Annotated in this window: 106 protein-coding genes, 1 tRNA gene and 1 pseudogene (2 of these 108 cut by a window edge); 42 read left to right on the top strand and 66 right to left on the bottom strand. The window is 60.4% G+C overall.

Translation table 11 applies throughout. The features are described from left to right. The 3 genes in view from ACWKWE_RS12500 to ACWKWE_RS12490 are tightly spaced (at most 3 nt apart) and all read left to right on the top strand, a layout consistent with a single transcriptional unit that may run on beyond the window. Positions 1–641: the end of a GntT/GntP/DsdX family permease gene (locus ACWKWE_RS12500; RefSeq protein WP_166595118.1), read on the top strand. It extends 709 nt beyond the left edge of the window; 641 of the gene's 1350 nt are visible here — the last part of the coding sequence; the start codon falls outside the window, past its left edge; the stop codon is at positions 639–641. Beyond that, on the top strand, positions 642–1502 hold the full coding sequence (locus ACWKWE_RS12495; protein ID WP_483850690.1) for a MurR/RpiR family transcriptional regulator: 861 nt from the start codon (positions 642–644) through the stop codon (positions 1500–1502). A gap of 3 nt (positions 1503–1505) precedes the next feature. Next, positions 1506–2969, top strand: a complete 1464-nt coding sequence (locus ACWKWE_RS12490; RefSeq protein WP_483850689.1) for an N-acyl-D-amino-acid deacylase family protein — start codon at positions 1506–1508, stop codon at positions 2967–2969. Positions 2970–3089: 120 nt separating this feature from the next. Here ACWKWE_RS12490 and fahA read toward each other — a convergent pair whose 3' ends face one another. Continuing rightward, on the bottom strand, positions 3090–4388 hold the full coding sequence (gene fahA, locus ACWKWE_RS12485; protein ID WP_483850688.1) for a fumarylacetoacetase: 1299 nt from the start codon (positions 4386–4388) through the stop codon (positions 3090–3092). Next, positions 4385–5704, bottom strand: coding sequence for a homogentisate 1,2-dioxygenase (gene hmgA / locus ACWKWE_RS12480; RefSeq protein WP_483850687.1), 1320 nt, complete (start codon positions 5702–5704; stop codon positions 4385–4387). Before hmgA ends, fahA begins: the two co-directional genes overlap by 4 nt. A 107-nt stretch (positions 5705–5811) precedes the next feature. On the opposite strand from hmgA, the gene ACWKWE_RS12475 reads away from it, so the two are divergent. Beyond that, positions 5812–6603, top strand: a complete 792-nt coding sequence (locus ACWKWE_RS12475; RefSeq protein WP_166595113.1) for an IclR family transcriptional regulator — start codon at positions 5812–5814, stop codon at positions 6601–6603. A gap of 335 nt (positions 6604–6938) precedes the next feature. Here ACWKWE_RS12475 and hppD read toward each other — a convergent pair whose 3' ends face one another. The 3 genes from hppD to glcC all read right to left on the bottom strand — a co-directional run bounded on the left by hppD (position 6939) and on the right by glcC (position 9645). Next, on the bottom strand, positions 6939–8015 hold the full coding sequence (gene hppD, locus ACWKWE_RS12470; RefSeq protein WP_483850686.1) for a 4-hydroxyphenylpyruvate dioxygenase: 1077 nt from the start codon (positions 8013–8015) through the stop codon (positions 6939–6941). A 142-nt stretch (positions 8016–8157) separates the two neighbouring features. After that, positions 8158–8790, bottom strand: a complete 633-nt coding sequence (gene maiA, locus ACWKWE_RS12465; RefSeq protein WP_483850685.1) for a maleylacetoacetate isomerase — start codon at positions 8788–8790, stop codon at positions 8158–8160. Between the two features lie 81 nt (positions 8791–8871). Next, positions 8872–9645: a transcriptional regulator GlcC gene (glcC, locus tag ACWKWE_RS12460; protein ID WP_483850684.1), complete on the bottom strand. Its 774-nt coding sequence runs from the start codon at positions 9643–9645 to the stop codon at positions 8872–8874. 301 nt (positions 9646–9946) lie between these two features. On the opposite strand from glcC, the gene glcD reads away from it, so the two are divergent. The 5 genes from glcD (at position 9947) to ACWKWE_RS12435 (ending at position 16590) form a co-directional block, all read left to right on the top strand. Then, positions 9947–11446 (top strand): glycolate oxidase subunit GlcD, encoded by a 1500-nt coding sequence (gene glcD / locus ACWKWE_RS12455; protein WP_483850683.1) that lies wholly within the window; start codon positions 9947–9949, stop codon positions 11444–11446. Continuing rightward, positions 11446–12543 carry a glycolate oxidase subunit GlcE gene (gene glcE / locus ACWKWE_RS12450; RefSeq protein WP_483850682.1) on the top strand — a complete coding sequence of 366 codons (1098 nt, stop codon included), beginning with the start codon at positions 11446–11448 and terminating at the stop codon, positions 12541–12543. The genes glcD and glcE overlap by 1 nt, the downstream gene beginning before the upstream one ends. A 2-nt stretch (positions 12544–12545) precedes the next feature. Next, positions 12546–13769 (top strand): glycolate oxidase subunit GlcF, encoded by a 1224-nt coding sequence (gene glcF, locus ACWKWE_RS12445; RefSeq protein ID WP_483850681.1) that lies wholly within the window; start codon positions 12546–12548, stop codon positions 13767–13769. A gap of 45 nt (positions 13770–13814) precedes the next feature. Continuing rightward, positions 13815–14222: a heme-binding protein gene (locus ACWKWE_RS12440; protein WP_166595106.1), complete on the top strand. Its 408-nt coding sequence runs from the start codon at positions 13815–13817 to the stop codon at positions 14220–14222. 190 nt (positions 14223–14412) lie between these two features. Further along, positions 14413–16590 (top strand): malate synthase G, encoded by a 2178-nt coding sequence (locus ACWKWE_RS12435; RefSeq protein WP_483850680.1) that lies wholly within the window; start codon positions 14413–14415, stop codon positions 16588–16590. Positions 16591–16888: 298 nt separating this feature from the next. On the opposite strand, the gene gntR is transcribed toward ACWKWE_RS12435, so the two are convergent. After that, entirely contained in the window at positions 16889–17905 is a 1017-nt protein-coding gene (gntR, locus tag ACWKWE_RS12430) for an HTH-type transcriptional regulator GntR (RefSeq protein WP_341963857.1), read from the bottom strand. A gap of 271 nt (positions 17906–18176) precedes the next feature. On the opposite strand from gntR, the gene ACWKWE_RS12425 reads away from it, so the two are divergent. The 3 genes from ACWKWE_RS12425 (at position 18177) to csrA (ending at position 20903) form a co-directional block, all read left to right on the top strand. Then, a complete protein-coding gene (locus tag ACWKWE_RS12425) occupies positions 18177–18692 on the top strand; it encodes a gluconokinase (protein ID WP_166595182.1) in 516 nt (171 codons plus the stop codon). Between the two features lie 115 nt (positions 18693–18807). Beyond that, positions 18808–20160 (top strand): GntP family permease, encoded by a 1353-nt coding sequence (locus ACWKWE_RS12420; protein WP_166595103.1) that lies wholly within the window; start codon positions 18808–18810, stop codon positions 20158–20160. Positions 20161–20711: 551 nt separating this feature from the next. After that, on the top strand, positions 20712–20903 hold the full coding sequence (csrA, locus tag ACWKWE_RS12415) for a carbon storage regulator CsrA (protein WP_166595181.1): 192 nt from the start codon (positions 20712–20714) through the stop codon (positions 20901–20903). Between the two features lie 202 nt (positions 20904–21105). Here csrA and ACWKWE_RS12410 read toward each other — a convergent pair whose 3' ends face one another. Beyond that, positions 21106–21348, bottom strand: coding sequence for a DUF465 domain-containing protein (locus ACWKWE_RS12410; RefSeq protein ID WP_166595102.1), 243 nt, complete (start codon positions 21346–21348; stop codon positions 21106–21108). Between the two features lie 178 nt (positions 21349–21526). Here ACWKWE_RS12410 and ACWKWE_RS12405 point away from each other — a divergent pair, with 178 nt between their 5' ends. Beyond that, positions 21527–22771, top strand: coding sequence for a M20/M25/M40 family metallo-hydrolase (locus ACWKWE_RS12405; RefSeq protein WP_483850679.1), 1245 nt, complete (start codon positions 21527–21529; stop codon positions 22769–22771). A 187-nt stretch (positions 22772–22958) separates the two neighbouring features. On the opposite strand, the gene ACWKWE_RS12400 is transcribed toward ACWKWE_RS12405, so the two are convergent. Both ACWKWE_RS12400 and ACWKWE_RS12395 read right to left on the bottom strand, forming a co-directional pair. Then, on the bottom strand, positions 22959–23891 hold the full coding sequence (locus ACWKWE_RS12400; RefSeq protein ID WP_166595100.1) for a ketopantoate reductase family protein: 933 nt from the start codon (positions 23889–23891) through the stop codon (positions 22959–22961). A 174-nt stretch (positions 23892–24065) separates the two neighbouring features. Beyond that, positions 24066–25496 carry a pyridine nucleotide-disulfide oxidoreductase gene (locus tag ACWKWE_RS12395; RefSeq protein ID WP_166595099.1) on the bottom strand — a complete coding sequence of 477 codons (1431 nt, stop codon included), beginning with the start codon at positions 25494–25496 and terminating at the stop codon, positions 24066–24068. 920 nt (positions 25497–26416) lie between these two features. On the opposite strand from ACWKWE_RS12395, the gene ACWKWE_RS12390 reads away from it, so the two are divergent. Continuing rightward, a complete protein-coding gene (locus tag ACWKWE_RS12390; RefSeq protein ID WP_166595098.1) occupies positions 26417–26731 on the top strand; it encodes a hypothetical protein in 315 nt (104 codons plus the stop codon). Positions 26732–26772: 41 nt separating this feature from the next. Here ACWKWE_RS12390 and ACWKWE_RS12385 read toward each other — a convergent pair whose 3' ends face one another. The 3 genes from ACWKWE_RS12385 to ACWKWE_RS12375 all read right to left on the bottom strand — a co-directional run bounded on the left by ACWKWE_RS12385 (position 26773) and on the right by ACWKWE_RS12375 (position 28708). Then, positions 26773–27126, bottom strand: a complete 354-nt coding sequence (locus ACWKWE_RS12385; RefSeq protein WP_483850678.1) for a hypothetical protein — start codon at positions 27124–27126, stop codon at positions 26773–26775. A gap of 475 nt (positions 27127–27601) precedes the next feature. Next, a complete protein-coding gene (locus ACWKWE_RS12380; protein ID WP_166595096.1) occupies positions 27602–27865 on the bottom strand; it encodes a DUF1652 domain-containing protein in 264 nt (87 codons plus the stop codon). A gap of 366 nt (positions 27866–28231) precedes the next feature. Next, positions 28232–28708: a GNAT family N-acetyltransferase gene (locus tag ACWKWE_RS12375; protein ID WP_166595095.1), complete on the bottom strand. Its 477-nt coding sequence runs from the start codon at positions 28706–28708 to the stop codon at positions 28232–28234. On the opposite strand from ACWKWE_RS12375, the gene ACWKWE_RS12370 reads away from it, so the two are divergent. Both ACWKWE_RS12370 and ACWKWE_RS12365 read left to right on the top strand, forming a co-directional pair. Beyond that, a complete protein-coding gene (locus ACWKWE_RS12370) occupies positions 28701–29078 on the top strand; it encodes a hypothetical protein (protein ID WP_483850677.1) in 378 nt (125 codons plus the stop codon). The genes ACWKWE_RS12375 and ACWKWE_RS12370 overlap by 8 nt on opposite strands. Before the next feature lie 42 nt (positions 29079–29120). After that, on the top strand, positions 29121–30041 hold the full coding sequence (locus ACWKWE_RS12365) for a hypothetical protein (protein ID WP_166595093.1): 921 nt from the start codon (positions 29121–29123) through the stop codon (positions 30039–30041). Between the two features lie 188 nt (positions 30042–30229). On the opposite strand, the gene ACWKWE_RS12360 is transcribed toward ACWKWE_RS12365, so the two are convergent. Further along, the gene (locus ACWKWE_RS12360) at positions 30230–31087 is read right to left on the bottom strand and encodes a LysR substrate-binding domain-containing protein (RefSeq protein ID WP_483850676.1); all 858 of its coding nucleotides are present in this window, start codon (positions 31085–31087) and stop codon (positions 30230–30232) included. 110 nt (positions 31088–31197) lie between these two features. Between ACWKWE_RS12360 and ACWKWE_RS12355 the strand changes: the two genes are divergently transcribed. Next, positions 31198–31911, top strand: coding sequence for a haloacid dehalogenase type II (locus ACWKWE_RS12355; RefSeq protein WP_483850675.1), 714 nt, complete (start codon positions 31198–31200; stop codon positions 31909–31911). Positions 31912–31922: 11 nt separating this feature from the next. Beyond that, positions 31923–32708, top strand: coding sequence for an aldolase (locus ACWKWE_RS12350; protein ID WP_166595090.1), 786 nt, complete (start codon positions 31923–31925; stop codon positions 32706–32708). A gap of 86 nt (positions 32709–32794) precedes the next feature. On the opposite strand, the gene dctM is transcribed toward ACWKWE_RS12350, so the two are convergent. The 8 genes from dctM to ACWKWE_RS12310 form a co-directional block, all read right to left on the bottom strand. Further along, a complete protein-coding gene (gene dctM, locus ACWKWE_RS12345; protein ID WP_166595089.1) occupies positions 32795–34078 on the bottom strand; it encodes a C4-dicarboxylate TRAP transporter large permease protein DctM in 1284 nt (427 codons plus the stop codon). After that, positions 34078–34710: a TRAP transporter small permease gene (locus ACWKWE_RS12340; protein WP_166595088.1), complete on the bottom strand. Its 633-nt coding sequence runs from the start codon at positions 34708–34710 to the stop codon at positions 34078–34080. Before ACWKWE_RS12340 ends, dctM begins: the two co-directional genes overlap by 1 nt. A gap of 107 nt (positions 34711–34817) precedes the next feature. Then, positions 34818–35813 carry a TRAP transporter substrate-binding protein gene (locus tag ACWKWE_RS12335; RefSeq protein ID WP_166595087.1) on the bottom strand — a complete coding sequence of 332 codons (996 nt, stop codon included), beginning with the start codon at positions 35811–35813 and terminating at the stop codon, positions 34818–34820. A 430-nt stretch (positions 35814–36243) separates the two neighbouring features. Beyond that, on the bottom strand, positions 36244–37068 hold the full coding sequence (locus ACWKWE_RS12330) for an HpcH/HpaI aldolase/citrate lyase family protein (protein ID WP_166595086.1): 825 nt from the start codon (positions 37066–37068) through the stop codon (positions 36244–36246). 157 nt (positions 37069–37225) lie between these two features. Continuing rightward, positions 37226–38425, bottom strand: a complete 1200-nt coding sequence (locus ACWKWE_RS12325) for a CaiB/BaiF CoA transferase family protein (RefSeq protein WP_483850674.1) — start codon at positions 38423–38425, stop codon at positions 37226–37228. 127 nt (positions 38426–38552) lie between these two features. Continuing rightward, positions 38553–39917, bottom strand: a complete 1365-nt coding sequence (locus tag ACWKWE_RS12320; RefSeq protein ID WP_483850673.1) for an MmgE/PrpD family protein — start codon at positions 39915–39917, stop codon at positions 38553–38555. A 10-nt stretch (positions 39918–39927) separates the two neighbouring features. Next, a complete protein-coding gene (locus ACWKWE_RS12315) occupies positions 39928–41091 on the bottom strand; it encodes an acyl-CoA dehydrogenase family protein (protein WP_401144143.1) in 1164 nt (387 codons plus the stop codon). 70 nt (positions 41092–41161) lie between these two features. Continuing rightward, positions 41162–42001 carry an HTD2 family dehydratase gene (locus ACWKWE_RS12310; RefSeq protein WP_341963840.1) on the bottom strand — a complete coding sequence of 280 codons (840 nt, stop codon included), beginning with the start codon at positions 41999–42001 and terminating at the stop codon, positions 41162–41164. 127 nt (positions 42002–42128) lie between these two features. Here ACWKWE_RS12310 and ACWKWE_RS12305 point away from each other — a divergent pair, with 127 nt between their 5' ends. After that, a complete protein-coding gene (locus ACWKWE_RS12305; protein ID WP_483850964.1) occupies positions 42129–43028 on the top strand; it encodes a LysR family transcriptional regulator in 900 nt (299 codons plus the stop codon). A 127-nt stretch (positions 43029–43155) separates the two neighbouring features. Here ACWKWE_RS12305 and ACWKWE_RS12300 read toward each other — a convergent pair whose 3' ends face one another. After that, a complete protein-coding gene (locus ACWKWE_RS12300) occupies positions 43156–44025 on the bottom strand; it encodes an AraC family transcriptional regulator (RefSeq protein ID WP_483850672.1) in 870 nt (289 codons plus the stop codon). 225 nt (positions 44026–44250) lie between these two features. Here ACWKWE_RS12300 and ACWKWE_RS12295 point away from each other — a divergent pair, with 225 nt between their 5' ends. After that, positions 44251–44979: a CatB-related O-acetyltransferase gene (locus ACWKWE_RS12295; protein WP_166595079.1), complete on the top strand. Its 729-nt coding sequence runs from the start codon at positions 44251–44253 to the stop codon at positions 44977–44979. A gap of 323 nt (positions 44980–45302) precedes the next feature. Here the strand turns inward: ACWKWE_RS12295 and ACWKWE_RS12290 are convergent, their stop codons facing one another. Beyond that, complete coding sequence (locus tag ACWKWE_RS12290; protein ID WP_166595078.1) at positions 45303–46256, bottom strand: alpha/beta hydrolase; 954 nt, start codon at positions 46254–46256, stop codon at positions 45303–45305. 287 nt (positions 46257–46543) lie between these two features. Continuing rightward, positions 46544–47224, bottom strand: coding sequence for a deoxyribose-phosphate aldolase (deoC, locus tag ACWKWE_RS12285; protein WP_166595077.1), 681 nt, complete (start codon positions 47222–47224; stop codon positions 46544–46546). Between the two features lie 137 nt (positions 47225–47361). Here deoC and deoR point away from each other — a divergent pair, with 137 nt between their 5' ends. Beyond that, on the top strand, positions 47362–48126 hold the full coding sequence (deoR, locus tag ACWKWE_RS12280) for a DNA-binding transcriptional repressor DeoR (protein ID WP_483850671.1): 765 nt from the start codon (positions 47362–47364) through the stop codon (positions 48124–48126). 283 nt (positions 48127–48409) lie between these two features. Here the strand turns inward: deoR and ACWKWE_RS12275 are convergent, their stop codons facing one another. The 6 genes from ACWKWE_RS12275 to ACWKWE_RS12250 form a co-directional block, all read right to left on the bottom strand. After that, positions 48410–49480 (bottom strand): aldose 1-epimerase family protein, encoded by a 1071-nt coding sequence (locus ACWKWE_RS12275; RefSeq protein WP_483850670.1) that lies wholly within the window; start codon positions 49478–49480, stop codon positions 48410–48412. Further along, on the bottom strand, positions 49477–50808 hold the full coding sequence (gene fucP, locus ACWKWE_RS12270; RefSeq protein ID WP_483850669.1) for an L-fucose:H+ symporter permease: 1332 nt from the start codon (positions 50806–50808) through the stop codon (positions 49477–49479). Before fucP ends, ACWKWE_RS12275 begins: the two co-directional genes overlap by 4 nt. Positions 50809–50886: 78 nt before the next feature. Then, on the bottom strand, positions 50887–51825 hold the full coding sequence (rbsK, locus tag ACWKWE_RS12265) for a ribokinase (protein WP_483850668.1): 939 nt from the start codon (positions 51823–51825) through the stop codon (positions 50887–50889). A 461-nt stretch (positions 51826–52286) separates the two neighbouring features. Beyond that, positions 52287–53237 carry a DUF979 domain-containing protein gene (locus tag ACWKWE_RS12260; RefSeq protein ID WP_483850667.1) on the bottom strand — a complete coding sequence of 317 codons (951 nt, stop codon included), beginning with the start codon at positions 53235–53237 and terminating at the stop codon, positions 52287–52289. Beyond that, entirely contained in the window at positions 53234–53962 is a 729-nt protein-coding gene (locus ACWKWE_RS12255) for a DUF969 domain-containing protein (RefSeq protein ID WP_401144161.1), read from the bottom strand. Before ACWKWE_RS12255 ends, ACWKWE_RS12260 begins: the two co-directional genes overlap by 4 nt. 105 nt (positions 53963–54067) lie before the next feature. Then, a complete protein-coding gene (locus ACWKWE_RS12250) occupies positions 54068–55303 on the bottom strand; it encodes an OprD family porin (protein WP_483850666.1) in 1236 nt (411 codons plus the stop codon). A gap of 345 nt (positions 55304–55648) precedes the next feature. Between ACWKWE_RS12250 and ACWKWE_RS12245 the strand changes: the two genes are divergently transcribed. Next, positions 55649–56575: a LysR family transcriptional regulator gene (locus ACWKWE_RS12245; protein WP_483850665.1), complete on the top strand. Its 927-nt coding sequence runs from the start codon at positions 55649–55651 to the stop codon at positions 56573–56575. Between the two features lie 232 nt (positions 56576–56807). Here the strand turns inward: ACWKWE_RS12245 and ACWKWE_RS12240 are convergent, their stop codons facing one another. After that, on the bottom strand, positions 56808–57686 hold the full coding sequence (locus tag ACWKWE_RS12240) for an alpha/beta fold hydrolase (RefSeq protein ID WP_483850664.1): 879 nt from the start codon (positions 57684–57686) through the stop codon (positions 56808–56810). A gap of 238 nt (positions 57687–57924) precedes the next feature. Between ACWKWE_RS12240 and ACWKWE_RS12235 the strand changes: the two genes are divergently transcribed. Then, positions 57925–58359 (top strand): carboxymuconolactone decarboxylase family protein, encoded by a 435-nt coding sequence (locus ACWKWE_RS12235; RefSeq protein WP_166594990.1) that lies wholly within the window; start codon positions 57925–57927, stop codon positions 58357–58359. Between the two features lie 236 nt (positions 58360–58595). On the opposite strand, the gene ACWKWE_RS12230 is transcribed toward ACWKWE_RS12235, so the two are convergent. Next, a complete protein-coding gene (locus tag ACWKWE_RS12230) occupies positions 58596–59747 on the bottom strand; it encodes an MFS transporter (protein WP_483850663.1) in 1152 nt (383 codons plus the stop codon). A 294-nt stretch (positions 59748–60041) separates the two neighbouring features. After that, positions 60042–60683, bottom strand: coding sequence for an HD domain-containing protein (locus tag ACWKWE_RS12225; RefSeq protein WP_166594988.1), 642 nt, complete (start codon positions 60681–60683; stop codon positions 60042–60044). 268 nt (positions 60684–60951) lie between these two features. Between ACWKWE_RS12225 and rarD the strand changes: the two genes are divergently transcribed. Further along, positions 60952–61836 carry an EamA family transporter RarD gene (gene rarD / locus ACWKWE_RS12220; RefSeq protein WP_341963749.1) on the top strand — a complete coding sequence of 295 codons (885 nt, stop codon included), beginning with the start codon at positions 60952–60954 and terminating at the stop codon, positions 61834–61836. Positions 61837–62072: 236 nt separating this feature from the next. Here the strand turns inward: rarD and zapE are convergent, their stop codons facing one another. After that, positions 62073–63194 (bottom strand): cell division protein ZapE, encoded by a 1122-nt coding sequence (gene zapE, locus ACWKWE_RS12215; protein ID WP_483850662.1) that lies wholly within the window; start codon positions 63192–63194, stop codon positions 62073–62075. Positions 63195–63203: 9 nt separating this feature from the next. Beyond that, positions 63204–64412 (bottom strand): MFS transporter, encoded by a 1209-nt coding sequence (locus tag ACWKWE_RS12210; protein ID WP_483850661.1) that lies wholly within the window; start codon positions 64410–64412, stop codon positions 63204–63206. A 313-nt stretch (positions 64413–64725) separates the two neighbouring features. On the opposite strand from ACWKWE_RS12210, the gene ACWKWE_RS12205 reads away from it, so the two are divergent. Continuing rightward, a complete protein-coding gene (locus ACWKWE_RS12205; RefSeq protein ID WP_166594984.1) occupies positions 64726–66171 on the top strand; it encodes a SulP family inorganic anion transporter in 1446 nt (481 codons plus the stop codon). 6 nt (positions 66172–66177) lie between these two features. Here the strand turns inward: ACWKWE_RS12205 and ACWKWE_RS12200 are convergent, their stop codons facing one another. From ACWKWE_RS12200 to ACWKWE_RS12185, 4 genes are read right to left on the bottom strand one after another with little or no spacing between them, the layout of a single operon-like run. Further along, complete coding sequence (locus ACWKWE_RS12200; protein ID WP_483850660.1) at positions 66178–67701, bottom strand: ArnT family glycosyltransferase; 1524 nt, start codon at positions 67699–67701, stop codon at positions 66178–66180. A 3-nt stretch (positions 67702–67704) separates the two neighbouring features. Next, complete coding sequence (locus ACWKWE_RS12195) at positions 67705–67998, bottom strand: lipid-A-disaccharide synthase N-terminal domain-containing protein (RefSeq protein WP_166594982.1); 294 nt, start codon at positions 67996–67998, stop codon at positions 67705–67707. A 1-nt stretch (position 67999) separates the two neighbouring features. Further along, positions 68000–68743, bottom strand: a complete 744-nt coding sequence (locus ACWKWE_RS12190; RefSeq protein WP_341963744.1) for a glycosyltransferase family 2 protein — start codon at positions 68741–68743, stop codon at positions 68000–68002. A gap of 33 nt (positions 68744–68776) precedes the next feature. Continuing rightward, a complete protein-coding gene (locus ACWKWE_RS12185) occupies positions 68777–69748 on the bottom strand; it encodes an NAD-dependent epimerase (RefSeq protein WP_483850659.1) in 972 nt (323 codons plus the stop codon). A 421-nt stretch (positions 69749–70169) separates the two neighbouring features. Here ACWKWE_RS12185 and ACWKWE_RS12180 point away from each other — a divergent pair. Together ACWKWE_RS12180 and ACWKWE_RS12175 are read left to right on the top strand one after the other, a co-directional pair. Then, positions 70170–71249, top strand: a pseudogene (locus tag ACWKWE_RS12180) (HAMP domain-containing protein); the annotation flags it as partial. 120 nt (positions 71250–71369) lie between these two features. Next, complete coding sequence (locus ACWKWE_RS12175) at positions 71370–72107, top strand: methyl-accepting chemotaxis protein (protein ID WP_483850963.1); 738 nt, start codon at positions 71370–71372, stop codon at positions 72105–72107. Between the two features lie 209 nt (positions 72108–72316). Here ACWKWE_RS12175 and ACWKWE_RS12170 read toward each other — a convergent pair whose 3' ends face one another. Beyond that, positions 72317–72877, bottom strand: a complete 561-nt coding sequence (locus tag ACWKWE_RS12170) for a cysteine hydrolase family protein (protein WP_483850658.1) — start codon at positions 72875–72877, stop codon at positions 72317–72319. Positions 72878–72890: 13 nt separating this feature from the next. Further along, the gene (locus ACWKWE_RS12165; RefSeq protein ID WP_166595170.1) at positions 72891–73814 is read right to left on the bottom strand and encodes a LysR family transcriptional regulator; all 924 of its coding nucleotides are present in this window, start codon (positions 73812–73814) and stop codon (positions 72891–72893) included. Between the two features lie 120 nt (positions 73815–73934). Here ACWKWE_RS12165 and ACWKWE_RS12160 point away from each other — a divergent pair, with 120 nt between their 5' ends. The 11 genes from ACWKWE_RS12160 (at position 73935) to ACWKWE_RS12110 (ending at position 82774) form a co-directional block, all read left to right on the top strand. Beyond that, a complete protein-coding gene (locus tag ACWKWE_RS12160) occupies positions 73935–74684 on the top strand; it encodes a 3-oxoacyl-ACP reductase family protein (protein WP_341963740.1) in 750 nt (249 codons plus the stop codon). 164 nt (positions 74685–74848) lie between these two features. Then, positions 74849–74938 (top strand) — tRNA-Ser (locus tag ACWKWE_RS12155). Between the two features lie 131 nt (positions 74939–75069). Beyond that, positions 75070–75627 (top strand): UDP-4-amino-4,6-dideoxy-N-acetyl-beta-L-altrosamine N-acetyltransferase, encoded by a 558-nt coding sequence (gene pseH, locus ACWKWE_RS12150; protein WP_483850657.1) that lies wholly within the window; start codon positions 75070–75072, stop codon positions 75625–75627. 248 nt (positions 75628–75875) lie between these two features. Next, entirely contained in the window at positions 75876–76355 is a 480-nt protein-coding gene (locus ACWKWE_RS12145) for a helix-turn-helix domain-containing protein (RefSeq protein WP_483850656.1), read from the top strand. A gap of 68 nt (positions 76356–76423) precedes the next feature. Continuing rightward, on the top strand, positions 76424–76855 hold the full coding sequence (locus ACWKWE_RS12140; RefSeq protein WP_166594974.1) for a DUF4124 domain-containing protein: 432 nt from the start codon (positions 76424–76426) through the stop codon (positions 76853–76855). Between the two features lie 293 nt (positions 76856–77148). Next, a complete protein-coding gene (locus ACWKWE_RS12135) occupies positions 77149–77556 on the top strand; it encodes a YybH family protein (RefSeq protein ID WP_483850655.1) in 408 nt (135 codons plus the stop codon). 158 nt (positions 77557–77714) lie between these two features. After that, complete coding sequence (locus ACWKWE_RS12130; protein WP_483850654.1) at positions 77715–79217, top strand: purine-cytosine permease family protein; 1503 nt, start codon at positions 77715–77717, stop codon at positions 79215–79217. Between the two features lie 329 nt (positions 79218–79546). After that, positions 79547–79840 (top strand): DUF6388 family protein, encoded by a 294-nt coding sequence (locus ACWKWE_RS12125; RefSeq protein WP_166594971.1) that lies wholly within the window; start codon positions 79547–79549, stop codon positions 79838–79840. 142 nt (positions 79841–79982) lie between these two features. After that, on the top strand, positions 79983–80672 hold the full coding sequence (locus ACWKWE_RS12120) for a crotonase/enoyl-CoA hydratase family protein (RefSeq protein WP_483850653.1): 690 nt from the start codon (positions 79983–79985) through the stop codon (positions 80670–80672). Positions 80673–80951: 279 nt separating this feature from the next. After that, positions 80952–81710, top strand: coding sequence for a lysophospholipid acyltransferase family protein (locus ACWKWE_RS12115; protein WP_483850652.1), 759 nt, complete (start codon positions 80952–80954; stop codon positions 81708–81710). A 92-nt stretch (positions 81711–81802) separates the two neighbouring features. Continuing rightward, positions 81803–82774, top strand: coding sequence for a magnesium and cobalt transport protein CorA (locus ACWKWE_RS12110; RefSeq protein ID WP_166594968.1), 972 nt, complete (start codon positions 81803–81805; stop codon positions 82772–82774). Between the two features lie 56 nt (positions 82775–82830). Here the strand turns inward: ACWKWE_RS12110 and ACWKWE_RS12105 are convergent, their stop codons facing one another. The 3 genes from ACWKWE_RS12105 to ACWKWE_RS12095 form a co-directional block, all read right to left on the bottom strand. Then, positions 82831–83571 (bottom strand): amidotransferase, encoded by a 741-nt coding sequence (locus ACWKWE_RS12105; RefSeq protein ID WP_483850651.1) that lies wholly within the window; start codon positions 83569–83571, stop codon positions 82831–82833. Between the two features lie 134 nt (positions 83572–83705). Next, on the bottom strand, positions 83706–85847 hold the full coding sequence (locus ACWKWE_RS12100) for a 3-hydroxyacyl-CoA dehydrogenase NAD-binding domain-containing protein (protein ID WP_483850650.1): 2142 nt from the start codon (positions 85845–85847) through the stop codon (positions 83706–83708). A 197-nt stretch (positions 85848–86044) separates the two neighbouring features. Further along, complete coding sequence (locus ACWKWE_RS12095; protein WP_483850649.1) at positions 86045–87250, bottom strand: acetyl-CoA C-acetyltransferase; 1206 nt, start codon at positions 87248–87250, stop codon at positions 86045–86047. A gap of 632 nt (positions 87251–87882) precedes the next feature. Here ACWKWE_RS12095 and ACWKWE_RS12090 point away from each other — a divergent pair. Then, complete coding sequence (locus ACWKWE_RS12090; protein WP_166594964.1) at positions 87883–88254, top strand: rhodanese-like domain-containing protein; 372 nt, start codon at positions 87883–87885, stop codon at positions 88252–88254. A gap of 7 nt (positions 88255–88261) precedes the next feature. Next, positions 88262–89068, top strand: coding sequence for a cytochrome c (locus ACWKWE_RS12085; protein WP_483850648.1), 807 nt, complete (start codon positions 88262–88264; stop codon positions 89066–89068). 174 nt (positions 89069–89242) lie between these two features. On the opposite strand, the gene ACWKWE_RS12080 is transcribed toward ACWKWE_RS12085, so the two are convergent. From ACWKWE_RS12080 to ACWKWE_RS11995, 18 genes are all read right to left on the bottom strand, one after another. Continuing rightward, positions 89243–90070, bottom strand: a complete 828-nt coding sequence (locus ACWKWE_RS12080; RefSeq protein ID WP_483850647.1) for a transglutaminase family protein — start codon at positions 90068–90070, stop codon at positions 89243–89245. Continuing rightward, a complete protein-coding gene (locus tag ACWKWE_RS12075; protein WP_166594961.1) occupies positions 90067–91026 on the bottom strand; it encodes an alpha-E domain-containing protein in 960 nt (319 codons plus the stop codon). The genes ACWKWE_RS12080 and ACWKWE_RS12075 overlap by 4 nt, the downstream gene beginning before the upstream one ends. Before the next feature lie 12 nt (positions 91027–91038). After that, the gene (locus ACWKWE_RS12070; RefSeq protein ID WP_341963722.1) at positions 91039–92448 is read right to left on the bottom strand and encodes a circularly permuted type 2 ATP-grasp protein; all 1410 of its coding nucleotides are present in this window, start codon (positions 92446–92448) and stop codon (positions 91039–91041) included. A gap of 531 nt (positions 92449–92979) precedes the next feature. Further along, positions 92980–93318 carry a ribonuclease E inhibitor RraB gene (locus ACWKWE_RS12065; protein ID WP_166594959.1) on the bottom strand — a complete coding sequence of 113 codons (339 nt, stop codon included), beginning with the start codon at positions 93316–93318 and terminating at the stop codon, positions 92980–92982. A gap of 249 nt (positions 93319–93567) precedes the next feature. Then, positions 93568–93804, bottom strand: a complete 237-nt coding sequence (locus ACWKWE_RS12060; protein ID WP_483850646.1) for a hypothetical protein — start codon at positions 93802–93804, stop codon at positions 93568–93570. A 150-nt stretch (positions 93805–93954) separates the two neighbouring features. Further along, positions 93955–96027 carry an LTA synthase family protein gene (locus tag ACWKWE_RS12055; protein WP_483850645.1) on the bottom strand — a complete coding sequence of 691 codons (2073 nt, stop codon included), beginning with the start codon at positions 96025–96027 and terminating at the stop codon, positions 93955–93957. 272 nt (positions 96028–96299) lie between these two features. Then, complete coding sequence (locus ACWKWE_RS12050) at positions 96300–97514, bottom strand: type II toxin-antitoxin system HipA family toxin (protein WP_483850644.1); 1215 nt, start codon at positions 97512–97514, stop codon at positions 96300–96302. Continuing rightward, positions 97511–97762: a helix-turn-helix domain-containing protein gene (locus tag ACWKWE_RS12045; protein ID WP_341963719.1), complete on the bottom strand. Its 252-nt coding sequence runs from the start codon at positions 97760–97762 to the stop codon at positions 97511–97513. The genes ACWKWE_RS12050 and ACWKWE_RS12045 overlap by 4 nt, the downstream gene beginning before the upstream one ends. Positions 97763–97979: 217 nt before the next feature. After that, positions 97980–98807 carry a carbon-nitrogen hydrolase family protein gene (locus ACWKWE_RS12040; protein ID WP_483850643.1) on the bottom strand — a complete coding sequence of 276 codons (828 nt, stop codon included), beginning with the start codon at positions 98805–98807 and terminating at the stop codon, positions 97980–97982. Between the two features lie 78 nt (positions 98808–98885). Then, positions 98886–100103 carry a M24 family metallopeptidase gene (locus ACWKWE_RS12035; RefSeq protein WP_166594953.1) on the bottom strand — a complete coding sequence of 406 codons (1218 nt, stop codon included), beginning with the start codon at positions 100101–100103 and terminating at the stop codon, positions 98886–98888. A gap of 160 nt (positions 100104–100263) precedes the next feature. Further along, positions 100264–101166, bottom strand: a complete 903-nt coding sequence (locus ACWKWE_RS12030) for a polyprenyl synthetase family protein (RefSeq protein WP_483850642.1) — start codon at positions 101164–101166, stop codon at positions 100264–100266. A 9-nt stretch (positions 101167–101175) separates the two neighbouring features. After that, the gene (locus ACWKWE_RS12025; protein WP_483850641.1) at positions 101176–102636 is read right to left on the bottom strand and encodes an APC family permease; all 1461 of its coding nucleotides are present in this window, start codon (positions 102634–102636) and stop codon (positions 101176–101178) included. Positions 102637–102805: 169 nt separating this feature from the next. Further along, on the bottom strand, positions 102806–103834 hold the full coding sequence (locus ACWKWE_RS12020) for a helix-turn-helix transcriptional regulator (protein ID WP_166594950.1): 1029 nt from the start codon (positions 103832–103834) through the stop codon (positions 102806–102808). Positions 103835–104069: 235 nt separating this feature from the next. Continuing rightward, entirely contained in the window at positions 104070–104261 is a 192-nt protein-coding gene (locus ACWKWE_RS12015) for a PLDc N-terminal domain-containing protein (RefSeq protein ID WP_166594949.1), read from the bottom strand. Between the two features lie 100 nt (positions 104262–104361). Continuing rightward, a complete protein-coding gene (locus ACWKWE_RS12010; protein ID WP_166594948.1) occupies positions 104362–105129 on the bottom strand; it encodes a hypothetical protein in 768 nt (255 codons plus the stop codon). A gap of 31 nt (positions 105130–105160) precedes the next feature. Beyond that, the gene (locus tag ACWKWE_RS12005; RefSeq protein WP_483850640.1) at positions 105161–105655 is read right to left on the bottom strand and encodes a GNAT family N-acetyltransferase; all 495 of its coding nucleotides are present in this window, start codon (positions 105653–105655) and stop codon (positions 105161–105163) included. Between the two features lie 53 nt (positions 105656–105708). Continuing rightward, positions 105709–106233, bottom strand: a complete 525-nt coding sequence (locus ACWKWE_RS12000; protein ID WP_166594946.1) for a hypothetical protein — start codon at positions 106231–106233, stop codon at positions 105709–105711. Between the two features lie 117 nt (positions 106234–106350). Further along, the gene (locus ACWKWE_RS11995) at positions 106351–106887 is read right to left on the bottom strand and encodes an ankyrin repeat domain-containing protein (protein WP_166594945.1); all 537 of its coding nucleotides are present in this window, start codon (positions 106885–106887) and stop codon (positions 106351–106353) included. A gap of 470 nt (positions 106888–107357) precedes the next feature. Between ACWKWE_RS11995 and ACWKWE_RS11990 the strand changes: the two genes are divergently transcribed. Then, the gene (locus ACWKWE_RS11990) at positions 107358–107636 is read left to right on the top strand and encodes a DUF3509 domain-containing protein (RefSeq protein ID WP_166594944.1); all 279 of its coding nucleotides are present in this window, start codon (positions 107358–107360) and stop codon (positions 107634–107636) included. A 142-nt stretch (positions 107637–107778) separates the two neighbouring features. On the opposite strand, the gene ACWKWE_RS11985 is transcribed toward ACWKWE_RS11990, so the two are convergent. The 4 genes from ACWKWE_RS11985 to aroC form a co-directional block, all read right to left on the bottom strand. Then, positions 107779–108495: a helix-turn-helix transcriptional regulator gene (locus tag ACWKWE_RS11985; RefSeq protein ID WP_483850639.1), complete on the bottom strand. Its 717-nt coding sequence runs from the start codon at positions 108493–108495 to the stop codon at positions 107779–107781. Positions 108496–108846: 351 nt separating this feature from the next. After that, entirely contained in the window at positions 108847–109392 is a 546-nt protein-coding gene (locus ACWKWE_RS11980; RefSeq protein WP_483850638.1) for a 1,2-dihydroxy-3-keto-5-methylthiopentene dioxygenase, read from the bottom strand. Positions 109393–109495: 103 nt separating this feature from the next. Beyond that, positions 109496–110644 (bottom strand): MFS transporter, encoded by a 1149-nt coding sequence (locus ACWKWE_RS11975; RefSeq protein ID WP_483850637.1) that lies wholly within the window; start codon positions 110642–110644, stop codon positions 109496–109498. A gap of 37 nt (positions 110645–110681) precedes the next feature. Then, on the bottom strand, positions 110682–111773 hold the full coding sequence (aroC, locus tag ACWKWE_RS11970) for a chorismate synthase (protein WP_483850636.1): 1092 nt from the start codon (positions 111771–111773) through the stop codon (positions 110682–110684). A 143-nt stretch (positions 111774–111916) separates the two neighbouring features. Here aroC and ACWKWE_RS11965 point away from each other — a divergent pair, with 143 nt between their 5' ends. Then, positions 111917–112262, top strand: partial view of an alpha/beta hydrolase gene (locus tag ACWKWE_RS11965; RefSeq protein WP_341963710.1) — the beginning only. It continues 650 nt past the right edge of the window; the window shows 346 of its 996 coding nt (coding positions 1–346); the start codon lies at positions 111917–111919; its stop codon lies beyond the right edge, outside the window.

The raw sequence follows: 112262 nt of genomic DNA, 5'->3' as shown, positions 1-112262 counted from the left end.
CGACCATTCTGCTGCCGGTCCTGCTGATGTTGCTGGGGGGCTGGGCCAACCTGCTGTCGACGCCGGGCAGCGCCTTCAACAGCTTTCTCTTGTTCGTCGGCAACTCGGTGATCGCCCTGCTGCTGGCGACCTTGCTGAGTTTCTGGACCTTGGGGATTGCTCAGGGCTTCGGCCGTGATTCGATCCTCAAGTTCACTCAGGAATGTCTGGCGCCGACGGCGAGCATTACACTGTTGGTCGGCGCCGGTGGCGGCCTGAACCGGATTCTGGTGGACAGCGGCGTGACCAACGAAATCGTCGGGCTGGCCCAGGATTTTCACCTCTCCCCACTGCTCATGGGCTGGCTGTTCGCCGCATTGATGCGCATCGCGACCGGCTCGGCCACCGTGGCCATGACCACCGCGTCGGGCATCGTCGCGCCGGTGGCCATGGGCCTGGGTTATCCGCACCCGGAGTTGCTGGTGCTGGCGACGGGCGCGGGTTCGGTGATCTTTTCCCACGTCAACGACGGCGGGTTCTGGCTGATCAAGGAGTATTTCAACATGACCGTGGCACAGACCTTCAAGACCTGGACGGTGTTGGAAACGCTGATTTCGGTGATCGCGTTCCTCCTCACCCTCGGCTTGGCACAGGTGCTCTGAGTGGACATTCTTTACCAAATTCGCGCCCGGCAGGATTCGTTCAGCGCCGGTGAAGGCCGCATTGCCAGGCTGATTCTGAGCGATGTCGCTTTCTCGGCCAGCGCCAGCCTCGACGAGTTGGCCGCCCGTGCCGAAGTCAGCAGCGCCACGCTGTCGCGCTTCGCCCGCTCGGTGGGCTGCAAGGACCTGCGCGATCTGCGCTTGCAACTGGCCCAGGCCAGCGGCGTCGGCAGCCGTTTTCTCAAGCCGGAACAGGCGCCCGAGCAGTCTTCGTTTTTCAGCCAGATCGTCGGCGACATCGAATCGACCCTGCGCCAGCACCTCGCCGGATTCGACGACGCGCGCTTCAAGGCTGCCGTCGCCCTGCTCACCCCCGCGCGCATGATTCACAGCTTCGGCATGGGCGGTTGTTCGAGCCTGTGCAGCGAGGAATTGCAGACCCGTCTCGTCCGTCTTGGCTACCCCATCGCCGCCTGCCGCGACCCGGTGATGATGCGCCTGATCGCCGCCACCCTGGGTCCCGACCACAGCCTCATCGTCTGCTCCTTGAGTGGGCTGACCCCGGAGCTATTGGACGCCGTGACCCTGGCCCGCAGCTACGGCGCGAAGATTCTGGCAATCACCCTCCCCAGCTCGCCACTGGCGGCGTTGGCAGACGTGCTGCTGCCGCTGCAAATCGCCGAAACCAATTTCATCTACAAACCCACGGCGGCGCGCTACGGCATGCTGCTGACCCTCGACGTGCTCGCCACCGAGCTGGCGCTGATCGCCCCTGACGAGAATCAGGAACGCCTGCGCCGCATCAAGCTGGCCCTCGATGATTACCGCGGCGGCGACGACGGCCTGCCGCTTGGAGACTGACCCATGCTTTACGACCTGATCATTCGCGACGCGCTGGTGATCGACGGCAGCGACACGCCGGGCTACCGCGCCGATGTGGCGGTGCATGACGGGCGCATTCAGCGCATCGGAGATTTGAGCGGCGTCTCGGCCCGAGAAAACATCGACGCGGCCGGTCGGGTGCTGGCGCCAGGCTTCATCGATGTGCACACCCACGACGACACGGTGGTGATTCGTCAGCCAGACATGTTGCCGAAAATCACCCAGGGCGTGACCACGGTGATCGTCGGCAACTGCGGGATCAGCGCCTCGCCCGTGACGCTGGCGGGCGACCCTCCTGACCCGATGAACCTGCTGGGCCCGGCGAAGGCATTTGCCTATCCGCGCTTTCGCGATTACCGCGATGCCGTGAACAAGGCCCGTCCGGCGGTCAATGTCGCTGCGCTGATCGGCCATACCGCGCTGCGCAGCAATCATCTGGACGACCTGTTCCGCACCGCCCGCCCGGCAGAAATCCGTGCCATGCGCGAGCAGTTGCGTCAGAGCCTGGAAGACGGCGCGCTGGGGATGTCCACCGGCCTGGCTTACGCCACCGCGTATTCGGCGGAAACCGATGAAGTGAAGCAACTGGCGGAAGAACTGACGGCGTTTGGCGCGGTTTACACCACCCATCTGCGCAGCGAGTTCGAGCCGGTGCTGGAGGCGATGGACGAGGCATTCGACATTGGCCGCCACACCAAATCGCCGGTGGTGATTTCGCACCTGAAATGCGCAGGCGCGGGGAATTGGGGGCGCAGTCCTCAGTTGTTGGCGTCGCTGGAAAACGCCGCGCTGACCCACCCGGTCGGCTGCGATTGTTACCCCTACGCCGCGAGTTCATCGACGCTGGATTTGAAGCAAGTGACCGACGCGTTTCGGATCACCATCACCTGGTCAACGCCGCACCCGGATCAGAGTGGACGTGATTTGAAAGACATTGCCGCCGATTGGGGCTTGTCGCTTCTCGATGCCGCCCGTCAGCTGCAACCGGCGGGCGCGGTGTATTACGGGATGGACGAGAACGATGTGCAGAACATTCTGAAACATCCGCTCTCGATGATCGGCTCCGACGGCCTGCCGGAAGATCCCTTCCCGCACCCCCGTCTCTGGGGCGCGTTTCCACGGGTGTTAGGACATTTCAGTCGCGACCTTGGCCTGTTCCCGCTGCACCGGGCGATCCACAAGATGACCGGACTGACGGCGACACGGTTTGGCCTGCATGAGCGTGGGTTCGTGCGCGAAGGCTATTGGGCGGACCTGGTGCTGTTCAACCCCGAAACGGTGCGAGACGTCGCGAACTTCAAGGAGCCGAAACGCGCGGCAGAAGGTATCGACGGGGTTTGGGTGAACGGGCATTTGAGCTATGCCGATGGCAAACCACTAGGCGAGCGACAAGGCCGGTTTTTGCCCCGGAGCGGGTCGCTGGTGGCAGGCTTTACCCAAACCTGAGACTCGCTGCGCCGGTCACGGCCTTTCGCGAATACATTCGCTCCCACAGAAGAATGCGGTCAACCTGTGGGAGCGAATTCATTCGCGAAGGCGTTGGGTCATCCGGCGACTATTTTCGACCTATCCAAGAATGAGACCTCGGCACTCACCAAACCCGATACTCACCTCGCCATCCTTGCGGCAGCGGGCCTTGAGGATCACTTCATCCCCCGCTTCCAGAAACTTCCGGGTCTCGCCGCTGGGCAACTCGACTGCGTGTTTGCCCCCTTCGGTCATCTCCAGTAGGCTGCCGAACTGCCCCGTCTTTGGCCCCGACAGCGTGCCGGTGCCGAACAGGTCACCCGGCTGCAACTGACAACCGTTGACGCTGTGGTGGGTGACCATTTGGGCGAAGGTCCAGTACATGTTCAGGGTGTTGCTCAACGCCAGACGATGAGGCGGCAAACCCTGCGCCTTCATCTGCGCGGTCAGCAGCAACACTTCCAGTTCGAGGTCCAGCGCGCCCTGCTGCTGATCCTGCTCATTGAACAGATAATCCAGTGGCTTCGGATCACCTTCAGGTCGCTTGGGCTGCGCGGTGCGGAACGGTGCCAGCGCCTCGGCCGTCACCACCCACGGGGAGATCGTGGTGCTGAAGCTCTTGGAAAGAAACGGCCCGAGTGGCTGGTATTCCCAGGCTTGCAAGTCCCGAGCGGACCAGTCGTTGAGCAGGCAAAAACCGGCAATGTGATCACCGGCGTCGGCAATGCCAATCGGCTCACCGGCCTCATTGCCCGGCCCCATCCACACGCCCAGCTCCAGTTCGTAGTCCAGACGTTTGCTGGGCCCGAAGGTCGGTGCCTCAGCGCCAGGCGCGAGGGTCTGGCCGTTAGGGCGTTTGACCGGCGTGCCCGACACACGGAGCGTCGAGGCGCGACCATGGTAGGCAATCGGCACGTACTTGTAGTTCGGCAGCAGCGGGTTGTCCGGACGGAACAGCTTGCCGACGTTCATCGCATGATGAATGCCGACATAGAAATCGGTGTAATCCCCGACCTGTGCAGGCACGTGCAACTGACAGTCGCCCATGGGCACCAGCAATGTCTCACCCAGCGCCTGCAAGCGCTCACGGTGCGGGCTGTTTTCTTCCAGCAGCCCCTGTAACTCGCGACGCAGCGCCTGGCGGGGCGCGGCCCCCAGCGCAAAAAAGGCATTCAGCTGACCGCGGCTGGCCGCCTCGGCGGCTTCCCGGGCCGCGCCGCTGAACAGATCTGCATCGAAGGCGACACGCAAATCAACAATGCATTCACCAATGGCCACGCCACCGCGCCGGTTGCCGTCCGCACGACTGAAGACACCAAATGGCAGGTTCTGCAGCGGGAAATCAGGGTGGTCGTTGGCAGAGGTCACCCAACTGCGCGAGGGATGGGAAGTGCTCATCGTTGGCCGTCCGTATCGAAAGGTTTGAAGGTTCTGGCGATGCCGCTCCAGCAGGCATCGTAGTCGCTTTGCAATTGCGGGCACTCCAGCGCGTGGTGGCTGGGGCGCAAAGGTTTGCCGGTCTCGAACATGAAGGCCATGGTCTGCTCGATCTTGTGCGGCTTGAGGTCAGCCGCCATGGCTTTTTCAGCGGTGGCGTTGTCCGGGCCGTGGGCACTCATGCAGTTGTGCAGCGACACGCCGCCAGGCATGAAGCCTTCGGCTTTGGCGTCGTAGGCGCCGTCGATCAGGCCCATGAATTCGTTCATCAGGTTGCGATGGAACCACGGTGGCCGGAAGGTGTTCTCCGCCACCATCCAGCGTGGCGGGAAGATCACGAAATCGACGTTGGCCTGTCCGTGGGTCGGACCGGGCGAGGTCAACACTGTGAAAATCGACGGGTCCGGGTGGTCGTAGCTGACGGTGCCGATGGTATTGAACAGCCGCAGGTCGTACTTGTACGGCACATTGTTGCCATGCCACGCCACCACGTCGAACGGCGTGTGCTCAAGGGTGGTTTCCCACAGCTCGCCGAGGAACTTCTGCACCAGCACGGTGGGTTGCGCGCTGTTCTCAAAATGCGCGACCGGCGCCAGGAAATCCCGAGGGTTGGCCAGGCCATTGCTGCCAATCGGCCCCAGGTCCGGCAAACGCAGCGGGCTGCCGTGGTTCTCGCACAGGTAGCCCCTCGCCTGCCCGTCGAGCAAGTGCACACTGAATTTCAGCCCGCGCGGGATGACGGCGATTTCCTGCGGCGCGATGTCCAGCAGCCCCAGCTCGGTGATCAGGCGCAAACGGCCCAGTTGCGGAACGATCAGCCACTCGCCGTCAGCGTTGAAGAACGCCCGCTCCATGGACTGATTGGCGGTGTAGATGTAAACGCTGACGCCTTCGGCGTGGTCCGCCGCCGAGGTGCTGGCTAACGCAATCAGGCCGTCGATGAAATCGGTCGGCGCGGTGGGCATGTCGAAGGCGTTCCAGCGCAGGCGATTCGGGGTGATCGGGCCTTGCTGCCCGCCACCGGTGATCTGCCGTTCAAGACGCTCAAAACGCGGGTGCGCGGCGGACGGCGCAATGCGGTACAGCCAGGTGCGACGGGCCTCGGCGCGGGAAACGGTGAAGGCCGTGCCCGAGAATTGCTCGGCGTAGAGCCCGAGAGGATGGCGCTGCGGGGAATTCTGGCCCACCGGCAATCCGCCAGGCACCGCCTCGCTGCTGAATTGATTGCCGAATCCGGACTGGTAGCTCAACGCCTCGACTGCAGGTGGGGTGAACATCTCGACCTCATATTTTTATTTTACGTAACCAGATTACGCATAACGTAATTTGAGTTTGCGCAACGGTCAAGCTATAAGACAGCACTTTCAGACCGGCGCCTTGACCCATGACAGACGATTCCGCATCCCCTGCAATCCCGCGCCAACAGAAGGTGCAGTCCGCCGAAGTGGGCGTTGGCATTCTCAAGGCACTCGCCGAACTGGCTCCCGCCACGTCGCTGTCGAAGCTCGCGGAACACGTCGCCATGCCCGCCAGCAAGGTCCATCGCTATTTACAGGCCCTGGTGGACAGTGGGTTCGCCGAGCAGGACCCGGTCACCAACCATTACCGCCTCGGACGCTCGGCGTTGCAGGTGGGGCTGGCGGCGCTAAGCCAGCTGGACGTGCTGAAAACCAGCGCCTCGGCGTTGATCGAATTGCGCGACGAGCTCAACGAGACCTGCTTTCTGGCGGTGTGGGGCAACAAGGGGCCGACCGTGGTGTACGTCGAGCAATCCTTGGGCGCGGTGACGCTGGTGACCCAGATCGGCTCGGTGCTGCCCCTGCTCAGTTCGTCCACGGGGTTGGTGTTCGATGCGTTTCTCTCGACTGCCGAAACCGCTGCCCTGCGTGAAGCCGAATCGGCCAGCCTCAACGCGAAGCAGCTCAAGGAGATCGACCGCCACCTCAAGGAAATCCGCAGCACCGGCGTGCACCAGATCCACGGGCTGTTGATGGAAGGGGTCAATGCGGTGTCGTCCCCCGTGTTCAGCATGGGGAACAAACTGGCGGGCGTGATCACGGTGGTGGGCTCGGCGTCGGTGTTCACGGATCAACGCCAGACGGCGGCTGCGGGGAAATTGCGGCAGACGGCGCAGATCATCAGCGAGCGGATGGGCGGGGAAATGCCGAAAGGCTAAGCCCCGGGATTCACGCCAGACACAAATCCTGTGGGAGCGAATTCATTCGCGAAACGGTGTTCCTGACGACACATTTTCAGGGTCCGCACGGGCTATTCGCGAATGAATTCGCTCCCACAGTAAAACCCCGTCAGGCCTGGATATTGCGGGCTTCCCGAACACCTGTGGGAGCGAATTTATTCGCGAAGCGGCATTCCAGACGACACATCTTTAGCGTCTGCACGGGCTATTCGCGAATGAATTCGCTCCCACAGTTGATGCCGCGTCTGGCACTGAATGTTGCGGCGCCTCCGACAGTTGAAATGGCATCAACAATCAATTTCAACCGCTGACTCTCAATCCGCCGTCAGCACCCCACGGCGCAGTTGATCGCGCTCGATGGATTCGAACAGCGCCTTGAAGTTGCCCTCGCCGAAGCCGTCATCACCCTTGCGCTGGATGAATTCAAAGAACACCGGCCCCATCAGGGTTTCCGAGAAGATTTGCAACAGAAGACGCTGATTGCCACCTTCCGACGTGCCGTCGAGCAAAATCCCACGTGCCTTCAACTCATGTTCCGGCTCGCCATGACCCGGCAGGCGCCCTTCTAGCATTTCGTAATACGTCTCCGGTGGCGCGGTCATGAAGCGCATGCCCAAGGCTTTCAAGCGGTCCCAGGTGTCGATCAGGTCTTCGGTGAAGAACGCGACGTGCTGAATCCCTTCGCCGTTGAACTGCATCAGGAACTCTTCGATCTGCCCCGCGCCCTTCGACGACTCCTCGTTGAGGGGGATGCGGATCATGCCGTCGGGCGCCGTCATCGCTTTCGAAGTCAGGCCGGTGTATTCGCCCTTGATGTCGAAGTAACGGATTTCGCGGAAGTTGAATAGCTTTTCATAGAAGTTCGCCCAGTACGCCATTCGGCCGCGATAGACGTTGTGCGTCAGGTGATCGATGAATTGCAGCCCCGCCCCTTCCGGATGACGGTCGACGCCGTCGATAAACACGAAGTCGATGTCGTAGATCGACGTGCCCTCGCCAAAACGGTCGATCAGGTACAGCGGCGCACCGCCAATCCCTTTGATCGCGGGCAGGCGCAGCTCCATCGGCCCGGTGCCGATTTCAATCGGTTGAGCGCCGAGCTCCAGTGCACGTTTGTAGGCCTGTTGCGAATCCTTCACCCGGAACGCCATGCCGCACACGGAAGGACCGTGCTCGGCAGCGAAGTAGGACGCTTCGCTATGAGGCTCGTTGTTGAGGATGATGTTGATCGCGCCCTGGCGGTAAAGCGCCACGTTCTTGGAACGGTGGTTGGCGACTTTGGTGAAGCCCATCATCTGGAACACGGGTTCGAGGGTGTTGGGGGTTGGCGAGGCGAATTCAATGAATTCGAAGCCCATCAGGCCCATCGGGTTTTCGTAGAGATCAGTCACGGTCTTGCTCCTGCTAAAAAGTGAAATGCACGGCGGCGAGGATCACTGTTCAGCGGGTGGCGCGCAGGGAATGCCCCGAACGCTGCGGGCGAGGAAGTCGCCGAAGATCAATTGCAGACCGAAGATTTTCATGTAGGAAAGGTTACTCCGGCTTATCGGATTGCGCATCAGGATGCGCTTTTTGGAAGGCGGGGTGAGGCAGCGCCAGCGCTTCGACCCGGCAAATACGCGGGAACGCCGCCAGATCGACGTTGAACCGGCGCGCGGCATACAGCTGCGGCAGCAAATAGACATCAGCCAGACCGACGGCCCCGAAGCAGAACCCCTCGTCGCCGATCAGCGCCTCGACGGCCTTGAAGCCTTCAGTGATCCAGTGGCCGATCCAGGCGTTCACATCGCCGTCGTCATGGCCCAGGCCACGCAGACGATTCAGGACGGCAACGTTGTGCAGCGGATGAATGTCACAACCGATCAACGCCGCGACTTCACGATGTCGGGCACGCTGGAATAAATCGTCAGGCAACAGTGACGGTTGCGGATAGCGCTCTTGAAGGTATTCGATGATGGCGGGCGACTGAATGATCACCTCGCCCTCTTCCAGACGCAGCGCCGGCACGCGGCCCTGAGGATTGACCGCCAGATAATCAGCCTTGCGATGTTCGCCGCCGTCGCGGATCAGATTGACGGGAATGGCGTTGACCTCAAGCCCTTTCAGCGCCAGCGCAATGCGCACGCGGTAGCTAGAGGTCGAGCGGTAATAGGTGTAGAGATCCACGGGCAGGCCCTGCTTTTTTGTTATTTTCGTAAACGGTTTACGCTGTGCGTAAGTTGCGACATATCCCCATGAGAGTCAAGGTCAGGCCCACCCCTCCAACCGCAACGTCGCCCTCACCAACCGCTGCTCCTCGTCTTCAATCTCCCGCAGGTTCTCGCAAATGCTCTGAATGTGCGCCACGGCAGCCTTGCGCGCCTGCTCCGGCAGCCTTCCTGTCACCGCGTTGTAAAGCCTGGCGTGATGCCGGTCGATCTGGCGTTTCTGCTCATGCCGGTGATACAGGTTGTTGACCGAGGCAAACACGGTATTGAGCAGCAAATCCGTCAGCGAACGGAGGGTCTGCACCAGCACCGGGTTGTGGGAAGCTTCGCAGATGGCCAGGTGAAACGCGTGATCGAGCCGAGCGTGTTCGGGCGCAGGCAGTTCGTGATCGTGAGCGGCAACAAGGGCATCGTAGGCGCGGGTGATGAGGACAAAATCGGCGTCCGTCCCTCGCAGCGCCGCCAGCCGTGCGGACTCCCCTTCCAGCAGGCTGCGCACTTCGAAGAGGTCGTACAGGGTGCGCGGTTGCGAGGCGAACAGGTGCATCATTGGGGAAGCCGCGGTGACGCCCAGGCCGCCCATTTGCGCAACGAACGAGCCTTGGCCGTGGCGGGTGTCGATGATGCCCCGGGCACGCAAGAGTTTGAGCCCTTCGCGTAGCGCCGTGCGGGACACGCCGAGTTTTTCAGTCAGACGACGTTCGGAGGGCAGCAATTGCCCGACCTTGAGCACACCGTCGACGATCAGCCGCTCGATGCGTTCGCTGACCACGTCGGCGACTTGTTGCGGACGATCTGGTTTGAGGGTGTCCATGGTTTATGACGCCTTGCAAGAGGGTGAATACCGCGCATCTCCCGGCCTTCGACGCTCGCCCATAGTGGTATGACCAGCACTCATTGAGAGAGGCTTAAGACCTGCGACGTTTAACAACCCATTGATTTGACGATGTTTTGTTCAATCACATTGTGCAAACGCCAAAAAAAACTGGTTCGACCAGTGCGTTCAGACATGGACAGTAAATCCCGCGCAGCCAATGATGCAAGTCAGCCGTAGAACGTTCCCACCGCGAACGGGCCTTAATCAATAAGAACAAAACAGGGTTGCGAACCCCACCATGAATATTCTGTACGACGAACGCGTCGACGGCGCGCTGCCTGCAATCGACAAGGCCCAGCTGCTACAGGCCCTGCAGACCCGCCTCCCGGATCTGGACATCCTCCACCGCGAGGAAGAACTACGCCCCTACGAATGCGACGGCCTCTCCGCCTACCGCACCACGCCGATGCTGGTGGTGTTGCCCGAGCGGGTCGAGCAGGTGCAGACGCTGCTCAAGGTCTGCCACGAACGCGGCGTACCGGTGGTCGCTCGCGGGGCGGGCACCGGACTGTCCGGCGGCGCGCTGCCGCTGGAAAAAGGCGTGCTGCTGGTGATGGCACGCTTCAACAAGATTCTGCACATCGACCCCGCCGGACGTTTCGCCCGCGTGCAACCCGGCGTGCGCAACCTGGCGATTTCCCAGGCCGCAGCGCCGTATGACCTTTATTACGCCCCCGACCCGTCCTCGCAAATTGCCTGCTCCATTGGCGGCAATGTCGCGGAAAACGCCGGTGGCGTGCACTGCCTCAAATACGGCCTGACCGTGCACAACCTGCTCAAGGTCGACATCCTGACGGTCGAGGGCGAGCGCATGGTATTGGGCTCCGATGCGCTGGACACCCCCGGTTTCGACCTGCTGGCGCTGTTCACCGGCTCCGAAGGCATGCTCGGCATCATCACCGAGGTCACGGTCAAACTCCTGCCCAAGCCGCAAGTGGCGCGGGTGCTGCTGGCAGCCTTCGATTCGGTGGAGAAAGCCGGGCGCGCCGTGGGCGACATCATTGCCGAGGGCATCATTCCTGGCGGGCTGGAAATGATGGACAACCTGGCGATTCGCGCCGCTGAAGACTTCATTCACGCCGGTTACCCGGTGGACGCCGAAGCGATTCTGCTGTGCGAACTCGACGGCGTTGAGGCCGATGTGCACGCCGATTGCGATCGCGTGCGGGCCGTACTGGAAAAGGCCGGGGCCACGGAGGTGCGTCAGGCTAAAGACGAGGCCGAGCGCGTGCGCTTCTGGGCCGGTCGCAAGAACGCCTTCCCTGCCGTGGGTCGGTTGTCGCCGGATTACTACTGCATGGACGGCACCATCCCGCGTCGGGAATTGCCGGGCGTGTTGAAGGGCCTTTCCGCGCTGTCCGACGAATACGGCCTGCGCGTGGCCAACGTTTTCCACGCGGGCGACGGCAACATGCACCCGTTGATTCTGTTCGATGCCAACCAACCCGGCGAACTGGACCGTGCCGAAGCCTTGGGCGGCAAGATCCTCGAACTGTGCGTGAAGGTCGGCGGCAGCATCACCGGCGAACACGGCGTGGGTCGCGAGAAAATCAATCAGATGTGTGCGCAGTTCAACAGCGACGAACTGACCCTGTTTCATTCGGTAAAAGCGGCATTCGACCCCGGCGGCATGCTCAACCCCGGCAAGAACATTCCGACCCTGCATCGCTGTGCGGAATTCGGCTCGATGCATGTGCACATGGGCAAGCTGCCCTTCCCTGAACTGGAGCGTTTCTGATGGGTGCCGAACGTCAATTGAACCTCAGCGCGTCGGACCGCGACGCCAGCGACGTGCTGCTGGAACAGGTTAATCAGGCCATTCAAGTGGGGCTGCCGCTGCGCATTCAGGGCGCCAACAGCAAAGCGTTTCTCGGTCGCGAAGTGGCGGGTGAAGTGCTCGACACTCGCATGCATCGTGGGATTGTGACGTACGACCCGACTGAACTCGTGATCACCGCCCGCGCCGGAACCCCGCTCAGTGAGTTGAATGCCGCGCTTGAGGCGGCGGGCCAGATGCTGCCGTGTGAGCCACCGACCTACAGCGACGGTGGCGTGACCGACGCGACGGTAGGCGGGATGATTGCAGCCGGGCTGTCGGGGCCGCGTCGGCCCTGGTCCGGTTCGGTGCGGGATTTCGTTCTCGGGACTCGCGTCATCACTGGCCTGGGCAAGCATCTGAAATTCGGCGGCGAAGTGATGAAAAACGTCGCAGGTTATGACCTGTCGCGCCTGATGGCGGGCAGTTTCGGCTGCCTCGGCGTGATCACCGAGGTCTCGCTGAAAGTCCTGCCCAGGCCTCGGCTGTGCACCAGTCTCGCGCTGGAAATGGACAGCGTTCACGCCCTCGCCCGCCTGGCAGAATGGGGCCAGCAACCGCTGCCGATCAGCGCGGCGAGCCATGACGGGCGCGTGCTGCGATTGCGTCTGGAAGGTGGCGAAGGCTCGGTGGCCGCCGCTCACGATCGTCTCGGTGGCGAGTCCATCGACCCGATTTACTGGAGCGCGCTGAACGAACACCGGCTGGATTTCTTCACCGACGGCCGCCCGCTGTGGCGCCTGTCGTTGCCGACCAACACCGGGGTGCTGGACCTGCCGGGGGATCAACTGATCGACTGGGGCGGCGCGCAACGCTGGCTGAAAACCGACGCGCCGGGCAGCGATATTCGCGCCCTCGTCAGCGCGGTCGGCGGCCATGCGATCTGTTACAGCCATGGTCTGGACGACAGCCCGTTTCAGCCATTGGCGGAGCCACTCTTGCGCTATCACCGCCAGCTCAAGGCGAAACTCGATCCGCACGGAATCTTCAATCCGGGCCGAATGTACGCGGAGATCTGACCATGCAGACCACCCTGAGCGAACACGCGAAAAACCTGCCCCGCGCCGAAGAAGCGGAAAGCATTCTGCGCAGTTGCGTGCATTGCGGTTTCTGCAACGCCACGTGCCCGACCTATCAATTGCTGGGCGACGAGCTGGACGGCCCGCGTGGCCGGATCTACCTGATCAAGCAGGTGCTGGAAGGCCAGGAAGTCACTGAAAAGACCCAGCTGCACCTCGACCGCTGCCTGTCCTGTCGCAACTGTGAAACCACCTGCCCGTCCGGGGTGAATTACCACAACCTGCTGGACATTGGCCGGGCGGTGGTCGATGCCGCCGTGCCGCGTCCGATGAGTCAGCGCGTGATGCGGGAAAGCCTGCGTGCCGTGGTGCCGAACGCCGGGCTGTTCAAATCCTTGACCCAGATGGGCAACGCGTTTCGGCCACTGCTGCCCGGCGCGTTGAAGGACAAGCTTCCGGGCAAGATTCGTCCGGCCAAGGCGCGTCCCACCCAGCAGCACGCCCGTCAGGTGTTGATCCTCGAAGGCTGCGTGCAGCCAGGCCTGTCGCCCAACACCAATGCGGCGACGGCGCGGGTGCTGGATCGACTGGGCATCAGCGTCAAATCCATCGCTCAGGCCGGATGCTGCGGCGCGGTGGATTATCACTTGAACGCGCAGGCGCAAGGCCTGGAACGCGCCCGTCGCAACATCGACGCGTGGTGGCCGAGCGTGCAGGCCGGGGCCGAAGCCATCGTGCAAACGGCCAGCGGCTGCGGGGCGTTCGTCAAGGATTACGGGCACATGCTGCGGGACGACCCCGCCTATGCCGACAAGGCGGCGAAGATCAGCGCGCTGACCAAGGACCTGGTGGAAGTGATGCGCGCCGAGCCGCTGGAAAAACTCGGCGCCTGCACCAGTGTCAAGCTGGCGTTCCACTGCCCTTGCACCCTGCAACACGCGCAGAAACTGGGCGGCGCGGTGGAGTCGGTCCTGACGCGGCTGGGCTTCAACCTGACCGCCGTGCCGGACAGTCACCTATGCTGTGGCTCGGCGGGCACCTATTCGATCACCCAGCCGGTGCTCTCGAAGCAACTGCGCGACAACAAAATGAACGCGCTGGAAAGCGGCAACCCGGAGGTCATCGCGACCGCCAACATCGGTTGTCAGACCCATTTGGCCAGTGCCGGGCGCACCCCGGTCAAACACTGGATCGAACTTATCGAAGACGCCTTGCATCCCAGTTGATCACGGGCCGTCTTGCACACTGACCACACCCCTAAGGAGCGCTGCATGAAAACCAAAGCCGTATTGACCCAGACCGAAGTCACCCAGATCCTCGCTGCTGCCCGTGCCGAGGCGCAGGCCAATGGATGGGCGGTGTCGATTGCCGTGACCGATGACGGCGGCCACCTGCTGGGCTTCGAACGCCTGGACGGCTGCGCGCCGATCGGCGGCTACATCGCCATCGAAAAAGCCCGCACCTCGGCGCTGGGTCGTCGCGAATCCAAGGGCTATGAAGAAATGGTCAACGGCGGGCGCACCGCGTTCGTGACGGCGCCTTTGCTGACGTCGCTGGAAGGTGGCGTGCCGGTGATTGTCGGTGGCGAGACCATCGGCGCGGTGGGCGTGTCAGGGGTAAAGGCCGATCAGGACGCGCAAGTGGCCAAGGCTGGCGTGGCGGCCGTGAACGCAGGTTAAACCTCTCGAATTGACCCTTTCCAAATCCCTCGGGATTGATGGCTGAACGCAACCCCTGTGGGAGCGAATTCATTCGCGATTGGCCGGTACATCCGACACATCTCTATCGGGTGTACGTACGTCTCGCGAATGAATTCGCTCCCACAGAGACCGCATCAACCGTAAGCAGAATTTTTATGGAGACCCCGAGATGACCGAATTCGTCAACAGCCACAACCTCAAAGTGGCCGCCAATCTGAAACGCTTTGTCGACGAGGACGTGCTTCCCGGAACCGGGTTGAGCCCGGAGGTGTTCTGGGCCGATTTCGATTCGCTGGTCCACGACATGGCGCCGATCAACCGCGAGCTGCTGGCCGAGCGTGATCGCTTGCAGACCCAGCTCGATAAGTGGCACAAATCCAACCCGGGCCCGGTCACTGACATGCCCGCGTACATCGCCTTTCTCGATTCCATTGGCTACCTGCAACCGGTGCCCGATACCGTCCAGGCGACCACCAGCAAGGTCGATATCGAAGTCAGCGAACAAGCCGGTCCGCAACTGGTAGTACCTGCGGCCAACGCGCGCTACGCCCTTAACGCCGCCAACGCCCGCTGGGGTTCGCTGTACGACGCGCTGTACGGCACCGACGCGATTTCCAGCGCCAATGGCGCCGAGATCAAGGCCGGTTACAACCCGTTGCGGGGCGCCAAGGTGATCGCGTTCGCCCGCGCGCTGCTCGACGAGGCCGCCCCGCTCGCCTCCGGTTCCCACGTCGACGCCAAAGCCTACGCCGTGGACAGCGGCGCGCTGATTGTGACCCTCACCGACGGCAGCCAGTCGCCGCTCGCTCAGCCTGAAAAATACGTTGGTTATCAGGGTGATCTCGCACAGCCCACGGCGATTCTGCTGAAGAACCACGGCCTGCACATCGAAATCCAGCTCGACCCTACCAGCCCTATCGGCAGCTCCGATCCAGCAGGCATCAAAGACCTGCTGCTGGAAGCCGCGCTGTCGACCATCATCGATTGCGAAGACTCGGTGGCCGCCGTCGATGCGGACGACAAGCTGGTGATCTACCGCAACTGGCTGGGCCTGATGAAAGGCGACCTGACCGAGGAACTGGTCAAGGGCGGCAAGACGATCATTCGCCGCCTGAACCCTGACCGCGAATACGTGGGCGCGGACGGCGGTCGGCTGACCTTGCACGGTCGCTCGCTGCTGTTCATTCGCAACGTCGGCCACCTGATGACCAACCCCGCGATCCTGTACGACGGCAACAAGGAAATTCCCGAAGGCATTCTCGACGGCGTGATCACCAGCCTGATCGCCCTGCACGACCTCCACGACCGCACCAACTCGCGGACCGGCAGTGTGTACATCGTCAAACCGAAGATGCACGGCCCGGCGGAAGTGGCGTTCGCCGATCAGTTGTTCGGGCGCATCGAAGACGTGCTGAAGGTCCCGCGCAACACCCTGAAAATGGGGATCATGGACGAGGAACGGCGCACCAGCGTGAACCTCAAGGCCTGCATCAACGCGGCCTCGGCCAGGGTCGCGTTCATCAACACCGGTTTTCTGGACCGCACCGGCGATGAGATGCACACCTCGATGGAAGCCGGGCCGATGCTGCGCAAGGGCGACATGAAAGCCACCCCGTGGATCAAGGCCTACGAGCGCAACAACGTGCTGGTCGGACTGGCCTGTGGTTTGCGCGGTCGGGCGCAGATCGGCAAGGGCATGTGGGCGATGCCGGACCTGATGGCCGACATGCTGGAACAGAAAATCGGCCATCCGCAAGCTGGTGCGACGACAGCGTGGGTGCCTTCGCCAACGGCGGCGACGCTTCATGCGCTGCATTATCACAAGGTCGATGTGAAGGCCGTGCAGCAGACGCTGGAAAACATCGATCTGGACAGCGAGAGCGAACAGATCCTGCTGGACTTGCTGAGCATCCCGGTCGCTGCCGATCCGAAATGGACACCCGAGCAGATTCAGCAAGAAGTCGAAAACAACGCCCAAGGCCTGCTAGGCTACGTGGTGCGTTGGGTCGAGCAAGGGGTGGGCTGTTCGAAGGTGCCGGACATTCACAACGTCGGCCTGATGGAAGACCGCGCCACGTTGCGCATTTCCAGCCAGCACATTGCCAACTGGCTGCGCCATGGCGTGATTCATGAGCATGAGGCGATGGAAACCCTCAAGCGCATGGCCAAGGTCGTGGACAAACAGAACGCCGGGGACCGGGCCTATAAACCGATGACCGAGAATTTCGAGAAGTCGGTGGCGTTCCAGGCGGCGTGCGCACTGGTGTTCAAAGGCTGCGCGCAACCGAGCGGGTACACCGAACCGCTGTTGCACGAATTCCGATTGGCGTTCAAGAAGGAAGAGTGATTCTCAACGGCTGAAACGCGGTTCTGCTGTAGGAACGAATTTATTCGTGAAAGGCCAGTACATTCGATACAAAGATGTCGCCTGCAAGGCCGTCTCGCGAATGAATTCGCTCCCACAGGTTGATCGTGCCCACGCTCTGCATAGGGACGAGCACATCATCGTTCGTGAGTAAAACGCGACTCCACTGTAGGAGCGAATTCATTCGCGAAAGGCTCGTACACTCGATGCACATGTGTCGTCTGCAACGCCGTTTCGCGAATGAATTCGCTTCTCCAGATCGTTCAGTGACCGGCTGCGATCAGGTACTTTCCCGCACCACCAGCTCAAATCCCAGGTCCACCTGTTCCTCCTGCACATTGCCGTCCAGCAACCCGAGCAGCAATTGCGCGGCGCGCTGGCCGACCTGTTCGCGGGGAGTGCGGATCGAGGTCAGGCGCGGGACCATGTGCGCCGACCCCGGCAAATCGTTGAAGCCGATCAGCGACACTTGCTCAGGAATTTTAATGCCCCGACGCAGCGCTTCCAGCGTCGCGCCTTGGGCCAGGTCGTCGTTACAGAAGAAAATCCCGTCAACGTCCGGGTGCGCCTCCATCAACTGCGCGAACATCTCCCCGCCCAACCCGATCGATGACGGCATCGGCGTGGAAAACTGCAACGCCTCGTCATACAGCCCTTCCGCTTCCAGCGCCCCGCGAAACCCAGTGCCGCGCTGGATCACTCGCGGGTCCAGTTGCGCCGACACATAAGCCAGCCGCCGACGCCCGCGACTCAACAGATGCCGCGCCGCTTCGGCCCCCGCCTGCTGCTGCGAAAAACCCACGCAGGGCTCGCCGCGCTGAGGGTCGAGTTCCATCATGTGCACGCACGGCACGCCGCTGGTGGCCAACAAAGTCTGCGCCGCCTGGCTGCGGTCAAAACCGGTCAGCAAAATGCCTCTTGGGCGATTCGCCAAATGACTGCGCAGCAGGTTCTCTTCTTCGACCGGCGAGTAGTGATAGTTGCCGATCACCACCTCAAGCCCGCGAGGGCGCAATACGGTCTGAATCGCTTCGAGAGTTTCGATGAACAGCTGGTTGGACAGCGACGGCACCAGCACCACCACCGACTGACTCTGCGAGGACGCCAGAGCCCGGGCGGCAGGGTTGGCGACATAGCCTAGACTCAGCGCAGCCGCCCGCACCTTCTCCACCAATTCCGGCGCGACCGTGGCCACGCCGCGCAGGGCTCGGGACGCCGTAATGGGCGAGACAGCGGCCAGTTTCGCGACTTCATTCAGGGTAGGACGACCGGTGGAGCGGGAACCAATGCGTGTCATGCGTTGCCAACTGATTGGAAGTGAAAGCGAAGGGGTTGCGATTGTGTCGGATGGGCTCTAAGGTAGCGCTATCTCACGGAGGCCCGCAACTTCTTCGACCCATGCGTCGAATGGAGCCTATGCATCTCATGGATAAGCGAGATACCCATAACAATGACTACACCCGGAAACAGTCTTGCCGGATTTGCACACCATCCGACAAAGACAGCGCTGTCTTCGGGAAGAGGTTTTTATGACGACTGCTCCACCCGCTATCTCCGCCCTCGTGATCATGGGCGTTTCAGGCTGCGGCAAAAGTGCCGTGGGTGCTGAAATCGCCAAACACAGCGGTGGCCGCCTCATCGAAGGCGACGCCTTTCACCCCAAAGCGAACATCGAGAAGATGAGCGCTGGCCATCCCCTCAATGACGAAGACCGCGCAGGCTGGCTCACACGTCTGGGTGAAGAAGTCGCCGCCGCGCTGCGCAACGGCGAAAAGCCGATTCTCACCTGCTCCTCCCTCAAGCTGATTTACCGAGACCGCCTGCGCGCTGCCGTGCCGGGCCTGGGCTTCGTGTTTCTTGAGCTGACCAAAGAACTCGCCACCGAGCGTTGCGCCCACCGTCCGGGGCATTTCATGCCTGCCAGTCTGGTGGACAGCCAGTTCGCTACTCTCGAACCGCCGTACGGTGAAGACCGCACGTTGGTGGTGGACGCGACGAAATCGATCGAAACCATTGGCGTGGAAGCCGCCGACTGGTGGAAAGCCTCGCAAACCCCATCTGCCAACGCTCTCACCGGCTCCTGATTCAGGATCAGGCGTGAGCGACAAAGATAGCGCTGTCTTTTCAAGTACACACGGCAGTGAACAACAGCGTTGAGCAGTAGCTCCAAAAAAACAAAATACAACGGAGAGACACCCCATGTTCGGTATGACTCAAGAGACGTATCTACTCGTCGATGCGTTGGTGACCATCATTGGCCTCGTGCTATTGATCACCAAGTTTAAAGTCCACCCTTTTATTGCACTGACCATTGCAGCCGGTTTCCTCGGTCTGACCTCCGGGATGCCGGTCGACAAAGTCATGAAATCGTTCCAGGACGGTTTTGGCGGCGTGCTGGGCTTCGTCGGTATCATCCTCGGCCTGGGCACCATGCTCGGCAAGCTGATGGCCGATTCCGGCGGTGCCGACCAGATCGCCCAGACGCTGATCCGCCGCTTCGGCAAGGATCGCGTGCATTGGGCCATGATGTTTTCGGCGTTCCTCGTCGGCATCCCGCTGTTCTTCGAAATCGGTTTCGTGCTGTTGATCCCGTTGGTGTTCATCGTTGCCCGTCGCAGCGGCGTGTCCATCGTCAAGATCGGCATCCCGCTGCTGGCCGGTCTGTCCGCCGTTCACGGCCTGGTGCCCCCGCACCCGGGTCCGTTGCTGGCCATCGGCATCTTCAACGCTGACATCGGCAAGACCATTTTCTACGGCCTGATCGTGGCGTTCCCGACGGCAATCATTGCCGGTCCGATTTTCGGCAAGTGGATCGCCAACCGCATCCCCGGCAACCCCAACAAGGAGCTGATGGACCAGATCGCCAAGGAATCCACCAGCGAGAATCTGCCAAGCTTCGGCATTACGCTGGTGACCATTCTGCTGCCCGTGTTCCTGATGCTGCTGAAGACCTTCGCGGACGTGGCGCTGCCGAACGGCCACATCTTCCGCATCTGGATGGACTTCATCGGTCACCCGATCGCCGCCCTGCTCTTCGCCCTGCTGCTGGCGTTCTACACCTTCGGTTCGGCCCGTGGCTTCAGCCGCGAGCAGATCATCAAGCTGCTGGACCAGAGCCTTGCGCCGGTCGCGGCCATCGTGCTGATCGTCGGTGCGGGCGGTGGCTTCAAGCAAATGCTGGTGGACAGCGGCGTCGGCAACCTGATCGGTCACATGGCCGTTCAGGCGCAGATCTCGCCGATCCTGCTGGCGTGGCTGGTAGCCGCGGTGATTCGTGTGGCCACCGGTTCCGCGACCGTGGCGACCATCACCGGTGCCGGTATCGTTGCGCCGGTCGTGGCGCTGGTGCCAGGCGTCAACCGTGAGCTGCTGGTGCTGGCCACCGGCGCGGGCTCGCTGATCCTGTCCCACGTGAACGACGCCGGTTTCTGGCTGGTGAAGCAGTACTTCAACATGACCGTGGTCGAGACCCTGAAAACCTGGACCGTGATGGAAACCATCCTGTCCGTGGTCGGCATCATCCTGATCATGCTGTTGTCGTTGGTGGTCTGATCCGCTGACCGCTGCACACGCTTCGCAACACCCCATGCCCACCCTCGCGGTGGGCATGTCAGTTCTGAATCCCTCCCGATGCTTGAGCGCCCTCCATAGGCCGTCCTATACGTGCTATTCCCCCAAATGGTGGGCATAACACTATTTCTTTCCTCGCGTTCTCACTTTGCCGTCACACAATTCGGAAGTCTCCTACACTGCTCTAGGAGATCGCGCACAGGCAATTCCGCGAAAAATTTCATCGCCGCCCGGCACGAGTTCTTTGCAATAAATGCGAAAGGAGTGTGCAATAGGCGCCGCTCCGGATTTGGCTATGGAAGTCATAGCCAATCTGTAGGGGACTTACTGCACCAAAGCAGGCAAAAATTCGTGTGCCAGTTGGCCTCAGGGAAACCCCGCCAATGACAAGAAGATGAACCTGGGGAATTAAAAACGTACCAACGGCGTCATACTGATGAACGCATTTGGATGCACTCGGCAATAACCACCACCCAAAGGCTAACGCCAGCCTCCTGGTAGAGGCGCTTCAAGAGGCCATCAAGGAAAAGATTATGTTGATACTCACCCGCAAAGTCGGCGAAAGCATAAACATTGGTGACGAAATCACTGTCACCATTCTGGGCGTTCAGGGCCTTCAGGTCAGACTCGGCATCAACGCGCCGAAGAACGTTTCAGTACACCGTGAAGAAATCTACAAACGTATCCAAGCCGAGATCGCGCCAAACCAAGAGCCACAACAGTAAGCCAACCCGGTTCATCTTCTTATTACGTCGTCTGCCACTGCCCGGTGACAGACAAAAAAGAAACGGCGCATGCCCCGGCGCCGTTTTTTTTCGCGTAAGTTTTGGATCCATGAGACGTTCACGCTCAAGACGCGAAGCTCAGACTAAAACGGCGACCACGCCAGAGAGTGCCCGCCGTATTGATCACCGGAACCCAAGCCAATCAGTGAAGTGACGTGACCTGCTGGACGATCTTGTCCTTGGCCAGCAAACGTTTTTCCTTGAGTTTCTTTAGCTGGTCGTCCGAGACATCCCCCGCAGACCCCGCCTCTGCCTTGACGATATCGGCATCCAGCGTTTCATAGTCATCCACCAACTGATTGAGCTTGGCATCTTTGCTCCGATGCTTGCCCAGTTCGTCCCGGGTGATGTTCAAATCGGCGTACAAATCGTGCTTGACGGGCATGGTGCGCTGCTCCTCTGACTGCGGATGTTGAAGTATTGAGGGTAGCTCACGGCAAAGGTTCGACGTTTTTTGCCGAGCCGCCGGACCGCTCGCCATGTCGCATTTCGACATGCACAATCCTGTACAAGCCGCTAGGGTATGAACCGAAACCTTCCATAACAACATCAAGGATCGACCCATGACGCTGCCTTTCGCCCGTTCCTTACTCACCAGTACCCTGGCCCTGAGCCTCGCCTTTCTGGCCGTTCCCGCTGCCCTCGCAGAACCCCATAAACAAGTGCAAGCCGATGCCGAGCAGTACAAGGACGAAGCGCTGAAACTGCTGGAACTTCTCGTCAATATCGACACGGGCTCCGGCTATGAGCCCGGTCTGACGCAGGTACGGGAAATCACTGTCGAGGAACTGAAAAAACTCGGCGCCACCATCGAGACCATTCCCAATACCGCGCCTGACAAAAGCAGCCATGTAGTCGCCACCCTCAAAGGCACCGGCAAGGCGAAAATCCTGCTGATGGCGCACATGGACACTGTGTTCAAGGAAGGCTCGGCCGCCGCCCGCCCTTTCCACATCAAAGACGGCCGCGCGTACGGGCCGGGGGTGATGGACGACAAGGGCGGGATCGTCGCCGGACTTTATGCGCTGAAGATTCTGAAGAACCTGGACTTCAAGGACTACGCGCAGATCACCTTCCTGCTCGACGCCAGTGAGGAAACAGGCTCCAAGGGCGCGACCGAGCTGATCCAGAAAGTGGCGAAGCAGCACGATGTGACGCTGAACCTTGAACCGGGTCGTCCTGCCGATGGTTTGGTGGTGTGGCGCAAAGGCAGCGCGACGGCGGTGGTCGAAGTGAAAGGCAAGGCCTCCCATGCCGGGGTCGCGCCGGAATTGGGCCGTAATGCGGCGATGGAGGCTGCGCACCAGATCCTGCAACTGGGTCAGTTGGGCGACGCCGAGAAGAAAACCACCATCAACTTCACCGTGCTCAATGCCGGGGATCGGGTGAACGTGATCCCGGATCAGGCAACGGCCAAGGCGGACGTACGCGCAGCGGTGCCGGAGGAATTCGACCGCATCGAAAAAGACCTGGCGCGGGTCTCGGCCAACAAGCTGATTCCGGAAACCGAAGTGACCACCCACCTGGACCGTGGCCTGCCACCGATGCCGCAGACGGCGGAGTCGGACAGACTGGTGGACATGGCGCAAGGCATTTACGGCGAAATCGGCCGCAAATTGACCATCGAAGGCAGCGGCGGCGCGGCGGACGCCAGCCTGTCGGCAGGGGTTGGCGTGCCGACGCTGGACGGCTTCGGCATCGTCGGCGGCAATATCCACACGCCGGAGGAATACGCCGAAGTGGACAGCGTCTCGCCACGAATCTACCTGCTGACGCGGATGATCATGGAACTGGCGAAGGCGAAGTGACTGATCGCCACGCTGGATACGCATGACCAAGGGTGAGAGCGGACCGTTCGTGAACAGGCGCAGACGATGGATATGCGTCGGATGTGCCGCCGTCTCGCGAATGAATGTGCTCCCACCGTAGAGACCGTGCGCGCCTCAACGCGCGCGGTGAGGCCCGGACACGCTCAGGCGGTCCATAGAGTGCCGGTCAACCCTGTTCACGCACTCGACGGGCTTCGTAGGACTTGAGGTTCAGGTAGACGACATCAAGGGGCGAAAGGCCGTCCTGTTTCCGGCTACCCCGCCGGGCAACCATGTCACCAATCAGATGCTCGACTTCGATGGTCGCGCCCCGCTCCACATCTCGCAGCATCGACGCCGTCATTTTGGAGCCTTGCGCGGTCAGCATGGTCTGGAAACGTTGGCGGACTTCCTCCCGAACGCCGTGACTGGCTTGCGCGGCGACGGCTGCGCATTCTGCAAGGAGCTCAAGAACAAACGACTCCCCTCCGCTGGCGATCACATCCCCGATGCTTGCGCGCAGCGATCCCGTCACGCCGGCGAGCGTGGCAATGAAACACCACTTTTCCCACATTTCCTGAACGATCTGCTCACTCAGCGTGGCGACGAATCCTGCATCGGAGAGGGCTTCTTCCACCTTGAGAATTCTCGGCGTCCGCGCACCCTCCAGCTCGCCGAAGGTGATCTGATGAAGCTCGTTCAAGTGCAGAATCTTGCCCGACGCGTCGCGGTCCACCGAGATGAACGCCAGACCGCCGAGCACGTTGTCCGGGCTGAAGCGCTTGCTCAGTCGATCCAGATGAGACATGCCGTTGAGCATCGGCAGAATCAGCGTGTCAGGCCCCACCGCAGCCGCGAAAGACTCCATGGCCGCATCGAGGTCGTAGGCCTTGCAACTGAGCAGGATCAGGTCGAACGTCGTGTTCAACATGGACGTCATGACATGAGGGGGCGATGGGTAATCGATATCACCCGCCGGACTGCGAACAATCAGACCGTTCTGGTCCAGCTCTTCTGCTCGTCCCTGTCGTACCAGAAAGGTCACGTCACGCCCGGCTTCCAGCAACCGGCCACCGAAGTAGCCCCCAATCGCACCTGCACCCACGATCAAAATACGCATGTTCTGTCGATTCCTCGTCGAGACGGTCAGAGTGTTCGGACACTCCAGAATAGATGCCCGGAACAGATGATGGCGCCGACTCTACCCAAAAGTTTCATGATGACCAACATATTGCAGGCAAAAAAAATCCCGGCCCGCGCAGGCGGTCCGGGATGTCGATGCAGCAAGGCCGGGTCAGGATTGAGCGTTGGCCAAGACTGGCCAGAGGAACGGATGGCGCTGCTCTTCGCGGCTGACGACCTGTTTGCGGCTGAGGCTGACCGGTTGCAGCACAGGCTGCTGCAAGCGCTGAATGACAGCGTCGATGACGGCTCCGCTGGCATCGTGGTGGAACTGCCAGACGCCATAAATGCGCCCGTCAAATGAGGCTTCGCTGCCCAGTCGAGGGTCTACGCCCAGCCCTGCACCCAAGCCGAACAAGTGAAGACCGTAGAGCCGCTGTCCATGGCTGTCGAGCGGGCAACCCGACGGGTCGGAATCCACGCCGCCTTTGACGGCCATCAGGTTGATAGCACCACCGCCCGCGTAACTCAGCGCAGGCAGCAAGGGCTGATAACCGGTGCACTGGACTACCACGTCGGACTCCAGCAACGCCTGGCGCGCACCTTCGTATTGGCCTTGCGGACCGTTCTGAGTTTGCAGCAGTTGCACCCGCACGCCCGTCTTGCCGATGTGCCCGTTGGCCAGCGCCTCGCGTCCGACGTCCAGCGCTCGATAGCGCAAGCCGCCCGAACGATTGACGCGACCGGACACCGGGCACACGTCTCTCAGCGGGTCGAAGGCATAACCGGCATCGGTTGCCGCCTGCGCGGTCTCGTAGAACAGCCGGATGGGAGAACGGTGCACCAGCGTCACTTCGGCCAGGCCTGCGAACTCCAGCGCGTCCGCCAGATTTTCCAGCACTGAAAACGCGCTGTGCGAACCGCCGACTACGCTTATCCGGCCCTTGCCCGCCAAGGTAGGCGCGAAATAATCCCGCAGTTGCACGCCATTCATGCGCAGCAGCAGATCAGCGCTCAGCACCCGCGATGACGGCGGAACGGCGAGGCCTTGATCCGCCAGGCTGTCGAGCAAATGCTGGGGGTCTTGACGCCCACCGAGGTTCAGCACGACAGCGCGGCAGCGAATACGCCGGGAACGCCCCTCGGACTCGACCCACACCTGATACTCGTCGTCGTGGCTCACCACTTCGGTGATCGTCGTACTGGTCCACAGCTTGACGCCGTAATGTTCGACGATGAAATTCAGCACCAGGGTCGAGGCTTCCGCCAGCAGTTCGGCGACATCTGCCAGTTGCGGGGCGCTCTGCGCCTGTCGGCGGATACGCCAGTAGGCAGGCGAATGCTCAAGCGGCTCGAATACGTCACGCAGCGCAGGATCGCGAAGACAGTCGAGGAACACGTCACCCACGGAGTTCGCGGTAATCCGGTAATCCCCAAGGCGACCCGTACCCGGTGTGGGGCTCGCGTCGACAATGATCAGGCCTTCCTTGGCAAGCTCCGGCATTGCACCGCTTTTCAATGCATTGAAAAGCAATCCCATGCCTGCAGGCCCGGCACCCCCTACAACACAACCGCAAACGGTTTCCAGATGATCTCCATACATAATCTTGACTCCGAACTTAGTCGATGCTTTGAGTGCAGCCCGAAGACTGAACCCTGAAGGACAGGCACAACCCGCTGCCCGCGCTGACGTGACTTCCATTTATGTCAAACTGGATACTGACAACTAATAAGTTGATAACAAACTCGGGGTGCGACTACTGTCACAAGTGGCCGTGAGCGCCAATGCTTGAAACAAACGTATCTCACCCGGCCCGGGCATTACTCCGTGGCACTTTTAGGCGTTTACAGACACTTACTCAAATGTCGGATACCACTGATCGGCACACCATAAATGGCATGTTTGTCAATGAGTTGAAAAAACGAGCGATGAATTTTCAGAGACGCTACCGCCCTGTCGCCGGACGTCCTTGGTGCAGCATCTGAGGTGCCAAGTTCAATAGGTAGTTGGCTATCTAGAGGCCCGTTACTATCAAAACTGTAAAGCGATAGTTTCAAAAAACCTGAGAAGTGTCAAATTTTCGAGAAAATGAAGAAATCGATATTTACACGTTTCAACAGGCTGATTTAAATAGGTTTTATATTTTGACGACAAAATACTGGCAACCCACGGCGGACCCATCGATTTTTAAAATAGAAAAACAGTATGTTGCTCCTCAATCCCAGAGGCTGTGCTTTAAAAGTTGGACGCTTATTTCCCACTAAACAGTCGACTTTCTGCCGCCAATAACAAGTAATGATGCGGCCGATGCAAAAGACACGCATTAAATGATCAGCAGCCAATACCAGGCGATTAAATGACGCCGGTTTTACTGAGGTGCGACATCGCGCTCAACCCTGACGCCAAATTTGACAGCCGATGAATGGCGCCCTTTCCAGTCAAAAAATCAGAACTATTTCAAGCAGATCCTGCTCCATTGTCAGGCTTACGCTCACTTTTGAATGGATATAGAGGTCGCCGCCATGAATGCTGAGAAAAACCTTCGGTCCAGCATTGCCGAAATCGATTACTCACGGGACACCTTGTTCGGCCCGATCCCCATGCAGGCGACGTGCAGAGTCCGATTGGCGACGATCGAACACGACGGCCACACCTTGCGCGAGCTGACCATCATCGGCGACGTTCCGGACTACCTGTCCAAATCAGCGATCATTCGGGTCGCGATGGACGGCCGGATAGAGGCAGGTCCTGTGCGTGACCATTACGCGACGCAAGACAGCGGTGAGGCGCAATTCAGGCTGCTGTTCGAGAATGAGCATCGGCGACGCACGCACTGAGGGCGTCAGCCTGAGATCGGAGGCGAGGTTCTTTTAGACGATCAATGTCGAGGGCGTTGGGCCGAGGCACGCATGCCGGTCTCAGCGTGCAATTCGTCAGTGCGCTGCATCAAGGCGCGGGTCAGCGCCCCACCCTCTTGAGACGTATCGTTTTCCACCGGCGAATATCCGCCGGCTCCTGCGCCCGAACCGGGCTCGTCTTGCCGGCCATAGCGCAAGCCATCGAGCTTGGGCGCGGCGTCGAGAATCGGGTCGGGCGGCAACAGGCGCTGACGCTCAAGCTCCGTCATCGGAGGTTGAAACGAGGCATTTCTGGCTTCCAGGCGTTGCAGCATGATCAGAATCGCCGCCACACACACCAGCACAATGCCCAGCAACGCACCAACGCCTATCATCACCTTGCGTCGGCGAAGCATCTTTGTGAAGGATTCACCCTCTGCATACGCTTGGGTGGTTCCGGGCCGAGACTCCGCCATGCATTCCCCTAGGCCTCAATTCAGATCGTGATCGGCATGCCGCCGCCGATGGCGACCTAAGATAAAAGGTAAATCAGCGCTTTGCCACTGGCTTTTGCAATGCCACTCCTCGGCGGGCGCGGCACGTCGCACCACCAGCGGTCATGGCTGAGGCAGGGCCAAAGATTCAACACGATAAACGCTCATATTTTCTCTTCATTCGAATGCGCCAGCGTGAATATAACGTTCATTTGCGCACGTATGAAAACATCCCGTTATTGATGCCGAAGACATAGATAGAAAGTAGTAAAGATTGGAGAAGCTTTACGTCGAACGCCGAGCAACCCCTGAACAGCAAAACGCCCAAGACTATGAACTCGTCATGGGCGTCCTATCAATAAAAACCGGAGATCGTTCAACTGGCCAAGGCGTGCCTTTGCAGGTGTTGCGTATTGATCAAGTCGGCCCGCAATTCAGAAATCAGCTCGCAGAGCGCACGACTCGTATCCAGCTTGTCCAGCTTGATACCGCTGGCCAGCAGCTCAACCCGCTCTGTGAGGGGGTCAATGACTTCAACGGTCATGGTGTCGTCCAGGACGGTGCAATTGCAACGCTTGGGCAGAAACGCACTTTCTATGATGCTACGCAATTCAAGATTCGAGAGGGTGCATGCAATCATTGGCGATATCCTCCAGAGGCGCTCCCTGTTACCACATGAACAGTGGTCCGCCTAACTAACGGTCGAAAGTCTGCCGAGGCTTACTTCCTCCAATTCGTCATTTAAACCTCAGGGTTTTTGGCGAACAACCCAGTTATACGCCTCGCCCAAAAGTGAAGCAACCGGCCGAAAAAGTGCACGCTATTGGGGAACTGCACAGGGCGGAAAAAGAAAAAACGTTTCACCCGTGCGAACAAGCGGAATACTGACGAGGTTTACGTCGAACACGCGCGGCGTGCGATCGAAGTGAATGCTGTGATGGTGGGCTTTTGGACCGGCCATTCGTCGGTCGCCCGAAAGCGTACCGACGAATGACGCTGATCGCGATCACGCGTGAGGCAGGCGCAGATGAATCAGCGCCACGCGATTGCCGCGCTTGTCCAACCGTTCTTCGATAGCGAAGGGCTTGAAACCGAGCTTGGGGTAAAACAGCAGGCCAGGCACGTTATGGTTGAAACAGGACGCAGTCAGCTCTTTGGCTTCGTGCTTACCGAACGCCAGCTCCATCATGCAGCCGATCATGTAGCGGCCCACGCCCTTCGAGCGAGCGTGAGGCGCGATGATGACGTTGCCCATGGAGCAGCGGCCACGAAAATCGTATTTGGAGAAATTGGCAAACCCGACCACCTCGCCGTTGAGCTCGATGACGGTGTTGTCCGAACGCTGCTCGATGGCGTCGCTCAGTTGTGCAGGGGTCAGCGGAAACACCGCCTTGGGAAACATGTAGAAGAGCTCGTCGACACTCTGGGGCATGTCACAGATAGCCGGGATGTCTTTTTCTTCCAGGGGGCGATGTATGAACATGACGGTTAACCTCTTGAAGAAACAGGAGCTGAGCGGAAACTATAGGCCAAACACTGGCATCAAGACATCACCGAAAGGTCGTAAGCGCACATATAGATGTCATTCCGATGATGCCGACCCGCGCAAGCCTGACTCCATAGGACACTTTTTCCGGAAAAATGTGCCCGAGTGTTTCGATGAATTGCCCGGACACGCGAACAACCCGCTGCAACCCCCTGATCCGACTGAACTTATTGCAACCGGGCAGAACGCCCGCGCTGTACCGCCCCTTCATGCAATTTGCATGAACGTCGGATACTTAAACATTTTCAAACCATTGATAAATAAGGAATTATTCGTACAAGGCCGACTGGCACAACCGCTGCAATGATCACCAGCGAAGTACCACATTATTCGCATGGAGCAGCACAACATGAACGTCACGCCTGATTCTTATCCTGCCGCCGTAGAAGAACCCTCCTCCGTCTCAGGTGTGTCCTGGGGCGCCATCCTTGCCGGTGCCGCTGGCGCCGCTGCGTTATCACTGATTCTCGTCTTGCTGGGCTCGGGCCTGGGCTTCTCGGCCATGTCGCCGTGGGCCAACGAAGGCGCCAGCGCCAAGACCCTCGGTATTTCCACCGTGGTCTGGCTGGCCTTCACCCAGATCGTCGCCTCGGGCCTCGGCGGCTACATCGCGGGCCGTTTGCGCGTGAAGTGGTCGAACATGCACGGCGACGAAGTGTATTTCCGCGACACCGCTCATGGTTTCCTGTCCTGGGCCATTGCGACCCTGGTGGCGGCGGTATTGATCGTCGGTTCCGTCAGCGGTCTGGTTGGCAGCGGTGTAAAGGCTGGTGCCAGCGCGGTAGCCGGTGTGGCCGGTACTGCAGCGGTTGCAGCGGGTAACACCAGCAGCGACCAGTACGGCTACTTTGTCGACAGCCTGTTCCGTGATGACCGCCCTGCCGCCGTCAGCGACGACGCAGCCCGTGGCGTCGTGGTGCGCATCTTCACCAAGACCCTGGCCAACGACGGCCAGCTGGCACCCGAAGACCGTACCTACCTCGCGCAACTGGTCGCTCAGCGCACCAACTTGAGCCAGGCCGATGCCCAGGCTCGCGTTGACCAAGTGTACGGTCAGGCCAAACAGGCCGTTGCCGATGCCAAGCTGAAAACCCAGCAGGCTGCTGAAACCGCTGCGAAAGTCGCGGCTGCCAGCGCACTGTGGACCTTCGTTGCGCTGCTGTGCGGTGCCTTCGTCGCGAGCCTCGCCGCGATCTGGGGTGGCCGTCGTCGTGACGCCGTGACCTACGTTGAAACCCGTGCCTATACCAACACTGCCAACATTCGCTGATCAAGGAGATCCATCATGCGCTCATTACTTCTGTGGTTCCTGGGTGTGCCTATTCCGGTGATCATTCTGATCGCACTGTTCATGCACTGACACTGATGCACTGACAGAGTCGTAGACAATCCGCGCGGCGCCCTTCGCAACACAGGGCCTGCGCGGATTTTTTTGGTCTGGCGAAAAGCGATCCCGTCTCAGTTGCCGGACATCTGCGCCTTCATATAATCCACCAGCGTTCGCTGCACATTGGTCAACAACCGGTTGCCACTCACCAGCGCCAGCTCGCTCGGTGGCACGGGCGCAAACCCCTCCTCCACGCTCAACAGTCGATGATCGTCGAGCATGGCCGACGATGGCAGCAGGCTGATGCCTAACCCCGCCGACACGGCCGCCTGAATACCCACCAGACTCTGACTGGCGAACGCCACTCGCCAACGCCGCCCGGACGACTCCAGCGCGTGCACGATGCGGTTGCGGTAGATGCAGCCCTGCGGATAGACCACCAACGGCACCGGGTCCTCGATGACCTGCACACCACGCCCCGCCACCCAATTCACCTGCTCCGGCCAACTCGCCAATGCGGGCTCCTGTTTCGGCGAGCGATCACGCTTGACCAGCGCCAGGTCGATGTCCCTGCTCTCCAGCCGGGCGTGCAGATCGACGCTCAGGCCGTTGACGGTGTCGAGACGAATGCGCGGAAAAGCCCGCGCGAAGCCGGACAGCAACGTCATCAGCCGTTGCACGTCAAAATCCTCCGGCACCCCAAGCTTGACCACCCCGGAGTCGTCGCCGCCGCACAGTACGCTGTGGGCTTCGAGCGCCAGCGACACCAGACGCCGCGCATAGCCAATCAGGCGCTCGCCGTCTTCGGTGAGTTCGATGTGCTTACTGGCGCGCTGGCGCAGCAGCAACGGCCGCCCCAGATGCTCTTCGAGTTTGCGAATCTGCTGGCTGACCGTGGACTGCGTGCGATTGACCCGCTCGCCCGCTTTGGTGAAGCCGCCGGAATCGACCACTGAGACAAAGGTGCGCAGCAATTCGAGGTCGAACATGGCAGGCCTCTAACATTTGATTAGCGAATTAATCTGGCAATTTAATTTAATTTTACGATGAGCACCATGGCTTTTAAGGTGGACGTACACACCCGTTCACGGAGCCGACCATGATCCTTTCCACTTACACTCGCCCGCGCTGGATCACCTTCGACTGCTACGGCACGTTGATTCAATGGGACGAAGGCTTGCTGAGCTACGTCCGCGAACTGCTGGAACGCAAAGGCAGCGCGACGCTGGACACCGACGCGTTTATCACGATTTATGACCGTCACGAACACCGTCTGGAGCAGACCCCACCGCACCAATCGTTCGCCGACATCTCGCGGCAGTCGATGGCGCTCACGCTGGATGAGCTGGGCCTGCCGTGTGAGCCCGAAGACGCCGAGGGGCTGATCCGTCGCATCGGCCAGATGCCGCCGTTCCCGGAAGTGCTGGCCGCGCTGAAATGGCTGAAGGATCAGGGCTTTCAGCTGTGCATTGTCTCCAACACCGACGACGACATCATCGCGGGCAACGTTGCACAACTGGACGGCCACATCGACCGGGTTATCACCGCACAACAGGCGCAGGCCTATAAACCGAACCATCAGTTGTTCCTGCACGCGCATCAGCAATTGGGCGTCGGCATCGACGAGGTGTTGCACATCTGCGCCAGCCCTCACCTGGACCTCGAAGCGGCCAAGGGCATGGGCTTTCGTTGCGTGTGGATCGACCGCGGGACGAAACGCAAACCGTTGACGGACTACACTCCAGACGCGACGCTGCCGGACCTGTCCCGTGTGCCGGACTATCTGCGCGGCAAGGGCTGGGCCAACGAATAAGGAGACGAGGCATGGCGCACGACTTGCGTATCAGTCAGTTCAACGAACAGCACTACCACGACCTCGATGCTCCTGCCGTCAAGGCAGCCCGCGTCGATCTGGCCGCAAGCCTGCGCATGGCGGCGCGTCTGGGGTTGAGCGAGGGCATTTGCAATCATTTCTCGGCGTTGGTGCCGGGGCATCCGGAGCTGTTTCTGGTCAACGCGTATGGCCTGTCATTCGAGGAGATCACGGCGTCGAATCTGTTGATCTGCGACTTCGACGGCAACGTGGTCATGGGCGACGGCAAACCCGAAGCGACGGCGTTCTACATCCACGCCCGCCTGCACCTGCACAAGCCCCGTGCGATGGCGGCCTTTCACACGCACATGCCCAACGCGACGGCGCTGGCAATGCTTGAAGGCGAACCGTTGGCGTGGGCCGGGCAGACCGCGCTGAAGTTCTACGGGCGAGTGGCGGTGGACGAGGATTACAACGGTCTGGCGCTGGACAACAGGGAAGGCGACCGGATCGCAGCGTCGATGGGCCAGGCCGACATCGTGTTTCTGAAGAATCACGGGGTGATGGTCACCGCGCCGAGCATCGCCCAGGCGTGGGACGACCTGTACTACCTGGAACGCGCGGCGGAGGTGCAGCTCAAGGCGATGAGCAGCGGGCGACCGCTCAAGCCGATCGAGCCCGAAGTGTTGCTGCGCACGGCCCGGCAGATGAGCGAGGAAGACCCCGAAAGCGCGCGGGCGCATCTGGAGAGCGTGAAGCGCGTACTGGCGCGGCATGAGCCGGATTTTTCGGATTGAGCGACGAAAAAGGCCCCCGAAGATTCAAGGAATCGACGAGGGCCAAGGCACTGCGCTCACAGTTCGGTTACAGGGTCAGCACGTCGTTACGGCATCCCCAGCCAGTTCGGCAACGCCAGCGAAATGAACGGCACGTACGTCACCAGAATCAGGAACAACAACAGGATAGACAACCACGGCAAGGCTGCGCGGATCGTTTGTCCCAAAGTCAGGCCCGTCACCGCCGAGGTCACGAACAGGTTCAGACCCACCGGTGGATGCACCAGACCGATCTCCATGTTCACCACCATCACGATGCCGAGGTGAATCGGATCGATCCCAAGCTTCGTGGCGATCGGGAAGAAGATCGGCGCCAGGATCAGCACGATCGCCGAAGGCTCCATGAAGCTCCCGGCCACAAGCAACACCACGTTGACCATGATCAGGAAACCAATCGGCGTCAGCCCTTCGGAGATCACCCAGTTGGTGATCTGCTGCGGGATCTGCTCGGTGGTCAGCACGTGGGCGAACAGCATCGCGTTGGCGATGATGAACATCAGCATGATCGACAACCGACCTGACTCCAGCAGCACTTTCGGGCAATCGCTGATGCGCATGTCCTTGTAGACGAACAGCGCGATGAAGGCTGAGTACACCGCCGCCACGGCCGCGGCTTCGGTCGGGGTGAACATGCCGCTGTAGATCCCGCCGAGGATGATCACCAGCAACAACAGCCCCCAGAACGCCCGGCGTGCCGTGGCCAGCCACTGACGGAACGACACGCGCGGTTGCGCAGGCAGTTTCTTGACCCGGGCGACGATGTAAATCACCACCATCAGGATCACGCCCAGCAGAATCCCCGGCACGACACCGGCGATGAACAGTTTGCCCACCGAGGTTTCGGTCGCGGCCGAGTACACCACCATCACGATGGACGGCGGAATCAGAATCCCCAGCGTACCGGCGTTACAGATGATCCCGGCGCCAAACTCTTTCGGATAGCCCGAGCGCACCATCCCCGCCACGGCAATCGACCCCACCGCTGCCACCGTCGCGGGCGAAGAGCCCGACAGCGCGGCGAACAGCATGCACGCCAGCACCGCCGCAATCGCCAGACCGCCGCGAATGTGGCCGACGCAGGCGTTGGCGAAGTCGATCAGACGTTGCGCCACACCGCCGGTGGTCATGAACGCGCCGGACAGCAGGAAGAACGGAATCGCCAGAAAGGTGTAGCTGTCGGACGTCTCGAACAGCTTGATCGCCAACGAGCTCAACGAGTCCGGGCTGAATAGCAGAATCGAGGTGGCACCGGCGAGCCCCAGGGAGATTGCGATCGGCACGCCCAGGAACATGAACACGAACAGCAACAGGAACAAACAGATAACCGTCATCAGTGTTGCTCCTCGTTAGGGTTGGCCAGTTTGCTGGCTTCTGCCGCTTCATCGGCCAGGCCCAGGCCGGTCTGACGATGGGTCCAGATGCGGTAGAGGATTTCCAGATACCGGGCGATCACCAGCGCGAAACCGATGGGCACGATGACCGTGATGTAGGCGACCTTGACGCCGTAGCGATCGAGGTCTTCAGCCCCGATGCCCGCCACGAACAGCGCCGACACCCATTTGTAGCTGGCAATGAGGAACAGGCCGGCATAGGCCAGGCAGCAGGCGCACGCGAGCATCGCAAGAAGGCGCTGCACCGGTTTGCTGGTTTTTTTCACCAGCGCGTCGACGCCCAGGTGACCCGCCGTGCGCACGCCGTAGGACACGCCGAAGAAGATCAGCCAGCCGAACAGGGCTTTGGTCAGCGCCACGCTCCAGGTCATTTCCTGGGCATACCCCATGGTGTGGTCGCCAAGGAACGAGAAGAAATCGCTGGTGACGGTCCATTTGTCACTCAGCGTGTAAAACAAGGTGTAGATGTTGTTGAGCGCCACGTAGACGAACGTCACGAGCGTCATGGCAGCCAGCAGAAAGGCAATCATGCCCTCCTCCAGATGCTCCCAGAGTCGCGTCAGCGATTGCATAAGAAATCTCCGCACATAGAGAGAGCGGCCACCCCCCCCCTCTTCAAAGAAGCGGGTGGCCACGCAGGTCTCGGGGACCTGTATCGATCAAACCGTCATGCGGGCGATCAAGGCGCCTTGTTGGAGTCGTCAGCGGCCTTGATCAGGTCCGGACCGATTTCTTCGGCGAACTTGTCCCACACCGGCTTCATGACTTCGCGCCATTTGGCCCGCTGTTCAGGGGTCAGGGTCACGATTTCACTGGTCTTGGAATCGATGATTTTCTGCTTGGCGGTCTGGTTCAGGGCTTCAGCCTGTTTGTTCACCTCGACGGTGACCTGATCCATGATCTTCTGAAGCTCGTCACGCACGTCAGGCTGCAGGCCGTTCCAGAACTTGGAGTTGGTGATGACCATGTAGTCGATCAGGCCGTGGTTGGACTCGGTGAAGAACGGCTGCACCTCGTTCACCTTCTGGCTTTCATAGTTCGACCAGGTGTTCTCGGTGCCGTTGACGGTACCGGTCTGCAGGCCCTGGTAGACCTCGGCGAAACTCATCTTGCGCGGGTTTGCTTTGAGCGCGACGAACTGCGCTTCCAGCACGCTCGACGCCTGAACGCGGAATTTCAGGCCACGGGCGTCTTTCGGCTCAACCATCTTCTTGTTCGCCGACAGCTGCTTCAGGCCGTTGTGCCAATAGGCCAGGCCGTGAATGCCTTTGTCGTCCATGGAGGTCAGCAGCGCCTTGCCCTGCGGGCCTTGCTGGAACCGATCGACAGCGGCCAAGTCGTTGAACAGGAACGGCAGGTCGTAGATTTGGGTTTTCTTGGTGTATTGCTCGAACTTGGCGAGGGACGGCGCCAGCATCTGCACGTCACCAAGCAACAGCGCTTCCATTTCCTTGCCGTCGCCGAACAGCGACGAGTTCGGGTAGACCTCGACCTTGACCTTGTCTTTCAAGGCGGGATCGGCCGCTACCATTTTCTGGAACATCAAGGCGCCCTGGCCTTTCGGGGTGTTTTCCGCCACCACGTGAGCGAACTTGATGACGACGGGGTCAGCGTGGGCCATACCGGCCACGGACACTGCAGCGGCGCAGAACAGCGCCTTGGTCAGCTTCAACATCGATATCACCTTTTTATTTTTGTAGGAGCTTTATAGTTTTTGGAGCAGTCGGTGGATCATGAGCGTTGTGCCATCTAACGATGCCCAACCCTGCGTGTTTCGAGAATCAGCTTTTATGTAAGCCAGCGTTCGGTGGAGCTGAACGCCAACCTGTTACGGTGATTCATCCCCAAGCGCTAGCCAGACGCCGCGCAGCTAGAAAGTTAGCAGGCTAATGAAAAAGTGCCACTATTCGGCGCGGCTGAATGCAGGACACTCTGCGAGAACTATGTGAGGCGCCAGAGGTTACGACGGCAGCGAAGGCGGTGTGCTTGGCAGACTCGCCCCCCTGTGGGAGCGAATTCATTCGCGAGCGGCCAGCACATCCGACATATCTCTGTTGCCTGGAACATTTTCGCGAATGAATTCGCTCCTACAGAGGTCTTGCGTGTCAGCCAGCGGCCAACGCCAACAACCGTTGCGCCCGTTGCAGCACCGGCGCATCGACCATCTGCCCGTCCAGCTGAAACGCCCCTGCCCCACCCGCCGCTGTGCTGGCTTCCACCACGCGCCCGGCCCAGGCCAGGTCATCGGCACTGGGCGCGAGGGCGGCGTGGATCACCGGCACTTGTTTGGGGTGAATGCACAGGGCGCCGCCATAGCCCATGTCATAGGCGTGACGAATCACACGGTGCAGACCGTCGGGGTCGCCGATGGCAGGGTGCACGCCGTCCAGCGGAGGCAGCAGATCAGCACCTCGGGAATGCAATTGCACCGACATGCGCGCCTGATCGAGAAACAGCTGGGCGGCCTCGGTGCCGGTGTTGAGGTTCAGGTCCAGCGCCAGGTCCAGTCCGCCGAACGAGAGGCGCTCGACCCCCGGCGCACGGGCGATTTCCGCGAGGGCCAACAGCCCCTTGGCGCTTTCGATGATCGGCAGCACCGGCTTGCCTATAGCGTGAACAGCGGCCACGTGGGCGGCGCTTTCCACCTTCGGCAACAGCACGCCAGCGACGCCAGCGTGCTGTTTGCAGAACGTCAGGTCCGCACTGTGTTCGGCATGATCCGGCGCATTGACCCGGACCCAGACTGCCGCTTCTGGATTAACCCGAAGAAACGCGCCGAGGTTGTCCCGGGCCTCACGCTTGAGCGGCTCTTCCACGGCGTCTTCGAAATCGACGATCACCGCGTCGGCCCCGGCGGCCAACGCCTTGGCGAAGCGCTCGGGTCGGCTGCCGGGCACGAACAGCGCGGAGCGGATGATGGATGGGGGCATGGTCTATATCCTTGTGAAATGTGTTCTGTGAGAGCGAATTCATTCGCGAGACGTCGTTGAGACCGATGAAAATGCGTCAGATGTACCGGCCAATCGCGAATGAATTCGCTCCCACAGTGAAACCGGGTCCGCCATAAAATCGCGGCCAGACGGCGACCTAAACCACCCCGGCCTTCGCCATCCGCGCCTGGTCGTCGGCGCTGAAACCCAGCTCGCCCAGAATGCTCGCCGTGTGCTGCCCCAGCCCCGGCACGCCGTCCATGCGCGGGGTGAAAGCGGCGTTGCGGCCCGGTGGCAGCAACGACGGCAACGGGCCGGACGGGCTGTCCACTTCGCGCCAGCTGTCGCGGGCCTTGAGTTGCGGGTGATCCCACACGCCTTGCATGTCGTTGACTCGGGCGTTGGCGATCTGCGCGTCTTCAAGCCGCGCGACCACGTCATCCACACTCAGCGTGGCAAAGCCTTCGACGATGATCTGCCGCAGCACCTCGCGGTTTTCCGAACGCTTGAAGTTGGCCGAGAAACGCTCGTCGGTGGCCAGCGCCTTGTCCAGCAGCACCTTCTCGCAGAACAGCGCCCACTCCCGCTCGTTTTGCAGCCCGAGCATGATCGTGCCACCGCCCCCGGTCGGGAACGGGCCATACGGGTAGATCGTCGAGTGCGATGCTCCGGCCCGAGGCGGTTGCGGCGCGCCGTTGTAGGCGTAGTACATCGGGTAGCCCATCCACTCCACCAGGCTTTCCAGCATGCTGACGTCGATGCGGCTGCCTTTGCCGGTCTTGTCCCGCAGCATCAGCGCCGAGAGGATGCCGGTGTAGGCGTACATGCCCGCAGCGATGTCGGCGATGGAGCAACCGGCCTTGGCCATGTCGTTTTCACCGGGGCCGCCGGTCACCGACAGGAAGCCACCTTCGCTCTGGATCAGCAGGTCGTAGGCCTTCTTCTTTTCATAAGGGCCGCCTTCGCCGTAGCCGGAAATGTCGCAGACGATCAGGCGGGGAAAGCGTTCGTGCAACGCCTCGAACGACAGGCCCATGCGTGCGGCGGCGCCGGGCGCAAGGTTCTGCACCACCACATCGGCCTGGCCCAGCAGCGATTCCAGAATGTCGCCCGCCTCGCCCTGTTTCAGGTCGAGGGTCAGGCTTTCCTTGGAGCGGTTGGTCCAGACGAAGTGCGAGGCCAGACCGTCGACGCGCTGGTCATAGCCACGGGCAAAGTCGCCGACGCCAGGGCGCTCGACCTTGATCACGCGGGCACCGAGGTCAGCGAGCTGGCGCGTGCAGAACGGCGCCGCAATGGCGTGCTCCAGGCTGACGACGGTGATGCCGTCCAGAGGACGGGGGTTGTTTTGAGTCATGTTTTCCACCTCTCACGCATCCCTGTAGGAGTGAGCTTGCTCGCGATTGCGATCTGCCTGTGCCGAATACTCAAACTGACACACCGCTATCGCGAGCAAGCTCACTCCTACAGGTTCGGCGCATGCCTTAAATCAGATCGCTCAACGACTGCGCATCGCGCAGCTGCCAGACCCGCTCGATCAACGCCTTGCCCTGCTCCACCGAGCGGGCGCCGGAGAACGCCAGCAGACGCTGCACCTTGTCTTCCAGCTCAGGCCGCGACAGGGTGTTGCCCGGGTCGCCCTTCGGTTCGTCGATGGCGGCGGTCAGGGTGCGGCCGTCGGTGGTGGTGACGATCACGCGCCCCAGCCAGCGTGCCGGGTAAGCGCCGTCGACTTCAGGGTCCATCTCCATCGTCACCTTCTCGCGGAAGGCCGCGACGTCGGCATCCACCAGCGCCAGATCGCGGAATTCGATCAACTGCGCGCTTCCATGCACGGCAATCAGACCCAACACCGCGCCCATGGAAAACTTCGCCTGGTGCACGGTCTGCGGCACATCGACCCGGCCCAGCACGTCAATCGCGCCTTGGTGAACCCGGGTCACGACCTTGGCGATCTGGTCATGGCGCAGGCCTTCGCGCTGCATCAGGTGCAACAGCGCATCGGCGGCCGGATGGGTATGGCGGCATGAGGCGTGGAATTTGAACGAGGTCTCCACCAGCGCCCAACGGGAGCCCAGACGATCCGACAACTTCGACGGATCGCTGTCCGTGGACATCCCCGCCGCCATGCCTTGATCACCTTCCAGAATATTGCGCGCGCCGGTCAGGCCGTCTTCGGTCAGGTACGCCGACAGCACACCGTCAGCCGCTGCCTTGGCGGTGTGCAGCTGTTTCGAATCCGCCGCGTCACGCAGGAATTCCCACAGGCCCGCCGCTTGTGTGCCTGCGGTGCCGAGCAGGTTGATGAACTGCTCCTGATTGAAGTTCAGCAGCTTGCCCACCGCCACGGCGGCGGCGAGGGTGCCGACAGTGGCCGTGGTGTGGAAGATGCGGTAGTGCGAACGGCCCATGAACTCGCCGATGCGAATCCCCGCCTCGTAACCCGCCACCGACGCCAGCAGCAGGTCTTGCCCGGATTTGTCCAGGTCCTGCGCCACCGCCAACACCGCCGAAAACACCACGGTCGCCGGGTGCAATACCGAGCTGTTGTGCAGGTCATCCTGTTCGACCAGGTGCGACGCCGCGCCATTGACCAGCGCCGCGAAATACGCCGACGTACCGCGACCGTTCACCAGAATTTTCGCCTTGCCGCTCGCCGGGCCGACCCGTTCGGCGTAACGCTCGAAAACGGGAATCGGGCGGGCGCCTTGGCTGGCCAGCGCCGAACCGATCCAGTCGAGGAACAGGTCTTCGGTGCGATCCAGCACGTGGCCAGGGATCTGCTCGTATTTCAGCTCGGCGAGGAAGCCCGCCAGTACCTGAGTGTGGCTTGCTTGGGTATGACTCATCTCGGTGTCCTCAGAAGCTGCGTGGCAGTTCGAGCAAATGCTCGGCAACGTAGGAAAGAATCAGGTTGGTTGAGATCGGCGCGACCTGGTACAGACGAGTCTCGCGGAATTTGCGCTCGACGTCGTATTCGTTGGCGAAACCAAAGCCGCCGTGGGTTTGCAGGCAAGCGTTGGCTGCTTCCCACGACGCCTTGGCCGCGAGGTACTTGGCCATGTTCGCCGCTGCGCCCGCGTTCTTGCCGCTGTCGTATTCTTCGCAAGCGCGCCAGCGCATCAGGTCGGCGGCTTCGATTTCGATGTGGGCTTCGGCAATCGGGAATTGCACGCCCTGGTTCTGCCCGATCGGGCGGCCAAACACTACGCGGTCGCGGGCATAGGCGGCGGACTTTTCGGTGAACCAACGGCCGTCGCCAATGCACTCGGCGGCGATCAAGGTGCGCTCGGCGTTAAGGCCATCGAGGATGTATTTGAAGCCCTTGCCCTCTTCGCCGATCAGGCTGTCGGCCGGCAGTTCGAGGTTGTCGAAGAACAGCTCGTTGGTTTCGTGATTGACCATGTTGGCAATCGGCTGAACGGTCAGGCCGTTGCCGATGGCTTCGCGCAGGTCAACGAGGAAGATCGACATGCCTTCGGATTTTTTCTTCACCTCGGCCAACGGCGTGGTGCGGGCCAGCAGAATCATCAGGTCGGAATGCTGAATGCGTGAGATCCAGACCTTCTGGCCGTTGATCACGTACTTGTCGCCCTGTTTCACGGCGGTGGTCTTGATCTTGGTGGTGTCGGTGCCGGTGGTCGGCTCGGTCACGCCCATCGATTGCAGGCGCAGTTCGCCGCTGGCGAGTTTTGGCAGGTAGTAGCTTTTCTGCGCCTCGCTGCCGTGACGCAGCAGGGTGAACATGTTGTACATCTGGCCATGCACGGTGCCGGAGTTGCCGCCGCAGGCGTTGACTTCTTCGAGAATCACCGAGGCTTCCGCCAGGCCCAGCCCCGAGCCACCGTATTCGGTCGGGATCATCGCCGACAGCCAGCCCGCGTCGGTCAACGCCTTGACGAAGGCTTCCGGGAAACCCTTCTCTTCGTCGATCTTGCGCCAGTATTCGGCCGGGAACTCGGCACACAGGGCGCGGACGCCTTCGCGGATGGCATTGAGGTCTTCGTTATCGTATGGACTCATGGTCTGTGCTCACATCTGGCAGCGGCGCGACGGCCCGCTCTATAAAGGAAGAGATTCAGTCGAAGGCGGCTCAGTCAAACACCACTTCGGCGCTCTGGGCCACGCCCGCTTCGTTACCGGCCCACAGCTGCGCCTTGCCCGGCTCACTGATGCGACCACCCACGCGGAACGGCGTCGGCACGTTCAGCGGGCGCACACCGCGATAAGCGAAATGGCGCACGCGCGCCTCGGGGTTGGCGCGGATGAACGCCCGCAGGTTGAAGGTGGCGATCATCGGACCGTGCACCACCAGCCCTGGATAGCCCTCGGTTTCGGTGACGTACGGGTAGTCGTAATGGATGCGGTGGCCGTTGAAGGTCACAGCGGAATAGCGGAACAAGAGGGTCGGCGTCGGCTCGATGGTCTCGCTCCAGTGGCCCTGCTCCGGCGCTTCACCGCTGTTGAGCTTCGGCGGATTGGGCTCGCGGTAAACGATGTCCTGCTCTTCGCGCACGCACAGTTCGCCGTTTTGCGAATAGTCATGACGCAGGGTGACGAACAGCAGCGAGCCGGTGCGGCCATGCTTTTCTTCGATGTGCAGGATGGTCGAGAGACGATGGGCATCGGCGCCGACGGTCAGCGGCCGGATGAACTCGACCCGGCCACCGGCCCACATGCGGTTGCGATTGTCAGCGGGAGGCAGAAACCCGCCGCGAGCGGGATGGCCGTCTGCGCCGAGTTGCGATTCGAACACCGGGTCCTGAAAGAAACACCATTGCCACAGCGGCGGCAACGCGTCGCCATCGGCAGGCACCGGCTCACCGAACGTGGCGGCGATGCGCTTGATCAGGTTGTGGCTCAGGTGATCCCGAGCCTCTTCGGTCCGACCGATCCAGGCGCTGAAATCCACCGGCGACTCTGACGCACTCATGTGAGAGAACCCTCTGCAATTTGTTGTTATGAGCGGATCATGAGAGCCTATCGGCATTCTGTGAATTTGCATTTGCGTATACCGGCGTTCATCTATGCTGAACGCCTTCACCTGTCCGGACATCCCCATGCACTTCGACCTGGCTGACCTGCGCCTCTTCATCCACATTGGCGAATCCCCAAGCCTGACCCAGGGCGCCCGCCGCGCCTTCCTCTCCCCAGCCGCCGCCAGCGCCCGGATCAAGGCACTGGAAAGCCAGCTCGACACGCGCCTGCTGTACCGCGACAGCCGTGGCGTCGAACTGACCCCCGCCGGTCAGCGCCTGCTCAAGCACGCGCGGCTGATCATGAGCCAGGTCGATTACCTGAAAAGCGAATTCACCACCTACGGCACCGATTCCGCCGGGCACATCCGCATCTTCGCCAACACCACGGCGGTGACCGAATTCCTCCCCGAAGTGCTGGCAGGCTTTCTCGCCCAGCGTCCCGGCGTGACGGTGGACCTGCAAGAGCGTTTGTCGCGGGACATCGTGCGCGGCGTGCTGGACGGCAGCTCGGACATGGGCATCATTGCCGGGCCTGTGGAAGCAGCCGGATTGCAGGTGATCCACTTCAGCACCGACCGCCTCGTCCTGACCGTGCCGGAAGGCCACGAACTGGCGAACCAGAAGACAGTCACGTTGAAGCAAACCCTGGCGTTTCAGCACATAGGCCTGCACGAAGGCAGCACGTTATTGAGTTTTCTGCGTGATCACGTGGAGCGACTGGGGTTGAACCTGTCATTGCGGATTCAGGTGTCGAGCTTCGAAGCGATCTGCCGGATGGTCGAAGCGGGGGTCGGAATCGGCGTCATTCCCGAGTCCGCCGCGTTGCGGCATAGCCGGACAATGAAGCTGGTCACTGTTCAACTGGACGAGCCGTGGGCGGTGCGTGAGCGCAGCATTCTGGTGAGGGAACTGGACGCCCTGCCAGGGGTGGTCAGGGCGTTGATTGCGGTGTTGATGCCGGGTGGGCAGACCGCCGTCTAATCGCGATTCACCCGTCGACCCAGACACGATCTGCAGGAATACGATCTGTGGCCGGCTTGCTGGCGAATACGTCAGTTCTGAGAACATCGGAGTGAATGCCACACCGCTTTCGCCAGCAAGCCGGCTCCTACAGGGGTCGTGTACACGCGAACCGTCTATCGGCTCGGACGTCCAGCATTTTCAGCCACTTCCCCGGCGGATACCCAAACGTCTTCACGAAATGTCGGGTCATGTGGCTCTGATCGGCAAACCCCGCCATCAACGATGCATCGCTCAACGACACCCCGCACGAAATCGAATGGCGCACGAGATCGAGGCGTCGCAGGGTCAAATAGCGATGGGGACTGGTGCCGAACAGCGCGCGAAAATCCCGGGACAGGCGCCAGCGGTCGGTGTCGCTGGCCTGTTCCAGCGCTTCCAGGCTTACGCCCTGTTCAAGGCTGGCCATCAGCAGTTCGCGGGCACGCTCGGCGGCGGCGTAGTCGGTGGATTGCCGCCCTCTTCTCACGCCTGCAGCGTCTTGCAAGGCGACGGTCAAATCAAACACTGCGTCGTCCAGTTCCAGCGGTTCGAACGGGTTGTGCAGGTCTTTCAACAATGTCTGGCTCGCCCTGAACAACCGAGGGTCACGGGACACCCCGCCCTTGATGAAGGGCAGCGGCTTGCCGCCCAACACCTGCTGGATCATCGCCGGTTCCAGGTAAAACATCCGGTAGCGAAAACCGTCTTCGGTGCCTGCGTGGCCGTCGTGGGGTTCATCGGGGTGCAGCACGATGGTCTGCCCCGGCAGGTTATTCACCTTGTCCTTGCCGTACTGAAAACTCTGCACCCCCGACAGCGTATGGCCAATGGCGTAGGTGTCGTGGCGGTGCATCTCGAAACCGTGGCCGTGGAAATACGCTTCGATGCGCTCCAGGTTCGGCAACGGCTGGGCGCGCACGACCCAATCCCGCTCGGAATGCGCGAGGTGGGCTTCTCCGTTTGAATACTTGTCCATGGCGCGGCTCGTGATCGACAACTGACACAGGCGAACACAGATACCACTTGGCGAGGTGCTTGGGAATGGCAGGCAGCCCGACTGTCGATGAAGGGCGAGATATGCGACTATTCCCGACTTTTCCTACACCAGTCTTTCTCAAAAAGAGCCGCGCATCGGTAACGCAGCCTCGCCAATGATCTGCAAAAGCGCCCCTCTCATTGCCTTCAAACGGACGTGCCTTTCATGAATTTCCTGCGCCGCGTACTCCTCGATCGTCAACTCAAACAGGGGCTGGCCCAGAACAAATGCCGTCTGGACAGTGGCATCCGGGGCCTGCGGCGGGACATGGAGCTGACGCTGGAACACGGCGTGAAATTGCATCAGGTAAAAATCAACGCGGAGCGCCTGAGCATCGGCGCCTACACCGACATCGTCAGCGGCACCGAGCTGCAAAATGTCGCGAGCATTGGCCGCTATTGCTCCATCGCCCGCGACGTGACCATCGGCCAGAACCGCAAATCCCACCCGCTGGAATGGCTCAGCACCCACAGCGCGCTGGGCGGGTTGCGTCAGCAGCAGGCGGGTATGGCACATCACGAAGAGGTCAAACAGACCGTGATCGGCCACGACGTGTGGATCGGCATGGACGTGTTGATTCTGGAAGGCATCACCATCGGCACCGGCGCAGTGATCGGCGCGCAATCCTTGATCACCAAGGACGTACCACCGTACGCCATCGTCGTCGGCTCCCCGGCCAAAGTGCAGCGTTATCGCTTCGAGCCGCACATCATCGAAGGGTTGCTGGCGAGCCAGTGGTGGAACCTGACGCCGCACCAACTGGCCGAACTGCCCATCGAAGACCCGGAAAAACTGCTGGAAGCATTGAAGGGTTTTGCGGTGCCGGACAGCCATCCCGGCAAGGTCGTGGTGCGCAACAAACCGTTCTCGGTGAGCCACCAGGCGGCTCAGTGATTCAGCCATGTTGAGATCGATCTGTGGGAGCGAATTTATTCGCGAAAAGCGTACGGTCGATGATATGCGTCGGATGTACTCCCTCTTCGCGAATAAATTCGCTCCCACAGTTTGAACGCGTCAAGCCTCAGAATTCAGGGCGCCCCGGGACCTCTGTGGGAGCGAATTCATTCGCGAGACATCGGCACTGACGATACATCTCCGTCGCCTGAAACACCTATTCGCGAATAAATTCGCTCCCACTGATGCCCCGTGGCGCTGCGAAAACTGAGGCGTGGCATGGGTTCCCTTGTACTGGTTTAAACCGCATACACCCCTCACCCTCACCCCGCCTGTTTAGCTGGCGCTGCGGAATCGTTGGACGCATGCACCGGCGGCGCTTGTTCGTTAAGCAGCGTCTGAATCGCCTGACCATAGGCCTGCCGCCCGAGGTTCATGCTGTTGTTGTGATTGCCGCCCGGCACCATCAGCAGGTTCTTCGGCTCCTGTGCCGCCTGAAACAACTGCTCGCTGAAACGCGGCGAGACGAACTGATCCGCCGCGCCGTGCACGATCAGCAGGGGCATGTGGATCTCGGCGATTTTGTCGATGGAATCGAATTTCTGCGACACCAGCCAGCGCACCGGCAATGACGTGCGGGTGCTCGCGACAGACGCCGCGACGTCCGCGAGGTTGGTGAAGGTGGACTCGATGATGAGCCCCCGCGCCTGAATCGGTTCGTCGCCCTTCTGCGCATCGCGCCCCAGCTCCGAGGCCAGGTCCACGGCCACCGCACCACCGAGAGAGTGCCCATAGATCAGGCGTTTGCGGGGATCGGGTTGCAGCTGTTTCAACCGCGCCCACGCGATGCGTGCGTCTTCATACACTGAGGCTTCGGACGGCAGTTGCCCTTTGCTTTCGCCGAAGCCTCGATAGTCGATGGCCAACACCGAAAAGCCCAGCGCGTGCAGTTGCTCGATGCGGAAAAATTGCCCGGTGAGGTTCCAGCGCGAGCCGTGGAGATAAAGGATCGCAGGCGCGTCTTTTTTCTCCGCCAGCCACCACCACGCGTGAATGTTCTGCGACACGCCGAACGACGGCGCCTTGAGTTCCAGCTCCTGCACATCGGCAGGAATGCCGTGATACCAGCTGGCGGTGCCGGGTTCGATCATGAACACCAGCTCCCGCTCCTTGTGCTGCAACGCCGCGCAGCCGACCGGCAGGCCGACGACGATCAACAGCATGCACAGCCAGAAGAACCAGCGAGCCTTGAAATGCGCCAGGGAGAATTGCGGCATGAGCGATGGATTCCGGAGATCGAGTGAGACCTCCGGCAGTTTGCCATTCATTGCGGCAAAGGGTCAGTGCCTTCTGCCGAAAGGGGTGGGCAGAAAACGCCCATTCGGTCACCGGCATTCCCCTGTGGGAGCCTTGGGAGCCTACGGTGGGAGCGAATTCATTCTGGGCGGCATTCCGCCGAGACGCCGTGCATCCGCTAGAGAGGTATCGCATCGAACATCGCATCGCGAATGAATTCGCTCCCACAGGCATTCGCTCCCACAGGCATAGGTGTTTGACTAAACGATCAGTAACCCGAACCCGACGCAGGCGCGCCGCTGACAATCGCAATGCCGGAACTGGTGCCCAGCCGCGTCGCGCCCGCTTCGATCATCGCCACCGCTGTCGCATAATCCCGCACGCCACCGGAGGCTTTGACGCCCACGCCTGCACCGACCACCTTGCGCATCAGGGCCACGTCTTCCAGCGTCGCCCCGCTGCGGCTGAAGCCGGTGGAGGTTTTGACGAACGCCACGTCCAGCTCTCGGCAGATCTCGCACGCGGCGGTCTTTTGCGCGTCGTCCAGCAGGCAGGTTTCCAGAATCACTTTCAACGGCACCGCGCCGCAGGCATTTTTAACCGCTGCGATGTCATCCCGCACGACATCCAGCAAGCCGTCCTTCAGCGCGCCGACGTTCAGCACCATGTCGATTTCGCCCGCACCGGCAGCAATCGCCTGCTTCGCTTCGAACGCCTTGGTGTCGCTCAAACCGGCGCCCAGCGGAAAGCCGACCACGGCGCAGACCTTGACCTTCTGCCCGGTCAGCAACGACGCCGCGTATGGCACCTGTCCAGAGTTGACGCACACCGAATAGAATCCATGTTCCTGCGCTTCACGACACAAGGTGGCGATCTGCGCGCGGGAAGCATCGGCGGCCAGCAAGGTGTGGTCGATATACTGCGCGAGCGCGGCGGGTTCGATCTTCATTGACTCTTCCTTCAGAAGCAGTGGTTAGCGGTAAGCTTAAAGCGGCAAGCAAGGAGCGCTTGCCTGCTCGTCACAATGTTTTGAATATAACAGACTGTGTTACTTTTATATCACGATAATCGACAGCCGGAACCACCGTGGACAACAAGAAATCCGACCGTATCAAACTGATTCAGCAAGCCCTGCAGGACCAAAAGGCCATTCACTTGCGTGAAATGGCCGCGCTGCTGGACGTCTCGGAGATGACCCTGCGTCGCGATCTGGGCCGTCATCCGGAGAAATTCCACCTGCTGGGCGGGCACATCACCCTGGCGTTCGATCCGTCGGAAGCCAGCGATTACAAAGTCACTGAGCAAGGCACGCGCCACGTCGAGGAAAAGCGCCGCATCGGTAAACTGGCCGCCGCGTTCATCAAACCCGGCGACACGGTGTTTTTCGATTGCGGGACGACGATTCCCTTCGTCATCGACTTCATCCCCGAAGAGCTGGAGTTCACCGCCGTGTGCAACTCCCTCAACGTTCTGCTGAAACTGCAACAGAAACCCAACTGCCACATCGTCCTGTGCGGCGGCAGTTTCCACCGCAAGAACCAGGTCTTCGAACACCACAGCGAAGCCAGCATCCTCGACGGCATTCGCCTCACGTGGGCGTTTGTCTCGGCCGCCGGGGTCAGCGACGAATTCGGCGTGACCTGCTTCAACTTCAATGAGGTTGAGGTCAAGCAGAAGGTCTTGCGTCAGGCCCGGCACTGCATGCTGCTGGCCGACCACTCCAAATTCGACGCCGTACGCACCGCGCATTTCGCCACGCTGGAGCATTTCCAGGTGGTGGTCAGCGACAAGAAACTGCCCAAGCCGTACCGCGACTTGATTCAGGGGTATGGGGCGCAACTGGTGGTGTGATCAGTCTTCGAGATTGATGCTGTGTGCGCTGACCTCATCGCGAGCAAGCTCACTCCTACAGGTCGATCGCGGTTTCCTTCTGTAGGAGCGTGGCTTGTCCCGCGATCAGCTGCAAAGCAGTCGTGAGATCGGCAAACGCGTTGCACCAGACAGAACGCATTCGCCGGGTTTGCTGCCGGTGCCCGACAGATCGCGGGACAAGCCACGCTCCTACAGGTGAACCGTGTTTACCTGGTAAAACGCGGTTGAACCTGTAGGAGTGAGCTTGCTCGCGATAGAGCCATCAGCGTTTCAGATTCCCTTCCAACTGCCGCACTTCCCCAGCCGCCAGATATCCCGTCGTCACGCTGAACGACGCCCTCTCTCCCGCCCCCAATTCCCGCACATTGCCCTTGGCCTTTTCCGCCAGATACCCCTCCGGCTCGCACGTCGCAGGCAGCACGAACGCGGCCACCTGCTGATCGGCGTTGTGCAAAATCCAGCGCGCCGCACGGCCGAACTGCGCCGGTTGATAGCGGGTGTAGAACGCCGGACCGTCCGGGTGCTTGAGCAGGAAATGCGCGTCGCCCTTTGCGTCCGTCTGCACGCCATCGAAGAAACACACAATCTCCGGGTCGTACAGCTCGGGCGTATTCAACGTGTTCAACCGCGACGGATCGCCGGTCAGTTCGGCCATGTACGAAGTCCACGCCGGGGTCGGCTTCACATGAGCCGGCACGCTGCTGCGCACCCGCGTGCGCTCGACACCCAGCGGCTCGACGAACTGCCCGTCCGCCACGTACGCGTAGTTCATGTGCGCCATGTACATCAGCTCCATCGCCTTGCCGGCGAGGTTCTGCACGTCCATGCCGATGTCGAACAGCGCCGAGCCCGAACGCAAGGTCACGCTGGGCCGGGCGCGGTAGTGATCGCCAAAGCCCATCACGTATTCGTACTCGCCGCCGAGGCGCAAAAAGGCGCCCGCCGCATCCGTGCCCACTTCCAGCCAGGCGCGGTCCATCGGTGCGCAGGGCATTTCGCCGTGCAGCGGATGGTCGTCCTCGGGTGTCGGGCAGCCGTTGCGCAACATGCCACTGTGAAACATGAAGCAGCCATAAGTGCCGATCACGGTCGGACTCGGGCGCGGCTGCTCGAACATGTTGCGCATGGTCAGATCACAGCCGTCGAACACCGCCGACCAGATCATCTGCCCCTGATACGGCAGCACCACGACGCGGCCACGGTTGTTCTCCAGCGCCAGCGCCTTCACACCACTGGGGTAGGTCCAGGCCAGCACGCGGAAGTCGGCGGACTCCAGCAGGGTCTTCTCATCCCCTGTAAACAGCTCGGGAAACAGCGCGACAGTCGTGTTCATGAGGCGGTCACCGCACCGACCGGCGCCGTTTCGCTGCTCGGGTCACGCAGGCATTTGATGGCGTACGCGACGATGACCACGAAGCACAGCAGCGGCACGCTGTAGGCGATCTGCATGTTGCCGTGCGTCGCGTCGGACAGCAGGCCCTGGAAGATCGGCATCACACCGCCGCCGACGATGCTCATCACCAGCAGCGAACCGCCGACACCGGTGTCTTCGCCCAGGCCATCAATGGTCAGGCCGTAAATGGTCGGCCAGCACGGGCCGAGGAAAATGCTCACGCCCACCGCCGCGTACACGGCGCTGATGTTCGGCACCAGAATCGTGTAGGCCAGCAGGACAATGGTCAGCACGCCGTAGATCGCCAGGACTTTGGCCGGGTGCAGTTTGCGCATCAGCAGGTTGGCGATCATCTTGCCGACGAAGTACGCCGCAAAGGTGGTCAGCAGGAACCACGAGGCGCTGCGCTCGTTCATCCCGCCCATCTGCATGGCCAGGCGAATGGTGAAGCTCCACACGCCCACTTGCGCGCCAACGTAAAGAAACTGCGCGACCACGCCAAACGTGAAACGCTGGTTGCGCCACAGGCGGGACAGGCTCTGGCCGATGCTGCTCTTCTTCACGTTCTCTTTGACGTTGCCCTTGCAGGCCGGGAATTTGGTGAAAGCGATGAGCACGAACATCAGGATCAGCACCGCGATCATCCATTTGTACGGCAGCAGCGTGGACTGGATCATTTGCAACTGCTGAATCGCCGCGTCGGACGCGCTCATCTGGGTCAGTTGCTCACGAGTGGCGTCGGTGTCCTTGAACATCACGAAGCTGCCGACGTACACCCCGGCCATGGCGCCGAAGGGGTGAAAAGTCTGCGAGATGTTCAGGCGACGGGTGCCGGTTTCGCGAGGCCCCATCAACGTGGAGTAGGTGTTACACGCGGTTTCGAGGAACGACAGGCCCGCCGCGATGACGAACAGCGCCAGCAGGAACATCCCGTACGTGGCCATCGAGGCAGCCGGGAAGAACAGCGAGCAGCCCACCATGTACAGCAGCAGGCCGATCAGGATCGTGGTCTTGTAGCTGAAATGCCGGACGACCATCGCCGCCGGAATCGCCACGAAGAAGTAGCCCAGGTAGAACGCCGACTGCACGAAAGCGGTCTGGAAATCACTGAGCAGAAAGGCCTTCTTGAAGTGCGCGATCAGCACGTCGTTCATGCTCGCCGCTGCCGCCCACAACGCGAAGCAGCAGCACAGCAGGATAAAAGCAAACCAGGGCGTGCGGTTCAGGTAGAACCCGTCCGGTGATTGTTGGAGCGCGGGCTTTGTCATTGTTGTTCTCCGTGAAGTGCGGGATGCCGCGCCGGGCCGTCAGCGTGACCGGCCAAAGCGCGGCGGCTCATGAGTGACTTATTGCGTATTTTTTGAAGAGAAGGTGTCGAGAAAGCGCCCGAACGTGGCAGCGTCCGGGTAGGAACTCTGGGTGCCGAGGCCCGTGACCGAGCAGGCGGAATAGGCCACGGCCTGAGTCATGGCGCGGCGCATGTCGCCGTCTTCGCTCCAGTGCCGGGCGAAGCAGCCGATGAAGGCATCGCCTGCGCCGGTGGTGTCGCGGGCGTCGACTTTCAGGCCCTCGACACGGAACTCGCCCTCCTCGCCCACGTACAGCGCGCCCTGTTCACCGAGGGTCACGATCACGTGGCGAATGCCGTCCTGCACCAGCTTCAAGGCAGCGGAGCGGGCGGATTCGAGGGAGTCGACGACCTGCCCGGTGATCAGGGCCAGTTCGCTTTCGTTGGGGATGAAAAAGTCGAGTTTCAGCAGGTGTTCACGACTCAGACCCTTGACCGCAGGCGCCGGGTTGAGCAGTACAGGAATGTCGTTGGCCTTGGCGAAATCGATGGCGTGGTAGACCGTTTCCAGTTCGATTTCCTGCTGCAGGACGATCAGCGAGCAGTCGCGCAAGGCAGCTTGAGCGGCGTCGATGTCAGCGGGTTTGAGGTGCGCGTTGGCGCCTTTGACGATGAGGATGCTGTTGTGGGAATCGCTCTGCACGAAGATCGGCGCAACGCCGCTGGAGACGCCGGGCACCCGCTGCACGAACTGGGTGTCGATACCGTGGCGCTGGAAATTGGCGAGGGTGTTGTCGGCGAACATGTCGTCGCCGACCTTGGTCAGCATCAGCACCTCAGCGCCGAGCTTGGCGGCCGCCACGGCCTGGTTGGCACCCTTGCCGCCGCAGCCCATGGCGAAATTCGGGGCTTCCAGGGTTTCGCCCTGAGCCGGCATCCGGTCGATGTAGGTGATCAAATCCACCATGTTGCTGCCGATGACCGCGATCTTGTTCATGTGTGTCATTACCTTGTGTACGCGCAGGGATCGCAAAACCGAACCGCCGACGCGATATTATTTTTGTTATTTAAATAACATTTATTGTGACTATTCAACCTCTATTTTGTGGGGCTTTCACCGGCCACACGCAAAAACGGGCCAGGCATCGCTGCCTGACCCGTTGAAAGCCCGGATTTAGAGAGGTTGAGGCTGCTGATGGATTCAGACAGCCGGTGGTCGCAATCGTTTGCGATGAGGGTATTGGCTTACGGAAAACGCCGAGTACGCGACGATCCGCTCCAGATTCTGGCCAGAGGCCGTAGGAGCAAGCTTGCTCGCGATCTGCCGGGAACCGGCAGCAAAACCGGTGCATGCGCCGTGTCAGGTGTACAGGGTCTACAGGTTTTACAGCTGCTTCGCAGCAGATCGCGAGCAAGCTTGCTCCAACGCCCTGCGGGCAGAATCAAAAGCCAAGCGCTCTACATCAGGCCATACAACAACACGATATTCACCACCAACATCGCCAACGCCGTCGGTATCTGAGCCTTGATTACGGCGTATTTGTCGGGCAACTCCAGCAAAGCCGCCGGGATGAGGTTGTAGTTCGCAGCCATGGGCGTCATCAGCGTGCCGCAGTAGCCGGAGAACATGCCGATGGCCGCCATCACCGCAGGATTGGCGCCGTACATGCCCACCAGCACTGGCACGCCGATGCCGCCGGTCATCACCGGAAACGCTGCAAAGCCGTTGCCCATGACAATCGTGAACAGCGCCATGCCCAACACGTAGACCATCACCGCCACCAAGCGGAAATCCAGGTTGATGTAGGCCGTCGCCAGGTGCGCCACCGCCTTGCCAACCCCCGCGTCGTTGAACACCAGCCCCAGCATCGCTAGCATTTGCGGCAACACCAGCGCCCAGCCTAACGCTTCAGTCAGGCGTCGAGATTCGCGCATGGCCTGCACCGGCGTGTCGCGGGTCAGCCAGCACGCCAAGGCCAACGCCACCAGACTGCCAATCCCCAGTGAAACAAAGGTGCTGTTGGCCGGATCGAGCAAGTACACATCGCCAAACTTGAGGTTTTTCAGCACGACAGCGCCGATCACCGTCACCAGCGGAATCGCCAGCGCCGGAATGAACAGTTTGTTCTTCAGGCGCCCTGCACTCTCCCGCCGCGCCTTGTCCGGCAGGTTATCGTGCTGGCCGAAGCCGACGCCGCCGAAGCCCGCGATGAGCGCCATCACCACCACGCCTACGCCAACCCACACGGGTGGCAAACGATCACCGATCAGAAACGCAATCGCGAACAGCCCCCAGAACAGCCCGGTGGTCCAGCGCTTGGGGTTGCTGCGGTCGGTGACGGTCATGAACGCGGTGATCGCCAGAATCACACCGGCCAGCCAGTACAGGTATTGAATGGACAGGATCATGGCGTCACCTCCTGAGCGACCGGGGATGTCTGCGGCAATGCCTTGAGTTCGCGACTGAGGCGCTGATCGAAACGGTGCAGGCGAATGGCGTGAATCACGAAGGCACAGATCGCCGTCGGAATACCCCAGACCGCGATGTGCATCGGATCGACGTCGATCCCCGAGCCTTGGAGAAAGGTGTGCATCAGGGCGATGGCGCCAAAGGCGACGAAGATGTCCTCGCCGAAAAACAGCCCGACGTTATCGGTGGCCGCGCACAGCGCCAGCAGCTTGATGCGCAAAGCCTCGGGCAACTTGCCGAAGCGTGATTCAGCAGCGCCTTCGGCCATTGGTGCGAGCAGCGGACGAACCATTTGCGGATGCCCGCCGAGGCTGGTCAGGCCCAGTGCCGCCGTGGTTTCACGCACGAACAGGTAAGCGATCAGCAGGCGTCCGGCGGTGGCGCGGGTGAAGCGCGCGATCCAGTTCTGGGCGTGTAATCGCAGGCCGTGGCGCTCCAGCAGACCAATGACGGCCAAGGGCAGCAGGATGATCAGCGGCAAGGTGCGGGTCTTGATGAAGCCGGTGCCGATAGTCGCCAGCACGGTTTCCAGCGGCATGCTCGCCGCCAGGCCCGTGGCCAGCGCCGCGAGGGCGACCACCAGCATCGGGTTGAAACGCAGGACGAAGCCCAGAACGATGACCAGCACGCCCAGCAGCGGCCAGAGGTTGATAGCGGTTTGCATGATGGGAATCTCGATGTTGTGACTCGGAAGAACAGCCGACGCGAACCTGTAGCAGCCCGGCTTGTGGTGCTGCTACAGCGGCGTGCCGGTACAAGGGCGTGCGACTCACCACAGGGGCAGCGTGTAACTCACGATCAGCCGGTTTTCGTCCAGGTCATTGCCGAAGTTCGAACGCACGGTCGCGTTGCGCCATTTCACGCCCAGGTTCTTCAACGCACCGCTCTGGATCACGTAGCCGATGTCCATGTTGCGCTCCCACTCTTTGCCCTCGCCGCCCGCCGCACGTTCGACGTTGTCGCCGGACACGTAGCGGGTCATGAACGTCAGGCCCGGCAGCCCCAGCGCTGCGAAGTCATAGTCATAACGCGCCTGCCACGAGCGCTCCTTGGCGTTGGCGAAATCGCCGATCTGGATGAAGTTGACCAGGTAAGGATCGCTGCCCGTGATGTAGGGAAACGGATCGCTCCCGGTCATCCGCTGGTAGCCAAAACCGAAGGCCTGGGCGCCGACCTTGTAGGTGAACATCGAACCCAAGGCCTTGTTGTCGAGGTCGCGAAAGTTGCCGTCCTCGCGGCTGCTGGCGTAGCGGATGTCGGACTTCAAACTCTGCCCCACGCCCAACGGCAGCACGTGCACCAACCCGCCGTAATACTGCTGATAAACGTTTTCCAGCTGGCCGTAATGGGCACTCAACGCCAGTTGCGGGGTGACCTGATACTCGCCACCGCCGAAGTTGAAATCGTTGCTGGTGCCACCGATGCGGTTGGCGCTCATCTCGGTGAAGTCCGAGGAACTGTTGGCCTTGATGCGGTCGATGTGACCGCCGGTAAAGGTGAAGTTATTCAGGTCCTTCGAGGTCAACAGCCCGCCGCGAAAGGTCTGGGGCAACAGGCGGGTGTCGTTGGAATTGATCACCGGGTCCTTGAAGAACAGCGAGCCGACTTTCAGCTCCGTCTTCGACACCTTCATTTTTGCGGTCAGGCCGAGCTTGGCGTAGTCATCTTGCGAGCCACCGGACGACAGGTCAGCGGGCAGCAATCCGGTGCCCGCCGTGCCGTCGCCCGAATCCAGCTTCAACCCCACCATGCCTAGCGCATCGAGGCCGAAGCCGACGGTGCCAGGGGTGTAGCCCGATTGAAGACGCAGCAGGAACCCCTGCACCCATTCCTCGGCCTTGTCCCGAGCGCCTGTCTGTCGAAAATCGCGGTTGAAGTAAAAGTTGCGGGCTTCGAGCTCGCCTTTGCTGTCGCCGAAAAAATCGGCCTGTGCGGTCAATCCACAAGTCAGCGTCGCGCCGCCAACGAGCAACGCGCAGACGTATTTTTGGTTGTTATGTGTCATTGAAGCCTCTTCCCATGAGCGCGCAGCGGTAACGACCGACTGCTGGCAGAGCGCAGCTGATGAATGAGGTCGGGCGTCGAAAGACCCCGACCCTGAAGGCTGGACGCGTGGGTCGGGGCGAAGTGATTCGGCCCCGGCGTCGTACCTTTCTCGTGTCGGCGGTCATCTTTCGGCAGCCTGGCGCGTGGCGTCCAACGGGAAAAAACCGCTATGCCTCATAAAAATTTCTGTTGGGGCAGTGGCATGTAACCTGCTGACCGTAGGAGGCACCTGTCGCAGATGACGAAGGTAAAAGCCGCCTTCGACTGCCCGCGCCGCCGCTCAATCGCTCAAGGAAATCGCTCGGTGAATCTCAAGTTTCTGGAAACCTTCGTCTGGGTCGCACGGCTGAAAAGCTTTCGCCTGACCGCCGAAAAACTCTTCAGCACCCAAGCCTCCATTTCCAGCCGGATCGCGGCCCTGGAGGACGAAATGGGCGTGCGATTGTTCGTGCGGGACTCGAAGGGCGTGTCGCTGACGTCCGAAGGATTGCGGGTGCTGGAATACGCCGAGCACATCATGGACACCCTGCAAAACATGAAGGCGGCGATCAAGGACCCCAGCCAGGTGCGGGGCCGAATCCGCATCGGCGCGATGGATACGGTGATACACACCTGGCTCAGTCCGTTGGTAACACGCCTGATGAAGTGTTACCCGAATCTGGAAATCGAGCTGACCGCCGAGACGGCGAGCAACCTGTGTTCGCAGTTGGAAAAGGGCTACCAGGACATCATTTTCCAGACCGACATCCTGCGCTTCGACAGCGTGCGCAACGCGATGCTGGCGCGCTATCCGCTGCACTGGGTGGTGCCGACCGGCTCGCCGCTGGACCGGCCGGACGTGACGCTGGAAGAGATCGCGCAGGAGCGGATCGTCACGTTTTCGCGCAACTCGCGGCCCCACCAGGACATCCTCAACATGCTGCACACGGCGAACATCATCACCCCGCGCATCAACTGCGTGAACTCGGCCTCGGCCATCACCCGACTGGTGCGCGATGGGTTCGGTATTGGTGCATTACCGGTCACCCTGGTGCGCGGGGAACTGACGCAGGGCGTGTTGACCCAGATCGAAAACGTGCCCCTGCCACCAGTGATGGACATCGTTGCAAGCTGGCGAACCGGCGCCGGGATGGAACTGGTAGAGGACATCGTCGGGCTGACGCGGGAGGTGGTGAATGAATACGCGGGGGAAATGCCGGAGGGGTTTGTGTTGGAGGCGGGTGAGGATTGAAGGTTGTTGCTGCCTGCTGCCTGCTGTCTGATATCCATCCCTGTAGGAGTGAGCTTGCTCGCGATGAACGGTGCAACATCCCAATGTGTATCGATGCCACATCCCTCATCGCGAGCAAGCTCACTCCTACAAAGGACTGCGCTTCAGCACAGAATCGGGGGCGTGAAGAAGATCTTCCGCCACACGAAGACTCACAAACGAATCTGGATCACCGGTGACTGATTCGCCTCAATTATAACGTCAAAAACGGCATCACCTCAGCCATCAGCGTTTCCGGAATTTCTTCCGCCAGATAATGCCCACCCGGCAACGCTTTGCCCCGCACGTCGGTAGCGACCTGTTGCCATTCCTTCAGCGGGTCGAAGCATTTGCCCACCGTGCCTTCCTCGCCCCACAGCACCTGCAGCGGCAATTGCAGATGATGACCTGCATCGAGGTCGGCGCGGTCGTGCTCCAGGTCGATGGTGGCACTGGCGCGGTAATCCTCACAAACCCCACGTGCGGTGCCTGGTAGCTTGGCGCAGCGCAGGTATTCGGCGAACGCTTCGTCGGTGAACGGCGTCAACCCGGCGCTGCGGCTGCCCATGACACTGCGCAGGTATTGCTCGGGATCGGCTTCCAGCAATGTTTCCGGCAGCGGCGCCGGGCGGATCAGGAAGAACCAGTGCCAGTACGCCCGGGCGAAGGCTTCGTTGGTCTGGCTGTACATCGCCAACGTCGGGGCGATGTCGAGCAAGGTCATGCGAGTGACGGCATCGGAATGATCCAGCGCCAGTCGATGCGCCACGCGAGCACCCCGGTCGTGGGCCAGAATCGAGAACCTCGGCAGCCCGAGTTCGCGCATCAACGCCACCATGTCGCGGCCCATCTCCCGTTTGGAATAGCTGGAATGGTCATCCGTCGCGAGGGGTTTGCCGCTGTCGCCGTAACCGCGCAAATCGGCCGCGACCACGGTGAAACGCTGACTCAGCCGCTCGACGATTTTGTGCCAAATGACATGGGTTTGCGGGTGCCCGTGCAACAACAGCAACCCCGGCCCGTTGCCACCGATGCGGTAGGCGATCTGCACACCATTGACCTGGCGCTGGTCTTTCTGGAATCCGGCGAACATGAATGACTCCTTGTGATTATTCCTGCTCATCCTAGATCGCTGAGCGGCCGGGGCAAGCCGCAAAACGTGGCAGCGGCGTTCATGAAGCGTGTTGCCAGCAAGGAGACCAATCGTCCGGGAATGGCGCGATTGGTCTCCTGATATCCCACCCCATTGGCTATTCGGCCCCGGCCTGTCTGGGCGTAACGTAGCACCACGTTCAACGACATTTCTTACCTTTCCAACGGAGCACACGCACATGAACAAGCGCATCGCCTGGGGTCAAAAATCGCCGGAAGCCTACAAAGCCATGTCCGCGCTGGAAAACGCCGTGGTCAATTCGGGCCTTGAACATTCCCTGCTGGAACTGATCCGCCTGCGCGCTTCGCAGATCAACGGCTGCGCTTACTGCGTCAACCTGCACGCCAACGACGCCCGCAAGGCTGGCGAAACCGAAGCCCGCCTGCAAACCGTGACCGTCTGGGCCGAAACCAACTTCTTCACCGAAAAAGAAAAGGCCGTTCTGGCCTGGACCGAAAGCCTGACCCAACTGTCGATCCACCACGCGCCGCAGCATCAGTACGAAGCGCTGCTAGAGCATTACAGCGAAAAAGAAGTCGCCAACATCACCTTGGCCATCGCCACCATCAACGCGTGGAACCGGTTTGGGGTGGGCTTTGCCATGACGCCCTAGTCGCAGCTACGAGCTTTGAGCTGCAAGAGGGGCAGCGACGAGTTGTGAGCTGCAAGCTGCAAGAGGGCGGCGCGACGGCGATCATGGCTTCTGGTTTGAATCTCGTCGCTGCGACTTGAAGCAGCGACAAGCTTTAAGCCGCGAGCTGCAAGAAGTCGACGCAACGCCCGCTTGTAGCTTGTAGCTTGTAGCTTGTAGCTTGTAGCTCGAAGCTCGAAGCTCGAAGCTGAAAGCCGCTACACCCGAAGGTAGCGACCACTGATTGCAACGCCTAACAGCATCACCGCGATGATGAGGAACGCCACGCCGAGGCTGCTGAGGTGGGCGACGAAACCGATGCCTGCCGGGCCCATCAGAATGCCGATGTAACCCAGGGTCGTGATGGCCGGAACCGCGACGTTTTCCGGCATGGTCTTCTGCCGCCCCACCGCGCTGTAGAACACCGGCACGATGTTGGAACAGCCGATGCCCACCAATGCGTAGCCGCACAACGCGGCCTGCCAATAGGGGAGCAACGTCGCCACGGCCATGCCGACCGCCGCGCACAGCCCGCCGAACAGGATGATCTTGTGCACGCCCAAGCGGCGCACGACGGGGTCGCCGCACAATCGGCCGATGGCCATGGCCAGGGCGAACACTGCGTAGCCGAACCCGGCGTAGGACGGTTCGACGCCCCGCTGGGCGCTGAGGAACACCGCGCTCCAGTCGAGCATCGCGCCTTCGGTGAGGAACACGGTGAAGCACATCAGGCCGATGAACAGCACGACGCCATGGGGAATCGCGAACGCCGGACCGCCCGCTTCGCTGCCGTAACCGAGCATGTTTGGGCCTGCTTTATAGAGTGCGAGGCCAATGAACACCGCGACCAACGTCATCGTCAGCCACGGCCAGACGCCCACGCTCAACAGCGCAGAAACGCCTGCCGCGCCGAGAATCCCCCCACAACTGAACAGGCCGTGAAAGCCCGACATCATGGTCTTGCCGCTGGCCCGTTCGACGATGATTGCCTGAATGTTGGTGACGCACCCCAAGGCGCCCATGCTGGCGCCGTAGACGAACAGCGTCGCCACCATCAGCGGCACACTCGTGAGGGTCGCGAGCAAGGGAAGGCACAGGCAGGCGATGCTGCCGACCACGACGATGATGCGCCGACAGCCGTAACGCACGGTCATGGCGCCAGCCAGTGGCATGGAAAGAATTGAGCCGATGCCCAGGCACAACAGCAGCAGGCCGAGGCTCGCGTCGTCCAGACCCAGGCGGCTCTTGGCGTAAGGCACCAGCGGCGCCCACGCGGAAATGCTGAACCCGGTGATGAAAAACGCCACCCGGGTGGAAAACTGTTCCAGCCGCCCAGGCACGACCGGTGCCGCGGTGCCGATGGAGGTCATTCGCCGCTCCCTTTGCAAACATGTCGGCCCGTCATGAGCCAACCAGACGAAAGCCTAACAAAGCACGGGCGAATGCCGAAGAAGGAATGTCGAGGGGTGATGCCTCAGGAATGCCTCAGGCAGGCCAATCGAATACGGAATGCCGATCTTGCCCTCCCTGCAAACGTTCTGCCGGGCGCAAAAACTGTGGGAGCGAATTCATTCGCGAGAGGGGAGTCCATCCGACACCTCTCTCTCGGATGAAAAACCGCTTCGCGAATAAATTCGCTTCCACAGGTCATTACCGCGTACTCGTTACGCCTTCCAAGGCGACTGACGAATGATGTTGACGAAATTCAATGGTTTGAACTTCGGATCTTCGTCCACCAGCACATCGGCGTTCACGGTGCCGAAGGTCGTGTCTGGCTTATGGCGGAAGCCGTCGGCGAAGGCGCACAGGATGCACTCCTTGAATTCTTCGCCACGCGGGTGGGCATGGGTCACGACTTCGCGCTGCTGGTCGCTGAACTGGTCGTAGTTGATACCCAGCACGTCCATTTCAACACCGGCAGTCACCAGCGCAACGTTCGGGCGCAGGTGCTCGGGAACGCCCGGCGTGGTGTGCAGCGCGATGGACAACCAGACCTGCTCCAGATCGCCTTCCGACAACCCGAACGGCTTGGCGAACGCACGGGCTGCGTTGGCGCTGTCCACTTCGAAACGCAGGTCCGGGCTGCTGTGTTTTTTCACCAGGCCCAGGTCATGGAACATCGCGCCGACGTACAGCTGCTCAGCGTCGTACTTGAGGCCTTTGCGCTCGCCGGTCAACGCGCCCCACAGAAACACCCGACGGCTGTGGTTGAACAGCAGGTCGTCTTCTTCATCACGGATGTATTCGGTGGTGGCGCGGGCCAGGGCGCTGTCAGGGATTTTGATACCGGCGATTTCTTGGGTCATGGGGGTTGTCCTCAGTCAGCGGCGCCGGTGTGGCGCGTTGAGGACAATTCTCCGGGACAGTCATTTTTGCCTCAACGAGCGCACGGTCTCGTTCTCTGCCAAACGTGCATCGTTTACTGCCAGCGGACCTTGGGTTTACCAGAATGCGAGCGAACGGCGGGCGGGGGTTCGGCTAGACTGTGCGCCGCTTCCTGCAAGCGGGCCATCAGAGCCTGGCACGGGTCGCGCGTCCAAACCCTGTCCTTTTGAACCGAACCAAGGAGCCCCTGTGTACAAGGGTGTTGCGTTATCGGTCATGGCCTCCTGCCTCTTCGCGGTCATGTACTACTACACCTCATTGCTGAAACCTTTGAGTGGAGAAGAAATATTCGGTTGGCGCATGCTGCTGACCCTGCCCTGCGTCACGGTGTTCATGCTGTCCAGCGGCGACTGGAAACTGGTGCGCGCCATGACGAACCGCATACGCCAGACGCCAGCCTTGCTGGGCGCGATGATGCTGTCCGCCGCGCTGATGGGCGTGCAACTGTGGCTGTTTCTGTGGGCGCCGCTGCATGGGCGCAGTCTGGAGGTGTCGCTGGGGTATTTCCTGCTGCCGCTGACGATGATTCTCACGGGCCGCGTGGTCTATGGCGAGCGGCTGTCCTACTTCCAGAAAATCGCCGCAGCGTGCGCGATGGTCGGCGTCGGCAACGAGCTGATCCGCTTGGGGAGTTTTTCTTGGGAGACGCTGCTGGTGTGTGGCGGCTACCCGATCTACTTCGTGCTGCGGCGCAAGCTCAAGACCGACAACCTCGGCGGGCTGTGGTGGGACATGCTGCTGATCCTGCCGGTGGCGGTGCTGTTCATCTGCCAGGGCAATCCGGGGGTGGTCGAGGAATTTCCGCGCTTCTATGTGCTGATCCCGATCCTCGGGGCGATCAGTGCCTCGGCGCTGGTCAGCTATTTGCTTGCCAGCCGCCTGTTGGCGTTCAGCGTGTTCGGGCTGTTGAGCTACGTGGAACCGGTGTTGCTGGTGGGCGTGGCGCTGCTGCTGGGTGAAAGCATCGGCCGGGATGAATGGATGACCTACCTGCCGATCTGGCTCGGGGTGATGGTGCTGATGGGCGAAGGCGCCAAGCATGTGCTGGTGCAGCGGCGGCGGAATAACGTCTGATCGCCGAATCTGCGGCTCCACCTCGGATCACCCTGATCTCGAGGTGGACGCCGATCAACCTGTGGGAGCGAATTCATTCGCGAAGGTGTTTCAGGCGACACAGGTGTATCGAATCTCCCGGCCAATCGTCGGATTGCCGCCCAGAATAAACTCGCTCCCACAGTATTAACTGCGTCGACCCGAACGTTGAGGCGTTCCCTCAGGTTTTTTACCGGGCCAACGATGAGAAATCCCGCTCATCGCCCAAACCGCGCCAGTTGCATCTCCTGCAACCGGCTCAACGTCCGGCGAAAGGCGAAGGCCAGGTAACCCTCGGAGTACAGCGATTCCATTGGCAGCGCCGCCTCGACGTACAGCGGCACCTTGCGGTCGTAGCATTCGTCGACCAGCGCAATGAACCGGCGCACACCGTCATCGTAAGGCGACAATTGGGGCAGTTCGCGGTCCCCCGCCACCACTTGCTCAACGCCATCCTCGGTGCCCCGGGCAATCCGCCCTTCCCGCTGCGGCGCGCTCAACGCGGGCACTTCGCTCACCAGCACGGCCGTGTAGCGATCGCACAATTCGATGAAGTCCATCGCCGCCAAGGGCTGTTCGCACAGGTCCCTGTAACGGCACCAGACCACGGTCTTGCTGCTGCGCACCACCGCCAGATGCCGCCGCCCCAACGGCACCGGCCGGATCGACACCAACTCGCCGTTGCTCAGGGTGTCGAAGACCTCGACCAACGCGCTCGGCCCCGATTCGTGGGTCACCCAGTACCGCTGCTGCGCCTGACCGGGGTGCAGGCGATGGTCTTCGCCGCCGTCCACCGACACCACTGTCATGAACTGATTGATCGCCGTGATCGCCGGCACGAACCGTTCGCGGTTGTGCCCGGTAGCGTACAGCTGTTCGGGCAACTGGTTGGAGGTGCAGACCAGCACCACGCCTTCGTCGAACATCGCCCGCAGCAACCCGCCGAGGATCACCGCATCGCCGATGTCATTGACGAAGAGTTCGTCGAAGCACAGCACCCGCACGTCCTGCCGCAGTTCGCGGGCCAGCACATTGAGGGGATGAGGCACGCCGGTCAGCTGGAACAGCCGCTGATGGACCCAACGCATGAAGTGATGAAAATGCTGGCGTCGGGCTGGCACGGTCAGGCCGTCGAAAAACCGGTCCATGAGCCAGGTCTTGCCGCGCCCCACCGGCCCCCACAGGTACACGCCCTTGAGCGCGTCGCGAGGGCCACTGTCACGCAGCGCCTGCCAGCACGCCTGCAATTGCTGAGCGGCCTGGCGCTGGGCCTCGTCCGGCTGAAAATCCTGTGTGTCGACCGCCTGCTGCCAGGCATCCAGTGGGGAAAGCGCACTCATCGAAACCGGTCACCGCGGGCTGGAGGATGGATCGTGGCGCTTGGAGTACGACGCCCCCAACAGGTAGAAACAGCCACCCGCCACGATGAAGCCCGCCAGCATATAGAACATGAACGCCGGTGGCTGCGCCGCCAAGGCAAAACCACACAGCACCGGCCCGAGCGCGCCGCCGAGGTTGGACAGGTTCTGCGCGCCGTAATACATCCCGCGCAAATGCGTCGGGGCGATGCGGTCGATGAACATGTATTCCGCCGGGAAGACGATGATCTCGCCAAGGGTGAACACGGCCACGGCCAGCGACCAGTGCAGCACGGTGCTCGACATCGCGAAACCCACCACCCCTATCAGGAACAGGCTGAAACCGGCTGTCAGCCACTGATTCAGATGCTGATGGCTGATGTGTTTGCCGACGAAGTACTGCAAGCAAATCACCACCGCCGCGTTGACTGCCACCACCGAGCTGATGACGCTGTAAGTGAATTCCGGGGTGCTAGTAGTCACCAGGTATTGCGAGATGTAGGCCGTGAACTGGCCGAACACCACGGCGCTGAGCACGCCGCCCACGGTGAAGCAGACCAGCCGATAATCCTTGAGCAGAATCTGCCCCACGGCGAGGAACGAGATGGGCGCGTTGGCAGGGTCCGCCGAACTGAGCTTGCGGTCACCGTACATCGCGTACACCACAAAAAAGCCCAACCCCAACGCTGCCGACATCAGGAACGGCAGCTTCATGTTCCAGTGCGCCAGCCCCGCGCCAATGAACGGGCCGACCGCGTAGCCGATGTTGATCAGCGTGTAGCGCACCGAAAACACCTTGCTCTGCTCCGCCACCGGCAGCAGCTTGCCGAACGCGGCCTTGACCACGATGTCGATCACCGAATAGGCGAAATTGAACGACACCAGAAACAGAAAGAACAGCCACAACCGGCCCGTCAGGCACATGCCGATGAAACCGACAAAGAAGAACCCGGTGAAACACAGGATCAGCTTGTAGCTCGACAGTTTGTCGGTGAGGTAGCCGCCATACAGGCTCAGCAGCGAGCCGACGATCAGCGCGCTGCCGACGATCATGCCGATGTCGCTGATGCCAAGGGTGAAGTTGGAGGACAGATAAATCACTAGATACGGCAAGGTGATCGCCCTGCCCAGCGTCAGAAACAGCGACGACGACAGCAGGAGATTGACGGAGGCAGGGTAATGTCTGAGCGCAGCGAGCATTGGGGTGCTGTCCTTGGCAATGAGCGGTGTTCATTCAGGCCAAACATCGTTACACAATCCGGGTTGACTGGACACTGAGATAAATTCATTTGCGCTTCATATCGGATGAAGCCTGTGGGAGCGGATTCATTCTGGGCGGTACTCCGAAGAGAGACCGGTACACCCGGGACATGTGCGTCGGATGTAAAACCGTCTCGCGAATGAATTCGCTCCCACAGGTTCATCGCTCGGCTCGGGATCACCGTCTGGCTGGCCCGTTTGGCTCACATTCCGTAACATCCCCACCCTTTGCGCCTTCTCTTTCAGGTAACCCATGAAACCCGCTCGCCTGCGCGCCGACGTTCTTGCCGGCCTCACCACTTCGTTTGCCCTCGTTCCTGAGTGCATCGCCTTCGCCCTCGTCGCGCACCTCAACCCGCTGATGGGCCTGTATGGCGCGTTCATCATTTGCACCTTGACCGCGCTGTTCGGCGGTCGGCCGGGGATGGTGTCGGGCGCGGCGGGCTCGATGGCGGTGGTGATTGTCGCGCTGGTGGTGCAACACGGCGTGCAATACCTGCTGGCGACGGTGTTGCTGGGCGGGCTGGTGATGATCGCGTTCGGCCTGCTGCGGCTCGGCAAACTGGTGCGGATGGTGCCGTATCCGGTGATGCTCGGCTTCGTCAACGGCCTGGCCATCGTCATCGCCATGGCGCAGCTGGAGCACTTCAAGAGCGGCGAAAACTGGCTCAGCGGCACGCCGTTGTACCTGATGCTCGGCCTCGTCGCGCTGACCATGGCGGTCGTCTACCTGCTGCCGCGCCTGACCCGTTCGGTGCCCCCCGCCCTCGTTGCGATCCTCGGCGTCGGCTTGCTGGTTTACTTCTTCCACCTGCCAACCCGCACCCTCGGCGACATGGCGCACATTGCGGGCGGCCTGCCGAGCGTGGCTTTGCCGGACGTGCCGTGGAACCTCGAAACCCTGGGCATCATCGCCCCGTACGCGATTCTCATGGCGCTGGTCGGCCTGCTGGAAACCCTGCTGACCCTCAACCTCACCGACGAAATCACCGAAAGCCGCGGCTACCCGGACCGCGAGTGCGTGGCGTTGGGCGTGGCGAACATTGCCTCGGGGGTGTGCGGCGGCATGGGCGGTTGCGCGATGATCGGCCAGACCGTGATCAACCTCAGTTCCGGCGGTCGCGGGCGTCTGTCGGGCATCGTCGCCGGGGTGATGATTCTGATGTTCGTGCTGTTTCTGTCGCCGCTCATCGAGCGCATCCCGCTGGCGGCGCTGGTGGGCGTGATGTTCGTGGTGTCGCAGCAGACTTTCGCTTGGGCCTCGCTGCGGGTGCTGCGCAAGGTGCCGCTGAACGACGTGCTGGCGATCATCGCCGTGACCATCGTCACGGTGCTCACCGACCTGGCCACCGCCGTGCTGTTCGGCATCCTCATCGCGGCACTGAACTTCGCCTGGCAACAGGCCCGCGAGCTGTACGCTGACAGCCACACCGAAGCCGACGGCAGCAAGCTGTACCAATTGCACGGCACGCTGTTCTTCGCCTCGACCACGACCTTTCTCAATCAATTTGACCCGGCACAAGACCCGGCCATCGCCACGCTGGATTGCCGCCATTTGCGTTTCGTCGACTACTCGGCGATTGCCGCGCTGATGACCCTCCGCGAACGCTACGAGAAAGCCGGCAAGCACCTGCGAGTGGTGCACTTGTCGGAGCGCTGCAAGAAGCTGCTCAAGCGTGCCGGTGTGCAGCACGCCTGAGGCCGTTTACAGAGGCGTTTGCCAGGCGAAGCGGTAGGCCTTGTCGGGGAGCGCCGCCTGGCACTGGCCGTTGTCGGCATCGGCCCCGACCAGAAACCATTCGGCGCGGGACGTATCGCCCACGCTGCGGGCCTTCTGCGGGTCGTAGCAGCGCGACATATCTTGCGCAGGCACCAGCGCGAAAGCCTTCGGATGGCTGCGCAGCCACATCACCGAATGCTCCAGCGGTTGCGTGTCCTTGAAGCCGAAATGCACCAGTGGCTGCTGGGCGAAGACCCAATGCCCCTCGCGCCAATCCACCAGCACAAGATCGGCGTGCTGCGTTGCCGCCGCCACATCGCGCATCATGGTTTCGTGGGGGTTGATGCCCTCTTGGTGAGGCTCGACAAAGCCGCGCACGAACCACGCGCAGAACCACAGCACGGTCAGCGAGACGAACACTGTTCGGCCTTTGGGCCGCTTGCTGAACCAGCGGCGCAGCATCCACGGAATCAACGGCGCGCTGACAAGCACCAGCGCGGGCACCGCCGGGAAAATGTACAGCTTGCGCTTGCCGGTGCTAATGCTGAAAAACACCAGCACCAACACCACCCAGCCCAGCAACACCAGCACCCGGCCGTCGTGCCGCAGCAGCTGCTTGCGCCACGCGGGCACCAGCCACGGCAGCATGAACAGGATCGGAATCCAGTATTTGGGGATGACCTGGACGAAGAAGTACCAGAACGGCTCGCGATGATCCCAGGCGTTGGCGTAACGACTTGCCGTTTGCTTGAAGAGGATTTCCTGCGCGTAGGCGACGCTGTCGGTGCTGCCTTGCGCGACGATCACCAGCAACGGCAGCAGCCACACAGCGATGGCCGCCAGAGCGACCAGCAACCCCAGCCACCATTTTTTCGTGCTGCCGGAGGGCATTGCGACCACCCCGCTCCAGCCTTTGCGCACCGCGTAGGCATAAGGAATCAGCATCAACGCAGGCAGAAATCCCACACCCTTGCTGATGATCCCAAACCCCATTGCAGCACAGGCGAGGTAATACCAGCGCCAGTCCGGCCCGAGCAGCAGGTGACGACACAGTCCATAAATGCCGAGCACCGTCCACAAGGCGAGAAAGCCATCGATCTGCCCGGTCTGCAGAATGCTGTAGCTCTGATAGGTGCAGAGAAACAGCAGCGCCGAAATCACCCCGACACGTCGCCCCCACAAGCGCCGCCCCAAGTCATACAGGCAACCGGTGGTCACCGCTCCCGCGATCAGCGCAGGCAGATACAACGCGACTTTCGGCAAATGGGTGAGCTGCACGAACAGCGCCACCGTCCACATGAACAGCGGCGGTTTGTCGGCATAAATTTCCCCAGCTCGGTGGGGAATGAACCAGGCGCCGTTCTGCAGCATCTCCAGCGCCACGCCGAGAAAACGCTCTTCATCGACGTTCAGCGGCTGGCGCCAGCCGAGTCCTGCGCCCAACAGCAACACCGACAACACGACAAAAAACCACAACGCCAGGCGAGGGTTCGCCAATCGAATCCGCACGGCTCAATCCTTCTGTTCGACGACGCCGTCTGACTGTTCTTTAAATTTGGCGATCAGTTGCAAGTTGCGCAGGTAGACGATGAAACCGAAGGACTGGCCGACGATGAACACCGGGTCCTGCCGGTAGATGGCGTAGGCCAGGAGCAGCGCGCTGCCGATGATGCTCAGGTACCAGAAGCCCACCGGAATCACGCTGCGCTTCTTGTATTCGCTGTACAGCCACTGCAGGACGAAACGCCCGGTAAACGCCAGCTGGCCGATGAAACCCACCGCCAGCCACAACGATTCTCTGCCCATGTCAGACCTCGCTTTCCCGTGCGTTCACGTCCAGTCGGGTGCGGCGGATCAGCCACCACACGCCGAACAAATCAAGGATGCCCACCAGCGCGCGGTCCAGGTTGCCGTAGTTGGACACCCCGGCCCCACGCTCGCGGTGATTGACCGGGTGCACCAGCATCCGGCCGTTGTGGCGGCGGATCAGTGCCGGAATGAAGCGGTGCATGTGGTCGAAATACGGCAGGCGCAGAAACGCCTCGCGCTCGATCAGTTTGATACCGCAGCCGGTGTCCGGGGTCTGGTCCTTGAGCAGGCTGCTGCGCAGTTTGTTGGCGAAACGCGACGCCCAACGCTTGCTCGCGGTGTCCTGCCGATTGACCCGATGCCCGGCCACCAGCTTCACGCCGTCCGGCTTGCCCTCGGAGCCGCGCACCAGCGCGAGCATGCCGGGCAAGTCCGCCGGGTCGTTCTGTCCGTCGCCATCCAGCGTCGCCAGCCAAAGTCCGCGTGCCGCTTCGGCGGCGTGATACACCGAGGTGCTCTGCCCCAGGGAGCGGGTGTGGCTGAGCACGCGGAGCTGGCTGTACCCACCCTCTTGCAGGCTGCGCAGCTGGGCCGCGGTGGCGTCGGTGCTGCCATCGTCCACGACGATCACTTCGAATGCTTCGTCCGCAAACGCGGCGCGCACTTCTTCGAGCAGGGGAATGAGGTTGCCTGCTTCGTTCTTGGCAGGAATCAGAACCGACACATAAGGGGTTGCGTGCATGACATTCCTTGCAAAAGACAAAAGAGAGAGCGGTTAAACCCCGTAATAACTGCAGTACCAATCGACGAACGACGGCACACCGGTGGCAACCGTGACCTGCGGCCGGAAACCGACGCGCGCTTCCAGCTCGCGGGTGTCAGCCCAGGTATTGAGCACGTCTCCCGACTGCAACGGCAGAAAGTGCTTGATGGCTCGCGTGTTCAGCGCGTCTTCGAGGCATTCGACGAAATCCAGCAGCTTCACCGGAGAGCCGAAGCCGATGTTGTAGACCTTGTTCGGCGCACCGTTTGCGGCCTCGGGCGGCAACGGGATCAGGCGCACCAGGGCTTCGACGATGTCGTCGATGTAGGTGAAATCCCGGGACATGGCACCGTCGTTGTAGACCTCGATGGGACGGCCCTTGAGGATCGCGTCAGTGAACTTGAACAGCGCCATGTCCGGCCTTCCCCACGGGCCGTACACGGTAAAAAAGCGCAGGCCGGTGGTAGGAATGCCATAGAGGTGTGCGTAGGAATGCGCCATCAGCTCGTTGGCGCGTTTGGTCGCGGCATAGAAGGAAATCGGCTGGTCCACCGCGTCGCCGGTGGCATAAGGCAGCTTCTGGTTGAGCCCATAGACCGAGCTGCTAGAGGCATAAATCAGATGGGCCGGCGTGTGAGCCCGGCAGGCTTCCAACACGTTGAGAAACCCCACCAGATTGCTTTGCGCGTAGGTGTCGGGGCTGTCGATGGAGTAACGCACGCCCGCTTGGGCGGCCAAGTGAATGACCCGGTCGAAATGCTGCTCGGCGAACACGTCCAGCAGACCTTGCTTGTCCGTCAAGTCCAGCTTCTGAAACTGGAAGTTGCCGTGCGGGGCCAACTGCGCGAGCCGCGCCTTTTTCAGCTCGACGCTGTAATAGCTGTTGAGGTTGTCGATCCCCACCACCTGATGACCGTCACGGCACAGACGCATTGCCGTGTGATAGCCGATGAAACCTGCGGCCCCGGTGATCAGTATTTTCATGCGCTCACGTCCATGGCTCTGCGGGAATGACATGTTTTTTCGGTTGGAGAGCCTTATATCAATCGCGAATGACCGTTTTGTGTGTGGCAGATGACGGAACGACGACGGCCTGAGCAGGCCGGTGCACATGCGCGTCAGCCAAATGGCAGCGGCGAGCGCTTAGTGCACGCTTCTCGCGCACGAAGCGTGAGCATCCAATTATTATTGTTCCAAAAATACTCATTTTTTGTACACAACTTATCTTTGAAATCCTTTTGAAACAAAACGTCAGACGGATCACGACCTATGAATCAGAGGGTTGCGGACGTGTATGGCCTTCATAATCTGACCACTTGATCAGTTTCATGGCCCACTTATTGCTCCGCCGCATCCACCAGCACTGTTCCATCGTGGTTGTGCGCGCGTATTTGCGGAGTTTTCCATGCCTGTCTGGCGAAAGAGTATTCAGTGGCAATTGACCCTGAGCATGGGGGCCGCGCTGGTGATCAGCAGCCTGATCGTGATTGGCATCTACGCCTTTGCCCTGAACAAACTGACTGATCGTTATCTGCTGCAACAAGCCATGCCTGCCAGCGTCGATGCTATCCGCAACGACCTCGAACGGCTGTTGGCGGCGCCTCTTACGGCGGCCAGCGACATCGGCGACAACACGCTGGTCTCGGACTGGCTCGGCAATGGCGAAGATCCTGCGCAACAGGCGGCCTTCATCCGCTACCTGGCGAAGATCAAGGAACAGCACAACGCGCTGACTACCTTCATCGTCGCCAAGGACAGCGGCCACTACATCACCAACAAAGGCGCTGACCGCACCCTGCAACGCGGCCCGGCGGACAACGACTGGTTCTACGGTTTCCTCGACAGCAACAAGCGTCGCTCGCTGGACATCGATATCGACGCCACGACCAAGGTGCCGACGCTGTTCATTAACCAGCGCATCGAGCACAACGGCACCGTGGTCGGCGTGGCGGGCCTGGGTTTCAGCATGAGTGCGCTGTCGCAAATGGTCCGTGATTTCCACTTCGGCAAAGAGGGTCAGGTGTACCTGGTCAGCCCCGATGGCAAGGTCAAGGTGCACCCGAACGCTGATTTCAACGATCGCGAATCGCTGACGCAACTGGTGGGCGATGCGGCTTCCCGCACCCTGCTCAGCCAAAGCGGCAAGGGTCAGGCGCTGGAGTTCGAGCGCGGCGGCGAGCCTTACGTGGCGGTCGCCAAACCTGTGGATTCACTCGGCTGGACGCTGGTGAGCGAAGTGCCGCTGGCCGAAGTCTATGGCCCGGCGAAAGAGGCGCTGACGACGATTTCAGCGATCAGCCTCGCGGTGGTGCTGTGCTTCCTCGGTTTTGTCGCCTGGATTGCGCGGGGCATCGTCCGGCCGATTCAGCAAGTGACGAACGCGCTGGTGGACATCGGCGGCGGCCAGGGTGACCTGACCCGCCGTCTGGATGACAGCCGCGCCAACGAACTGGGCGATCTGGCCCGGGGCTTCAACCGTTTCATCGAAAGCCTGCGCCTGCTGATCGGCGACGTGCTGCAGACCACCGAGCAGGTGCGGCACAGCGTGGTGGACGTAGCGCGGGTGGTGGACAGCACCTCGACCCGCGCGCTCAAGCAGCAACAGATGACCGACATGGTCGCCACCGCCGTTCACGAAATGGGCCTGACCGTGCAAGAAATCGCCCGCAATGCCGGTGCCGCTGCCGATGTATCGCGTAATACCCATCAGGAAGCGGTGTCAGCCAAACGCGTGGTCGGCGAATCCATCAATCACATTCAAAGCATGTCCGATGGCGTCGGCACGGCAGCGGGTGCGGTGGAAAACCTCGCCACGCAGATATCGACCATCGATCAGGTGCTAAGCGTGATTCGCAGCATTTCCGAACAGACCAACCTGCTGGCCCTGAACGCGGCCATTGAAGCGGCTCGCGCGGGGGAAATGGGCCGTGGTTTTGCCGTGGTTGCCGATGAAGTCCGGACGCTGGCCGGTCGCACCCAGAGCGCGACCACGGAAATTCAGCAGATGATGGGCGAGCTGAAAACCGGCGCCGATCAGGCCGTGACGTCGATGCGCGCCGGTCAGGCCGCCACGGGCACCGGCGTTGAAGCCAGTCGTCGTACCGGTCAATCGCTGGACGCCATCGCCGGACACGTCGAAGAACTCACCGACCGCAACCATCAGGTCGCGGCGGCTACGGAAGAACAAAGCACCGTGACCGAAGAGATCAACCGCAACGTGCAGGGCATCGCCGACCTGGCGCAATCCACCGTCAGCGACGTGAAGACCTGCCGCGAGGACTGCCAGAAGTTGTCGCAGAAGGCCGAACACCTCGCCGCGCAGATGGCGCGGTTCAGGCTATAGAGGAGTTACACACCTTTCATGGCCGGAACACTCAACCTGTAGGAGCGAATTCATTCGCGAAAAATCACCCAGGCGGCCCAGATGTGTCAGATGCACCGCCGCCTCGCGAATGAATTCGCTCCTACAGAGGTTCGCTGTATACATGTACCCCTGTGGTAGCACGGCTAGCTGACGGTGACGTCCGAAAAATCGCCAGCAAAGTCGTGTGGCTAGAGGAGCCCCCGGAGAATGTCCTCGGTCGCCACCACCTGCGCATACTCCCCGTGCAGATTCCCTAATGACATGGCATGAATGTCCTCGGCACTGCGCGCCTTGCCAAAAAAATCCGCGCCATCAAACGTGTAACAGGCGTCATGGGGCACGATCACCTCAAACCCCAGATTGCCTCCCGTGCGGGCCGTGGACTCCACCGAGTTGTTGGTCACCACGCCGACAATCACCACCTGATTGATCCCATCCGCCCGCAACCAGCCTTCCAGCGCCGAATGGCAGAACGCGTCCGGCACCTGCTTATGCAGCTCCCCTTCCCCGTCCCAAGGCAAAAACTCAGGCTGGAATTCGACTCCAGACTGCTGGGGCCAGAACACCGAATCCGGTGAACGGGAAAAATGCCGGACATGAATCACCGTGCGCCCGCTGTCGCGCCACGCGGCGAGCAACGCCAGCATCCGTTGCTCGGCCTCCGGGTTGTTGCGCCGTCCCAGCTTTGGATGGTTGATGCCCTGTTGCATGTCGATGATGACCAACGCGGCCTTGTGGGAAATATCCATCGTGCCCTCTTAATCAAATGGCGCTGAAATGCCGCGCCCACTGCTGTTCGGCAAACTGCTCGATGATGAAATCGACAAAGGCCCGGGTCTTGCCGGGCAGCAACTTGTGCTCACTGTAATAAATGCAGACGTGGCCGTCCTCGACGTACCAATCGGGCAACACCCGCCGCAACGCGCCGCTGCGCAGGTACGGCACCGCGAAGGGCATGCTCACCAGCGCCACGCCGAGGCTCTGCCCGGCCGCCAGACAGGCTGCTTCCGAATCGCTCATGGTCATGCGCAGTTTGAGGCGCAGCGATGTCTGCTCCTGATTGCGGTGGGTCAGCGGCCAGGAGCGGATACGGCCGGTCTGTGGCGAGCGGATCAGAATGCCGTCGCACTCGCTCAACTCATCGGGATGACGCAGGTTCGGATGAGCATCAAGCCACTCCGGCGAGGCCACCAGCACACGGTGAGCGGGCGCGAGCTTGCGCGCGACGACGCCTTGGGGCAGGTCGAACCCACCACCGATGGCCGCGTCGAAGCCCTGACCGATCAGATCCACCTGGCGGTTATCGAAATGCCAGTCCGGGGTGATCGCCGGATAACGCCGCAAAAACTCGCCCAACAAAGGCACCACGTATAAGCACCCGAAAATCGTCCCGACGCTGACCTTCAACGTCCCCGCCGGGCTGCCCTCGGCACTGGCCAGATTGGCCACGGCGTTCTGGATCGTGTTGAAGCTGGTGCGCACCTCGCCGAGAAATCGTTGCCCTGCTTCCGTCAGAGTCAGCCGACGCGTACTACGCTGGAACAGCCGCACGCCCAGCCGCGTCTCCAGCTTGGCGACGCTCTTGCCCACGGCGGCAGGCGTCAGGCTCAGACGGCGCGCGGCTTCGGCAAAGCTACCGACCTCGGCACTGCGGACGAAGCATTCGATACTGCTGAAGTTTTCCATCGCACTCATTCACAACTTCTGGTTTACACAGACTATCGCGATTACCCGCTACCGAGAACCTAATCCACGCAGGATACTGACGCCCATCCACTCACTACTCACGGGTTACAGGAGATCGACATGACTCACCCAACCAACCTCACCGGCAAAACTGCACTGGTCCAAGGCGGCTCCCGCGGCATCGGCGCAGCCATCGTCAAACGTCTGGTCGAACAAGGTGCAGCGGTTGCCTTCACCTTCGTCAGTTCCGAAGACAAAGCCCGCGCCCTGCAAGACAGCATCACCGCCAGCGGCGGCAAAGCCCTGGCGATCAAGGCCGACAGCGCCAGCGAACAGGACATCCGCGACGCCGTCGCCAAAACCGTTGAAACCTTCGGCGGCCTGGACATCCTGGTCAACAACGCCGGCGTCCTCGCCATCGCCCCGCTGGAAGACTTCAAACTGGAAGATTTCGACCGTACCCTCGCCATCAACGTGCGCAGCGTGTTCATCGCCACCCAGGCAGCCGCCGTGCATATGAAGGAAGGCGGCCGCATCATCAACATCGGCAGCACCAACGCCGACCGCATGCCCTTCGCCGGTGGCGGCGTCTACGCCATGAGCAAATCCGCCCTTGTCGGCCTGACCAAAGGCCTGGCCCGCGACCTCGGCCCACGCGGCATCACCGTCAACAACGTACAGCCCGGCCCGGTCGACACCGACATGAACCCGGCCAACAGCGACTTCGCCGAAACCCTGCTGGGCCTGATGGCCGTGCCGCGCTACGGCAAATCCGAAGAAATCGCCGCCATGGTTGCTTACCTCGCAGGCCCTGAAGCGGGCTACGTTACCGGCGCCAGCCTCACCATCGACGGCGGCTTCGGCGCCTGATCTCCCCCGTCGCACCGCGCAACAACAGGCCCCGGCTCTGAAAAGACGCCGGGCTTTGCGCTTTTCTGCTTAACCGCATGAAAAATCTGAAAAAAAGCTTTGCCTTCGAAAGAGACTTCGAATACATTAGCGCGCCTCGACAGACTGAACGTCTGAAGAGATACGGTGAAGTGTCCGAGTGGCTTAAGGAGCACGCCTGGAAAGTGTGTATACAGGAAACTGTATCGAGAGTTCGAATCTCTCCTTCACCGCCAAATTCGATGTAAACGAAACCCCCGAGATTCCTTGAGAATTCGGGGGTTTTTCGTTTGTGCCGTTCGGCATTAGCCTTTCCCCAAGGGCGGGGTATGATCCCTTCCATCCCCCGATGCAAGGAACCGCTCCCATGCACTTCACCCCCCTGACCGAATCCCCTCCCGCCATTCAATCCGCCGTGCGGCTGCTCCGGAATCAGGAGGACGTGCGCAGGTTCATGTACACCTCCCACGAAATCTCTCAATCGGAACATGACGCCTGGCTCGCATCGTTGGTGGGGAATGCTCGGCAGTCGGTGTTTGTGGCGATGCTCGACGGGGTGTTGGCGGGGGTGGTGTCGTTGAGTGCGATCAATGCCGCGCAGAAGACAGCGGATTGGGCGTTTTATCTGGATGCGCGTTTGCAGGGCAAGGGGCTGGGGAGTCAGGTGGAGCTCTGGATGCTGGATCATGCCTTTAATGAAGCGGGGCTTGAGAAGCTGAATTGCGAGGTGCTGGAGAGCAATCCAGCAGTGATCAAGATGCATCAGAAGTTCGGGTTTCAGATCGAGGGCGTGCGTCGGCAAAACATCATCAAGGAGGGTCAGCGCATTGATGTCGTGTTGCTGGGTATCACGAAAGCCGAGTGGCAAGCGCGGCGCCCGGCCATCGAGCCATTGATCACGAGGCTGACGCATTCGAACGGATGAGTCGTACATCCGACCAGAAGGTTTCTGGCCGAGTTTTGGCTACGCTGTTCATTAACTTCCCGCAGAACATCGGAAACCGTTTCATCCCGCCTTTCGAGGAGCTAATGTCTATGCGTCGTAACCTCCGTTCGGAGGGAAACGGTCACGTACGAGGCTAGTTTTGCGTCAGATCACCCAGCCCGTATTCCAGCCCCCATTGCGCGGCCATCACAACGAAAAAAGGACGCGGATTTCGCAGGAGTAGGTTGATGAACGGTATTGGCAAACGCCTGAAGCAGGAACGAAAACGCTTGAAGCTCACTCAGAGCGCCTTGGGCGCCATCGGTGGTGTCGAGGCGAATGCTCAAGGTCATTATGAAAGTGGGCAGCGTTTGCCCCGGGCCGATTATCTGTTTCGTATCGCGGCGGCCGGCGTCGACATCAGTCGTGTCGTCACCGGCATCGATTCGAACAACCGGATGGAGGTGCCGATGCTGCCTTCCCTCGGTCAGCCTGATGACGATCACGACAGCGCCGAAAGTGTAGTGAGGATTATCGGACAGTTGCGACAAAGCCTGTGGGTGACGGCCAATGCGCTGTGTGAGGTCACGCGCCTGGTGGACACCAAGGAGCAGCCCAGCAATGCCGACCACGTCGAGGATCATCTGCGGGTGTTGCAGGGCGATGCCGATATGTTCGTTGCGCTGGCACTGGCCAAGGTGCAGAAAGCCAGTCACGAAACCCACTGACACCTGTCGCCGCCCGCTGACAGCCCCTCTCTCCGGTGGTAGCCTTGCGCCACACAGGGAGGGCTTCGATGAAAGGGTTGTTATTCGCGCTGACGGGCATTGCACTGGTTCTCAGTGAAGCGGCCAGCGCCGAGGTGTTCAAGTGCGTCGCGCGGGACGGCAAGATAAGCTTTGCTTCGACCCCCTGCCCGGATTACGTGGGTGAGGCGATGCCGCAGCGCCCCGGCCAGTCGCGCCTGTCCAGCGATTGGGAAGAGCGGGATTTCCCTGATCGGCTGAATAAAAACGCCACCGAAATTCTGCAGGTCAGTCGACGCAGCCGGATCATCATCACCAACGAAAAAGAAATTTCCGATCACATGCAGGCCATCCGCCCACCTCCTCCGGGTGTGCCCTCTCGCTGTGTCGCACCGATTTACAACAGCGCGTGTTTCGACCCGTCGGGGGGCAGGGTTCGCCAGCCGGTGAAAGGCAGCCTGTTTCAGTCCGGCGCGAAATAGCCTCCGCGGCCGTCCTAAACTCCGTCTGCTCCCACAGGTTTGATGGCGTTAGCAGATCATCGACGTGGCTCGATCCCGTGGAGACGCCGGAGGTTATGACGGCAGCGAAAACGGCAGCCTGGTGAACGATGAACCCATGGCATACCACGATCCCAAACAAGCCTGCACGGGAAGAACGTGTAAACCTTACTTCCGAATTTCCTGAACTAAGTATTTATCGGCAACGATGTTACCGAATGTAAGAGCTGCTTAAAGTCGTGCCCCATCGCCAGAATCACAAAAACGAGCCGGCCATGACCTCCACCCCACATCTCAAAGAACACGTTCAAAACGCCGCAACCGCCCTGGTCGCCGCCTTCGCCAGCAACGACACCGACGCGTATTTCGAGGCCTTTAGCGAAGACGCGACCTTTTTCTTCTACACCCTCCCTGCCCCGCTGCTGTCCCGCGCCGCGTATCGCGAGGTGTGGGTGGGCTGGCAAGCGGACGGCTTTGCAGTGCTCGATTGCCAATCCAGCAACGCGCACATCAGCCTTCAGGGTGACGTGGCGATTTTCATGCACGACGTCGCGACCCGCGTCCGTTTCGGCACCGAAGAAACCCAGTTCCACGAGCGGGAAACCATCGTCTTCCGGCACGACGGTCGCCGTTGGTTGTGTTGCCACGAACACCTGTCGGCGCAGCCCGATCACACCGCGTAGCCGCGCCCGTTCATTTATAAGAATCAAAACGTTTACGCACTTTCGGTCGGGATACCGACCACTGCCAATGCCACGGCCGCGAGATATCCGGTCGCAAAAATACGGGCCGCATGCAGATGCAGGCCTCATAACAACACGACAGCGCGCAGGAATCCGTCATGTCACATCCCACAACCCGTATCGAAACCTTTGGTGTCGAACAAATTCCGGACGATCAACGCGATGCGTCACCGATCGATCTGTTTCGCCTGACCTTCGGCGGCGCGAACACTTTTGCCACGGCGGTGCTGGGCAGTTTCCCGGTGCTGTTCGGGTTGTCCTTCCAGGCCGGTGTCTGGTCGATCCTTCTGGGCATCGTGCTGGGCTCGATCATTCTGGCGCCGATGGGGCTGTTCGGCGCGCTGAATGGCACCAACAACGCGGTGTCTTCGGGCGCCCACTTCGGCGTTCACGGGCGGATTGTCGGCTCGTTCCTCTCGTTGCTGACGGCCGTGGCGTTCTTTTCGCTGTCAGTGTGGAGTTCGGGCGATGCGCTGATCGGCGGCGCCAAGCGCATGGTCGGTCTGCCGGAAAACGACCTGACCCTGGCCGTCGCCTATGGCGTATTCGCGGTGCTGGTGTTGGTGGTGTGCATCTACGGCTTCCGCTTCATGCTGTGGGTCAACAAGATCGCGGTGTTCGCGTCGAGCCTGCTGTTCCTGCTGGGCATCTTCGCGTTCAGCGGCAGCTTCGACGCGGGTTTTGCGGGCACCGTGAATCAGGGCAACGAAGGTTTCTGGGCGGCGTTTATCGGCGCGGCACTATTGGCGATGAGCAACCCAGTATCTTTCGGCGCGTTTCTGGGTGACTGGTCGCGCTACATCCCACGGCACACGTCGAAAAAACGCATCATGGCGTCGGTGTTTCTGGCACAGGTCTGCACCCTGATTCCGTTCCTGTTCGGCCTGTGCACCGCGACCATCGTCGCGACCCAAGCGCCGCAGTACATCACTGACAACAACTATGTGGGCGGTCTGCTGGCCGTGTCGCCGAGCTGGTTCTTCCTGCCGGTGTGCCTGATCGCGATCATCGGCGGCATGTCCACCGGCACCACTTCGCTGTATGGCACGGGTCTGGACATGTCGAGCATGTTCCCGCGCCTGTTGAATCGCGCACAGGCGACGATTCTGATTGGTATCGCAGCCATTGCCTTCATCTTCATCGGCCGTTTCGCCTTCAACCTGGTGCAGAGCGTGTCGACCTTCGCGGTGCTGATCGTCACCTGCACCTCGCCGTGGATCGTGATCATGGTGTTGGGGCTGATCATCCGACGTGGCTTCTACCACCCGGCTGACCTGCAAGTGTTCACCCGTGGCCAAAGTGGCGGTCATTACTGGTTCGAGCACGGCTGGAACTGGCGCGGTCTGGGTGCCTGGATTCCGAGCGCGGTGGTGGGCCTGTGCTTCGTGAACCTGCCGGGGCAGTTCGTGGGACCTTTGGGTAATCTGGCAGGCGGTATCGACATTAGCCTGCCGATTACCCTGGGCTTGGCGGCGCTGCTGTACATCACGCTGCTGCGCACCTTCCCGGAACCGGTGGGCGTGTACAGCGACCACGGCCCGCACCCGCTGCTGGGCAGCAACGCCCACCGCAACGTGAAGAAGCCGATGGCCATCGGTTAAGCGACCATCCGCCGTTAAAGAAAGGGCTCGCCAATCAGCGGGCCCCCTTCGTTTTCAGCACGACCGGTGGCGCATCTACGGGTGGCACCCGCGACCGACATCCCGCACAATCGGTTTTCACGTCAGTGACCTACAAAAAACGGGTTTGAACGAGAAGTCGGCGAGCGAAAGCCAGGCAAGGCAAAAACAGGTGAGGAACGGCCGGGGTCGCGATCGACTTTAGGGACCTAAATAAGCATTCCGAGCCTGTTTTTAACGCAGCATGGCTGAGCGCAGCCACTTATCGTTCAAAGCCTACGACAGCTCGCTCTATTGGAGAATCGCTTCGCATGAACGCAAATGACTGGACCGAAGCTGCCCTGGCAAAGTACATCGTGACCAACCCGACCCTTCAGGCCGAGATCGCAAACCTTTCCCCGAAAGACCAGCAGGATCAGATTCGCTGGGCCTTCGAAGATGAAGCAGAGGCCCAAGGCATCGAGACATGGGAACTGGCGTTGACTTTCATCGCTGAAACACCCGAGCAACTCAAGTCGATGCGACTTGAAGCCCATAAAGAAGCCGCTGAAACCCTCGGCATCGACTGGGAAGAATACCGCGCCGCAAACGCCATTCCTGAGTAAACCCCGTCCCACTCCCTCGGGCCGCACCTTTCTGCCCTCCACGCGGCCCGAAACCCTGACTTGCCAGTCACCCTTAGCGCTTTACCTTGCCCCTTGGGGTGAGTAACGTCTGCGCCATCTCACAACAATAAGGACTCGTGCCATGAGTGATTTGGTCGCCTATCAACTGGACGACGGCGTCGCCACGCTCACCCTGAGCAACGGCAAGGTCAACGCCATCAGCGGCGATGTGGTCGCTGCTTTCAATGCCGCCCTGGATCAAGCCGAGAAAGACCGCGCCGTGGTGATCATCACCGGGCAGCCGGGCATTCTTTCTGGCGGCTATGACCTGAAAATCATGACCTCCAGCCCCGAAGCCGCGATGGACCTGGTCGCCGCTGGCTCGACGCTGGCCCGCCGCATGTTGTCGCACCCCTTCCCTATCGTGATTGCCTGCGGCGGGCATGCCGTGGCCAAAGGCGCCTTTCTGCTGCTGTCGGCGGACTATCGCATTGGCGTCGAAGGCCCGTTCAGCATCGGTCTGAACGAAGTGCAGATCGGCATGACCATGCACCACGCGGGCATCGAACTGGCCCGTGATCGCCTGAGCAACAGCGCGTTCGGCCGCTCGGTGATCAACGGTGAAATGTTCGCCCCCCACGACGCGCTTCAGGCCGGTTTTCTGGACAAGGTCGTGGCGCCCGAAGCGCTCGTCGACACCGCACGCACCGTGGCCTTGCAGCTGAAGAAGATCAACATGAAGGCGCACAAGCAGACCAAATTGAAGGTGCGCAAGGCGTTTCTGGAAATGCTGGACAAGGCTATCGAGCTGGATCGACAGCATCAGTTTTAAGGGCGGCTCGCCAGCCCCTCTGATTGACGCACGCACCTGTAGGAGTGAGCTTGCTCGCGAAGGCCATCCGTCAGCCACACACCGATTGACTGGACGGGCGCTTTCGCGAGCAAGCTCACTCCTACAGGGGGCCATGCGCTCCCACAGCGCGACCCGGGTCGTTCACGGACTCTTGAAACATCCGCTTAAATTCGCCGAATACCACCCGTCTGTCTGGCATTTGCCGATTCAAGTGCACATCCGTACACTGCGCCACCTTTTGTTACGAGAGTGGTTCGCATGCTGTTCGTCCTGCGTATGTTGCTGCTGGGTGTGCATTTCGTCATCGCCGGTGCGTTGGGTCTGGCGCTGGGCATCTGCCGTCCGTTCAACCCCGACAACAGCCGCCTGTGCGCCCGCCTCTACGCACTGCCGGCGATGTGGATTCTGCGCCTGCGCCTCAAAGCCCAGATGGGCGCGCATTTCGATCGTTCTCGCCCATGCGTGATCGTCGCCAATCATCAGTCGAACTACGACCTGTTCATCCTCGGCAACATCGTGCCGCCACGCACCGTCTGCATCGGCAAGAAAAGCCTGAAATGGGTGCCGTTTTTCGGCCAGCTGTTCTGGCTGGCAGGCAATGTGCTGATCGACCGGGGCAACCCCCTGCGCGCGCGGCTTTCCATTCGCAAGACCACCGAGGCGTTGCAACACAAAGACACGTCGATCTGGGTCTTCCCCGAGGGCACCCGCAATCAGGGCAAAGGTCTGCTGCCGTTCAAACGCGGCGCATTCCAGATGGCCATCGACGCCGGTGTGCCCATCGTGCCGGTGTGTGTCAGCACCTACTTCCGGGACATGCGCCTGAACCAATGGGACAGCGGCCAAGTGATGATTCGCTCGCTGCCCGCATTGTCCACCACCGGCCTGACCAGCGATGACATCCCGGAGCTGATCGCCCTGTGCCACAGCCAGATGCAAGCCTGCATCGAGCAAATGGACAACCCGCAGCGCACCCACGAGGCGCTTGCCCAAACCGACGCTGAACAACTCACCTAAAACCCTCGAACTCGTCGAAGTTGGCCGACTCTGACAGGAGAGAGCACGCTAAGCTGCGTGTGATGTCCTCCTAAAAGAAGAAGCCAACCATCATGGGTCGAGTCGTTGCTGCCGCGGTTTACAGCGCCGGGAAAAAAGTCACTAACATCACCCTCGACGAAGGGGCCGCCTGGGCCGCAAAGCCCGGCCATTTCGTCTGGATCGGCCTGGAGCAGCCCAATGCTCAAGAGCTGGCCACCCTGCAAAAGCAATTCTGTCTGCATGAACTGGCCATCGAAGATGCGCTGGAAGTCCATAGCCGCCCCAAGCTGGAGACCTTCGGCGACGCGCTGTTCATCGTGACTTATGCGCCAATCCGCGAGAACGGCAAGCTGATCTTCATCGAAACCCACATCTTCGCGGGCAAGGGCTACATCATCACCTCGCGCAATGGCGATTCGAAGTCCTACGGCCTGGTGCGCCAACGTTGCGAGGCGCGGCCGCTGTTGCTGGAGCACGGCGAAGATTTCGTGCTTTATGCCCTGCTCGATTTTGTGACTGAAAACTATCAGCCGGTCACCGAAGCCATTCACTGCGAGCTTGAGGAACTGGAGCACAGCGTGCTCAGCACAGAGCTCAACGAAGCCGACATTCACCGCATCCACGCCTTGCGACGGGATTTGCTGCGCCTTCGGCGTTACGTAGCGCCAATGGTTGAGATCGGTGAAGAGTTGCAGAAGCTGAGCTTCCCCTTTATCGACAAGAACATGCGCCCGTATTTCCGTGACGTGGAAATCCATGTGAAACGGCAGATGGAGGATTTGGCCAACCTGCGGGACATCGCCAGCCAGACCATTGAAATCGGCCTGTTGCTGGAGTCATCACGGCAAAGCCTGACCCAACGCAAATTCGCCGCGTGGGCTGCGATCCTGGCGTTCCCCACCGCGATTGCCGGGATTTACGGGATGAACTTCCAGAACATGCCGGAGCTGAGCTGGCATTACGGCTATTTCGCGGTGTTGGGGGTGATAGTGGGCGGGTGCGGGATTCTATTTGCGAGCTTCAAGCGGTCGGGCTGGTTGTGAAGCACCGGGCGAGCTACAAGCTGCAGGTTCTCTGCGCTTGTAGCTCGTCGCTGTTGTCAGCTTGCCGCTGGTTGCTTGCCGTTGGCTGGCTTGCTGGCCACAAACCGCATCATCCACTCCGCCACAGTCGTGCCGTGGTGGTCTTCGTTCAGGCTGGCAACGCCTTTGCTGTAGACCTGCTCACCCAGGGTTTGCTGGCGAATGTCGAGCAGGGTGCGCGAATACTCGTGGATGAACTCGGGGTGGCCCTGAAAGCACAGCACCTGATCATTGATGTGGTACGCCGCGAACTGGCAGAACGGGCTTGAAGCGATGACCGTCGCGCCTTCGGGCAATGCCGTGACCTGATCCTGGTGGCTGATCAGCAGGGTCAGTTTGTCCATCGCCGGAGTCATCCACGGCGTGGCAGGCGCCAGATCGTAGTGGTGAATGCCCACGCCCCATCCTTGGGTCGCGCGTTCGGTCTTGCCGCCAAGCAGCAGGGCTAATAATTGATGGCCGAAGCACACGCCCAGCAGCTTGTCGCCACGCTTGTAGCGCTCCAACAGGTAGGTCTTGAGGGTTTGAATCCACGGGTCGGTGCCGAAAGAATCGGCCTTGGAGCCGGTGATCAGGTACGCGTCGAAATGCTCGTCATCTGACGGGTAATTGCCGTGCATCACGTTGTAGACGACGAATTCGGCGGGGATCGGCTGGCGCGAGAACAGGGATTCGAACATCCGCCCATAACCTGTGTATTGATCGACCAGTTCCGGGCGAAGAACGTCGGTTTCGAGAATGCAGATGCGTAACGACATGAAAAATACCTGAAGCGACAAGGCGAAAATGCACACGCCCAAGCCTGCCTTGAAGGCTGAGGCAAGGCAAGGGCCACTGTGCCGTCATTTGACCTAAGTCTGAACGGTTGCTGTACAGGACAACGTCGCGGCGATCAGAACGTTTGGCCATTGAGCGCCTTGTCCAGCAACAGCGCGGGCGGCTCAAAACGCTCGCCGTAATGCTCTGCCAGATACTGCGCGCGGGCGACGAAGTCCTTGAGCCCGTACTGATTGATGAACTGCAACGCGCCGCCCGTCCACGCCGGAAAGCCGATGCCGAAGATCGAGCCGATGTTGGCGTCGGTGGTCGAGCGCAACACGCCCTCCTCCACACAGCGCACGGTCTCAATGGCCTGAATGAACAGCAGTCGGTCGCGAATTTCCTGTCCCGCGATCTGCGCGTCGGGCTTTTCGAAGCGGGCCTTGAGTTCATGCCACAGGCGTTTGGGCGCACCTTCGGGGTAATCGTAGAAACCGCCCCCCGCCGCTTTGCCCGCGCGCTTGTATTCGTTCAGCAACAAGTCGATCACCGCCGTGGCGGGGTGCTCTGTTGGTGTTTCGCCTTGCTCCGCCAGATCCTTCCGCGCCTGCTGACGGATGTGGCTCATGAGGCTGAGGGACACTTCGTCAGACACCGCCAGTGGCCCGACCGGCATCCCGGCCTTGCGCGCTTCGGTTTCGATCATTACCGCCGAAATGCCTTCACCGAGCATGGCGATGCCTTCATTGGTGAAGGTCGCGAACACGCGGGAGGTAAAGAAGCCACGGGCGTCGTTGACCACGATGGGCGTCTTGTTGATCTGCTGCACGAAGTCAAACGCACGGGCCAGGGTCATGTCGTTGGTGCGGGCACCCTTGATGATTTCCACCAGCCGCATCTTGTCCACGGGGCTGAAGAAGTGCATGCCGACGAACCGCTCCTGCCGACTGACCGCCGTGGCCAGCCCGGTGATCGGCAGCGTCGAAGTGTTGGAAGCGATCACCGCGTACGGCACCACCACTTGCTCGGCGGCAGCGCTGACCTGGGCCTTGAGTTCACGGTCTTCAAACACCGCTTCGATGATCAGGTCGCAGCCTTCAAGATCGCTGTCCCGACCCGTGGTCTTGATCCGGCCCAGCACGGCATCGCGCTGTTCGGGCTTGATCCGGCCGCTGGCGACCTGCTTGTCGAGCAGCCGGACGGAGTAGTCCTTGCCCTTTTGCGCAGTGGCCAGGTTGACGTCTTTCAGCACTACGTCGACCCCGGCCAGCGCGGTCACATAAGCGATGCCGCCGCCCATCATCCCGGCACCAAGAATCCCGACCTTGCGCATGTGGTACACGGGAGGTGCCTTGGGCCGCGACTCACCGGCATTGAGTTCATTGAGCTGAAACCAGGTGCCGATCATGTTCTTGGCGATCTGGCCGGTGGTCAGCTCCGTGAAATAGCGGGCCTCGATCTTTTCGGCGGTGGCGAAATCCACCTGCGCGCCTTCAACGGCGGCGGCGAGGATCTTCTCGGGCGCGGGGTACAGACCTTGGGTTTTGCTGCGCAGCATGGACGGAGCAATCGCCAGCATCTGCGCCACTTTCGGGTTTGAAGGCGTGCCGCCGGGCATCTGAAACCCCGGCTGATCCCACGCTTTGCTCGGCGACGGGTTGGCCAGTATCCACTCGCGCGCCTTGGCCAGCAGGTCCTCGGCATCGTGGGCCAACTGATCGATCAGCCCCGCCTTGAGCGCTTGTTGTGGGTTGAGGATTCGGCCTTCCATGAGCAGCGGCAACGCCTTTTCCAGCCCCAGCATCCGCACCAGCCGCACCGTGCCGCCGCCACCGGGCAGCAAGCCGAGGGTGACTTCCGGCAAGCCGAGGCGCACGTGTCTTTCGTCCAGCGCGATGCGATGGTGGCACGCGAGGCACAGTTCCCATCCCCCTCCCAGCGCCGCGCCATTGATCGCGGCGACCACGGGTTTGCCTAGGGTTTCCAGAGCGCGGAGCTGCGCCTTGAGGTCCAGCGTCATCTGGTAGAACCACGGGGCGCGAGATTTATCCACCTGCACCAGCTCGTTGAGATCACCCCCGGCAAAGAAGGTTTTTTTCGCCGAGCGGATGATCACGCCGACGAGGCTGCTTTTGTCGACCTGCAAACGAGCCAGTGTTTCACCCATCGCCTGGCGATAGGTCTCGTTCATGGTGTTGGCCTGCTGGCCGGGCATGTCGAGCGTCAGCGTCACGATCTGATCGGGGCCGAGGTCGTAGTGGATGGCGTCAGTCATGCGTTCTTCTTCCTGAAGCTGTTTTTTATATAAAATGTGTGCAGCGTCTGAGTCTTCATCTGTGGAATACAGCCTCTGTGGGAGCGAATTCATTCGCGAAAATCGCACGGGCGACAGAGGTGCATTGTTCGTACCGCCCCTTTCGCGAATAAATTCGCTCCCACAGGTTCAGCATTCACACGCCATGATGCCCTGTATCACACCCGCTCGATAATCGTCGCAATCCCCATGCCACCGCCCACGCACAGGGTCGCCAGCCCGTACCGCAGCTGGCGCGCTTCGAGTTCGTCGAGCAAGGTGCCGAGGATGATGCAGCCAGTGGCGCCGAGGGGGTGACCCAGGGCAATCGAGCCACCGTTGACGTTGACCTTGTCCGGGTCCACGTTCATGTCTTTGATGAACTTCAACACCACCGAGGCGAAGGCTTCGTTCACTTCGAACAGGTCGATGTCGTCGATCTTCAACCCCGCTCGCGCCAACGCTTTGCGTGTCGCCGGGCCGGGGCCGGTAAGCATGATGGTCGGGTCAGTGCTGGTCACCGCCGTCGCGACGATCCGCGCCCGAGGCCGCAACCCCAGTTCCTGACCCTTTTGCTGCGACCCCACCAGCATCAACGCCGCGCCATCGACGATCCCCGAGCTGTTGCCCGGCGTGTGCACGTGGTGGATGCGTTCGACATGGCTGTAGACCCGCAGCGCCGTTGCGTCGTACCCCATCTGGCCGATGGCTTCGAAGCTGGGCTTGAGTTTGCCAAAGCCGTCCAGCGTCGAGTCGCCGCGAATGAACTCGTCATGGTCCAGCAGCAACAGGCCGTTCTGATCGCGAACAGGCACCAGTGATCGGCGAAACGCCCCGCGTTCATGGGCGGCTGCGGCTTTTTGTTGGGAGTGCAGCGCGAACCGGTCCACATCCTCACGACTGAAGCCTTCAATCGTCGCGATGAGGTCCGCGCCAATGCCTTGAGGGGTGAACTGGGTGTGCAGGTTGGTCAGCGGGTCCAGCACCCAGGCGCCGCCGTCGCTGCCCATCGGCACGCGGGACATGGACTCCACGCCGCCGACCACCACCAGGTCCTCAAATCCGGATCGAACTTTCATCGCCCCCAGATTCACCGCTTCCAGGCCTGAGGCACAGAACCGGTTGACCTGCACGCCCGCCACATTGACGGCCCAGTCGGCGACCAGTGCCGCCGTCTTGGCAATGTCGGCGCCCTGATCGCCAATCGGCGTCACGCAGCCCAGCACGATGTCGTCGACCTGAGCAGTGTCCAGGTGCGTGCGCAGCTGCAGCTCCCTCATCAACCCCGCCAGCAAATCCACTGGCTTGACGCTGTACAGCGACCCGTCGGGCTTGCCTTTGCCACGGGGTGTGCGCAGCGCATCGAAAATAAACGCTTCGGTCATTGTGTCCCTCGCTGCCCTGCTGGAAATTTTTGTTCTGCTGACACCATAACGGTCACACAGATACGTTCAATGATGGAAGTGCTCAGTTCACTTGACTGTGATCAAGACTAGCTTGTTGTGGGAAGTTTCGGACTCGGACGAACGGTAGTCAGCTATCGGAGTTCCCGTGATTTCCGCCGATGCGTCTAGCAAGGGAGTGTTTCATGCTAGCGAATCGCCTTATCGCCATTCTTCCTAACCAAATCGCATTATTCATATCAAACCGTTCTAAGCAGCGTGGCACGTGGGCTCTAAGGTTAAGTCTGTAGCAGAGGCGCAATAAAAACGTTTCGTATAGCGCCCCCGTCGCCGATCACTTGTCGGGACACCTGCTCTTTGATTTCACCTTTGCCAGCTGCCGCTTCCTCCCTTGACGAAGCCGGTGAGCTTTTGTCGCTCAGGAATAACAACAAAAGGCATGCGCCATGTTCAAGCATTCGAAAGTACGTCAAGCCGGGCTGATTGTTTTCGCCACCACTCTCCTGTTGATTTTGCCGAACATGACCCGTTTGTTCGGCTGAGACTGTGAATCCACGCTTGCGACACAGCGTATTTGTGCCACCCTCTTTCTATCGAAACAGGGAGGTGAGCGCATGCGTCAGTGGCTGGCAGTTTTCGCACTGGGTTTCAGCGTCGTCGCGCAGGCCGGGCCGGTCGAACAGGCCGAGGCTGTGGCCGCAATCAGGGATGGCAAACTGGCCATCGATGTGCGCAGCCAGACCGATTATGACGCGGGCACGGTGCTCAATGCCGTGCGCGTGGACGACCGCCGTCTGGTGCCGCAACTCAAACAGGTGATGACTGACCGCAATCTGGTGATGGTCGTGTTCAGCTCCAGCAACGCGCGCGCCAGCAGTGCCCAGGACAAGTTGATGAAAGCGGGCTACAACAGCATCATCAACGGCGGCACTTATGACGAACTGCACAACGCGCTGTACGACGTCACCGACGATCCTGCGGAGTAACCCCATCTTGCGCTTCCTTTTCCTGCTGGCCGGCACCTTGCTGGCCTTGCCTGCGTACGCGGCACAATTGACGGTCGATCTGGGCCATGGCGCCAAGACCTGGAACACCGACCAGCTCCTGCAGCACCCTCAAGCCCGAGACATCGACATCCCCGCCGACGTGTCCTACAAGCGCGAGATGCACTATCGCGCCGTGCCCGTGGCGGCTCTGCTTGAAGGCGTGACAGGCGATGCCCATCTGCAAGCCGTCGCCACCGATGGTTTTGCAGCGGAAATGCCCGCAGGGCCGCTGCTGCAAAAGACCGGCTCACAGGCCTGGCTTGCCGTTGAAGACCCCGCGCATCCGTGGCCTGGATTGAGCCAGGACAAGCCGAGCGCCGGACCGTTTTATCTGGTGTGGACCGACCCGGCGGCGAGCAAGATCAGCCCTGAGCAGTGGCCGTATGCGGTCGGCCAGATCAAATTGCTGGCGTCGGTCGCTGAGCGATTTCCGGCGCTGTTACCTGACGCGAAGCTCGCCGCAGACGATCCTGTCAACAAAGGTTTCGCGCTGTTTCAGAAGAATTGTTTAGCGTGCCACCGGCTGAATGGCGCGGGGGATTCGCAGTTGGGCCCGGACTTGAACATCCCGCACAACCCCACCGAATATTTCGCCGGGGATTATCTGAAGCTGTACATCCGCAATCCGCAGAACCTGCGCCAATGGCCGCAGGCGAAGATGCCGGCGATCACTCAGGAGGTGTTGTCGGATCAGGAGCTGGATCAGGTCGTGGCGTATTTGAAGCACATGGCAGGACGTAAAGCTGGCCAGTAAAACGCTCCAGGTCTGGCGCAAAACTACTGTGGGAGCGAATTCATTCGCGATTGGCCGGTCCAGCCGACACGTCTCTATCGACAGAACCCTCTTTCGCGAATGAATTCGCTCCCACAGGTTTCGTGCCAGGCAGTGTTTTGGCGTGTCAGCAACGAATCGAGACTGAAACTATCCTCACGACTGCCGCTGCACCTGCATCTGCACGACCGGCTTAGCAATGGGCGCTGAATCCGAAACCACCACCTTCGCGTGCATCTGTTCACATCCACCGCCGCGACGCATGCCACGCACCGGGCAGGCGTCGAGGTAATCCAGACCCACCGCCAGCTTCAGATGACGCTCAGGAATGGCCAGTTGGTTGGTCACGTCAAAGCTGTACCACGCACCTTCGATCCACGCTTCGGCCCACGCATGACTCGACAAATGCTCGCTGCTATCGCTGTACAAATATCCCGACACGTAACGCGAAGGCACGCCAAGACTGCGGGCGCAGGCGAGAAACGCGTGAGTGTGGTCCTGGCAAACCCCTGCCCCGTTGGCAAAGGCTTGAGCAGCACTGGTATCGACGGCCGTCGAGCCCGGTGTGTAAACGATGTGCTGGTTCAGCGCCTGCATCAGATCGATCAGCCCGGTGCGGTCAGTGCGCGCCTTGGTTTCACGGGCCGCGAACTCACGCATGGCTTCGTCCGCTTCGGTCAGGCGGGTGAAGCGCAAGAACGGCAGCGAAGACTGGCTTTCATGTTCGGCTTCACGCTTCTCGTCGATTTCCACCTGCCCACGCGCGCCGATGACGATGGCCTCATGGGGTTCGTCCAGGGTCAACACGTGCAGAATGTTGCCGAACGGATCGACCTGCGCACGAACCGGGCGCGGCAGTGCCAGTTGCCAACTGAGCACCTGCTGGCGCTCGCTGTCGTGGGGGGTCAGACGCAAATACTGGATGCTGGCGCGGACCTGATCGTCGTAGTGATAGGTGGTCTCGTGACTAATGGACAGTCTCATGCTGCCTCCAGATAGGAAGTGTGAATAACGTTACCCAGTTGGGCCAGCAGCGGAATGAATTCGTTCAACCATTCGTGCAGGCCTTCGCCGAGGATTTCGTCGATGCCGGTATAGCGCAGACGAGCGTCGAGTTCGGCGGCCAGGCGTTGCGCGGGACGGCCATTGGCCCCCGGCAGGCTGGCGAGAATCAGGTCCAGTTCTTCAAGACAGGCGCGCAGTGAACGCGGGATGTCGGCGCGCAACAGCAGCAATTCGGCGACTTGACGCGCACCCGGCGCGTCGCGGTAGACCTCGGTGTAGGCTTCGAACGACGACAGTGCCCGAAGCAAGGCACTCCACTGGTAGTAACCCGCTGCTGAGCTGTCCGCTGCCGCGTTGGCAGACGGCCCGCGCAGTTCAAGCATTTCATAGCGGGCATCGAGCATGCGCAGGGTGTTGTCGGCGCGTTCGATGAAGGTGCCCAGCCGAATGAAACGGAACGCGTCGTTACGCATGATGGTGCCGTAGGTCGCCCCACGGAACAGGTGCGAACGCTCCTTGACCCACTCGCAGAACCGGCTCATGCCATATCGGCTCAGGCCCTGTTCGGCGATGCCGCGAATTTCCAGGTATGTCGAGTTGATGTTTTCCCACATGTCCGCGGTAATACGCCCACGTACCGCATGGGCACTGGCCCGCGCCGCCGCCAGACAGCTGAAAATGCTGGCGGGATTCTCGGCGTCCAGCGCGAAGAAATGCAGCAGGCGCTCGGCATGAAGATCGCCGTGGCGCTCGCGGTAATCGTCCAGGGTTCCGGTGATCAGCAGCGGCATGGCGAGTTCATTGAGGCCATCCCCGCGTCCGTCCTGAGGCATCAGCGACAGCGAGTAACTGACGTCCAGCATCCGTGCGAGGTTTTCCGCCCGCTCCAGGTACCGCGACATCCAATATAAATCCGAGGCAGTTCTACTTAGCATTGGCAGGCATCCTTAATCCTCGACCACCCAAGTGTCCTTGGTTCCGCCACCCTGCGACGAGTTGACCACCAAAGACCCTTCGCGCAACGCAACGCGGGTCAGTCCACCGGGAACCACGCGGGTTTCGCGGCCAGACAACACGAAGGGGCGCAGGTCGATGTGTCGCGGGGCGATGCCGTTCTCGACGAAGGTCGGACAGGTCGACAGGGACAAGGTAGGTTGAGCGATGTACGCGTGAGGCTTGGCTTTCAGACGGGCACGAAACGACTCGATTTCCGCCGCCGTCGCCGCCGGACCGACCAGCATCCCGTAGCCACCGGAGCCCTGGGTTTCCTTGACCACCAGATCGCCAAGATTGGCCAGCACGTGGGACAGCTCTTCCGGTTTGCGGCATTGCCAGGTCGGCACGTTTTTCAGAATCGGCTCTTCGTCGAGGTAGAAGCGGATCATGTCGGTCACGAACGGGTACACCGATTTGTCGTCGGCGACCCCGGTGCCAATGGCGTTGGCCAGCACCACATTGCCCGAGCGATAGGCCGACAGCAGGCCCGGCACGCCGAGCATCGAATCCGGGTTGAACGCCAGCGGATCGAGGAAGGCGTCGTCGAGCCGACGGTAGATCACGTCCACCGCTTTCGGGCCGTCCGTGGTGCGCATGAACACGCGGTCGTCGCGCACGAACAGGTCAGCGCCTTCTACCAGTTCCACGCCCATTTCCCGCGCCAGGAACGCATGTTCAAAGAACGCGCTGTTGAACCGGCCCGGCGTCAGCACGACCACACTGGGGTTATCCAGCGGGCTGGAGCTTTTCAGCGTATCGAGCAACAGGTTCGGGTAGTGATCGACCGGCGCGATGCGTTGCGCGGCGAACAATTCGGGGAACAGGCGCATCATCATCTTGCGGTCTTCGAGCATGTAGCTCACGCCGCTTGGGGTGCGCAAGTTGTCTTCGAGGACGTAATAGGTGCCGTCGCCATCGCGCACCAGGTCAACCCCGGAGATGTGCGAATAGAGATCGCGGTGCAGGTTCAGGCCTTGCATTGCCAACTGGTACTGCTCGTTGGCCAGCACCTGCTCGGCGGGGATGATCCCGGCCTTGATAATGCGTTGGTCGTGATAAAGGTCGGCGAGGAACATGTTCAGCGCCTTGACGCGCTGGATGCAGCCGCGCTCGACCACGCGCCATTCACTGGCGGGGATGCTGCGAGGAATCGTATCGAAGGGGATCAGACGTTCGGTCCCCTGCTCGTCACCGTACAACGTGAAGGTAATCCCGGCGCGATGAAACAAAAGATCGGCCTCACGCCGACGCTGAGCGAGCAACTCAGGTGGCGCTTCACCCAGCCAGCGGGCGAATTCCCGATAATGCGGACGGACAGAACCGTCGGCATCGTACATCTCATCATAAAAGGTGCGGATCATGCCGTACTCCTTGTCACCATGGACACTAAGGCCTTCGCAAGGCCCGTGCCATCGGCATAAACGCTCTAAAATCAATGAGTTGAATAAAACAGCGAAAGCCTTCGCACCATTCCTGTGCAAGAAGCGCTCTAACCCATTCCCCTACGCTTCAAAGAGAAGCGTCCTGCTGCAGAAAAACCTATTGGAAGCATAGTCAGAGTTGATTTCCCGGCCTGACTTTGTTCGCGAATAATCGCGCCATTCACGCAGACAACCTCGCTGCAGACTGCATCGGCGAGTGTTGGCGTGACAGGATTGCTTACCGATATTCCCTTTATGCCGCTCCTATCCGAGCGGCTTTTTTTTGCCCTGTTTTTGATGTTCTGCGAATCAATGTCGTGCTTGATACTTTGGCGAACTTGAACCTGTAGGAGCGAATTCATTCGCGATTGGTAGGTACAGCCACCACTTCTCCATTGCCCGAACCCCTTTTTTCGCGAATGAATTCGCTCCCTCAATGGATCATCACAAAGCTTGAGGCCAGGCACCGCTCTAATGAAGCCGCTTGATCTCCTGCTTCACACCCCAGCCCTCGACCTCGCCATCCAGCCCTAAAATGGCAGTCTGGAAATCCTGCTCGAAGTCGCCGATGCCGTCGTAGGTGGCGTACATCAATTTGCTCAATTGCAGGTGCCACGCTCCGTCCTCACGGGCGTTGACTTGGGTATTGAGGGATTCACCGCGAAACTTTTCCGCCGCCTGACGCGCCCGCTCCTCGTCCGGGAAGACTGCGTAGAACTCGATAGGATGGATACGTGCGAAGTCGAAACCGCCTTCTTTCATGCGGCGCAGTACGTGACTGCTGATGTCTTCTTGATAGGTCGTGCTCATGAAACGTCCTCCTATGCAACGATAGATAGAGTTTCAACCATCCCGAAATGCCCCTTAAGGGGCATCAAGCAACGGATCATCCGTCACCTGGGATTCAAGCATGTCGCTGACAAGGCCGGTGCCGCTGTTACAAATCAGGCATCCGTACGCGAACTGGCGCGGTTGGATGCTTCACCGGCCTCAATCGCAGACTACGCCCATTTCTGGCGCGTTGCCAATTGGCAACCGTTGGAGATTGCACAGGTTTTTTCAGGACGCCTCCACGATGGAGATGATCTGCACCGCATTCTGCTCCTTCAGAATTTCAGCCGTGGGCGCCTTTGATCGACCGTCCAGATCGTTCAGATCAAGCTCATTGACGACCGGGAACAGAATCGGGCGCAGGTGCTGCGCAGCTTCCTCCTCACTGGGACGGTGTTCCAGTTCAAGATTGTGGCTCTGCTGCACCCCATCTTTATCCTGAAACGAAATAGTCCAGACTTTCATCAATGTCTCCTCAGTCAGGCCGCACGTCGGCCTACCGAAATCGGACTGCGCGTTTTTAGCATTCGTTCAACGTTTTTTGCCTTGGCGCAACGGGACTTACGCGCAAAAAAAAGAGGCCAGACAGGCCTCTTTTTTCATGCAGGACGCGGCTTACGGCTTGGCGTCTTTCACACCGGCCGTGTTGTCCAACAGGCTCTTGGTCGCGGTCTGCAGGAAGCTGTCGAGCTTCTTGCGCAGTTCGGCGATGTCAGGCGCGTTCGGAACCAGTTCAGCGTGGGGTTTGGTGCCCAGTTCGTAGTTGTAGATCTTCGGTTCCATTTCCTTCGGCTCGATCAGGATGCGGTTGCCCGTGACGATTGCCACGGTCTGCTCGCTGCCCGAGGGTTTGATCACGCCGAAGCCCAGATCGCCCGCTGGCAGGTTCAGCAGGTCACGGCCCCAGCACTGGTGCACGGTGTCGCCCCCGAGGCGGCCCATGATGGTCGGCACGATGTCGATCTGCGTGCCGACAATGCTGCTGCGCTTGCCGAACTTGTCTTGCAGGCCCGGTGCGATCATGAGCATGGGCACGTTGAAGCGACCCAGGTCCATTTCGGTGATCTGCTCGTTGTTGCCGAACCCGTGGTCACCCACGACCACGAACAGGGTGTCCTTGTAGTACGGCTCCTTTTTGGCCTTTTCGAAGAACTGCCCCAGCGCCCAGTCGGAATACCGCATCGCCGTCAAATGCTCGTCCAGCGTGCCATGACCCGTGACGCGTTCCACCGGCAGGTTGGTGGGCAGCGCGTACGGCGTGTGGTTCGACAGGGTCTGCAGCAAGGCATAGAACGGCTTGCCCTTGGCTTCGCGGTCTTTCAGTTCCTGCGCGCCACGGTCGAACATGTCCTGGTCGGACACACCCCACGTCGGGTCGGAGAACACCGGGTTGACGAAGTCGTTACGGCCGATGAAGTTGGTCATGCCCTGGTTGCTGAAGAACCCGGACTGGTTGTCCCAGGCGAAGTCACCGTTATAGACGTACACGTCGTCATACTTGCGGGCGCCGCTCAGCAATTGCGGCAGGCCGGACAGCTTGTGACTGCCTTCCGGGGTCTGCATCAGGTATTCGAAGCCTGGCAGGTTCGGGAAGCACGCCATCGTCGCAAACATGCCCTGGTGGGTGTGCGTACCGTTGGAGAAGAAGTGATCGAACAGCAGGCCCTCTTCCGACAGCTTGTCGAAGTACGGCGTGATGTTGGACTCGTCACCCAGTGCACCTACGGAGTGACCGGCGAAGCTTTCCATCAGGATCACGACAACGTTCTTGATCGGAAGCGTGTTGGCAGCGGGCGGATTGAAGTCGCGTCGAACGGCGGCCTTGTCCGAATCCACCAGCTTATCGTTGGCGGTCAGCAGCATGTCGCGCACGGTTTGCTGGGCTTCTGCCACCGGGAGGGTGGCCTTCCAGATGTTGTCCCGGTCTTCGGACATCCGGCTCTTCGCGGCGGCGATCAGCGTCAGTGTGCCGTTCAGGCCCAGGGTGTTGGCGAAATTCGATTCGGTGGTGTAGGCATCACCCCAACGCAGTGGAGGACCTTGACGCAAGGTGCCGCGCGCTGCGATCACCGCGACCACCAGACACAGCACGAAGACGCCAACGCGGGTGTACCACGGGGCTACCACGCGGTTGCTGGAGCTGCCGATATTGAAGCCGCCACGGGGACGGGTCAGGCGGTCGATGCCTTTGAACACCAGACTGAGCAGCCAGGTCAGCAAGGCCCAGGCCAGTAGATAACGCACCACCGGGTAGCCGTACCAGATCATGCTCAGAACGGTTTTCGGGTCTTCTTTCACGTACTGGAAGACCAGGCCGTTCAGGCGCTGGTGGAATTCGCGGTAGAAATCCATCTCCATCAGACCGAAGAACGTGGTCAGGCTCGCGACCAGCGTCAGCCAGAAACGGAAAAGACCCCGCGCGGCCATCAAACGCGCACTGAACAAGGCCAGCAGCAGCGGGATCAGGATGTAGACCACCAACCGCAGGTCGAAACGCAGACCGTTGCCGAACGCCTCAATGAATGTCGAGGCCGGCGTCGCGCCGATCCCTTCGCGGTTGTAGACCAGCAGCGCGACGCGCAACAGGGTGTACAGCACCATCAGCGCCAGCCCGCTCAGCAGCGTATAGGCCAGGTGCGATTTGACGGTAGGTTGCGGCGCGCGCGCCGGGGCGTCCGGTTTGGCCATGTGTCGTAGAGTCCGTTGGATTCAGGTTTAAGTTCGAAAAGCCTGTGCGCCCGGTGACATCGAAAGAACGCCGGTGTGGGTCGCGGGGGGCAAATATTACGTGATCGCCCAGTGTTTACCACCAATGCGGCGCATTCTTCATGACCGGGTCCGCGTTGAAAGGTCTCGTCAATCTTGAAGAGGTCGCAAAGCGATGCGGAGTTTCGCGACGAAACAGTGAAAATTCCGTCGTTTGAACGAGGTTCTAACATTTTCTTACAAACGCTTTTCTCTCATTTGTCGCAGAAGGTTTGGGCGTAAAGACCCACCGCATACTGAATGGCGTTGAATACTTCAGGGGCGTGTTCTGCCAAGGAGGCATTCCCTTCAAGCGATGCGTTCACGGCCGCGATCAGCTTCAACAGGCGCGGCTTCGGTTTGCGGATATTGCACGTCTGCGCCAGCTCCAGAATGCCCAGGCGCGAACCGAACAGGCTTTTTGACCCCGCCAGTCGAAGGGCCAGCGAGTCGTCTTGCAGATAGGCCGTGGTGTTGACGATGTCGTAGGCCGGCGCCAGTTGCGCATCGGCGCCCAATGGATCGCGATACAGCAGGCCGAAATTCTTCAAATGGGCATCGCCGTTACCCACCATGCAACTCAAGGCCACAATGTCGAAGCACTGCTCAAGGGATGTCTGAATATGTTCAGGCGCGCAGAACAGCCGAATGGCCCTGACGATCTTTTCATAGCTGGAATCGTACTTTTGCTCGGTGCCCAATCCCATGAGGACCGCCATGTCCTCAAAGCCGATCGGGCGCTGCTCGGCATCGCGATCAAAGCGTCGCATCACGAACAGTTGGCGATTATCGGAAAGATGGAATTCCGGTACCGGCATTCCCGCCCGCCGCGCTGCGTCCATGCAGACATATTCGTTGATGGCCAGCCCCGGAAAGTCGGCACGTCCCGACTTGACGATCAGCTCTGGCATCAACAGCGTGGCTTTGGGATCGGTAACGAAGGCTCCCTCCGGGACGATGACTTTGGGTTGTACTCCCGAGATGCCCGTGCGCAACAGATAGCGGTCAACCAGTTCGGCAAACAGGTCTTCAGTACCGTCCCACGTGAGGATCTGGCTCAGGCTTCGCCCTTCGGCAGCGTTCTGCGCCGCCAACAGCTCATCAATCATCGCCGACTGAACCGCGACACGGCCGATGGGGGAACCGCTGCCGGTCAACGCCATCAGCAACATCGGGTTGAGCGGCGTGGTTTTGGCGAGACGATTGCGCAGTTGCTCCAGCACGTATCCTTCCGGCAGGTTCATCTGGAAGACGGGATGCAGGTTGCGGGAAATAAAGGCTGCATCACGTACGGGCATCGTCAGGCTGATTTGCGAAGTGGGCGTGGCATCCAGGCCGTAGCGGAACAGGTAGTCACCCGACTCTGCCCCCGACAATTCACCGCTTTCGCCCTGCGGCGTGAGAATACGCACCCGGTCCAGCGGCTTCATCGAAAGACCTCCCTTAATTCTTCAAAGGAGGGACGCCGGGCAGGGACCACGCTGATTTCGGCACCGAGGGCTGCCAAAGCGCTCGCATAGAACTTCATGGAGACGGTAGGACTGCCTTTTTCGATCTCTGCCAGCTTTTGCCGTGTTAGCCCGGATTGCGCCGCCAATTGAAGCTGCGTAAGGCCCCGTGCCTTGCGCATGCTTTCAATCTGATGCCCCAAACGCTCAATGAGGAGATTTGCGTCCATTTGTCATGCCTGCATAACATCGCTGAGTAAATGCAATGTATACGTGACATCGGAATGCATCAAGGCCCATGTTATTTAAACGTAACATTACCTAAACCATGTTACGTATACATAACAAATAATTCGATAATTTTAAGTTGAGTGACGACGTGCAAAAGCCTCCAACGCCGCGGGAGGCGGTTGTTCAGCGCCTTATCACTCTTCAAGCGCAAGCTGATCAGGCTGGAATGACGCTGATGGTATTGGGGATGCCGCCTTCGCTGATCACCTGTTCGGAACTCAGTGGCGCGGCACGACGGTCACGCAGATAGCGGTAAGCGCTTCGGCATTCCTCAATGCATTCGCGGCGCAGCATGACGCGAACGGGATGGCCGTCGATAGCCTCGACCAGCACAGTCCCGAATGGGTCGACAGCGACACTCTCCCCAGGAAATGACAGACCCTTGCCTTCGCCAATCCGGTTCACCAGCACGGCGAAGCACTGGTTTTCCATTGCCCGCGCGATCACTGCACGGCGGTGGACGGGGCCGTAAGGGTTCATGTTGCCATCCAGCACCAGGATGAGATCAACGTCCAACACAGCGAGCGATCGGGCGGTTTCGGGGAATTCGATGTCATAGCAGATGAGCATGCCGACGCGCAGCGAGGCGATTTCGCACACCGCATACTGCGAGCCGGCCTCGAACACTCCCCAATCCGTGTCGGGCCAGAGGTGCGTCTTGCGGTACTTGAGAGCGATGCGCCCAGCACGATCGATCAGCATTGCCGTGTTGTACGCGCGCTCGTCAGCCAACTCGCAAAATCCGAATGCCACCGCCTTGTCGCTCTTGCGTGCCGCCTCCTGAATGAGCCGTATGGGCTTGCTGTCGGCGGCCAGTCCGATGCGGTGGATCTCATCTGCAGTCGGGAAACCTGACAGCGTTGTCTCTGGAAACACGAGCAGATCGGTATCGAGCGGAGCATTACGGACCATCGACAGCATATTGCTCAGGTTGATCTCGACCTGTGCATCTGCGATGGGCATTTGTGCCAGAAAAATGTTCATGTACGCCTCAATAAAAAAGAGCGCCGCACCCAAGTCGCAAGGCGCCGCGCCCTGAAAGGTCGAAGGATGGGTCGTCGATCAGAACCAGAACACTGGGGTGGTCGTCAGCAACTCGATTCCGGTTCGGGTGACGATGAAGTTTTGTTCCCAGCCCACGCTGCCCACCCCTTTTCGCGTCATGAAGGACTCCCCGGAGGCCACCATGCCTTCTTCGAAAATATCGTCCGCTGTGACCGAGTCTCGGTTGATGATCGGGTGTTCCCACATTGAGCCGTTGCCATGGCCGAAGTACGGCCATTGCTTGGCGGCCAGATCCTCTTCTTCGGCGACCCGCGCTTGCACACGTTCGGCCTCGCCCACCACGTCAAGCACCCGAGCACCGTGCTTGACTGAGTTCATCACGGCTTCCGTGATCGAGTAAGAGTCCACGAGCAGCGAGCGCTGTTCGGGTGTCGGTTTGCCGCCGCACACCAGCGAGCGGCCTGGGTCTAGCCAGTACCCTTGATGGGTGGGGCCGTAGATCCAGGTGCGGACCATATCGCCCTTGCTCGGCGCGCCCATCGAGTACCCGTACATGGGATCTCGCTCGAAGAACTGGCTGTCCTCGTCATTCCCGAAGTTCACGGGAATGCGTAGCCAGCCGCCTCCGCGCCGCGTCAGTTCGTATGCGCCCTCGGCCGCCGCTTCCGCTGCAGTCTTGCCGGCGTAGAGGCTGTCGCATACCCGGTACAAGGCGCTGGACACCATCTGCCCTGCTTCACGAAACATATCGAGCTCTCGCGGGCTCTTGATGCGACGGCAGCGACGGATCAGGTTGTCGTCATATTCGAATTGAATACCCGGGGTCTGCTCAGCGAGCTGATGAGCGTATTTCATCGGCAAGTTATCCGAACCGACGAATACCACGTTGCCACGTGGCTTTCGGGCGTTCAGGGCCTTGGCAACGCTGCTGATCGGATCGTCACTGAAGAAGTAATCGCCACAGCGCACCATTCGACGCCGTACCGTGGCGACATCGGCATGCAACTCCGGTTCTTTGCCGGGTTCCAGAATCACGCAGCAAAAACCTCGGGCGTTCCAGATCGGAGAATCCGGTTCCTGGCCAGAATGTTCCGACCAGAAATTGGTCAGCCAAAGCGTTTCCATCGCCCGCTCATAATGGCCGGCAGTCTTGCCCCAGACAATGGCGAGCTCATAGCCTTTAAGGCGCATTTCGTCTTCTACTTTCTTCCAGCGACTTTGATATTCGTCGACCGGAAAATAGCCGTCGGGATAATTCATTCTTTCGATGGTCATCACAATTACCTCATTCTTTGTTTTTATGCAGAGGCGTCGAAACGGCGAAGTATTCGAGCACCATGGTTTGCATGTTCAACGGGCGACCCAATAATTCAAATACTGCAACTCTGCACTATCGTTGAATTCGCTATTACGCTGGGCAAGACTGTGAGTGCGGTTAACGTTCGCGTTCCACGACAACATGGGCAAGTTGTCGAAGAGCATTGGCTTGCGGGCCACATTCAGCCAGCGCCGTTAATGCGTCCGATAAAAGTTTCCAGGCGTAATGCCGCGCGCCTTGAAGTCCCAACAAAGAAACAGCAGTGGACTTATCGGCGTATTGGTCTGCGTGAATGGCTTTGCCCACAACGGCCTGATCGCCGATCACATCCAAAATGTCATCGCGCACTTGAAAGGCCCTGCCGATGTGCCCGGCGTATGCCTTGATAGCCCTGAAGCGTTTCGTGTCCAGCCCAGCGCTACTCGCCATGGCCCCCAGCACCACGCTGGCTTCGATCAACGCACCGGTTTTCAACCACTGCATTTCACCGATCTGCTCAGGCGTCGGTCGCGCTCCGGCCAGTGCCATGTCGCGAAACTGACCGCCTGCAAGTCCTGAGGGCCCTGCGGCCTTGGCGAACACGGTCACCATGCGCAGCCGGGTCTCGGCATCGACCGACGAAGACTGCGCCAGTGATTCGAACGCCAGCGCCTGTAATGCATCCCCTGCTATCAGCGCCGTGCTCTCGCCATAGGCCACGTGCAAGGCGGGTTTGCCTCGACGAACAAGTGCGTCATCCAAGGCCGGGAGGTCGTCATGAATCAGCGAATAGGCGTGCATCAGCTCCACTGCGCAAGCGACACTGTCCGCTGCTTCAAGCGATCCGCCCATCGCCTCGCACGCGCTGTACGCCAGCAGTGGCCGTAAACATTTTCCCGGTTCGAATACGCCATACGCCATGGCGTTAAACAGCGTATTCAACGACGGGCTGCTGGGTGCCAGCAGTTTTCTCAATCCGGTTTCCAGTCGAACACGAAGCGCCAGATACCGTTCGCCGTTCACGATTGCAACTGTCTCCATGATTCAGCCTTATTCGTGATCGGCAACGACCGTGCGTAGCGAGGAGTGCGCATGGGCAGGAGAAGCGCACTTTGAATGAATGGCGACACCCACGGCGGCGAGGAAAACGATCATGATCGGCACGGCCCAGTTTTCGTACCAGGAAAGTTCTGGATAACGCGGCCAGGAAATATTGACGGCTTCGAATACGGTCCAGGCCGTCGCAACAAAGATCACGGGAATACTCAACTTACCCAACGAGAAAGGCCCCTCCCGCCACTCGCCTTTCAAGACGCTCACACACGCTCCCACCAACGGGAAAGCAAAGGCGATATAGAATCCGGCAATGCTGAACGCCAGTAACAAGGGATAGAGATTGGTGAACGACAACATGAACAACAGCGCCGATAACCCGCCCGTCAACAGAAAAGCCCGAGTGGGCAACTTGTCGTCACCGCTCAATTGCCGCAGAAAATCCGAGCACGGAATGGTCCTGTCCCGGGCGAAAGCCCAGATCACCCGAGAAACCGACGCCTGGATGCCCAGCATGCACGCGAGAAAACCAATGACGAACAGGACCAGCATGCCCTTGTAGGCGATTTGCCCAAGGTGAGTAATCAACGTCACGGTGACCGGATCGCTGCCTGCCGGAAACGCCAGCGTGGGCAAGGCAAGAATCAGCGAAAAAGCCGAAAATGCCACCACAGCCCCCACGGACAACAGGCAGAACAACATCGCCTTGGGCACTGCACGCTCAGGGTCCTTCACTTCTTCGGCGACGGCACCGGCGCTTTCAAACCCCACGAACGCCCATCCGCAGTAAGCGATGGCGAGCGCCACCTTAGACGAGAAAAAGCCGGAGACGCCCGGTTCTGGCCACGCAAACACCTGCGCATCGGGAATTAGAACCGACAGCGCGTTGACCTTGAACTCCACCAGCAACAGTACGCCAATGCCCACCGAACCGATCACTTCGGCGCCGATGCACAGCCAGACGATGGTCGAGAAAATCTTGCGGCCCTGGGTGTTGCCCCACGTGGCGAATGCGATAAGAAACAACGCGATCGGCACACTGATCATCTTGTCGGTCGCATCGGTACCAAATAGCTGCGCCACAAACCCTGCGCCGCCCAGCGCGACGGTAGCGATGGTGATCGGCAACGTGCAGATATACGTCCAACCTGCAAACCAGCCGAACCTGGAGCCAAGCAAGTATTTAGACCATTGATAAATGCTGCCTTCGTAGGGAAATCTCGATACCAGCATGGCGAAAACCAGCGCCACTAACAGTTGCCCAGCCATGGCCACCACCAGTCCCCACCAAAAGGCCGGGCCGATCGTCAAAATGCCGATGCCGAAGATGGAATAAAGGGCCACGATGGGCGATATGAAGGCGAACGCCAGAGAGAAAGTGGAAGAAAAGTTCAGTTCACGCTGCAGGTGATGTCCCTTTTCCTGACAATAATCTTTGTCAACCGGTGTGCTGTTCATGGGCAAACTCCCGCCGCTCGCGTCAACCGCGAATCTTCAAGTTCATATTGTTGTCGTTGTAGACCAGGCGCTGTGAACACCCTGTTATCAGCGTGCGCGCCCAGCCTTGAAGGCGATGTTATCGTCCATCAATGATTGCCCCAATAGTGCTAACCTGCACCACGCCCCGCTAGGCCTGCCCGAACATGTGCATCATGAACAGTGAAAAGATTTCCCGCTCGCTGGTGATATCGAGCTTTGCATAAAGGCGTTGCTTATAATTGCGCACGGTGCCCAAGCTGAGGTCGAGCTTTTGCGCAATGACCGGCATTGAATACCCGCGTAAGGTTTTTTCCACCAACTGGCGCTCACGGGGGCTGAGGTGGTAAATGTCATAGAACTGCTCAAAGAACTCTTTAACGTCGGTTTGTATGTACCCTTCGCTCTTTCGTTCAAGAAACACTGCCCGGACTCCGGACGCGGAAGCCGAGACATTTCGTGAATATTCCCAATGGGCAATCAGCCCTTGAACCTGGACGGCAATCAGTTCGGGCTGACTCAGAATGAAATCCAAGGTGCCCTTATCCAGGGCATGGCCCGCCAGGGTGTTCCACGCCGGATTCTGGTACATGACGTGATCGTCATCGCCCAGGGTGAGAACACCGACCTTGCCATCCCCGAAGAGCGCGCCCAGTCCCTGCAGGAATTCGGTGCGCATGTGCGCTGCGTGAGCCGCCACCACGATGGGATAGAGGCCGGTGAACAAAGCGATTTCATCGTCGTTGAACAGGGTGGATTCCCGATCGAAACAGAAGCCCAGGTAGCCCCCGCCCATGACAGGCAGCATCAACGTCAATTCATCCAGAATTTGTCCAGATTTAAAGATTTCATCGTAATAAAGATTGGAGTCGTCTTCATGTTGCATGAGCGAAAAAGTCACCACGGCGGGAACGCGGTCTTCAGTCACCAGGCGAAGTAAGGGATCGATGCGATAAAGCTGGTGCATATATTGTTCAACGGCCTCATCACTCAAGGAGGTATTGACAATGAACTCAGGCGCGGAGAATCGACTGTATTTGATGGCCAGCCAGCGTTCGCAATTAATGTAACGTCCAAGCGTCTCCAATACGGTGGCATAAAAGTCCCGGCGACCCACTGCGTCGATAATCGCTGCAATGGCCATCCACTCGGGCTTTTGATTATGAAGAACTTCATTCATGCCCGGTTCTCTCGCGCGCAGGTGATCAAATCATGTTGCGAATGCGCAAAGCGGTCAATGGTGCAGTGTTGCACCCGTACCGTCGCAACCCATGCAGGGCTCGCGAATGAGCCGCCTGTGTGCAATCCGAACCCACACGAAAAATGGCGACCGAAGTCGCCATTTCGCGTAAACCTGTTGCGGGACGCGTCGGAACCCGGCAGGCGTTGATGTTCTGAAGCCGTTAGACCGAGGTCTAGATTCGTACATTGCCCCGTGGACCGGCGATGGCCCAGATGATCAGGCCCAGCACAGGCAGCAGTGCGATCAGGAGCACCCAGAGGATTTTCATCCCGGTTTCTGCGCCGCTCTTCAATACGTTGATGATGGCCCAGATGTCGAGGGCCAGAATGATCAGTCCAATCAGACCATTAAAAGTGGAACCCATGGTGTCGCTCCTTAATGAGGCTTGCCCTGTTAGGAGTGGCGACGCTTGTCCGGGGTTCCGTGGGTTGTGGGGCTCATGACACAAATATGCGGTGAGTACCCTAACGACGTGGCTGGGTCAGCGCCGCGAGCGCGGCAGTGATCACCACCGCTAACGTCACGCCCATTGCCACCGCCGCGAAAATCCCCCATGGCTCGACCATGAATTTGAGGCAGAGGTAAAACGCGACCACCCCGATAGCGCCAATTGCGTTGCCACGCACGATGGCCCCGAGTTCGTGACGACCACCCTGCACGTGAGCGAAAACAGCCAGGGGCCAGGCGATGACGGGGATCGGTGCAAGAAAGCCGCTGACCACCGGCCCAAGCCATTGCGCGCCCGCCGTGATGGCCAGCAGCAGCAAGGTGGCGGTCAGCATCCGCATCGGGATGACCCAACGCGGCACCGGCACATAGCCCCCTGCCCCGGCTTCCGCCCCTTGGGTCGTCGCGCGAATGATCGCCGCGACCAGGCACAACGTCACCGCAATGGATGCCACGAGCGAGCCGATTCCGTTCATGACCAGCGCCACGCACACGTAAAACGCCAGGGCGCCCAGGCAGCCGATCAAGGCCGAGGCTCGGCGCGTCACCCGGTAATAAAAGAGGTAGGTCGCCTGGATCGCCGCCACACCTGCCAGCGCGCCCGGAACCGCCTGCGCCGCAAAACCAGGACCTTGCTCCAGACTCAAAAACAGCATGACCGAGGCCGAAGTGACCGGCAAACCGGAAAGCAGCCCGCCGATATGGGTGCCCCAGCGCTTCGCCGCCAGTGAAATGGACAGCATCAGCAACGGGGTAATCAGCAACTTGAGGTAAAACGCAGTCATCACACACACATCCCGGCGAACAGCATGGGCCTCACAACGACAACGCGTAGAAACGCGTGTCCACGACCATCACTGGAAAGGTGTCGGGCAGCTGGTGTTGCTCGATGAGTTCGAAACCGTGCTTCTCGTAGAAGCGATGGGCGGCCAGAAACTTCGCGGTGGTGCCCAGGTAAATGCGCCTCACGCCGCGAGCTTTCGCCTCATTGATCAGGCATTCGAGCAACTGGCGAGCCACGCCGTACTCCCGCCCCCGCCAAGGGCCTGCCACGAACATTTTCCGCAGCGCCGCTTCCTGATTGCCGATGTCCTTGAGGCCAATGCTGCCGACCACGTCCCCGTCCTTGCGCGCCACCCAGAAGTCGCCGGTGCCGGCTTGGTAAAACGACTGGATCTGCATCAGGTCCGGCTGGTCTTTCGCGGTGATTTCAATCCCGAACTCTTCACGCTGAATGGGCACGATCAAATCAACGATGCCCTGCTCGTCGCCCGGCGCGTATCGGGCGATGTGGATGTCGGAAGAGGTCACGCATGGCTCCTGAAAAAACTGAAAGATCCTGAGAATTTATAGATGAAGCGAACTTACTGCTGAGCCTTCAGGGCCTCTAGGGCAGGTTCGATCAAGATGCCCAGCTCAACACCCAACGCCATTACCCGAGCCTGATCATTGCCAAACACGAGCACGGTCTGAAGCTCATCGTCCAGCGGCTCGCTCAGGTTCATCAGCACGTAACCGCCCATTTCCTTGTTCATGCTGCCGAGCTGGATCTGAATCCGGTTCAACGCAGTCAGGGGCTCGGTCTTGGCAAGCTGTTTAGGCTTGATGTTGAAGGTCACGCCGGGGCCGAAAGAGGCCGTGATTTCACTGAACAGGTCCATGTAGTTGTCGGCCTGGAACATCACGGTTTCCGGCAGGCTGCCGACCACCACCCATTCGCCCAGCGGGATGGGGAAGGTGTCGTCGTAGTTGATGTCCGGATTGGCGGCGAGAAAGGCCTCGGGGTCGGCGTACGCTCGGGAGGCTTCGTCGGCAATCGCGTCGATTTCCTCGTCGCTCATGCAGCCGGAGCTGATTTTGCTGATGAATTCGATGAGTGAAGCTTTCATGGCGAAGGAGTCCGGACGAAAAAACAGGCGCGAAGGATAGCCGGAAATCCTTCGCGCCTCTATCGGTTAACGCTGTAACGGAACCAGAGTACGCCGCAGCGCAGGCTCTTTTTTCGGTTACACCATCAAACGCGTCAGCTGCTCTGCAGTGTCGGTTGCGCCCATGGTCTGGGCGGCCATCAGCGGCGTGACCCCTTTGGCGTCTTTGGCGTTGGGGTTGGCCCCGTTGGCGATCAGGTAATCGACGATGGCGGTGCGGTTGAACATCGCGGCCATCATCAGCGCGGTGCGACCGTCGCCCCCTGCGCCCTCGACATCCGCCCCGCCTTCCACCAGCAGTTTCACCACGTCCAGATCGCCCTTGAAGGCGGCCCCGGCAATCGGACTCTGGTTATTGTCGTTGCGGATTTCAGGGTCCGCTCCGTGTTTGAGCAGCACGCTCACAGCGTCCTGGTGGCCGTGATAACTGGCGAGCATCAACAGCGTGTCGCCCTTGTGATTGCGCAAATTGGGGGTCAACCCGTTTTCCAGCAAGCGGTCCAGCATCACGGCATCACCTGCACGAGCACGGTCGAACACTTGTTCGGCGAACTCCAGCGCTTCTTCATCGGTCATGCGGGTGGCTGCGCCGGGGTTGTTCGGGGTGTCAGACATTCCATTCTCCTGTAGCGCCGCACGGGGCACCCTTGATCAATCATCTTTCTCGCCAGCGGTGCAACAGAACGTTGAGAGGCCCGCAGTCTGGGCCAAGTTCCACGCTCATCTGCTGCGATGTTGCGAACGATGGCAGGCGCGGCCCTGTTTCGCCAGCGAACCTTTTTGATCACCGCTATAGAAAAAGCCGTTTATCGCCCGCAGGAAAAATCCAGGTCACACGGTGAAATAAATACAGGGTATCGCTGTCTCAGATTTCAACAGCGCCCCACTTCCCCTCCTCCCCGCTCCCTTTACTCCGGCAAAATGCAGGATGCCCGATGGCCAATCTTGCAAAATGCACGAAAAAGAAAATCTTCGAAATTTATAACCAGCTGTTTTTAAAGCATTTTTTACAGACAACAATACTGGCACAGTCACTGCACTAGTCCTACCAAGCTTGTTATCACTGAGCAATGGAGCCGCTAGACATGACTTTCATTCAAGAAAAATTCGCATCCGTATTTTCCGACTTCGAAGTCAACACCCAGCCTCGTCCCGACGGTGGTGTGCTGTTGTCGCTGCGCAATCACGAAGGCAAACAGATCCGTCGTTCGGTCTCCTACGCTCAGTTGCACACCCCGGTGCAACTGGAGTGGGTGATCAGCGCGATTCGCCGCGACCTGGCGGCTCAGGCCAGCGAACTGCCAGCGATTTCCATGCTGCAAAGCCAACACCGTTTCGATCTGCCGACTTATCACACGCGTTAAGCGTCTGCGTGGATACTGCGGGCATTGACTGACGCACACTCCGCACAAAACCGCGATCGCACTCAGTGCGATCGCGGTTTTTTTTTTGCGCAGTCGGTTCAGGCGTCAACGGATGTTGCGTACGCCGGAACGTTGGTTGCGCTTAGCGGATGATGCCTCGGCACAGCGCCTCGCCCACGGCTTGCGCGCGGTTGGTCACGCCCAATTTGGCGTAGATGCTTTTGAAGTGATGCTTAACGGTGGCCTCCGACAGTTCTTTGATTAATGCAATTTCCCATGCGGTCTTACCCTCTCGGGCCCACTTGAGGATTTCCAGCTCTTTACCGGTCAGTGCCCGGGTCTGAAACTGTCGCCCCTTGCCCGCGACATGCAGCATGGGAACGAGGCTGGTCACCAGATAACGGTCGTTATGGCTGAGTGGCCGTTCCATGCCGTTGAGCGAACAGACGCTGACCACGCCCCGGTTGACCCGGTTCTCGCAGGTGTAGCCGTAGGACAGCGCCGGGAGCAGGGCACAGTCCTCGACCGCCGCCAGATAGGCCGACGACGGTGGATAGGTGTCGAACGCGTCCGCCCATTCGAGAAACCCCATGGTATGGCGAAAGCACCGAATGACCGGGTCTTCGATCATCAGCCGCCCCTGGTTGTAAAGCTCTTTCCAGTAGACGTCGACGTTGGACGTGATGCAGTTGAGCAGCAATCCCTCGCGGTACTGATAGAACATGGCCCGTTCGCAACCGCATTCCGCTCGGAGCCAGTCCAGCGCGTTGGCGATGGCGGCGTTGCCGTCCTGTTCGGTGACGCTGCTGACCATCTGCTCGATCAATGGGCTCAGCGTCCCTGTTGTTACGTTTTTCATCTTCCCCTCCGTTTAAAAAACGTGCTGTGTCGTCCCTGAATGGCGCTTTAGAGTTTTAAGTGGACAGCGGCCTGTCGACGCGCCAAGGTCTGCACGGAGGTCCGTGAGCAGGGCGCGCTCAAAGGCCTTCAGGCTTCGACAGATAAAGGGTTACACAGTCTGAAGGGGTTAAACACAGGGGTTAAAACAAACAGGCATGCCTGACTGATAAACAGGCGACTTCTTACACAACAACCAAAACTTGCTTACATTTTTCCAGCTTTTGAAACAAAAACGGCTCACATCAAGGATGCGAGCCGTTCAAAAGACGAGGAGTGGATCAAGGCCTAACCCTGCTGGTGAATGCCGGTTTCAGTCATCCAGACCTGGAAACTGACGGGCCAGCTCATCGCCCGTCAGCTTCATTCGCTCACCCTCTGGCGAACCGAACAAGCGAATAGCGACCACCCGAGGCTGCTCGCCCATGTCGAACCACTGCCGAGTTCCCGCCGGGACGGTTATCAAGTCGTTCTTTTCGCACAGCACGGCGTAGACAAAATCCCCAAGGTGAAACGAACAGAGCCCACGCCCCGCAACGAAAAATCGCACTTCGTCCGCGCTGTGCTGATGTTCGTCGAGGAGCCCCGCACGCAGTTCGGCTTTTTGCGGGTGACGGTCGTCGACACTGATCACAGCGCTGGCCACACAACCGCGCTCTGCGCTCAATTGGCTGATCTGATCACGGTAGGCGACGTTGACGTCGTCCTGAGGCGCGCCTGCAGCAACGGGGGTGGCCGCGGGCAAACGTTCGATAACAATGCCGTGCTCGGCGAGGGTCGAGGCGATGTCTTCAAGGTGGGTCAACACCTTGTTCGGCAACTCCGGGGAGGACACGTGATAGACGGAGAGAATGCTCATTGCGGGGTTCCTCGGTTCAATCGCTCGCCGATACGATGTTCGGCAGACGCAGGTTCATTCAGTCAAACGGTGAAACCGGCCGTTAATAGGCAGCCGTTTGGAGTCAGAGAGACACCTCTCTCATGCGCATCGCCGCCAGGATCGCAGCCATCAGTGCCGCTAGACTCGCGATGGCGAACGTCCACTCCGCGCCGAGCGCATTCCAGCTGTAGCCGGAGTACAGCGCCCCCATTGCCCCTCCGGTTCCGGACAACGCGGCATACAACGCTTGCCCCTGCCCTTGCTGACGAGGGCCAAAACTGCGTTGTAGAAAATGGATGGCAGCGGCGTGAAAACTGCCGAACGTCGCCGCGTGCAGCAACTGAGCGAAGATCAACACCGTCAGATGGTCCGCGAAATTCCCCAGCAACAGCCAGCGTAACGACGCCAGCGCAAAACTGGTGATCAAGACCTGACGCACGCTGAATCGCTGCAGGATACGGCTCATCGCCAGGAACATCAGCACCTCCGCGACCACGCCAACCGCCCAGAGCATGCCGATGATGCCGCGACTGTAACCGAGGTGCTCAAGGTGCAGCGTGAGAAAGGTGTAATACGGCCCGTGGCTCAGTTGCATCAACGCCACACATAGATAGAAAGCCAGTACGCCGGGGCTGAACAGTTGTTTGAGAAACCCTTCCCCTGCAGGTCGTTGGGTCGATGCAGGCGGCTGCGCATTGGGCACCCATCCACTGCTGACGACGATCCCGGCCATGATCAACAGCAGCGCCTGCGGATACACATCAAGGCTGAACCACTCGAACAGTCGTCCCAGCCCTACCACGGTCAGGATGAACCCCACCGAACCCCACAGGCGAATCTGACTGTAACGGGCGGTCTGGCCCTGCAAATGCGCGAGCGTGATGACCTCGAACTGCGGCAACACGGCGTGCCAGAAAAAGGCATGCAGCGCCATGACCATGGCCAGCCAGGCGTAGGATTTGTCGATAAGAATCAGAGAAAAGCACGCCAGCGTGCAGACCGCGCCGAAACGCACGATCGCCAGACGCCGACCGGTGTAGTCACCCAGCCAGCCCCACAGGTTCGGCGCCACGCAACGCATCAGCATCGGGATGGCCACCAGCTCCCCAATGCGCGCGCTGGAAAAGCCCAGGTGATCGAAGTACAGCGCCAGAAACGGCGCCGTCGAACCCAGCAGGGCGAAATAGAAGAGGTAAAAGCTGGACAGCCGCCAGTAAGGAAGCGCCGCCACGGTCAATTGCCCGTGGCGGCCGCGCCGGACTCCCGCATTACAGCTGGCCCAGAACCGGGGTGTTGACCCGCACGTCGATGTTTTGGCCGCGATGGCGCAGCAAGTGGTCGAGCAGCACGATGGCCATCATCGCCTCGGCAATCGGCGTGGCCCGAATGCCGACGCACGGGTCGTGACGGCCCTTGGTGATCACGTCCACCGGGTTGCCGTCGATGTCGATCGAGCGGCCCGGGGTGGTGATGCTCGACGTGGCTTTCAGCGCCAGGTGAGCGACGATCGGCTGACCTGACGAGATGCCGCCGAGGATGCCGCCCGCATTGTTGGAGAGGAAGCCTTCCGGGGTCATCTCGTCGCGGTGCTCGGTGCCACGCTGGGAGACGCTGTCGAACCCGGCGCCGATCTCGATGCCCTTCACGGCATTGATACTCATCAGTGCATGGGCCAGCTCGGCGTCCAGGCGGTCAAAAATCGGCTCACCCAGCCCCGGCATCACGCCATCGGCGACGACAGTGATCTTCGCCCCGACCGAGTCCTGATCGCGGCGCAGCTGGTCCATGTAGGCTTCCAGCTCCGGGACCTTGTCCGGATCAGGGCTGAAAAAGGCGTTTTGCTCGACCGATTCCCAGGTCTTGAACGGGATTTCGATAGGGCCGAGCTGGCTCATGTAGCCACGCACGGTGATGCCCTGAGTCAGCAGGTATTTCTTGGCGATAGCACCGGCCGCCACGCGCATCGCGGTTTCCCGGGCCGAACTGCGACCGCCGCCACGGTAGTCGCGGATACCGTATTTGTGGTGGTAGGTGTAGTCGGCATGGGCCGGACGGAACAGATCCTTGATCTGCGAGTAGTCCTTGGATTTCTGGTCGGTGTTGCGGATCAACAGGCCGATGGACGCGCCGGTGGTCTTGCCTTCGAACACGCCAGAGAGAATTTCGACTTCATCCGCTTCCTGGCGCTGAGTGGTATGGCGGCTGGTGCCGGGCTTGCGGCGGTCCAGGTCGCGCTGCAGGTCTTCCAGCGACAGCTCGACACCTGGCGGGCAGCCGTCAACGATAGCAACCAGCGCCGGGCCATGGCTTTCGCCTGCGGTGGTGACAGTGAACAGCTTGCCGAAGGTATTGCCGGACATGCGGGAGGCTCCGAGAAATCGACCAAAAACCAAAAAGTCTAAAAAGAGCGCGCCAGTATACGCAGGGTCAACGTCTATATCACGCCCGAACCTTATTCGATTGGCTGCGTCCAATTTCACACTTTATTGATGATGGCCTTGCGATGCTACGTGGTATGTCCCTGATTTGCGGCTTACGGCCGCTGCGAGTAATCGCCTTGACCCTCACTTTGCTGTCTTCCCTCGCCAACGCAGGCACGCCGGTCGTGCTGCAACGTCCTGTCTCTCTGGAAACCGGGACGGGAGAGCTATTTGGCACCCTTCTGCTGCCCAAATCCAAGGAACCGGTGCCGGTGGTGCTCATTATTGCCGGCTCCGGACCGACCGACCGCGACGGCAACAACACCGACGGCGGCCGCAACGACAGCATGAAGCGCCTGGCGGTGATTCTTGCCCGGCACAACATCGCCAGCGTGCGTTACGACAAGCGCGGCGTTGCGGCCAGTCGCC

The sequence above is a fragment of the Pseudomonas salicis genome, assembly GCF_057128705.1.
This window is presented reverse-complemented; position numbering and strand designations above follow the sequence as displayed.

What these genes read in the sequence shown, in the direction of transcription:
- ACWKWE_RS12490 (WP_483850689.1), top strand. Translation starts at nt 1,506, where the DNA reads ATGCTTTACGACCTGATCATTCGCGACGCGCTGGTGATCGACGGCAGC.
- fahA (WP_483850688.1), bottom strand. Translation starts at nt 4,388, where the DNA reads ATGAGCACTTCCCATCCCTCGCGCAGTTGGGTGACCTCTGCCAACGAC.
- hmgA (WP_483850687.1), bottom strand. Translation starts at nt 5,704, where the DNA reads ATGTTCACCCCACCTGCAGTCGAGGCGTTGAGCTACCAGTCCGGATTC.
- ACWKWE_RS12475 (WP_166595113.1), top strand. Translation starts at nt 5,812, where the DNA reads ATGACAGACGATTCCGCATCCCCTGCAATCCCGCGCCAACAGAAGGTG.
- glcC (WP_483850684.1), bottom strand. Translation starts at nt 9,645, where the DNA reads ATGGACACCCTCAAACCAGATCGTCCGCAACAAGTCGCCGACGTGGTC.
- glcD (WP_483850683.1), top strand. Translation starts at nt 9,947, where the DNA reads ATGAATATTCTGTACGACGAACGCGTCGACGGCGCGCTGCCTGCAATC.
- glcE (WP_483850682.1), top strand. Translation starts at nt 11,446, where the DNA reads ATGGGTGCCGAACGTCAATTGAACCTCAGCGCGTCGGACCGCGACGCC.
- glcF (WP_483850681.1), top strand. Translation starts at nt 12,546, where the DNA reads ATGCAGACCACCCTGAGCGAACACGCGAAAAACCTGCCCCGCGCCGAA.
- ACWKWE_RS12440 (WP_166595106.1), top strand. Translation starts at nt 13,815, where the DNA reads ATGAAAACCAAAGCCGTATTGACCCAGACCGAAGTCACCCAGATCCTC.
- ACWKWE_RS12435 (WP_483850680.1), top strand. Translation starts at nt 14,413, where the DNA reads ATGACCGAATTCGTCAACAGCCACAACCTCAAAGTGGCCGCCAATCTG.
- gntR (WP_341963857.1), bottom strand. Translation starts at nt 17,905, where the DNA reads ATGACACGCATTGGTTCCCGCTCCACCGGTCGTCCTACCCTGAATGAA.
- ACWKWE_RS12425 (WP_166595182.1), top strand. Translation starts at nt 18,177, where the DNA reads ATGGGCGTTTCAGGCTGCGGCAAAAGTGCCGTGGGTGCTGAAATCGCC.
- ACWKWE_RS12420 (WP_166595103.1), top strand. Translation starts at nt 18,808, where the DNA reads ATGTTCGGTATGACTCAAGAGACGTATCTACTCGTCGATGCGTTGGTG.
- csrA (WP_166595181.1), top strand. Translation starts at nt 20,712, where the DNA reads ATGTTGATACTCACCCGCAAAGTCGGCGAAAGCATAAACATTGGTGAC.
- ACWKWE_RS12410 (WP_166595102.1), bottom strand. Translation starts at nt 21,348, where the DNA reads ATGCCCGTCAAGCACGATTTGTACGCCGATTTGAACATCACCCGGGAC.
- ACWKWE_RS12405 (WP_483850679.1), top strand. Translation starts at nt 21,527, where the DNA reads ATGACGCTGCCTTTCGCCCGTTCCTTACTCACCAGTACCCTGGCCCTG.
- ACWKWE_RS12400 (WP_166595100.1), bottom strand. Translation starts at nt 23,891, where the DNA reads ATGCGTATTTTGATCGTGGGTGCAGGTGCGATTGGGGGCTACTTCGGT.
- ACWKWE_RS12395 (WP_166595099.1), bottom strand. Translation starts at nt 25,496, where the DNA reads ATGTATGGAGATCATCTGGAAACCGTTTGCGGTTGTGTTGTAGGGGGT.
- ACWKWE_RS12390 (WP_166595098.1), top strand. Translation starts at nt 26,417, where the DNA reads ATGAATGCTGAGAAAAACCTTCGGTCCAGCATTGCCGAAATCGATTAC.
- ACWKWE_RS12385 (WP_483850678.1), bottom strand. Translation starts at nt 27,126, where the DNA reads ATGATAGGCGTTGGTGCGTTGCTGGGCATTGTGCTGGTGTGTGTGGCG.
- ACWKWE_RS12380 (WP_166595096.1), bottom strand. Translation starts at nt 27,865, where the DNA reads ATGATTGCATGCACCCTCTCGAATCTTGAATTGCGTAGCATCATAGAA.
- ACWKWE_RS12370 (WP_483850677.1), top strand. Translation starts at nt 28,701, where the DNA reads ATGAACATGACGGTTAACCTCTTGAAGAAACAGGAGCTGAGCGGAAAC.
- ACWKWE_RS12375 (WP_166595095.1), bottom strand. Translation starts at nt 28,708, where the DNA reads ATGTTCATACATCGCCCCCTGGAAGAAAAAGACATCCCGGCTATCTGT.
- ACWKWE_RS12365 (WP_166595093.1), top strand. Translation starts at nt 29,121, where the DNA reads ATGAACGTCACGCCTGATTCTTATCCTGCCGCCGTAGAAGAACCCTCC.
- ACWKWE_RS12360 (WP_483850676.1), bottom strand. Translation starts at nt 31,087, where the DNA reads ATGTTCGACCTCGAATTGCTGCGCACCTTTGTCTCAGTGGTCGATTCC.
- ACWKWE_RS12355 (WP_483850675.1), top strand. Translation starts at nt 31,198, where the DNA reads ATGATCCTTTCCACTTACACTCGCCCGCGCTGGATCACCTTCGACTGC.
- ACWKWE_RS12350 (WP_166595090.1), top strand. Translation starts at nt 31,923, where the DNA reads ATGGCGCACGACTTGCGTATCAGTCAGTTCAACGAACAGCACTACCAC.
- dctM (WP_166595089.1), bottom strand. Translation starts at nt 34,078, where the DNA reads ATGACGGTTATCTGTTTGTTCCTGTTGCTGTTCGTGTTCATGTTCCTG.
- ACWKWE_RS12340 (WP_166595088.1), bottom strand. Translation starts at nt 34,710, where the DNA reads ATGCAATCGCTGACGCGACTCTGGGAGCATCTGGAGGAGGGCATGATT.
- ACWKWE_RS12335 (WP_166595087.1), bottom strand. Translation starts at nt 35,813, where the DNA reads ATGTTGAAGCTGACCAAGGCGCTGTTCTGCGCCGCTGCAGTGTCCGTG.
- ACWKWE_RS12330 (WP_166595086.1), bottom strand. Translation starts at nt 37,068, where the DNA reads ATGCCCCCATCCATCATCCGCTCCGCGCTGTTCGTGCCCGGCAGCCGA.
- ACWKWE_RS12325 (WP_483850674.1), bottom strand. Translation starts at nt 38,425, where the DNA reads ATGACTCAAAACAACCCCCGTCCTCTGGACGGCATCACCGTCGTCAGC.
- ACWKWE_RS12320 (WP_483850673.1), bottom strand. Translation starts at nt 39,917, where the DNA reads ATGAGTCATACCCAAGCAAGCCACACTCAGGTACTGGCGGGCTTCCTC.
- ACWKWE_RS12315 (WP_401144143.1), bottom strand. Translation starts at nt 41,091, where the DNA reads ATGAGTCCATACGATAACGAAGACCTCAATGCCATCCGCGAAGGCGTC.
- ACWKWE_RS12310 (WP_341963840.1), bottom strand. Translation starts at nt 42,001, where the DNA reads ATGAGTGCGTCAGAGTCGCCGGTGGATTTCAGCGCCTGGATCGGTCGG.
- ACWKWE_RS12305 (WP_483850964.1), top strand. Translation starts at nt 42,129, where the DNA reads ATGCACTTCGACCTGGCTGACCTGCGCCTCTTCATCCACATTGGCGAA.
- ACWKWE_RS12300 (WP_483850672.1), bottom strand. Translation starts at nt 44,025, where the DNA reads ATGGACAAGTATTCAAACGGAGAAGCCCACCTCGCGCATTCCGAGCGG.
- ACWKWE_RS12295 (WP_166595079.1), top strand. Translation starts at nt 44,251, where the DNA reads ATGAATTTCCTGCGCCGCGTACTCCTCGATCGTCAACTCAAACAGGGG.
- ACWKWE_RS12290 (WP_166595078.1), bottom strand. Translation starts at nt 46,256, where the DNA reads ATGCCGCAATTCTCCCTGGCGCATTTCAAGGCTCGCTGGTTCTTCTGG.
- deoC (WP_166595077.1), bottom strand. Translation starts at nt 47,224, where the DNA reads ATGAAGATCGAACCCGCCGCGCTCGCGCAGTATATCGACCACACCTTG.
- ACWKWE_RS12275 (WP_483850670.1), bottom strand. Translation starts at nt 49,480, where the DNA reads ATGAACACGACTGTCGCGCTGTTTCCCGAGCTGTTTACAGGGGATGAG.
- fucP (WP_483850669.1), bottom strand. Translation starts at nt 50,808, where the DNA reads ATGACAAAGCCCGCGCTCCAACAATCACCGGACGGGTTCTACCTGAAC.
- rbsK (WP_483850668.1), bottom strand. Translation starts at nt 51,825, where the DNA reads ATGAACAAGATCGCGGTCATCGGCAGCAACATGGTGGATTTGATCACC.
- ACWKWE_RS12260 (WP_483850667.1), bottom strand. Translation starts at nt 53,237, where the DNA reads ATGATCCTGTCCATTCAATACCTGTACTGGCTGGCCGGTGTGATTCTG.
- ACWKWE_RS12255 (WP_401144161.1), bottom strand. Translation starts at nt 53,962, where the DNA reads ATGCAAACCGCTATCAACCTCTGGCCGCTGCTGGGCGTGCTGGTCATC.
- ACWKWE_RS12250 (WP_483850666.1), bottom strand. Translation starts at nt 55,303, where the DNA reads ATGACACATAACAACCAAAAATACGTCTGCGCGTTGCTCGTTGGCGGC.
- ACWKWE_RS12240 (WP_483850664.1), bottom strand. Translation starts at nt 57,686, where the DNA reads ATGTTCGCCGGATTCCAGAAAGACCAGCGCCAGGTCAATGGTGTGCAG.
- ACWKWE_RS12235 (WP_166594990.1), top strand. Translation starts at nt 57,925, where the DNA reads ATGAACAAGCGCATCGCCTGGGGTCAAAAATCGCCGGAAGCCTACAAA.
- ACWKWE_RS12230 (WP_483850663.1), bottom strand. Translation starts at nt 59,747, where the DNA reads ATGACCTCCATCGGCACCGCGGCACCGGTCGTGCCTGGGCGGCTGGAA.
- ACWKWE_RS12225 (WP_166594988.1), bottom strand. Translation starts at nt 60,683, where the DNA reads ATGACCCAAGAAATCGCCGGTATCAAAATCCCTGACAGCGCCCTGGCC.
- zapE (WP_483850662.1), bottom strand. Translation starts at nt 63,194, where the DNA reads ATGAGTGCGCTTTCCCCACTGGATGCCTGGCAGCAGGCGGTCGACACA.
- ACWKWE_RS12210 (WP_483850661.1), bottom strand. Translation starts at nt 64,412, where the DNA reads ATGCTCGCTGCGCTCAGACATTACCCTGCCTCCGTCAATCTCCTGCTG.
- ACWKWE_RS12205 (WP_166594984.1), top strand. Translation starts at nt 64,726, where the DNA reads ATGAAACCCGCTCGCCTGCGCGCCGACGTTCTTGCCGGCCTCACCACT.
- ACWKWE_RS12195 (WP_166594982.1), bottom strand. Translation starts at nt 67,998, where the DNA reads ATGGGCAGAGAATCGTTGTGGCTGGCGGTGGGTTTCATCGGCCAGCTG.
- ACWKWE_RS12190 (WP_341963744.1), bottom strand. Translation starts at nt 68,743, where the DNA reads ATGCACGCAACCCCTTATGTGTCGGTTCTGATTCCTGCCAAGAACGAA.
- ACWKWE_RS12185 (WP_483850659.1), bottom strand. Translation starts at nt 69,748, where the DNA reads ATGAAAATACTGATCACCGGGGCCGCAGGTTTCATCGGCTATCACACG.
- ACWKWE_RS12175 (WP_483850963.1), top strand. Translation starts at nt 71,370, where the DNA reads ATGACCGACATGGTCGCCACCGCCGTTCACGAAATGGGCCTGACCGTG.
- ACWKWE_RS12170 (WP_483850658.1), bottom strand. Translation starts at nt 72,877, where the DNA reads ATGGATATTTCCCACAAGGCCGCGTTGGTCATCATCGACATGCAACAG.
- ACWKWE_RS12165 (WP_166595170.1), bottom strand. Translation starts at nt 73,814, where the DNA reads ATGGAAAACTTCAGCAGTATCGAATGCTTCGTCCGCAGTGCCGAGGTC.
- ACWKWE_RS12160 (WP_341963740.1), top strand. Translation starts at nt 73,935, where the DNA reads ATGACTCACCCAACCAACCTCACCGGCAAAACTGCACTGGTCCAAGGC.
- pseH (WP_483850657.1), top strand. Translation starts at nt 75,070, where the DNA reads ATGCACTTCACCCCCCTGACCGAATCCCCTCCCGCCATTCAATCCGCC.
- ACWKWE_RS12145 (WP_483850656.1), top strand. Translation starts at nt 75,876, where the DNA reads ATGAACGGTATTGGCAAACGCCTGAAGCAGGAACGAAAACGCTTGAAG.
- ACWKWE_RS12140 (WP_166594974.1), top strand. Translation starts at nt 76,424, where the DNA reads ATGAAAGGGTTGTTATTCGCGCTGACGGGCATTGCACTGGTTCTCAGT.
- ACWKWE_RS12135 (WP_483850655.1), top strand. Translation starts at nt 77,149, where the DNA reads ATGACCTCCACCCCACATCTCAAAGAACACGTTCAAAACGCCGCAACC.
- ACWKWE_RS12130 (WP_483850654.1), top strand. Translation starts at nt 77,715, where the DNA reads ATGTCACATCCCACAACCCGTATCGAAACCTTTGGTGTCGAACAAATT.
- ACWKWE_RS12125 (WP_166594971.1), top strand. Translation starts at nt 79,547, where the DNA reads ATGAACGCAAATGACTGGACCGAAGCTGCCCTGGCAAAGTACATCGTG.
- ACWKWE_RS12120 (WP_483850653.1), top strand. Translation starts at nt 79,983, where the DNA reads ATGAGTGATTTGGTCGCCTATCAACTGGACGACGGCGTCGCCACGCTC.
- ACWKWE_RS12115 (WP_483850652.1), top strand. Translation starts at nt 80,952, where the DNA reads ATGCTGTTCGTCCTGCGTATGTTGCTGCTGGGTGTGCATTTCGTCATC.
- ACWKWE_RS12110 (WP_166594968.1), top strand. Translation starts at nt 81,803, where the DNA reads ATGGGTCGAGTCGTTGCTGCCGCGGTTTACAGCGCCGGGAAAAAAGTC.
- ACWKWE_RS12105 (WP_483850651.1), bottom strand. Translation starts at nt 83,571, where the DNA reads ATGTCGTTACGCATCTGCATTCTCGAAACCGACGTTCTTCGCCCGGAA.
- ACWKWE_RS12100 (WP_483850650.1), bottom strand. Translation starts at nt 85,847, where the DNA reads ATGACTGACGCCATCCACTACGACCTCGGCCCCGATCAGATCGTGACG.
- ACWKWE_RS12095 (WP_483850649.1), bottom strand. Translation starts at nt 87,250, where the DNA reads ATGACCGAAGCGTTTATTTTCGATGCGCTGCGCACACCCCGTGGCAAA.
- ACWKWE_RS12090 (WP_166594964.1), top strand. Translation starts at nt 87,883, where the DNA reads ATGCGTCAGTGGCTGGCAGTTTTCGCACTGGGTTTCAGCGTCGTCGCG.
- ACWKWE_RS12080 (WP_483850647.1), bottom strand. Translation starts at nt 90,070, where the DNA reads ATGAGACTGTCCATTAGTCACGAGACCACCTATCACTACGACGATCAG.
- ACWKWE_RS12075 (WP_166594961.1), bottom strand. Translation starts at nt 91,026, where the DNA reads ATGCTAAGTAGAACTGCCTCGGATTTATATTGGATGTCGCGGTACCTG.
- ACWKWE_RS12070 (WP_341963722.1), bottom strand. Translation starts at nt 92,448, where the DNA reads ATGATCCGCACCTTTTATGATGAGATGTACGATGCCGACGGTTCTGTC.
- ACWKWE_RS12065 (WP_166594959.1), bottom strand. Translation starts at nt 93,318, where the DNA reads ATGAGCACGACCTATCAAGAAGACATCAGCAGTCACGTACTGCGCCGC.
- ACWKWE_RS12060 (WP_483850646.1), bottom strand. Translation starts at nt 93,804, where the DNA reads ATGAAAGTCTGGACTATTTCGTTTCAGGATAAAGATGGGGTGCAGCAG.
- ACWKWE_RS12055 (WP_483850645.1), bottom strand. Translation starts at nt 96,027, where the DNA reads ATGGCCAAACCGGACGCCCCGGCGCGCGCGCCGCAACCTACCGTCAAA.
- ACWKWE_RS12050 (WP_483850644.1), bottom strand. Translation starts at nt 97,514, where the DNA reads ATGAAGCCGCTGGACCGGGTGCGTATTCTCACGCCGCAGGGCGAAAGC.
- ACWKWE_RS12045 (WP_341963719.1), bottom strand. Translation starts at nt 97,762, where the DNA reads ATGGACGCAAATCTCCTCATTGAGCGTTTGGGGCATCAGATTGAAAGC.
- ACWKWE_RS12040 (WP_483850643.1), bottom strand. Translation starts at nt 98,807, where the DNA reads ATGAACATTTTTCTGGCACAAATGCCCATCGCAGATGCACAGGTCGAG.
- ACWKWE_RS12035 (WP_166594953.1), bottom strand. Translation starts at nt 100,103, where the DNA reads ATGACCATCGAAAGAATGAATTATCCCGACGGCTATTTTCCGGTCGAC.
- ACWKWE_RS12030 (WP_483850642.1), bottom strand. Translation starts at nt 101,166, where the DNA reads ATGGAGACAGTTGCAATCGTGAACGGCGAACGGTATCTGGCGCTTCGT.
- ACWKWE_RS12025 (WP_483850641.1), bottom strand. Translation starts at nt 102,636, where the DNA reads ATGAACAGCACACCGGTTGACAAAGATTATTGTCAGGAAAAGGGACAT.
- ACWKWE_RS12020 (WP_166594950.1), bottom strand. Translation starts at nt 103,834, where the DNA reads ATGAATGAAGTTCTTCATAATCAAAAGCCCGAGTGGATGGCCATTGCA.
- ACWKWE_RS12015 (WP_166594949.1), bottom strand. Translation starts at nt 104,261, where the DNA reads ATGGGTTCCACTTTTAATGGTCTGATTGGACTGATCATTCTGGCCCTC.
- ACWKWE_RS12010 (WP_166594948.1), bottom strand. Translation starts at nt 105,129, where the DNA reads ATGACTGCGTTTTACCTCAAGTTGCTGATTACCCCGTTGCTGATGCTG.
- ACWKWE_RS12000 (WP_166594946.1), bottom strand. Translation starts at nt 106,233, where the DNA reads ATGAAAGCTTCACTCATCGAATTCATCAGCAAAATCAGCTCCGGCTGC.
- ACWKWE_RS11995 (WP_166594945.1), bottom strand. Translation starts at nt 106,887, where the DNA reads ATGTCTGACACCCCGAACAACCCCGGCGCAGCCACCCGCATGACCGAT.
- ACWKWE_RS11990 (WP_166594944.1), top strand. Translation starts at nt 107,358, where the DNA reads ATGACTTTCATTCAAGAAAAATTCGCATCCGTATTTTCCGACTTCGAA.
- ACWKWE_RS11985 (WP_483850639.1), bottom strand. Translation starts at nt 108,495, where the DNA reads ATGAAAAACGTAACAACAGGGACGCTGAGCCCATTGATCGAGCAGATG.
- ACWKWE_RS11980 (WP_483850638.1), bottom strand. Translation starts at nt 109,392, where the DNA reads ATGAGCATTCTCTCCGTCTATCACGTGTCCTCCCCGGAGTTGCCGAAC.
- aroC (WP_483850636.1), bottom strand. Translation starts at nt 111,773, where the DNA reads ATGTCCGGCAATACCTTCGGCAAGCTGTTCACTGTCACCACCGCAGGC.